This window comes from Haloterrigena salifodinae, assembly GCF_003977755.1.
Taxonomy (GTDB): domain Archaea; phylum Halobacteriota; class Halobacteria; order Halobacteriales; family Natrialbaceae; genus Haloterrigena; species Haloterrigena salifodinae.
The window spans coordinates 336834-448874 of record NZ_RQWN01000002.1; the positions used below are offsets into that span (position 1 = coordinate 336834).

111 protein-coding genes and 1 tRNA gene (2 of these 112 running past the window's edge) are annotated in these 112041 nt (G+C 65.6%); 43 read left to right on the forward strand and 69 right to left on the reverse strand.

Features of this window, described 5'->3' with window-relative positions; translation table 11 throughout:
• On the forward strand, nucleotides 1-680 hold the 3' portion of the coding sequence (locus EH209_RS10475; RefSeq protein ID WP_126662859.1) for an NADH dehydrogenase subunit. Its footprint begins 439 nt before the window's first position; only the last 680 of its 1119 coding nucleotides appear in the window; the start codon falls outside the window, past its left edge; its stop codon occupies nucleotides 678-680.
• Nucleotides 681-701: 21 nt separating this feature from the next.
• Here the strand turns inward: EH209_RS10475 and EH209_RS24015 are convergent, their stop codons facing one another.
• The 7 genes from EH209_RS24015 to rdfA form a co-directional block, all read right to left on the reverse strand.
• Nucleotides 702-860, reverse strand: a complete 159-nt coding sequence (locus tag EH209_RS24015; RefSeq protein WP_164722031.1) for a DUF7331 family protein — start codon at nucleotides 858-860, stop codon at nucleotides 702-704.
• Between the two features lie 146 nt (nucleotides 861-1006).
• A complete protein-coding gene (locus EH209_RS10480) occupies nucleotides 1007-1420 on the reverse strand; it encodes a zinc ribbon domain-containing protein (RefSeq protein WP_126662860.1) in 414 nt (137 codons plus the stop codon).
• A gap of 266 nt (nucleotides 1421-1686) precedes the next feature.
• On the reverse strand, nucleotides 1687-2388 hold the full coding sequence (locus EH209_RS10485) for a type I 3-dehydroquinate dehydratase (RefSeq protein WP_126662861.1): 702 nt from the start codon (nucleotides 2386-2388) through the stop codon (nucleotides 1687-1689).
• Between the two features lie 297 nt (nucleotides 2389-2685).
• Nucleotides 2686-3633, reverse strand: coding sequence for a homoserine dehydrogenase (locus EH209_RS10490; protein ID WP_126662862.1), 948 nt, complete (start codon nucleotides 3631-3633; stop codon nucleotides 2686-2688).
• Nucleotides 3633-4196, reverse strand: a complete 564-nt coding sequence (locus tag EH209_RS10495) for an amino acid-binding ACT protein (RefSeq protein ID WP_008896212.1) — start codon at nucleotides 4194-4196, stop codon at nucleotides 3633-3635. Before EH209_RS10495 ends, EH209_RS10490 begins: the two co-directional genes overlap by 1 nt.
• Nucleotides 4197-5032: 836 nt before the next feature.
• On the reverse strand, nucleotides 5033-6994 hold the full coding sequence (locus EH209_RS10500) for an archaea-specific SMC-related protein (RefSeq protein WP_126662863.1): 1962 nt from the start codon (nucleotides 6992-6994) through the stop codon (nucleotides 5033-5035).
• 90 nt (nucleotides 6995-7084) lie between these two features.
• Nucleotides 7085-7732: a rod-determining factor RdfA gene (rdfA, locus tag EH209_RS10505; protein WP_126662864.1), complete on the reverse strand. Its 648-nt coding sequence runs from the start codon at nucleotides 7730-7732 to the stop codon at nucleotides 7085-7087.
• 935 nt (nucleotides 7733-8667) lie between these two features.
• On the opposite strand from rdfA, the gene EH209_RS10510 reads away from it, so the two are divergent.
• Nucleotides 8668-9075 (forward strand): PPC domain-containing DNA-binding protein, encoded by a 408-nt coding sequence (locus EH209_RS10510; RefSeq protein WP_008896215.1) that lies wholly within the window; start codon nucleotides 8668-8670, stop codon nucleotides 9073-9075.
• Nucleotides 9076-9849: 774 nt separating this feature from the next.
• On the opposite strand, the gene EH209_RS10515 is transcribed toward EH209_RS10510, so the two are convergent.
• On the reverse strand, nucleotides 9850-10839 hold the full coding sequence (locus EH209_RS10515; protein WP_126662865.1) for a transcription initiation factor IIB: 990 nt from the start codon (nucleotides 10837-10839) through the stop codon (nucleotides 9850-9852).
• A gap of 218 nt (nucleotides 10840-11057) precedes the next feature.
• On the opposite strand from EH209_RS10515, the gene EH209_RS10520 reads away from it, so the two are divergent.
• From EH209_RS10520 to EH209_RS10530, 3 genes are all read left to right on the forward strand, one after another.
• Nucleotides 11058-11585, forward strand: coding sequence for a DUF84 family protein (locus EH209_RS10520; RefSeq protein ID WP_126662866.1), 528 nt, complete (start codon nucleotides 11058-11060; stop codon nucleotides 11583-11585).
• A 240-nt stretch (nucleotides 11586-11825) separates the two neighbouring features.
• Nucleotides 11826-12059, forward strand: a complete 234-nt coding sequence (locus tag EH209_RS10525; RefSeq protein ID WP_126662867.1) for a DUF7123 family protein — start codon at nucleotides 11826-11828, stop codon at nucleotides 12057-12059.
• Between the two features lie 118 nt (nucleotides 12060-12177).
• The gene (locus EH209_RS10530) at nucleotides 12178-12828 is read left to right on the forward strand and encodes an HAD family hydrolase (RefSeq protein ID WP_126662868.1); all 651 of its coding nucleotides are present in this window, start codon (nucleotides 12178-12180) and stop codon (nucleotides 12826-12828) included.
• A 57-nt stretch (nucleotides 12829-12885) separates the two neighbouring features.
• Here the strand turns inward: EH209_RS10530 and EH209_RS10535 are convergent, their stop codons facing one another.
• From EH209_RS10535 to pyk, 5 genes are all read right to left on the reverse strand, one after another.
• Complete coding sequence (locus tag EH209_RS10535) at nucleotides 12886-13503, reverse strand: winged helix-turn-helix transcriptional regulator (protein WP_126662869.1); 618 nt, start codon at nucleotides 13501-13503, stop codon at nucleotides 12886-12888.
• Between the two features lie 176 nt (nucleotides 13504-13679).
• On the reverse strand, nucleotides 13680-14858 hold the full coding sequence (locus EH209_RS10540) for an SPFH domain-containing protein (RefSeq protein ID WP_126662870.1): 1179 nt from the start codon (nucleotides 14856-14858) through the stop codon (nucleotides 13680-13682).
• Nucleotides 14859-14930: 72 nt separating this feature from the next.
• Nucleotides 14931-15530 (reverse strand): NfeD family protein, encoded by a 600-nt coding sequence (locus EH209_RS10545; protein WP_126662871.1) that lies wholly within the window; start codon nucleotides 15528-15530, stop codon nucleotides 14931-14933.
• Between the two features lie 157 nt (nucleotides 15531-15687).
• Nucleotides 15688-16104 carry a DUF7312 domain-containing protein gene (locus EH209_RS10550; protein ID WP_126662872.1) on the reverse strand — a complete coding sequence of 139 codons (417 nt, stop codon included), beginning with the start codon at nucleotides 16102-16104 and terminating at the stop codon, nucleotides 15688-15690.
• Nucleotides 16105-16170: 66 nt separating this feature from the next.
• Complete coding sequence (pyk, locus tag EH209_RS10555; RefSeq protein WP_126662873.1) at nucleotides 16171-17928, reverse strand: pyruvate kinase; 1758 nt, start codon at nucleotides 17926-17928, stop codon at nucleotides 16171-16173.
• A 120-nt stretch (nucleotides 17929-18048) separates the two neighbouring features.
• Here pyk and EH209_RS10560 point away from each other — a divergent pair, with 120 nt between their 5' ends.
• Nucleotides 18049-18336: a GYD domain-containing protein gene (locus tag EH209_RS10560; protein WP_126662874.1), complete on the forward strand. Its 288-nt coding sequence runs from the start codon at nucleotides 18049-18051 to the stop codon at nucleotides 18334-18336.
• 40 nt (nucleotides 18337-18376) lie between these two features.
• Here EH209_RS10560 and EH209_RS10565 read toward each other — a convergent pair whose 3' ends face one another.
• The 3 genes from EH209_RS10565 to EH209_RS10575 form a co-directional block, all read right to left on the reverse strand.
• Nucleotides 18377-18913, reverse strand: coding sequence for a hypothetical protein (locus EH209_RS10565; protein WP_126662875.1), 537 nt, complete (start codon nucleotides 18911-18913; stop codon nucleotides 18377-18379).
• A 104-nt stretch (nucleotides 18914-19017) separates the two neighbouring features.
• Nucleotides 19018-19596, reverse strand: a complete 579-nt coding sequence (locus tag EH209_RS10570; RefSeq protein ID WP_126662876.1) for a SprT family zinc-dependent metalloprotease — start codon at nucleotides 19594-19596, stop codon at nucleotides 19018-19020.
• A 268-nt stretch (nucleotides 19597-19864) separates the two neighbouring features.
• Entirely contained in the window at nucleotides 19865-21649 is a 1785-nt protein-coding gene (locus tag EH209_RS10575) for a hypothetical protein (protein ID WP_204748536.1), read from the reverse strand.
• Nucleotides 21650-21964: 315 nt separating this feature from the next.
• On the opposite strand from EH209_RS10575, the gene EH209_RS10580 reads away from it, so the two are divergent.
• Nucleotides 21965-22954, forward strand: coding sequence for a phosphorylase family protein (locus EH209_RS10580; RefSeq protein WP_126662878.1), 990 nt, complete (start codon nucleotides 21965-21967; stop codon nucleotides 22952-22954).
• A gap of 232 nt (nucleotides 22955-23186) precedes the next feature.
• Nucleotides 23187-23570 carry an ACT domain-containing protein gene (locus tag EH209_RS10585; protein WP_126662879.1) on the forward strand — a complete coding sequence of 128 codons (384 nt, stop codon included), beginning with the start codon at nucleotides 23187-23189 and terminating at the stop codon, nucleotides 23568-23570.
• Nucleotides 23571-23780: 210 nt separating this feature from the next.
• Here EH209_RS10585 and EH209_RS10590 read toward each other — a convergent pair whose 3' ends face one another.
• The 6 genes from EH209_RS10590 to trpC form a co-directional block, all read right to left on the reverse strand.
• Complete coding sequence (locus EH209_RS10590) at nucleotides 23781-24377, reverse strand: poly-gamma-glutamate hydrolase family protein (RefSeq protein ID WP_126662880.1); 597 nt, start codon at nucleotides 24375-24377, stop codon at nucleotides 23781-23783.
• Between the two features lie 41 nt (nucleotides 24378-24418).
• The gene (locus EH209_RS10595) at nucleotides 24419-25660 is read right to left on the reverse strand and encodes an NRAMP family divalent metal transporter (RefSeq protein WP_126662881.1); all 1242 of its coding nucleotides are present in this window, start codon (nucleotides 25658-25660) and stop codon (nucleotides 24419-24421) included.
• A gap of 360 nt (nucleotides 25661-26020) precedes the next feature.
• Nucleotides 26021-26818, reverse strand: coding sequence for a 2-amino-3,7-dideoxy-D-threo-hept-6-ulosonate synthase (locus EH209_RS10600; RefSeq protein WP_126662882.1), 798 nt, complete (start codon nucleotides 26816-26818; stop codon nucleotides 26021-26023).
• Nucleotides 26819-26842: 24 nt separating this feature from the next.
• The gene (trpA, locus tag EH209_RS10605; RefSeq protein ID WP_126662883.1) at nucleotides 26843-27706 is read right to left on the reverse strand and encodes a tryptophan synthase subunit alpha; all 864 of its coding nucleotides are present in this window, start codon (nucleotides 27704-27706) and stop codon (nucleotides 26843-26845) included.
• Nucleotides 27703-29019 (reverse strand): tryptophan synthase subunit beta, encoded by a 1317-nt coding sequence (gene trpB / locus EH209_RS10610; protein ID WP_126662884.1) that lies wholly within the window; start codon nucleotides 29017-29019, stop codon nucleotides 27703-27705. The genes trpA and trpB overlap by 4 nt, the downstream gene beginning before the upstream one ends.
• A gap of 31 nt (nucleotides 29020-29050) precedes the next feature.
• Nucleotides 29051-29890 carry an indole-3-glycerol phosphate synthase gene (trpC, locus tag EH209_RS10615; protein WP_126662885.1) on the reverse strand — a complete coding sequence of 280 codons (840 nt, stop codon included), beginning with the start codon at nucleotides 29888-29890 and terminating at the stop codon, nucleotides 29051-29053.
• Between the two features lie 316 nt (nucleotides 29891-30206).
• On the opposite strand from trpC, the gene EH209_RS10620 reads away from it, so the two are divergent.
• A complete protein-coding gene (locus tag EH209_RS10620) occupies nucleotides 30207-30677 on the forward strand; it encodes an MGMT family protein (RefSeq protein ID WP_126662886.1) in 471 nt (156 codons plus the stop codon).
• Nucleotides 30678-30796: 119 nt separating this feature from the next.
• Here EH209_RS10620 and EH209_RS10625 read toward each other — a convergent pair whose 3' ends face one another.
• Genes EH209_RS10625 through lonB form a run of 3 tightly spaced genes read right to left on the reverse strand, consistent with a single transcriptional unit; the run spans nucleotide 30797 to nucleotide 34469 of the window.
• Nucleotides 30797-31156 carry a hypothetical protein gene (locus EH209_RS10625; RefSeq protein ID WP_126662887.1) on the reverse strand — a complete coding sequence of 120 codons (360 nt, stop codon included), beginning with the start codon at nucleotides 31154-31156 and terminating at the stop codon, nucleotides 30797-30799.
• 25 nt (nucleotides 31157-31181) lie between these two features.
• Entirely contained in the window at nucleotides 31182-32270 is a 1089-nt protein-coding gene (locus EH209_RS10630) for a CPBP family intramembrane glutamic endopeptidase (protein WP_126662888.1), read from the reverse strand.
• 6 nt (nucleotides 32271-32276) lie between these two features.
• Nucleotides 32277-34469, reverse strand: coding sequence for an ATP-dependent protease LonB (gene lonB, locus EH209_RS10635; protein WP_126662889.1), 2193 nt, complete (start codon nucleotides 34467-34469; stop codon nucleotides 32277-32279).
• Nucleotides 34470-34721: 252 nt separating this feature from the next.
• On the opposite strand from lonB, the gene EH209_RS10640 reads away from it, so the two are divergent.
• Together EH209_RS10640 and EH209_RS10645 are read left to right on the forward strand one after the other, a co-directional pair.
• Nucleotides 34722-35240, forward strand: a complete 519-nt coding sequence (locus EH209_RS10640; RefSeq protein ID WP_008896242.1) for a nicotinamide-nucleotide adenylyltransferase — start codon at nucleotides 34722-34724, stop codon at nucleotides 35238-35240.
• Between the two features lie 118 nt (nucleotides 35241-35358).
• Nucleotides 35359-36243: an SAM hydrolase/SAM-dependent halogenase family protein gene (locus tag EH209_RS10645; protein WP_126662890.1), complete on the forward strand. Its 885-nt coding sequence runs from the start codon at nucleotides 35359-35361 to the stop codon at nucleotides 36241-36243.
• Between the two features lie 9 nt (nucleotides 36244-36252).
• Here the strand turns inward: EH209_RS10645 and EH209_RS10650 are convergent, their stop codons facing one another.
• Together EH209_RS10650 and EH209_RS25100 are read right to left on the reverse strand one after the other, a co-directional pair.
• Complete coding sequence (locus tag EH209_RS10650; protein ID WP_126662891.1) at nucleotides 36253-36621, reverse strand: HalOD1 output domain-containing protein; 369 nt, start codon at nucleotides 36619-36621, stop codon at nucleotides 36253-36255.
• Nucleotides 36622-36727: 106 nt separating this feature from the next.
• On the reverse strand, nucleotides 36728-36934 hold the full coding sequence (locus EH209_RS25100; protein WP_394343694.1) for a hypothetical protein: 207 nt from the start codon (nucleotides 36932-36934) through the stop codon (nucleotides 36728-36730).
• On the opposite strand from EH209_RS25100, the gene EH209_RS24610 reads away from it, so the two are divergent.
• Nucleotides 36890-37054 carry a hypothetical protein gene (locus EH209_RS24610; RefSeq protein WP_249038782.1) on the forward strand — a complete coding sequence of 55 codons (165 nt, stop codon included), beginning with the start codon at nucleotides 36890-36892 and terminating at the stop codon, nucleotides 37052-37054. The genes EH209_RS25100 and EH209_RS24610 overlap by 45 nt on opposite strands.
• A 116-nt stretch (nucleotides 37055-37170) precedes the next feature.
• Here the strand turns inward: EH209_RS24610 and thsA are convergent, their stop codons facing one another.
• Nucleotides 37171-38715, reverse strand: coding sequence for a thermosome subunit alpha (gene thsA / locus EH209_RS10660; protein WP_126663577.1), 1545 nt, complete (start codon nucleotides 38713-38715; stop codon nucleotides 37171-37173).
• Nucleotides 38716-39013: 298 nt separating this feature from the next.
• Here thsA and EH209_RS10665 point away from each other — a divergent pair, with 298 nt between their 5' ends.
• Nucleotides 39014-39841: an amidohydrolase family protein gene (locus EH209_RS10665; protein WP_126662892.1), complete on the forward strand. Its 828-nt coding sequence runs from the start codon at nucleotides 39014-39016 to the stop codon at nucleotides 39839-39841.
• Nucleotides 39842-40148: 307 nt separating this feature from the next.
• Here the strand turns inward: EH209_RS10665 and EH209_RS24615 are convergent, their stop codons facing one another.
• The 6 genes from EH209_RS24615 to EH209_RS10695 form a co-directional block, all read right to left on the reverse strand.
• Nucleotides 40149-40811 carry a hypothetical protein gene (locus EH209_RS24615; RefSeq protein WP_249038783.1) on the reverse strand — a complete coding sequence of 221 codons (663 nt, stop codon included), beginning with the start codon at nucleotides 40809-40811 and terminating at the stop codon, nucleotides 40149-40151.
• Nucleotides 40812-41267: 456 nt separating this feature from the next.
• Nucleotides 41268-42044, reverse strand: coding sequence for a proteasome assembly chaperone family protein (locus tag EH209_RS10675; protein WP_126662893.1), 777 nt, complete (start codon nucleotides 42042-42044; stop codon nucleotides 41268-41270).
• A gap of 6 nt (nucleotides 42045-42050) precedes the next feature.
• Nucleotides 42051-42230, reverse strand: a complete 180-nt coding sequence (locus EH209_RS10680; RefSeq protein WP_126662894.1) for an RNA-protein complex protein Nop10 — start codon at nucleotides 42228-42230, stop codon at nucleotides 42051-42053.
• Between the two features lie 3 nt (nucleotides 42231-42233).
• Nucleotides 42234-43034 carry a translation initiation factor IF-2 subunit alpha gene (locus EH209_RS10685; RefSeq protein ID WP_126662895.1) on the reverse strand — a complete coding sequence of 267 codons (801 nt, stop codon included), beginning with the start codon at nucleotides 43032-43034 and terminating at the stop codon, nucleotides 42234-42236.
• Nucleotides 43031-43204 (reverse strand): 30S ribosomal protein S27e, encoded by a 174-nt coding sequence (locus tag EH209_RS10690; protein ID WP_126662896.1) that lies wholly within the window; start codon nucleotides 43202-43204, stop codon nucleotides 43031-43033. The genes EH209_RS10685 and EH209_RS10690 overlap by 4 nt, the downstream gene beginning before the upstream one ends.
• 5 nt (nucleotides 43205-43209) lie before the next feature.
• Entirely contained in the window at nucleotides 43210-43491 is a 282-nt protein-coding gene (locus tag EH209_RS10695) for a 50S ribosomal protein L44e (protein WP_126662897.1), read from the reverse strand.
• 178 nt (nucleotides 43492-43669) lie between these two features.
• Between EH209_RS10695 and EH209_RS24620 the strand changes: the two genes are divergently transcribed.
• From EH209_RS24620 to EH209_RS10725, 8 genes are all read left to right on the forward strand, one after another.
• Nucleotides 43670-44104: a hypothetical protein gene (locus EH209_RS24620; protein WP_249038784.1), complete on the forward strand. Its 435-nt coding sequence runs from the start codon at nucleotides 43670-43672 to the stop codon at nucleotides 44102-44104.
• 202 nt (nucleotides 44105-44306) lie between these two features.
• Complete coding sequence (locus EH209_RS24625; protein ID WP_249038785.1) at nucleotides 44307-44939, forward strand: hypothetical protein; 633 nt, start codon at nucleotides 44307-44309, stop codon at nucleotides 44937-44939.
• Nucleotides 44940-45031: 92 nt separating this feature from the next.
• Entirely contained in the window at nucleotides 45032-45262 is a 231-nt protein-coding gene (locus tag EH209_RS24630) for a hypothetical protein (RefSeq protein ID WP_249038786.1), read from the forward strand.
• A 315-nt stretch (nucleotides 45263-45577) separates the two neighbouring features.
• The gene (locus EH209_RS10705; protein WP_126662898.1) at nucleotides 45578-45844 is read left to right on the forward strand and encodes an HAH_0734 family protein; all 267 of its coding nucleotides are present in this window, start codon (nucleotides 45578-45580) and stop codon (nucleotides 45842-45844) included.
• Between the two features lie 199 nt (nucleotides 45845-46043).
• Nucleotides 46044-46490, forward strand: coding sequence for a GtrA family protein (locus EH209_RS10710; protein ID WP_126662899.1), 447 nt, complete (start codon nucleotides 46044-46046; stop codon nucleotides 46488-46490).
• 66 nt (nucleotides 46491-46556) lie between these two features.
• A tRNA-Met gene (locus EH209_RS10715) sits at nucleotides 46557-46631 on the forward strand.
• 666 nt (nucleotides 46632-47297) lie between these two features.
• The gene (locus tag EH209_RS10720) at nucleotides 47298-48977 is read left to right on the forward strand and encodes an ABC transporter substrate-binding protein (RefSeq protein ID WP_126662900.1); all 1680 of its coding nucleotides are present in this window, start codon (nucleotides 47298-47300) and stop codon (nucleotides 48975-48977) included.
• Complete coding sequence (locus EH209_RS10725) at nucleotides 48977-49945, forward strand: phosphatase PAP2 family protein (protein ID WP_126662901.1); 969 nt, start codon at nucleotides 48977-48979, stop codon at nucleotides 49943-49945. The genes EH209_RS10720 and EH209_RS10725 overlap by 1 nt, the downstream gene beginning before the upstream one ends.
• Before the next feature lie 52 nt (nucleotides 49946-49997).
• Here EH209_RS10725 and EH209_RS10730 read toward each other — a convergent pair whose 3' ends face one another.
• The 15 genes from EH209_RS10730 to EH209_RS10800 form a co-directional block, all read right to left on the reverse strand.
• Nucleotides 49998-50528 (reverse strand): hypothetical protein, encoded by a 531-nt coding sequence (locus EH209_RS10730; RefSeq protein ID WP_126662902.1) that lies wholly within the window; start codon nucleotides 50526-50528, stop codon nucleotides 49998-50000.
• The gene (locus tag EH209_RS10735) at nucleotides 50525-51838 is read right to left on the reverse strand and encodes an ABC transporter ATP-binding protein (RefSeq protein ID WP_126662903.1); all 1314 of its coding nucleotides are present in this window, start codon (nucleotides 51836-51838) and stop codon (nucleotides 50525-50527) included. Before EH209_RS10735 ends, EH209_RS10730 begins: the two co-directional genes overlap by 4 nt.
• Entirely contained in the window at nucleotides 51835-52902 is a 1068-nt protein-coding gene (locus EH209_RS10740; RefSeq protein ID WP_126662904.1) for an ABC transporter ATP-binding protein, read from the reverse strand. Before EH209_RS10740 ends, EH209_RS10735 begins: the two co-directional genes overlap by 4 nt.
• Before the next feature lies 1 nt (nucleotide 52903).
• On the reverse strand, nucleotides 52904-53956 hold the full coding sequence (locus EH209_RS10745; RefSeq protein ID WP_126662905.1) for an ABC transporter permease: 1053 nt from the start codon (nucleotides 53954-53956) through the stop codon (nucleotides 52904-52906).
• A 10-nt stretch (nucleotides 53957-53966) separates the two neighbouring features.
• Nucleotides 53967-54920, reverse strand: coding sequence for an ABC transporter permease (locus EH209_RS10750; protein WP_126662906.1), 954 nt, complete (start codon nucleotides 54918-54920; stop codon nucleotides 53967-53969).
• Nucleotides 54921-54944: 24 nt separating this feature from the next.
• On the reverse strand, nucleotides 54945-56588 hold the full coding sequence (locus EH209_RS10755) for an ABC transporter substrate-binding protein (RefSeq protein WP_126662907.1): 1644 nt from the start codon (nucleotides 56586-56588) through the stop codon (nucleotides 54945-54947).
• Between the two features lie 120 nt (nucleotides 56589-56708).
• Nucleotides 56709-57278, reverse strand: a complete 570-nt coding sequence (hpt, locus tag EH209_RS10760) for a hypoxanthine/guanine phosphoribosyltransferase (RefSeq protein ID WP_126662908.1) — start codon at nucleotides 57276-57278, stop codon at nucleotides 56709-56711.
• Nucleotides 57279-57368: 90 nt separating this feature from the next.
• Nucleotides 57369-57998 carry a DUF7344 domain-containing protein gene (locus tag EH209_RS10765; RefSeq protein ID WP_211338346.1) on the reverse strand — a complete coding sequence of 210 codons (630 nt, stop codon included), beginning with the start codon at nucleotides 57996-57998 and terminating at the stop codon, nucleotides 57369-57371.
• A 181-nt stretch (nucleotides 57999-58179) separates the two neighbouring features.
• The gene (gene coaBC / locus EH209_RS10770; protein ID WP_126662909.1) at nucleotides 58180-59400 is read right to left on the reverse strand and encodes a bifunctional phosphopantothenoylcysteine decarboxylase/phosphopantothenate--cysteine ligase CoaBC; all 1221 of its coding nucleotides are present in this window, start codon (nucleotides 59398-59400) and stop codon (nucleotides 58180-58182) included.
• Nucleotides 59401-59453: 53 nt separating this feature from the next.
• Nucleotides 59454-60188, reverse strand: a complete 735-nt coding sequence (locus EH209_RS10775; protein ID WP_126662910.1) for a competence/damage-inducible protein A — start codon at nucleotides 60186-60188, stop codon at nucleotides 59454-59456.
• Nucleotides 60189-60239: 51 nt separating this feature from the next.
• Complete coding sequence (locus tag EH209_RS10780; RefSeq protein WP_126662911.1) at nucleotides 60240-62396, reverse strand: IucA/IucC family protein; 2157 nt, start codon at nucleotides 62394-62396, stop codon at nucleotides 60240-60242.
• Between the two features lie 96 nt (nucleotides 62397-62492).
• Entirely contained in the window at nucleotides 62493-63284 is a 792-nt protein-coding gene (locus EH209_RS10785) for an NAD(P)/FAD-dependent oxidoreductase (RefSeq protein WP_126662912.1), read from the reverse strand.
• Nucleotides 63285-63392: 108 nt separating this feature from the next.
• Entirely contained in the window at nucleotides 63393-66761 is a 3369-nt protein-coding gene (gene fdhF, locus EH209_RS10790; RefSeq protein WP_126662913.1) for a formate dehydrogenase subunit alpha, read from the reverse strand.
• Nucleotides 66758-68287, reverse strand: a complete 1530-nt coding sequence (locus EH209_RS10795; protein ID WP_126662914.1) for an NADH-ubiquinone oxidoreductase-F iron-sulfur binding region domain-containing protein — start codon at nucleotides 68285-68287, stop codon at nucleotides 66758-66760. Before EH209_RS10795 ends, fdhF begins: the two co-directional genes overlap by 4 nt.
• A gap of 178 nt (nucleotides 68288-68465) precedes the next feature.
• Entirely contained in the window at nucleotides 68466-69758 is a 1293-nt protein-coding gene (locus EH209_RS10800) for an L-lactate MFS transporter (protein ID WP_126662915.1), read from the reverse strand.
• Nucleotides 69759-70031: 273 nt separating this feature from the next.
• Here EH209_RS10800 and EH209_RS10805 point away from each other — a divergent pair, with 273 nt between their 5' ends.
• The 3 genes from EH209_RS10805 (at nucleotide 70032) to EH209_RS10815 (ending at nucleotide 72880) form a co-directional block, all read left to right on the forward strand.
• Nucleotides 70032-70310 carry a hypothetical protein gene (locus tag EH209_RS10805; protein WP_008896278.1) on the forward strand — a complete coding sequence of 93 codons (279 nt, stop codon included), beginning with the start codon at nucleotides 70032-70034 and terminating at the stop codon, nucleotides 70308-70310.
• 109 nt (nucleotides 70311-70419) lie between these two features.
• Nucleotides 70420-72222: an aldehyde ferredoxin oxidoreductase family protein gene (locus tag EH209_RS10810; protein WP_126662916.1), complete on the forward strand. Its 1803-nt coding sequence runs from the start codon at nucleotides 70420-70422 to the stop codon at nucleotides 72220-72222.
• A gap of 136 nt (nucleotides 72223-72358) precedes the next feature.
• A complete protein-coding gene (locus EH209_RS10815; protein ID WP_126662917.1) occupies nucleotides 72359-72880 on the forward strand; it encodes an SRPBCC family protein in 522 nt (173 codons plus the stop codon).
• 58 nt (nucleotides 72881-72938) lie between these two features.
• Here EH209_RS10815 and EH209_RS10820 read toward each other — a convergent pair whose 3' ends face one another.
• The 4 genes from EH209_RS10820 to EH209_RS10835 form a co-directional block, all read right to left on the reverse strand.
• The gene (locus tag EH209_RS10820) at nucleotides 72939-74168 is read right to left on the reverse strand and encodes an MFS transporter (protein WP_126662918.1); all 1230 of its coding nucleotides are present in this window, start codon (nucleotides 74166-74168) and stop codon (nucleotides 72939-72941) included.
• A gap of 291 nt (nucleotides 74169-74459) precedes the next feature.
• The gene (locus EH209_RS10825) at nucleotides 74460-76082 is read right to left on the reverse strand and encodes an SLC13 family permease (RefSeq protein ID WP_164722032.1); all 1623 of its coding nucleotides are present in this window, start codon (nucleotides 76080-76082) and stop codon (nucleotides 74460-74462) included.
• Nucleotides 76083-76161: 79 nt separating this feature from the next.
• Nucleotides 76162-76413, reverse strand: a complete 252-nt coding sequence (locus EH209_RS10830; protein ID WP_008896283.1) for a hypothetical protein — start codon at nucleotides 76411-76413, stop codon at nucleotides 76162-76164.
• A 153-nt stretch (nucleotides 76414-76566) separates the two neighbouring features.
• A complete protein-coding gene (locus EH209_RS10835) occupies nucleotides 76567-77634 on the reverse strand; it encodes a M42 family metallopeptidase (RefSeq protein WP_126662920.1) in 1068 nt (355 codons plus the stop codon).
• A 178-nt stretch (nucleotides 77635-77812) separates the two neighbouring features.
• Between EH209_RS10835 and EH209_RS10840 the strand changes: the two genes are divergently transcribed.
• Both EH209_RS10840 and EH209_RS10845 read left to right on the forward strand, forming a co-directional pair.
• The gene (locus tag EH209_RS10840; protein ID WP_126662921.1) at nucleotides 77813-78979 is read left to right on the forward strand and encodes a thiolase domain-containing protein; all 1167 of its coding nucleotides are present in this window, start codon (nucleotides 77813-77815) and stop codon (nucleotides 78977-78979) included.
• Nucleotides 78979-79368, forward strand: a complete 390-nt coding sequence (locus EH209_RS10845; RefSeq protein ID WP_126662922.1) for a Zn-ribbon domain-containing OB-fold protein — start codon at nucleotides 78979-78981, stop codon at nucleotides 79366-79368. Before EH209_RS10840 ends, EH209_RS10845 begins: the two co-directional genes overlap by 1 nt.
• Before the next feature lie 361 nt (nucleotides 79369-79729).
• Here the strand turns inward: EH209_RS10845 and EH209_RS10850 are convergent, their stop codons facing one another.
• The 3 genes from EH209_RS10850 to EH209_RS10860 form a co-directional block, all read right to left on the reverse strand.
• Nucleotides 79730-80692 (reverse strand): alpha/beta fold hydrolase, encoded by a 963-nt coding sequence (locus tag EH209_RS10850; protein WP_126662923.1) that lies wholly within the window; start codon nucleotides 80690-80692, stop codon nucleotides 79730-79732.
• Between the two features lie 90 nt (nucleotides 80693-80782).
• Entirely contained in the window at nucleotides 80783-81856 is a 1074-nt protein-coding gene (gene meaB / locus EH209_RS10855) for a methylmalonyl Co-A mutase-associated GTPase MeaB (protein ID WP_126662924.1), read from the reverse strand.
• Nucleotides 81853-82269: a cobalamin B12-binding domain-containing protein gene (locus EH209_RS10860; RefSeq protein ID WP_126662925.1), complete on the reverse strand. Its 417-nt coding sequence runs from the start codon at nucleotides 82267-82269 to the stop codon at nucleotides 81853-81855. The genes meaB and EH209_RS10860 overlap by 4 nt, the downstream gene beginning before the upstream one ends.
• A 220-nt stretch (nucleotides 82270-82489) precedes the next feature.
• On the opposite strand from EH209_RS10860, the gene EH209_RS10865 reads away from it, so the two are divergent.
• Together EH209_RS10865 and EH209_RS10870 are read left to right on the forward strand one after the other, a co-directional pair.
• Complete coding sequence (locus EH209_RS10865) at nucleotides 82490-83164, forward strand: HD domain-containing protein (RefSeq protein ID WP_008896291.1); 675 nt, start codon at nucleotides 82490-82492, stop codon at nucleotides 83162-83164.
• Between the two features lie 273 nt (nucleotides 83165-83437).
• On the forward strand, nucleotides 83438-84010 hold the full coding sequence (locus tag EH209_RS10870; RefSeq protein ID WP_126662926.1) for a DUF7332 family protein: 573 nt from the start codon (nucleotides 83438-83440) through the stop codon (nucleotides 84008-84010).
• A gap of 4 nt (nucleotides 84011-84014) precedes the next feature.
• On the opposite strand, the gene EH209_RS10875 is transcribed toward EH209_RS10870, so the two are convergent.
• Nucleotides 84015-84692 (reverse strand): LysE family translocator, encoded by a 678-nt coding sequence (locus tag EH209_RS10875; protein WP_126663580.1) that lies wholly within the window; start codon nucleotides 84690-84692, stop codon nucleotides 84015-84017.
• 130 nt (nucleotides 84693-84822) lie between these two features.
• On the opposite strand from EH209_RS10875, the gene EH209_RS10880 reads away from it, so the two are divergent.
• Nucleotides 84823-85491, forward strand: a complete 669-nt coding sequence (locus EH209_RS10880; RefSeq protein WP_126662927.1) for an O-methyltransferase — start codon at nucleotides 84823-84825, stop codon at nucleotides 85489-85491.
• A 136-nt stretch (nucleotides 85492-85627) separates the two neighbouring features.
• Here the strand turns inward: EH209_RS10880 and EH209_RS10885 are convergent, their stop codons facing one another.
• Entirely contained in the window at nucleotides 85628-86083 is a 456-nt protein-coding gene (locus EH209_RS10885) for a hypothetical protein (RefSeq protein ID WP_126662928.1), read from the reverse strand.
• Nucleotides 86084-86377: 294 nt separating this feature from the next.
• On the reverse strand, nucleotides 86378-86830 hold the full coding sequence (locus EH209_RS10890; RefSeq protein WP_126662929.1) for a DUF1467 domain-containing protein: 453 nt from the start codon (nucleotides 86828-86830) through the stop codon (nucleotides 86378-86380).
• A gap of 273 nt (nucleotides 86831-87103) precedes the next feature.
• Between EH209_RS10890 and EH209_RS10895 the strand changes: the two genes are divergently transcribed.
• Nucleotides 87104-87514 (forward strand): hypothetical protein, encoded by a 411-nt coding sequence (locus tag EH209_RS10895; RefSeq protein WP_126662930.1) that lies wholly within the window; start codon nucleotides 87104-87106, stop codon nucleotides 87512-87514.
• Nucleotides 87515-87553: 39 nt separating this feature from the next.
• On the opposite strand, the gene EH209_RS10900 is transcribed toward EH209_RS10895, so the two are convergent.
• Complete coding sequence (locus EH209_RS10900) at nucleotides 87554-88372, reverse strand: mechanosensitive ion channel family protein (RefSeq protein WP_126662931.1); 819 nt, start codon at nucleotides 88370-88372, stop codon at nucleotides 87554-87556.
• A 579-nt stretch (nucleotides 88373-88951) separates the two neighbouring features.
• Entirely contained in the window at nucleotides 88952-89743 is a 792-nt protein-coding gene (locus EH209_RS10905; RefSeq protein ID WP_126662932.1) for a creatininase family protein, read from the reverse strand.
• A gap of 184 nt (nucleotides 89744-89927) precedes the next feature.
• Here EH209_RS10905 and nikR point away from each other — a divergent pair, with 184 nt between their 5' ends.
• The 3 genes from nikR to EH209_RS10920 all read left to right on the forward strand — a co-directional run bounded on the left by nikR (nucleotide 89928) and on the right by EH209_RS10920 (nucleotide 91381).
• Nucleotides 89928-90356: a nickel-responsive transcriptional regulator NikR gene (gene nikR, locus EH209_RS10910; protein ID WP_126662933.1), complete on the forward strand. Its 429-nt coding sequence runs from the start codon at nucleotides 89928-89930 to the stop codon at nucleotides 90354-90356.
• A 59-nt stretch (nucleotides 90357-90415) separates the two neighbouring features.
• Complete coding sequence (locus EH209_RS10915) at nucleotides 90416-90793, forward strand: cupin domain-containing protein (RefSeq protein ID WP_126662934.1); 378 nt, start codon at nucleotides 90416-90418, stop codon at nucleotides 90791-90793.
• 192 nt (nucleotides 90794-90985) lie between these two features.
• Nucleotides 90986-91381, forward strand: a complete 396-nt coding sequence (locus EH209_RS10920; protein ID WP_211338347.1) for a hypothetical protein — start codon at nucleotides 90986-90988, stop codon at nucleotides 91379-91381.
• A 131-nt stretch (nucleotides 91382-91512) separates the two neighbouring features.
• On the opposite strand, the gene EH209_RS10925 is transcribed toward EH209_RS10920, so the two are convergent.
• Nucleotides 91513-92562: a DUF4382 domain-containing protein gene (locus EH209_RS10925; protein ID WP_126662935.1), complete on the reverse strand. Its 1050-nt coding sequence runs from the start codon at nucleotides 92560-92562 to the stop codon at nucleotides 91513-91515.
• Between the two features lie 278 nt (nucleotides 92563-92840).
• Here EH209_RS10925 and EH209_RS10930 point away from each other — a divergent pair, with 278 nt between their 5' ends.
• Together EH209_RS10930 and EH209_RS10935 are read left to right on the forward strand one after the other, a co-directional pair.
• A complete protein-coding gene (locus EH209_RS10930; protein WP_126662936.1) occupies nucleotides 92841-93992 on the forward strand; it encodes an acyl-CoA dehydrogenase family protein in 1152 nt (383 codons plus the stop codon).
• 175 nt (nucleotides 93993-94167) lie between these two features.
• On the forward strand, nucleotides 94168-96129 hold the full coding sequence (locus EH209_RS10935; RefSeq protein WP_126662937.1) for a PAS domain S-box protein: 1962 nt from the start codon (nucleotides 94168-94170) through the stop codon (nucleotides 96127-96129).
• Here EH209_RS10935 and EH209_RS10940 read toward each other — a convergent pair.
• Nucleotides 96126-96698 carry a HalX domain-containing protein gene (locus EH209_RS10940; protein WP_126662938.1) on the reverse strand — a complete coding sequence of 191 codons (573 nt, stop codon included), beginning with the start codon at nucleotides 96696-96698 and terminating at the stop codon, nucleotides 96126-96128. The genes EH209_RS10935 and EH209_RS10940 overlap by 4 nt on opposite strands.
• 302 nt (nucleotides 96699-97000) lie before the next feature.
• The gene (locus EH209_RS10945) at nucleotides 97001-98974 is read right to left on the reverse strand and encodes a 3-hydroxyacyl-CoA dehydrogenase/enoyl-CoA hydratase family protein (RefSeq protein WP_126662939.1); all 1974 of its coding nucleotides are present in this window, start codon (nucleotides 98972-98974) and stop codon (nucleotides 97001-97003) included.
• A gap of 115 nt (nucleotides 98975-99089) precedes the next feature.
• Between EH209_RS10945 and EH209_RS10950 the strand changes: the two genes are divergently transcribed.
• The 3 genes from EH209_RS10950 to EH209_RS10960 all read left to right on the forward strand — a co-directional run bounded on the left by EH209_RS10950 (nucleotide 99090) and on the right by EH209_RS10960 (nucleotide 101220).
• Nucleotides 99090-100241: an acyl-CoA dehydrogenase family protein gene (locus EH209_RS10950; RefSeq protein WP_126662940.1), complete on the forward strand. Its 1152-nt coding sequence runs from the start codon at nucleotides 99090-99092 to the stop codon at nucleotides 100239-100241.
• A gap of 392 nt (nucleotides 100242-100633) precedes the next feature.
• Nucleotides 100634-101014, forward strand: coding sequence for a hypothetical protein (locus tag EH209_RS10955; RefSeq protein ID WP_126662941.1), 381 nt, complete (start codon nucleotides 100634-100636; stop codon nucleotides 101012-101014).
• A gap of 2 nt (nucleotides 101015-101016) precedes the next feature.
• Nucleotides 101017-101220, forward strand: coding sequence for a helix-turn-helix transcriptional regulator (locus tag EH209_RS10960; RefSeq protein WP_126662942.1), 204 nt, complete (start codon nucleotides 101017-101019; stop codon nucleotides 101218-101220).
• A 164-nt stretch (nucleotides 101221-101384) separates the two neighbouring features.
• Here the strand turns inward: EH209_RS10960 and EH209_RS10965 are convergent, their stop codons facing one another.
• The gene (locus tag EH209_RS10965) at nucleotides 101385-101858 is read right to left on the reverse strand and encodes a hypothetical protein (protein ID WP_126662943.1); all 474 of its coding nucleotides are present in this window, start codon (nucleotides 101856-101858) and stop codon (nucleotides 101385-101387) included.
• A gap of 62 nt (nucleotides 101859-101920) precedes the next feature.
• Here EH209_RS10965 and EH209_RS10970 point away from each other — a divergent pair, with 62 nt between their 5' ends.
• Complete coding sequence (locus tag EH209_RS10970) at nucleotides 101921-102667, forward strand: helix-turn-helix domain-containing protein (protein ID WP_126662944.1); 747 nt, start codon at nucleotides 101921-101923, stop codon at nucleotides 102665-102667.
• A 51-nt stretch (nucleotides 102668-102718) separates the two neighbouring features.
• On the opposite strand, the gene EH209_RS10975 is transcribed toward EH209_RS10970, so the two are convergent.
• Entirely contained in the window at nucleotides 102719-103366 is a 648-nt protein-coding gene (locus tag EH209_RS10975; RefSeq protein ID WP_211338348.1) for a DUF1097 domain-containing protein, read from the reverse strand.
• Between the two features lie 190 nt (nucleotides 103367-103556).
• On the opposite strand from EH209_RS10975, the gene EH209_RS10980 reads away from it, so the two are divergent.
• Complete coding sequence (locus tag EH209_RS10980) at nucleotides 103557-106163, forward strand: heavy metal translocating P-type ATPase (RefSeq protein ID WP_126662945.1); 2607 nt, start codon at nucleotides 103557-103559, stop codon at nucleotides 106161-106163.
• 15 nt (nucleotides 106164-106178) lie between these two features.
• On the opposite strand, the gene EH209_RS24020 is transcribed toward EH209_RS10980, so the two are convergent.
• Both EH209_RS24020 and EH209_RS10985 read right to left on the reverse strand, forming a co-directional pair.
• Nucleotides 106179-106337: a hypothetical protein gene (locus EH209_RS24020; RefSeq protein WP_164722033.1), complete on the reverse strand. Its 159-nt coding sequence runs from the start codon at nucleotides 106335-106337 to the stop codon at nucleotides 106179-106181.
• A gap of 85 nt (nucleotides 106338-106422) precedes the next feature.
• Nucleotides 106423-106947, reverse strand: a complete 525-nt coding sequence (locus tag EH209_RS10985; RefSeq protein WP_126662946.1) for a metal-dependent hydrolase — start codon at nucleotides 106945-106947, stop codon at nucleotides 106423-106425.
• Between the two features lie 142 nt (nucleotides 106948-107089).
• Between EH209_RS10985 and EH209_RS10990 the strand changes: the two genes are divergently transcribed.
• From EH209_RS10990 to EH209_RS11000, 3 genes are all read left to right on the forward strand, one after another.
• Nucleotides 107090-108970: an L-aspartate oxidase gene (locus EH209_RS10990; protein ID WP_126662947.1), complete on the forward strand. Its 1881-nt coding sequence runs from the start codon at nucleotides 107090-107092 to the stop codon at nucleotides 108968-108970.
• 75 nt (nucleotides 108971-109045) lie between these two features.
• Entirely contained in the window at nucleotides 109046-109636 is a 591-nt protein-coding gene (locus tag EH209_RS10995) for a DNA-3-methyladenine glycosylase family protein (protein WP_126662948.1), read from the forward strand.
• A 244-nt stretch (nucleotides 109637-109880) separates the two neighbouring features.
• Entirely contained in the window at nucleotides 109881-111245 is a 1365-nt protein-coding gene (locus tag EH209_RS11000; RefSeq protein ID WP_126662949.1) for a hypothetical protein, read from the forward strand.
• Between the two features lie 91 nt (nucleotides 111246-111336).
• Here the strand turns inward: EH209_RS11000 and katG are convergent, their stop codons facing one another.
• Nucleotides 111337-112041: the end of a catalase/peroxidase HPI gene (gene katG / locus EH209_RS11005; protein WP_126662950.1), read on the reverse strand. 1437 nt of this gene lie beyond the right edge of the window; the window shows 705 of its 2142 coding nt (coding positions 1438-2142); the start codon falls outside the window, past its right edge — the gene reads right to left on this strand; its stop codon occupies nucleotides 111337-111339.

Here is a 112041-nt window from a genome sequence, read left to right on the forward strand (position 1 = left end):
TCGTCGCGGGCGTGGTCATGGGAGGGAACGAACTCCCGATGGACAACGGCTGGATCGTTCAGAACACCGAGACGCTCTCGAACGTCTATCGCGCCCTCGTCGACGGGGAGCCGACGACCCGCAAGTTCGTCCACGTCGACGGGCGGGTGCCGACCCACCGGTTCCTTGAGGTACCGATCGGCACGCCGGCGACGGACCTGCTCGAGGCAGCGGGTCGCACGGACGACCTCGCCGACAACGAGGTCATTCTTGACGGTGGTCCGGGGTGGTGTTTCGAGATCGACGCGGCCCCGGATGCGTTCGGGGTCCGCAAGCGAACGAACTGCCTGCTCGTGATGGAGGAGTCGGTCGTCAAGGAGAACACCATCGGAAGCGGCGGCCGGGTCAACGTCCTCGCACCAGCGGCGTGGAAGGAGTCGGTCCACGAGACGGCCCCGACAGAAGCGCTCCGTCCGGACCGCGTCGAAGTGCCCCTGATCACGAACCCCGATTTCGAGGGGGTCGTCACGCCGAGCGAGCCGATCGTCAAAGTCGGCGACGAACTCGAGACCGGCGAGATGATCGCCCGGCCGGCCGACGGGATCAGCATCGCCCAGCACGCTCCGATCGACGGCACGGTTACCGGTGTCGGCGATCGATCGATTACGATCGAGCGCGATGACCGGTCGACGTCGGGCTGATGCCGCCGGCGCGGCTACGGCTCACCGTCGGCACGACCACACGGTCGTCGATCGGATCCACGCGGACGGGGTCCGCCGATCGCAGATGACGGTGCCATCGCCGTCCTCGTAGCTGACGTAGTGGTCGAACGCTCGATCCGCCGTCGCCTCTCGCTCATCGTAGTCGCCCTTTGCGTGCATTCGAAATCACGTCCGTCGGTCGCCGAGACCGACCTGATAGCCGCCGTACCAAGCGATTGGTGAAAAGGGCTCCGTCGATGTACTACTAGTGTGATTATATCACGGGTGCGTAGTGGTAACGCCGGTCACTCGAGCGGGGCTGGAGATTACGTCTGGGCCGGTTCCTCGTCGGGGCTCGGCTCGAGGCGGGCCGTACACCAGTGACAGAACTCGAGGTCCTCGTCGAGTTCCTTTCCGCATTCGGGGCAGGTAGCCCCGCCGTCGTCTCCGCCGCTGCTCGGCGAGAACTCGAGCGCTCGAACGATCGCGTCGAACGCCGCGATGAGGTTGACGAACAGGACCGTTAGCTGAGACAGCATGTCGACCTCGCTGGTGATCGTCATCGCCTCGGCGAACGATTCGGCCGCTGCGATCTGATCGACCGGGAAGAAGAGCCAGAACGTGACGAAGTAGAGTCCGGCAAAGAGCAGCGCTCGAAGCCAGTCCCGGATCACGACGTGTCCGGCACCGGGAAAGACCATCGAGAGGCCAGCGGCGACGACCGCGCGAAGCCATGTCATCGTACGTGGTGGTAGGGGACCCTCGTCCTTAACATTCCGATTTCTTTCGACGACGGTGTACGTTCGGATCGATAACCGTTCTGGGCGGGAACGGACCGGCAACCCGTTCCCGAGCAGTCGATTCGTTTCGAAAATCGAGAGCTCGAGACGCGATCTCGTCTCCCGTCACCAAGACTCGTTGTGAGCCGAACATGAACCGTTCCATATCGCGAGTCGCTTCGCTCTCACTCGGTCTGCGTAACTTCTCGCCGGCTTGGATACGCTCTCTACAGTCCCTCGAGAACACCATCATCCACCGCGCCCGTCTCGAGCGTCTCTACTAGCGAACGGAGTTCGCGCAGCGGCAACTGTCCAGGCGCGTACTCGCTCGAGTCCGAGGCCAGCGGCGCGTAGCCGAGCGCCGAACCGTACAGCGGGGCGACGACGCGCGTGTGACTGCCGAGTTTTCCCATTCCCATCCCGGCGGTCCGAATTCCGTCGCGAGTGGCGCTTTCGATCGCCGACAGAATCCGCAGACAGTCCCGGCGGTCTTCGACCTGGGTGGCGAACTTGGCGATGTCGCCGTACTCGGCGCACTCCTCGATGATCGCGTCGAGGGTCTCCCGATCCGGCGTTGCGTCGAAATCGTGGAAGGAGATCACCAGTTCTACGTCCTGGTCGCGGAACTCGTCGACAACCCACTCCGTCCCACGGGCCGTCTCGAGTTCAACGTCGACCAGTTCGACGGCGCCGAATTCCGCGGCGGTCATCAACGCGTCCAAGCGACCCTGATCCTCCGCGTGGCCGCCGGCCCACTGCGACCGGTTCGTGGCGAGAATTGGCAGTTCGCCGTCGTAGTCGGCGAGTTGCTCGATCGGGTCGTTCGCGCTGTCCATCCGAAACTCGAGCAGATCGGCGGCCTCGCGCGCGTCCGGTTCCCGTCCGAGATCGTTCGTCGTCGCAGCGAGGGAGAACCCGTCGACGGTCATGATACCGGCTACCAATCCCCCAGATAAAAGGATTTCGAGAGGCCGGATAGCGCCGTCTGCCAAACGCCCGCCGGCGACTGGATTTGATCACCACGGAGAGGCGGAAAATCACGAGATACAACGGTCATTCGCCGGAGTTAATCGAAGTGAAGCGTCCGATCGACGTCGGAGTCGTCGTTCGAACCACGCGACAGTTCAAGGCTCGAGATGGCCATTTATATATCTATCATCGAGAATCCTCGAGAGTGTTCGTCCGGAACGGATTCGAGCGGCGAGTCAGCGGACGAGGAGGAGGCGTCAGCGATCGGCCAGTCGACTGACGTCGGAGAGAACGGCGGTGGCGGTCTCCGGGCCGCCGGCGCCGCGGCCGCTCGAGTGGAGCGAGCCGGCGTGGCGCGTTTCGATCTGGACGATATTGCGGGTACCGGTGACCGCGAGCGGGCCGTTTTGCGGGACGAGTCGCGGGGCGACGCGGACGCCTTCGCGGGTGGCCTCGCCGATCAGCCGAATCGTTCGGCCGTCTTCGGCGGCCAGATTCAACGCGCTACCCGGAATGTTCTGGATTCCCTCGACATCCGCGTCCTCGAGAGCGAAGCCGCCGTCGGAAAGGACGTTCGCCAGGATGACGAACTTGAGCGCGGCGTCGGTGCCGTCGACGTCGAAGGTGGGGTCGGCCTCGGCGACGCCCAGGTCCTGGGCCTCCGCGAGGACGTGATCGTAGTCCAGTCCCTCGGCGGCCATCCGGGTCAGGATGAAGTTCGCCGTGCCGTTGAGGACTCCGCGAACCGCTGTGACGGCCTGCGGCGTTTCGTCTTCGATCGTCGAGAGGACCGGGATGGCACCGCCGACCGTCGCTTCGAACCGGATCGAACCCGCGCTCTCGTCCTCGAGCGCGCGGAGTTCGTCGTACCGTTCGGCGACGGGGCCCTTGTTGGCCAACACGACGTGGCGGTCGGCCTCGAGGGCGCGTTCGACGTGGGTGAATCCGGGTTCGGCGTCGCCGAGCGTTGTCGGCGTCGCCTCCACGAGGACGTCGTACTCGCCCTCGAAGACGTCGTCGGGGTCGTCGACGCCGACGGGTTCGCCGCTGCGTTTGCGCTGGAGTGCGCCTTCGACGTCGATGCCGTCGTCGTCGATGACGGCGTTCGTCGAATCGGCGAGGGCGACGACCTCGTGACCGTACTCGCCGGCGAGGTCGGCGACCGATCGTCCGACGTCGCCTGCACCGAGAATCGCGAGTCGCATCAGGCGTCACCTCCGAGCAGCGGTTCGACGACGGTGAGATCCTTCTCCTCGCTGACCGATCGGATGGTCTCGAAGACCGCTTCGGACCGCCCGGAGTCGATCGCGAGTCGCACTCGGGCGCTCGAGGTGTCGCCGGTTCCCTGTGGCGCGGACAGCGACAGATCGAGAACCGCGGCGCTCGTCTCGTTCTCGATCGCCAGCAGGGTATCGGAGAGATCCGTCTCGATGAGGTGACCAACCAGCACGACGCTGATCTCTTCGCCGTAGCGTTCGGCGCCGGCCTGAATGACGTTGATGCCGTTTTCCCGGAGTGCGGCGACGATATCGTCGAACCGATCCGGCGGACAGCCGAGGTCGACCTCGACGGGAATGTGTCCTCGCGGCGTGATATTGCCGCGTTCGTGGTGGATACTCATGAGATTGCCGCCGTTTTCGGCGATCGGTTCCAGCGCGGCGAGTAACTCGCCGGGTTCGTCGACCAGTTCGAGGCGGACGGTGTAGGTACGAACGCCGCCGTCGGTCTCGGTGCCGAGGTCACCCGGTGGCGTCGGTTCGTCACCCATCGGTGTCACCGCCTCTCGGCACGTGATCGTCCGTCATCGTGGGCATGCTATCGTCTCCGTAACGGGAACGTAAAAGCGTATAGATATCCTCATCGCTCGAGACCGACTCGAGCGGGCCGCTGTGGCGGTTTCGGCGGCGACTGTTGTAGCGACGCTCGACATCAGTTCGCTCGAAACGACGCTCTCCCGGATAGAGAGCGACACTCGTTCTTCATTGCAGCCGCCGAACGTGCTCTTTCTTCTCCTGCTCGAGGTGTCGCTCCCGGGTATATCTATCTAACTACAGTTCTTTCGAATACTATATTATCGTGCATGTATCTGTTGATCAGGTCGGTCGAGTAATCGAATTGAGATACACCCGAAAAGCGGCTCCTTCGCCTGTTGTCCGGTGTATTGGTCACTCCTAATTAGATTCGATACTATTTTGATTATCTGGATTTCTTGCGCTTAGAAACAAATATTGTAGCCGAATCCGCCTGATTTAGGCCGATATTCGCCATCTCTGTGTGTGATCCAGGACTATTTTCCCTACTCCGATTATTCGGTGGCGATCGAAGATATCGAATTGAAAAGTAGTATAGAAATATGGCAATTAATCCCCCTCCCCCTGTTCGAGGCGACGAGAGCAAACTGCTTCGTCTGCGTCCGAGCGAACAACCCACGAGACCCATCGTAGGCCACCCGGCAATCCAGGGCCACTGTTCACCGTCAACCGCGCTATCAACGCCGACTATTCCATTCTATATCGCAATATGAGATTTATGATTGTCGTAAACGGACTGCTATCGGCTGTGTGGATTACGACTGAAAGAAATTCGACGACTTCGTCGCCGCGATTAGATGTCCGAGACGACCTCGTGCTCGACGTCGACGGCCTGCGCGTCCTCGTCCAGCAGCGCCACGACGAGATACGGCACGTAGGACTCGAAGTACTCGACGACTTTGGCGATCCGTTCGGAGTCGATTGCCTCGAGGGAGTCGAGCAGCATGAACGGGACCGTCTCGTAGACATCGTGGACGAGATAGCCCGCGAGCGCGAACACGAGACCGGTTACCTCTCGCTCGCTCTCGCTCAGGTGCCCGATCGTGTCCTCGTAGGCCGCGCCGTCGTCGGTACTGCGGACGATTTTGAGGTCGAACGACGATCGCTCGACCTTCCGGCGGCCCTCGCGGACCTCGCGGCGCGTCCGGTCGATCCAGATGCGGTCGAGGTTATCGTAACCCAGTGCCTCGAGGAGGTTCTCCATGTGTTCGTTGAACCCCTCGACGGCGTCGGCCTCGATCTGATCGATGCGCGTTCGGAGATCCGTCAGTTCGTCGGTGATGTCTTCGCGACGCTCCTGGAGATTGCTGCGGTCGTCGAGTCGCTGTTCGATCTCGTCGATCTCGTCGTCGATCTCCTCGCGCTCGCGCTCCTTGCGTTCGAGTTCGAACTCGAGTTGGTTGACCTCCTTGTGCTGGTCGAGGACCCCGCTGTAGTCGTCGGTCTCGAGGTCGTCGATCGTCGTCTCGAGGTCGTCGATCTCCTCGGTGAGGGCCTCGCGGTCGTCAACCAGGTCGTCGAGCCGGCCCTGTCGCCGGTCGAGTTCGTCGTCGATCGAATCGAGGCGACGCTGAGTCTGCCGGTACTCGGTCTTGTTCTCGTTGATCTCCGAGAGCGTCTCCCGACGCTCGTCGAGGTCGGAGCTGATCTCGGAGCGCTCTTCGATGCGCTCCTGTCGGACGGACCGGAGCTGTTCGATCGTCGTCTCGATCTGGTCGCGGGGAACCGACGAGCCGCAGGTCCAGCAGGTGACTGACTCCGAGTCCGCGAGCAACTGGTCCGTAACCGGGCCGTCATCGTCCTCAGTGGCGGCATCCGGAAGGACCGATTCCTGTTCGTCGAGCAGTTGCTCGTTGAACTGAATCGTACTCTGTAGCTGCGAGATCTCGTCGGAGAGTTCCGCCTTTTCCGTCTGGAGGGTGTCGATTTCGGCTTCGAGGCGGCTGACCTCCGTCTCGTCGCCCGACGAGAGCGACTCGAGACGCTCCTCGACCTCGTCGCGTTCGTCCTCGAGAGCCTCGATACTCTCGCGTTCGGTCTCGATGCGGTCGCGGACGGTTTCGAGCTCCGAGCGGGTGTCGCGAAGCTCCGCGAGTTTCTCCTCGAGTTCGGACTCCTCCTCGCGTCGCTGTTCGACGTCGACGTTCGTCTCCTCGAGTTCTTCGCGGGCCTCTTCGAGGTCCGCCTGAAGCGACTCGATCTCGTCGGTGAGACGGGTCCGTTTTGCCTCGAGGTCGGGCAGCCGGTTCTCGAGATCGTCGAGTTCGGACAGCCGCTCGTCGAGTTCCCGTTTCTGCTGTTCGTACTGCTCGATTTCGGCCTTGATCGCGTCGGTGTCGACCGGCCGCATGATCAGTTCGCGGAGGTCGTCGCCGCGGGCGACGGCCTGTCGCGCTTCGTTAGTTTCGAGCAGGAACGCGAACAGATCGGCGAGTTCCGGATCGTCGAGATACGGATCGCCGTCGGTAACAATCGTTCCGCCTCGGCGTTCGAGCGTCCGCCGGTATGTCTCGTCGCCGAACTCGAGGACCGCGTGGCCCTCGTCGGCGTCGGCTTTGAGACTCGCTTGCTCGCTTCCGAGCGCTGCCATGATCGCCTGCAGCAGCGATGTTCGGTTGGTCGCGTTGCGCCCGGAGAGCACCGTCACCCCGCGGTGAAACGTAACCTCCGTTTCGTCGATACCCCCGATGTTATCGACCGAAAGGGTGGCTGCCCCCGGAATGTCTCGTTGTTTCGTATCCAGTCCAGGTTCCATGCACCGGTGTACTGTCCCCACACATATAGATATTCCCACTTCAGCCACTCGTGAGAATTTGCCGGTTCCAGGTTTCGACGACAGAGCGGATTATGCGCCGTCCGCGTCCGCCGCGTGACAATCACACGCCCGGTTCTCGAGGAGTTCCCTGATGGTGTACTCCTGGAGGCAGTCCTCACAGGTTACCGTAACCGAGACGGTGACGTCGAAGTCGCCGATGGCGACGACCTCGTTGCGCTCGAGTTGGGCGACGGTGTCCGCCGTAACGGCCGCAGTCCGATTCTGTAACGCACCGAGCTTTTCGCTGCTGCTCTCCAGCCGTTCTTCATCGCTCGGCGTCTCGAGTTTCGCGCCGAGACAGTCGGTAAGGTGTTTGTAGACCGTCTGGTGAGAGACGAAATCCGACTCGACTCGGTCGATCGGAACGCCGTCCCGTTGGAGTTCGTTTCGAGTCTGAACCCGGGTCCCGCTGCTGACGTCGTCGTCGGTCAACAGTCGGTAGGTGTTCTCGACCTCTCCCTCTTTGGGCGGGATGTCCGCCTCCTCGAGCGCCGCCTCGAGCACGCGGTGATTGACGTAGGTCGCGAGTTCGCGCGTGCTGCGCTGGTCGTCTCCGTCCCCAGTCCAGTAGGCGACCAGGTCGTCGTTGAGACCCGCGAGCTCGTACTGCGTCGCGACCCGCCCGAGCTTGCACGTACACACCGCCTCCGAATCAGTCGAACTGGAACGATCGGTCACTATGTTTGTCTACTCGTCAGGAGACGAAAAACGTTCGGATCCACGTCGTCTTCGGAACGTGCAGGTGTGATCCGTAACGGTGGAGAACTGCGTTCCGGGCCAGTATCGTCTTACCGTCACGCTGACAAACCATTCTACATAGACATGTATGAGTTCATATCGCTATCGAGCCGCTCGTCTGTCATCATCTGAGTTATGTATGCAATCGATACTCCCGATTACAGAGGTACTTTTGTAATTTGTGGTTCACACAGATATAAAAGCAATGTGCGTTACTTGCGGCAGCCGCGTATATAATATTTGGCTTGCATTTGATTGGTGTCCGAAACTGACTATCGATTCCACCCAGAATTCAGGCTTCTGTCGACTATTTTTCGGACTTGGCGTGTTCCAGGCGAACTCTTGAGCCCTGTTTTACGACTGTCGTCCTTGACAAGAGCAGCGGACAAACCCGTAAATAAATCAAATAATGCGATATCTTTTCCTGGCATGGGTGTCGTTTCTGTTCTGGCCCGGTACCGAGTTCGTCTTGCGTTGCCCTCGAAACCCTCACCGACGGATGGATGCTAGTTGCCGGTTGCATCACCGAATTCGCTATCGGCATCGGAGACAGCCGACGAGTCGTCGCCCGATTGTCGAACGAATGTTTCCATAATTCAACGATAGCGTAATAGTGATGCCAACCGGCGCCGTAAATTACGAAAGTACCTCTGTAAATAGCGTTCTGGTCTCGCGTCGAGATTGAGTAGCTGTCTACTCCGGTCGAAACGGGAGCGGGTGCTCGCGTCTAACTGTTTGAAGATGAGATTGCTAAGGGGTTCGGTTCTTGTTCCCTCCGATCGCGATATCGCCACGCATTCTGGACGCAACGCTTCGAACACCAGAAGCGAGTGAGGGAACTATTATTTATTCGGCACCCGTCAGTAGGGCATACAATGGACTACACTGAAGAATCCGACCGAATCGTCGTTCGACTCGATCCCGGCGACGAAGTATTGGCCTCCCTCGAGACGCTCCGCGACGACGCGGGACTCGAGCAAGGCTTCTTGATGGGGATCGGCGCCGTCGACGAGGTCGTGCTCGGCCACTACGACGTATCCGAACAGGAGTACAACGAGGAGCGGTTCACCGGGCAGTATGAGGTGACGAGCTTCCTCGGAAACATCGGTCCCGACAAGATCCACACGCACATCCAACTCGGAGACGAGAACTTCGAGTCCCTCGGGGGCCACTGCTCGGAGGCAGTCGTCTCCGGGACGTTCGAGATCGTCGTCTTCCCGGGCGAGACCTCGCTCACCCACCAGCTGGACGAACGGACCGGACTCGACGTCTTCGACCTCTGAGCCCGGGACCAATCCGGCCGGCCCGATACGGGGCCCTGATTGGGCTCGCGGTCGATCCGCTCGGGTCTCGAGGCGGCGTTTGGCGTTTCCGGAGCTATGCTCGAGCCGGTCGCGCCCCTCGCGACGCCGTGGCACCGACCCGGAACGTCGGATGTCCCGCCGACCGAACCGGCGGTCGACTGATCGGCGCTGTAGCCAGCATTTCGTCGCTCGATTCCCATACCTCGGTTGGAAAATGGCACTAGTATCAGAACAGAATGATAGTATGGAGATAGATAATCGCGTTCTCTCGAGATGCAGATCAACTCTAAAGATCATCGATACGCGGCACAGTATCGCTTCTAAAACGGCTTCTATGGAACCACTCTCCGGCCGTCTAGTACCGAAAGACAATAGTTAGTGTCTTCGAAAATAGGAAGGGGAGTGCGGTGGACACATCGATAAAAACTCCATAAATTGGACAATATGGTGGTGTTAAGTCGGAAATATGTGCTAATATGGGTCCCCCAATACGGTGTTACTCATTTTAGACACTTCTCAAATAACATATGGAGGTTGGTACTATATCTGACCGGGTTAGATTCCGGTTGTGTGGCAGAGAAACACGTCGACTATCTACCAGTTAGCCGACGCCCGAGGCAGTCGGTCCGCGACGGTGATACCACTGACAGCGAACGGAACGTATCGAGAACGGAGTGCAATACCGCAGGAAAGTATCGAGCAACTGCAGTCGAGAGATCGATCGAAACGACGGTGAAAAGCCGAGCGGACCGCTTACGCGAGACCGAGGGTCTCCTCGGCCTCGAGGAGTTCGTGGTACCGGTTCCGAATCGTCACTTCGGAGATGTCGGCGACGTCGCTGACGGCGGCCTGCGTGGTCTTCTCGTTGGTCAGCAGGGCGGCGGCGTAGACCGCGGCGGCCGCGAGGCCGACCGGCGACTTGCCGCTGTGGACGCCCTTCTCCTTGGCGTTCTGCAGGAGGGCACGAGCGCGGTGTTCGGCCTCGTCCGAGAGTTCGAGTCCCGAGGCAAAGCGGGGGACATAGCTCTCGGGGTCGGCGGGCTGGACCTCGAGGCCCAGTTCCCGGACCACGTAGCGGTAGGTGCGGGCGATCTCGTTTTTCTCGACGCGGGAGACGTCGGCGATCTCATCTAAGCTACGGGGCACGCCGGCCTGGCGGGCAGCGGCGTAGACGCAGGCCGTCGAGACGCCCTCGATCGAACGGCCGGGGAGCAGATCCTCGTCGAGCGCGCGGCGGTAGATGACGGAGGCAGTCTCGCGGACGTTCGTCGGGAGTCCCAGCGCGGAGGCCATACGGTCGATCTCGCCGAGTGCCTGTTTCAGGTTGCGCTCCTTGGAGTCGCGAGTGCGGAAGCGCTCGTTCCACTTGCGGAGGCGCTGCATCTTCTCGCGCTGGCGCGAGCCCAGGGAGTTCCCGTAGGCGTCCTTGTTGCGCCAGTCGATGTTCGTCGAGAGCCCCTTGTCGTGCATCGTGTTCGTCGTGGGCGCGCCCACGCGGGACTTCTCGTTTTTCTCGGTAGCGTCGAAGGCCCGCCACTCGGGGCCGCGGTCGACTGAGTCCTCCTCGACGACCAGTCCGCAGTCCTCGCAGACGGTCTCGCCGTGTTCGTCGTCGACGACGAGGTTGCCCGCACACTCGGGGCAATCGAGGTTGCTCTGCTCGCTTTCGTCCGTCGTTTCGGTTGTGTCGTCTGTTTCGTGCTCGGTACGCCGTACTCTTGTGTTCGATGGTGTGTTGCTCATACGATGGCGAATGCTGACCGGCCGAACTAGCTGCAAAAGCCCGGACGGATTCGTTACCTTCCACGTTCAGACACTCGATGGTTAAGGGTTTCGAAATCGCGAGCCGACAGCTCTCGAGAGCGGGTAATTCGCCGGAACTAGTATGAATGATCGGGACAATCATGAGGGGCGTCTCGCCGAACCGGAGCCCCCAACTGCCGCCCCTTCGAACCGCCGCTATGGACCTCGCAGTCGGAAGCACGAACCCGACCAAGATCGACGCCGTCGAACGGACCCTCGAGCGATTCGATCCGACCGTCGTCGACGCGGCGGTCGACTCCGGCGTCCCCGAGCAGCCGTGGTCGATCGAGGAGACCGTTACCGGCGCCGAGAACCGCGCCCAGCGCGCGCTCGCGGCGACCGACGCCGACTACGGGATCGGCCTCGAGGGCGGCGTCGCGCGTATCGACGGCGTCCCGGGGCTCTCGCTGATCATGTGGGCCGCGGCTACGGACGGCGACCGGCTGGAACGCGGCGGCGGGCCGACGCTTCACCTCCCGGACGACGTGGCGCATCGCCTCGAGGACGGGGCGGAGCTGGGGCCGGTGATGGACGACCGCCTCGGCACGGACGGGATCGCCGAGGCCGAGGGCGCCGCCGGCGTTCTGACGGCCGGCCTGACGAGCCGAACGCGAGCGCTCGGCGAGGCGGTCGCGTGTGCGTTCGGTCCGTTCGTCGCGGACGAGTCGAGCCCCGACCGCGCCTAGCGCCGTCGTACCGTAACACAACCCATCACCAGAGATGACAGACTGACCGGGATCATCATCAGAGACACGTGATGGTCTATCGCACCTGACGCTCACCAAAAGACATATATTAACCGCACGTACCAACGGGAGCTTTCTACTCGATTATGATCCCATTAACTCCCGGCAAAACCGCAAGCAGGCGTCGGGTTAACCGCGCGTACCAAACCCCCTAAGGGCGTTCCTGCCATCGAACGAAGTATGAGCACTGCAATGGCGGCCGACCTCACGAGCAAGCAACACCGTATCCTCCAGTACCTTCGCGATAACGCCGGCACGAAGACCTACTTCAAGTCGCGACTCATCGGCCAGGAACTCGGAATGACCGCGAAGGAAGTCGGATCGAACATTACGGCGCTGCAGGACGGCAACTTCGACGTCGAGATCGAAAAATGGGGTTACTCCTCGAGTACGACGTGGAAAGTTAACGTTTAACGCTCGCGACGCAGGCGACGGGAGTCATCCGCCGCCCTCCCCGTATTTTCTCTTTGTAATCCGTCCGGTAGTGTAGCAGCCGTTTTTTCACGGTTCGCGGCATAGGACCGGGCGAGAAATGCCACAGCCGATTCTGTTCGATATGGACGGCGTCCTTCTCGAGGGTCCGGGAACTCACCCGCAGGTGTACGCGGACGCCGCCGACGCCGCCCTCGACGAACTTGAAGCCGATCCGACGCCGACCCAGCGGGCCGATCTCCGCCGAAATGACCTCGAGAACGTCGCCGACCACTGCGAGGCGCTGGGGATCGATCCAGCGCGGTTCTGGCAACTGAAGGAACGCTACGCCTCGCAGGGAACCCACGATCGACTCCGGGCCGGCGAGCGCGGACTGTACGACGACATCGACGCAATCGAGGCCCTAGCCGAACGAACCACAGTCGGGCTCGTGACCAATAACCGCCACGAGACCGCGGAGTTCGTCGCCGACTACGTCGGCATCGACTTCGAGGTCGTTCGCGGTCGCGATCCGACGCTCGAGGGCTACCGGCGCCGCAAACCCGAACCCGATTACATCGAGGACGCGCTCGACGAACTCGGGAGCAGCGAGGGACTCTACGTCGGCGATTCGATCAAAGACGTCACGGCCGGTCGAGCCGCCGGCCTCGAGACGGCGTTCCTCCGACGCTCGCACAATCGCGGCCTCGACCGCCCCGCCGAGGCGACGCTCGAACTCGAGTCGCTGGCGGCGCTGACCGATATCGTCTGAAGAATATCAACCACAAAATCGACGCGTAACGCGCTATTACCAAGGAGTAGTCCACTCTTAGCCGTCGTACGTGAGGTACTGGTCCGCGTTTCGCGCGAGTTGACGGGCCGCGTCGCCGAAGGAGTCGGCGTGGCGGACGACCAGAACGAGGACCGTCTCGGGCCGTTCGACGGCGTAGCCGTCCTCCCGGGAGAGCAGGCCCTCGTCCTCGAGTTCGCCGGCGTACTTGCTGACGGTCGGCGGCGAGACGTCGAGTACCGCCGCGAGGTCGCCGCCGGTCGCCGCCGGGTTCCGGAGGAGTTCGATCAGCATTCCGCGGGGCGTCTCCCGGCGGAGGTAGCCAAGCACCTGCTTTTCGAACTCGTCGAACCGGCCGGCCGGCACGAACCGTTTGTAGTCCCCGTCCCGGTAACGCTCGATTACCTCGAGTTCCTCGAGACGTCGCAGGTGGTGTTGGGTTTCGCCGGTCCCTAACTGGAGATCGTCCCGGATCTTCGAAAAGTGGGCGCCGGGCGTCGTCGAGAGATAGCCGGCAATCGCGTCGCGAGCGTCGCTTTCGCCCGTGTCGGCCGCGGCTGACTCGGAGAGTCCGGCAAGCGGCGACGCCGCTCCGAGCGCGGCGAAGCGACGAAGGGTCGCTCGTTTCTCGTCGTCGACCCCGTTTGATGTCGTCATGCTGTGCTTACTACGAGGAATGGGACGGGACCTAAAACAGGTTTCGCTCCAATTCGTTTCGTGAAGCGTGATAGTCTCTGCGCGATGTTTATGGCGGAATTCAGTTTTTGAACGGGGTCAGATCTGGGACCAGAAGGCTGGCGGGCAGTTGGTGAACTGTCGCCGGCGCGTGGCAGTTAGTTCGTCGAGTCGTCGGCGTCGTCGGCCGACGGTTCGGCGCCGCCGTCGGTTCGTTCCTGGAAGTCCTGATCCATCTCCTCGATGACCGCGTCGGGGTCGGAGATGGTGCCGGCGTCCTTGCCTTCTTTGATCGCCTGGGCTTCCTGTTCCATCGCCTCAAGGTCCATCTCGGCTTCCTCGTCAATCTCGCCGATGATCTCGGCGATGTCGTCGAGGCCGATCAGTTCGCGGGTCTCCTCGTCGAACTCGCGACTCTCAAGTTCGGCGCCGTTCTCCTCCACGTCGCTTCCCGAGAGGTGCTTCCCGTAGCGGCCGACCAGCGAGGTGAGCTCCTGTGGCATGACGAAGGTCGTCGATTCGCCCTGACCGATGTCGGCCAACGTCTCCATCCCCTTATCGATGACCGCACGTTCGCCCATCGACTCGGCGGACTTCGCGCGTAGGACCGTCGAAATCGCGTCACCCTGGGCCTCGAGGATCTGGCTCTGCTTTTCACCCTGGGCGCGGATGATCTCGCTCTGTTTGTCACCTTCGGCCTTCTCGACGGCGCTGCGGCGTTCACCCTGTGCCTCGAGGATCATCGCGCGGCGCTTACGCTCCGCGGAGGTCTGTTGTTCCATCGCGCGCTGGACGTCCTTCGAGGGGTTGACCTCGCGGACCTCGACGGACTCGACGCGGATCCCCCACTCGTCGGTGGGTTCGTCGAGTTCCTGGCGGATGCGCGCATTGATCTCCTGGCGCTTGTTGAGCGTGTCGTCGAGTTCCATGTCGCCCAGCACGGCTCGGAGGGTGGTCTGGGCGAGGTTGGAGACGGCCTTTTTGTAGTTATCGACCTGCAGGAACGCCTTCTTGGCGTCCATGACCTTGATGTAGACGACGGCGTCGGCAGTCACGGGCGAGTTGTCCCGCGTGATCGCTTCCTGACGGGGAACGTCCAGCGTCTGCGTTCGCATGTCGAACCGATAGGTGTTCGAGACGAACGGCGGGACGAAGTTGATCCCTGGCTCGAGCAGTTTGCGGTACTCGCCGAAGACGGTCAGAGCGCGCTTCTCGTAGGCGTCGACGATTTCGATCGCACTGAGCAGTGCGGCGATGACGACCAGGAGGACGAGCGCGCCGACGAGCAGCAGCGCACCCCCGGCGGCGGATTGTATTGGAAGTGTTTCTACGACCATATTTCGCTCTTGCGGCGGTGGAGGGAAAAACGTTCCCTTGTTTAGACTACATGTTTGGCCGACCCGATCGGGTCAGCTCGATTTCTCGGTCTCGGTCTCCGCTTCGGGTTCGGACGGCGAATTCTCGTCGACAGCGTCGGTATCATCGGTGTCGTCGGTGTCGTCCGCCCCTTCCGCGAGCGCGCGGTCGATCTCGTCTTCGGCGATCGAGCCGAGTGCCTCGACGGTCAACACGTTGCCGCCGCCGGGATCGAGGACGATGACCTCTTCGCCCTCCTCGATCGTTCCGCCCGTCGACCGGGCGCTGTAATACGGCGAGAACCCGCCTTCCTCGAGTTTGACCTGTCCTTCGCGGGCCGTGACGGTCTCGGTCACGTAGCCCGTCGCGCCTGCCAGCGAACTCGAGTCGGAGGTCTGGGCGGTGCCCTTGCCGCCGTAGAAGTCGAACTCGCGGTAAACGTAGGCCGCTCCGACGCCGATGGCGAGGGTTAGCGCCGCGAGAATAAACGGGTTCACCACTGCGGGAACGAGCACGCCGATCAGTCCCGCGCCGACCAGTGCGACACCGATCACGATGAGGTGTGCGCCCGGCGAAATCGCCTCGAGACCCATGAGTACGAGCCCCGCGATCAGGAGCGCGAGCGGCATGTTCCCGACGAGGAGTTCCAGCATACTGTCAGCTAAGTTCTCACCCGGATTAAAGGTTGCCGAGCGACGTCACCACGGGATCCGGGGCTACAGGTCGAGAAGCACCGACGAACGCAGCTGTGGGTGTCGACGGCCGCCCTCGCGGCGAGTCGTCGACGCGATCGCGCGGTCGCGATCACGATCACAGCGGGAGGGTCATAACTCGGAGGAGGACGAGCGTCATCGCGACCGCGCCGAGGACGACGAAGATCGCGCTCTCGAGGTCGGGATCACCGGGTTTGATCGGCGTCGAATTCGGTTCGGGCGCGTACGAATCGTCCTCGTCCGCGTCGGCGTCGGCTTCGGCCGCCGCGTCGGCGTCCCCGGAGAGATCCAGTGGCACGCGGTACTCGTCGTCCCGCGAGGGGCCGTCGAACCCGTCGTCGCGACGGTCGACAGCGCTATCGTCGGCACGCTCTCGCCGGTCGTCTCGATCCCACGGGTCGCGGTCGTCCGCGGTCTGCCGATCGTCGATCGAGTTCGTCGCGTCCGGATCGGGCGCCGACGAGCCGCGTCGCTCGCCGTCGTCGCCGCCGGCTCCGGCCGCATCGTCTGCCATAGGTGACCGTAACAGCCCCGTCGTCAAAAACCCGCGGGCCCGCGGATCGGTTTTCCCGGAGCGCGATCAGGGTCGGTCGGCCCGCGCGCCGAGATCCCCGCCGTAGACGACGCCGCGCTCGGCGTCGAGCGTCACGACGTCTCCGTCGGCGGTTTCCTCGAGATCGGCGCCGCTGATCATCGGGATGTCCATCTCGCGGGCGATCAGCGCCGGGTAGCCCGTCAGCCCCCGCTGGGCGTCGATGATCCCGCCGATCTTCGTCGGGTCGCCCGTGAACTCCTCGTCGAAGTCGGTCGGCAGCGAGAGGATCGCCCCCTCGGGGACGTCCGTGAGGTCGCCGTCGGTAAGCTTGACGACGGGGCCAGTCACCCGTCCGTCGACGACGACCCGACCGGTCGTCAACGCCTCGGCGGCGACGTGGACCTTCAACATGTTGGTCGTGTTCGCGCCCTCGAGTTCGGTCATCATGCCACAGAGGACGACGACGGTGTCGCCGCTCTCGGCGACGCCGGCGTCTAAGGCCGCCTGGACGGCTCGCTCGACGACCGCGTCGGCCCCCTGATCGGAGACGCGGGCATACAGCGGCGTCACGCCCCACGTAAGCGACAGCTGCCGGCGGACGCGGTGACTCGGCGTCGAGGCGACGACCGGCACGCCCGGCCGGTACTTGGACGTCTTCAGCGCCGTGTAGCCGGATTCGGTCGCGGCGACGACGGCGTCTGCGTCGATATCCCGCGCGAGGAAGCGCGCCGAGCGCGCCAGCGCGTCCGTCCGCGCCTCGCCGGCGGCGGGGACGCGCTGCTCGAGCAACTCGTCGTACTCGTTCGACTCCTCCACCTCGCGAATGATACTGTCCATCGCGTCGACGACCTCGGTGGGGTGGTCGCCGATGGCGGTTTCGGCTGATAGCATCACCGCGTCGGTGCCGTCGAGGACGGCGTTTGCCACGTCGGAGGCCTCGGCGCGGGTCGGCCGCCGGGCGTGCACCATCGAGTCGAGCATCTCCGTGGCGGTGATCACGGGCGACCCCGCCTCGCGGCAGTTCCGGATGATCCGCTTCTGGATCATCGGGACGTCCTCCATCGGACACTCCACGCCCAGGTCGCCGCGGGCGACCATGATCCCGTAGGACGCTTCGATGATCTCCTCGAGGTTCGCCACCGCACCGGCTCGCTCGATCTTCGCGATCAGCGGAATCTCGACGCCCAACTCCTCGAGCACTTCGCTGACCTCGTAGACGTCCTCGGCGTCGCGGACGAAACTCGCCGCGACGAAGTCGACCTCCTTCTCGGCGGCCAGTTCGAGGTCCTTCCGGTCTTTCTCGGTGACGATGTCCAGATCGAGGTCGACGCCGGGGACGTTGACGCCCTTGCGGCCGGCCAGTTCGCCGCCGGCGTCGACGCGGGCGCGGACCGAGTCGCCGTCGTGCTCGAGGACGGTCGTCTCGATCAGGCCGTCGTCGAGCAGGATCCGGTCGCCCTCCTCGACGGCGCCGATGGGGAGGGAGAGGCCGACGGTTTCCGAGCTCGCCTCGTCGCCCTCGACGAACCGGATCTCGGAGCCGGTCTCGAGGGAGACCGTCTCGCCGTCGGGAAGCGGTGCGGTCCGGATCTCCGGTCCCTGCATGTCCAGCATTACGGCGACGGGCTCCGGACGGGCCTCATCGACGGTTCGAACGCGATCGATCAACTCGGCGCGATCCTCCCGGCTGCCGTGGCTGGCGTTCAGTCTCGCGACCGACATCCCTGCCTCGGCGAGCTCCTGAATCGTGCCTCGATCGCTCGAGGCGGGCCCCAGCGTACAGACGATTTTCGCGTTTCGCATAGGTCGACGTTGCGCGAGTACGGCCAAAAATGGTGGGGTCGGTAACTCGCACTCGAGTTCTCGTTCGTGTCGTCCCGTGCCACGCGAATCGTTTTCCGCTCGTTTGCCGGACGCCGACGTATGGTAACTGACGCATCGCTCGTCGACGTTGACGACCGGTCCGTCCAAAACGCGCAGGAACTATCGTCGATCTGGGGCGCGATCAGAACCGAGTTCGAGGATCACGAGGCAGAGATGCTCGACTCGGACGCGATTCTGGGACGGCACGACTTTCTCGTCCTCTTCGACGCGGCCGACCGCGAGTTGGCGTTTAAGTCGGCGTTAACTCTCCGTCGGCACGGACTGTCGGCGCAGACGATGGAAATCGTCGATACCGACGACTTCGCGAATCTAGTCGACGAAATCTGACGGCGTCGAGCGCCGTCGTTCCGCAGTGGTGTCGATACCGCTACGCGTCCGACGGCAACAAATCCGTGTGGACGACGGCCCGGTACTGTTCGTTCGTCGCGGCCTCGAGTCGGGCGAGGAGGGCGGTGGCGTCGGCAAAGCTCTCGGGGAGTTCGAAGGAGTCATCGGCGTCCTCGTCGCGCCGTTTACAGCGCTTGACGAACGAGAGCAGCGTCGGGTACGTACCGCCCCGGGCGTAGACGACGCCGATTCCCTCGCTTACCTGCTCGGCCCAGTGGTCGACGATCGGCTTCGTCTCGACCCGCGGTTGCTGCTGTTGCTCGGCCAACTCCGCCGCGTCGATATCGGTCTCGCCGAGAACCTGATCGAAGGCCGCCTCGAGTTCCTCGGCGTCGTCGGCGGGCGACGGCGCGTCGGCGTCGGCCGCGATCAACCCGCGAAATGCCTCGATCTCCGACCGTCGGACGGCAACGGGGTAGACGAAGTCGTGGGTCTCCTTCGGCAGTTTGTACGACCGCCCCTCGACGCCGCTCTCGCCGGGATCCGATTCGCCCAGCATCAACTCGAGTATGCCCATACCTGAAAGAGACACCGGAAGTCGAATAAGTGTTCCGCGGCCGTCTCGCGGTTCGCAATCGAGGTCCGCTTCTGAGCGGGTGGACCTTCGCCTGCATCGTCGTCTTACCACTCGGCACCGAGCGCCGACTTCACGCCGCCGAACTCGCTCGCGGTCGTCCACGTCCGGCCGCTCGCCGCGTGCTCGACCTCGTAGGCGCCGCCGCAGGCGCCACAGCGGTACCGATCGGGCGCCTTCACGGGCTTCGAGGCGCGGTGGCGCCGCGCCTCCCAGTCGCAGCCGTCGTCGCGACAGCGGAGGACGTACCGAGGGTCCGAAAACGACTCGCAGTGACGCGGCGCCTCGAGTTCGGCCGCCCGTTCGCGAAAGCGCGATCCGTGCCCCGACTCGCCGAACCGCTGGAACTCCCAGGCGTGGACGAGTTCGTGTCGAACGACGCCGGCGAACGTCTCCCAGTCGTACCGCCGGTAGGCCGCCCGCGTGAGCACGATCGTCGCGACCTCACGGTCGGCGTCCCAGCGACACGCCCCGGCGCGACGGCGAGCGCGCGTCGAAACGTCCCACTCGAGGGCGTCGCGGTCGACCTCGAGGTCGTGGGCCTCGAGGATCTCGCGGGCGTGGATCCGTGCCCGAGCGACGATTTCGTCGTCGATCGTGAGGGCGTCCTCATTGTCGTCGGTCACGGACCGACGAACGAAGGCAGATTTCGAGAGCGTTTCGATCGAACTCGAGCGCGACGAGGGTGGGAACTTCGCGATTCCTCGCTCGAATCGAGATGGTGCATAACGCGTTCCCTCGAACGGAATCGACGCGAATTGACGTTCAGGTACCGCTTCTGGAATAGTCGGTTTTCAGATACGAATCGATGAACGCGCTTCTCAAATCATGCGAAGCGGTTTGGCCGAAGCGCGATCGGGAAGACCCGATCGTGATTGATCCGGAGTGTTCCAGTCAATATCCTCTGAGCGTGAACTCGCCGAGCCTCGTGTACGTGGTTATCCCCGACGGATGGGGCACCTCGTCCGGTCGGCCTTCCATCAGCAGCCAGGCGAAGACCGCCTCGCCCTGGATGGGTTCGTCGTCGACGTACTGGGCGGGATGATAGAACTCGAACTCGGCTTCCGGATCGAGGGCACGGATGGCTTCGCCGATTTCGCCTTCCTTGGGGCGGACGACGACAACTTCCTTGAGATCGTCGAGCGCGAGGGTGATGCTCTCGGGGCCGTCGGGGTTCCGGAACCGGACCAGCGTCTCCTCGTCGCCCGTGATGTAGAATTCCGTCTCCGGCGTGGTCCACTCGCTCCCGTCGAAGATCTGTGTCTCGACGCCGTCCGTCGTTCCGGGAGTCGGCCGGGTTACCCACTTCGAGACGTAGAAGATCGTCGGCCCGCCGTACTCCACGTCGCGGTAGGTCTGGAACTCCGTTACATAGCCGGGGCCCTGACGCTGCCAGACCGGCATGAAGACGCCGTCCTCGTAGAAGTCGTAGTTGATGTAGTAGTTGTACGGGGCGAACCGATGCCCGGAGTGGAAGTCACGGGCGTTCGGGACCGCACCCGTGTGGAAGTGCGTCCGAAGTCGGAACCCGCGCGGGTGCTCGGGGGTCTCCGGGTACTCGGTCGTCCCGAGCACACCGGGGCCACCGAAGTCGTTGCTGTGAATGTCCCAGTAGAGCAGTTCCCCGCTGAAGACGGGCTCGTCGTCGGGAAACATGAACTCGCGCGTGTTGCGGCCGTTCCGCTCCGGAAGGGCGTAGCCGGTCGACGTGCTCACCGGTGCGATGTACTCGAACGCCGGTTTGCCGTTGTAGGTCGCGCTGACCTCCGCACCGACGGTTCGCGGACCCGACCACTCGACAGACCAGCCCGCGTCCTCGATGACTTCGTCGACGTTTTCGGTGCGGTGGTATCCTTCCGGTGCGGTGATCTGCGGCCGTTGCATCGTTGGCGGTTCCGGGACGCTGCCGAGAACCGTCTCTCCGTCCGGATTCATCTCTCTCGCAAGTTGCTGCGGTGGATGTTCGGCGAAATCCTCGACGAGGACCACGTCCAGGAGTTCGATATCGTTGCCCGCGATGTTGATGAACGTGCTTACGACGTTGAGTTCGCCGTCCTGCATCACGTAGTATATCGAGGGAGAGACCTCCCCGTGGGCGTAGTCGCCGTAGGCGGTGATAATCTCTGCCGCCTTCTCCATGGGATACCAGTCGTTCCCCTCGAGGTGTTGCCAGACCTCGTCGTGGTCGAGGACGTACTCGTGGCGTCGACGTCCCTCTTCGTCCGGATAGTCGCGGTTCCACGTTACATCGATCGGGTCGGTGATGTGGAGTGCCTGTAGCTCCTCCGTGTGCCGATCGACGAGACCGTACGCGACCTGCCGTTGCTCCGCCGTGACCTCGAACTCCCCGGATTCGCGGCCGCCATCGACACTCATTCCGGTCGTTCCCTGGACGCTGATGGCATCGAGATCGTTGGTTAGCGGATCGTAGGCTTCGAACGACGCGATCCACTCGCTCGCCACGTCATTCACCGCTGGGTCCGCGAGTAGCGTTTCGACTGCCTGTCGCTTTCGGTATCCCCACAGTTCCTTGTATCCGAAGTCGCTGACATCGCGCGGACCGATGCGACGCGTCTCTGTGATCCGATCGCCCGGTTCGGGCGGGTCGTCCGGTTCCGACTGCCCTTCGACGCTCCCGTCCGAACAGCCCGCAAGGACACTTCCCGTCGCGACGCTCAACGTCGCTACGAATCGACGTCTACTGACGGTTCGAAGCGTATCTTGTATGCCTTGCTTTCCCATACCATGAACAGTACCTCTTGGAAGTCTTCTAATTACCCAATAGTATCCTGAATATTCTATCGGTAATGTTCCGAGTATCAGTCGGTAAAAATCAGTGATTCACTTACAGCACGTTATCTACCTGTAAGAGGCGATCGTACTGCTCATAGCATCGCGAACGAAATAGAGCCGTAATGAGTTATCGTCTCGCAGAGACGCGTTATTCGGTAATCGTGCAACCGAACGAACCGTTTGCTTCGGCGGGGACTATCCATGACCGCCAGTGATGACACGCTCCCGATCGCTCGCAGTCCGGACCCGGACGACCCCGTCGTCCCCGCCGCTCTCGTCCTCACCGCGGCGTTCGAGGACCCGCTGGACGAACGCCAACCGTGGCTCGAGCGCTACGAGATCACCGACACTCTCGCGGTTCCGGGCGCCGAGACGCCGGTCTACCTGACCGACTCGGGGATCGCCGTCACGACCACCGGCATCGGCAAGAGCGACGCGGCGACGACCGTCACTGCCCTGCTCGCGACCCCGGGGATCGACCTCGAATCGGCCTACGTCGTCTCCTGTGGCATCGCGGGATCGTCGCCCGAGACCGCCGCGCTGGGATCGGTCGCGATCGCGGACGCGGTGGTCGACTGGGATCGGAAACACCGGTGGGATCGCGGGTCGGTGGACGACGCCGGCGAACTCGGCGAATCGACCGCCATCGGCGATTCCACAGATGAGCGCCCGATCGACCTGCTGGCTTACCGCCCGCGAGACTATGTCCACCGGCTCGAGGACGGCCTCGTCGAACGCGCGCTCGCGGCCGCCGGCGACGTCGACCTGCTCGAGGACGACGACGCTCGAGCCTACCAGCGGACGTATCCCGAAGCGCCCGATTCGGGACCGACCATCGAGCGCGGCACGACCGTCTGCGGCGACGAGTTCTGGCACGGCCCCCGCTACGCGCGGGAGGTCGGGTGGCTCTGCGAGGCCTACGGCGTCGGTCCCTACGTGACGACCCAGATGGAAGACGCCGCGACCGCGCGGGCGCTCGAGCGGTTCGACCTGCGCGATCGCTACCTAAGCGTGCGGGCCGTCTCGAACTACGACCGACCGGCGCCCGGCGAGTCGGTTACCGAGAGTTTCGACGGCGATCCGGCGACCCTCGCGCTGGCGATCGACAATGCCGCCCGCGTCGGGGGGAGGGTCGTCGAGGAACTGGTCGAGACGGACCCCCTCGATATCGGCACGGAGCGCGCTGTGTAACAGTAGATAGTAGCGCGATTTTTCATTCAGATATACAGAGAGGATATAGCCGAGATTTCGATAACTATGTGTGCGGATGCAACACTTGACCGCCATCGGTATCACGCTTTCATTCGTGGACCGACTGCTCAGTCGAGATGTGAACTGGGGAGCCAAGAAAGATGCCCAGGTACTGCCGAAAGTTGCGTTACTCATGACACACTTTTTATGCCATTGTATAGTCCTCGTTCGTATGGATCCGACCGATTATCTCCAGAACGGGACAGTCAGCGTATCGGACGACACATATGCAGTTTGCCGGACCGATCACAATCATCCCGATGCATTTGCGACCGTCCAAGACGAGACAGAGACCACGGTGGTCGTCGAGCAGGATGCTGTCGATACGGTCGATGCCAGTGAGATTGAGTCCGATTGGAAGCGACTGACATTCGAGATGGACCTCCCGTTTGAACTCGTTGGCTTTCTAGCGGCGGTTGCGTCAGCACTTGCCGAAGTAGATGTTTCGGTGTTCGTCATCTCTACGTACTCAACCGATCACGTGTTTGTCAAGGAAGACGAGCTTGATACTGCTGTTCTGCGGCTCGAAGATTTGGGATGTAATGTCTCCGACTGATGGCGATCGACAGTGAGATCCACGATACCGGTAGACCGAACTCGTTCTCCGTCTTGTACGTCGATTATGGTACTGTTCAGAAATACGGGTAGCAGCTCCGATCAGTGCTTTCCCTGTACTGAGCGCGATTTTCACGCCGAACTCTGAATGAGAATCCGTGTTACCAACTACTGATACCGTTTCCGATCCGGTAACTCGTCCCTGCAAAAGTTAGATCACGCCGTCGCTCCGGAGCGCCTCGAGGGCGGCGACGACGGCCCCGCGCTCGTCGTCGCGGACGGCCCGACTCTGCTCGAGTTGCAGGCCGCCGGCGCCGTCCCGCGAGAGCCAGTTGACGAAGTTGTTCGGACTGACGCCGGCGTAGGGGCCCGAAGAGACCGACTCGACGGGATCCGAAACCGCCGTCTCGAGGCGGTCGCTGACGCGTCGTTTCGTCTCGGCGTCGGTGGCGCCGCCGACGAGCACGCGATCGTCGCCGAGGCCGTGGAAGCTGACGACCGTCTCGAAGCCTCGGTCGGCGATCTCGCCGAGCAGCGGGTACAAATCGGGGGAGAAGGAACTGGACGGCGGGTGCCACAGCTCGAACGGCTTCCGCTGATCGTCGTAGCCGAGGCAGGCCCAGCAGCTGGCGGACGGGAGACGCGCCGTCAATTCGACCGCCTGCTCGGCGGTCCAGGGTTCGACCTGCCCGCCGTGGGCGGCACAGACCAGCACCTCGTCGTTTTCCCCGTCGTCGTACAGTAACTCGGTGTAGTGGCCGGTGTCAGTCTCCTCGAGTTGGTGGGTCCGAACCGTCGCTCGAGTCACGACGCCGGCTACGCGATCGATCGAAAAAATTCCCGGCCCGTCTAGAGCCAGCCGGCGAGGGTCGTCGCGAGCGATTCGGCCGTCAGGGCGCTGCCGACCAGCAGAACGAGCGCGACGAGCGCGAAGGCGACGTTCTCCTTCTTCGAGACGTCACCGTATCGGTTGACGGCGCCGATGAGTCCGAGGACGGTGACCGGCAGGGCGATCAGCCCGTTGATCGCGGGCATGATGATCGCCATCCGGACGGGCGTGAGGCCGGTGTTGATCAGCAGCCAGAACGCGGCCAGCGCCGAGAGGACGATGAGGCCGACGACGGTCGCGCGAAAGCGCGCGTCGCCGAAGACGGTGTGATGGCCCAGCGCCTGCGGGACCATGTAGCCGGCGCCGAACAGCGTCCCAGTCGCCGAGCTAAAGCTGGCTAGCAGTGCCGCGATCAGGAAGACGTAGAGCGCGCCCTGACCGAGGGTCGCCGCCAGCGGTTCGCCGGGGCCGGTGAGCGTCATCGTCCCTTCGGTCAGCGTGATCGCCGAGACGATCATCACGAACGCGCCGATCGTGAGCGTCGTCATGATCCCGGCGGCGTTGTCCCGTCGGTAGGCGTTGACGTCGGTCCACTCCTTGGTCGGGCCCATGCTCGACTGGATGAAGAAGTTCGGCCAGTAGACGGTCGTTCCGAGCAGCGCGATGACGGCCGTGAGATAGCCGATATCGCTGACCAGCGTCGGAACGAGTCCGGCAGCGACGTCGCCGATGGGAATCTCTAGCCCGACGAGCAGGAGGCCATAGGAGGCGAAGACGGTGATCACCATCGCGGCGATCGCACCCTCGATGCGCTCGTAGACCCGCAGTTGCACCAGCGCGACGCCGACGCCGGCCGCCACCAGGATCCCGATGAGGACGTTGTCCAGACCCGGGACAAGCCACGCCAGCGCAGCACCGGCGATCGCGTAGTTCGAGATCGACCAGAGGGCGCTCATCGCGGCCATCGCGACGATGAGGGCGCGACCGCTGACACCGGGCAGGTAGTCGACGATGTAGTCGGTCAGCGGTTCTCGGGAGACCGCAAGCCGGGCCGACATGTCGTGGAGGGCGATGTCGATGAGGAAGGCCAGCGGGAGGACCCACAGCAGCGCGAACGCGAAGTTCGCGCCGGTGTCGGCCAGGATGTAGACCGATCCCGCGCCGAAGACGTTCGCCGCGAACAGCACGCCGAGCCCGTACGTTTCCAGTAGGTCGGCGACCGTCGCCTGCACGCCGCCGACCTCGTACGTTTCACTCGCCATCGGCGACCACCTCCGGACGTGGGTCGGCGCGCGTGATGTAACGGGTGACCGCAGCGAATCGTGATTCCATACCCACCAAACAGGCAAGATGGGGGAGTGGGTTCGGCTTGCACCGTCCACCGACGCATAAGTACCCGGCAACTGCAACCGCTCGGCCATCAAAGCGAGCCGGGCAGTTAATCCTCGAGACGAGTTACACGGAACCGGCTACTCGGGAGTCACCGATGGAACGAAGCGACGGATATCCCCTCACAGTACTCGACGTGGTCGACTAGATGCCGGTACTCGCCGCGGTAGAAAACGGAGCGCCCCTCGAGTCGATGTAAAGTCGATGTGAGAGCGATCGCAGACGGGTACGGTTCAGGCCTGAAGCGCCAGTCCGGCCGCTTCCAGCGCTTCGTCGGTCGACAGATCGTCGTGGACGACGCCGGAGACGGCGGTCGCGATGGCCTCGGGGTCCTCGTGCTGGAAGACCGAGCGGCCCATCGAGATGCCGGCGCCGCCGGCGTCCATGACGCCCCGGACCATCTCGATCGTTTCGCGGTCGGTGCCCTTCGAGCCGCCGGCGATGACGACCGGGAGTCGGGTCGACTCGGCGACGTGTTCGAAGCTCTCAGCGTCGCCGCTGTAGCCCGTCTTGACGATGTCGGCGCCGAGTTCCTCGGCGAGGCGGACGGCGTGGCCGAGCGCCTCGGGATCCTCGGAGTCGACGCCCGGACCGCGGGCGTATGCCATCGCGAGGACCGGCATGCCGAGGCGCTGGGCGTCTTCGGTGACCTCCGCGAGCTGGGCGATCTGGTCGGGTTCGTGATCGGAGCCGACGTTGATGTGGAAGGAGACGGCGTCGGCGCCGACGCGGACGGCCTCTTCGACGGTGCCGGTCATCCGTTTGTCTTGCTCGTCGGGACCGATCGTCGTCGAGCCGTTGAGGTGGACGATGTACCCTTTGTCGTTTTTGTGCTCGTGGACGCGGGAGGCGATCCCCTTCTGGGTGAGGACGGCGTCCGCGCCGCCCCGGGTCACGCCGTTGATGGTTGCTTCGATGTCTTTCAGTCCCTGAACGGCTCCCATCGTGATCCCGTGGTCCATCGGGATGATCACGTAGGAGTCGTCTGTGCCAATTCTGTCGAGTCGCGCGTCAATACCTGTGGTAGTCATTGCGAGTGTGTAGCAATCTTGCGGTTATGGCTGTTCTGGTTCCGGTGTATCTTCCGCATCGACCGTGAGAGACTCCGCGCCCCGAACTGCGCCGCGTTTGAGTTCCTCGGCTTTGGCCTCGAGATCGGCCGCCGGATCGTCGCTGCCGGCGACGATGTCTATCAGCGCGCTGCCGACGATGACGCCGTCGGCGCCGGCCTCGACGATCTCGGCCGCGTGGTCGCCCTCGCTGACGCCGAAGCCGACCGCCTTGGGGACGTCGTACTCCGAGAGGCGCTCTAAGCTCTCGTGGGTCGCCGTCGAAACGTCCGCGCGGGCGCCTGTCGTCCCGAGGCGGGCCTGAACGTAGGCGAAGCCCGAGACCTGCGACATGATCGTCTCGAGGCGCTCGCCTTCGGTCGTCGGCGCGACGATGAAGACCAGATCGAGGCCGTGGTCGTCGCAAGCCTCGCGCAGCGGGTCGGCCTCCTCGGCAGGGAGGTCGGGGACGATGATCCCCGAGAGGCCGGCCTCGGCCGCGCGCTCGACGAAGGGGCGGACATCCGGCTCCGAACCGTATTGGAGGATCATGTTGTAGTAGGTCATCACCAGCAGCGGCGCCTCGGTCTCGAGGTCGTCGACCAGCTCGAAGAAGCCTTCGGGGGTCGTTCCCGCGTCGAGCGCCCGGTTGATCGCGGCCTGGATCGTCGCGCCCTCGGCGACCGGTTCCGAGAACGGCAAGCCGAGTTCGATCAGGTCCGAGCCGCCTCGATCGAGGGCCTCGACGTACCGCTTGGTGTCCTCGAGCGAGGGATCGCCCGCGGTGATGTAGGTGATGAGCGCGGGGTCGTTCTCGCGGATGGCGGTCTCGATGTCGCTTTCTGGGGCGGCGTTCGAATCGTCAGTCATCCGTCGAACACCTCCACGTCCGGTGCCGCCTCGAGATCGCGTTTCTCGGTCTCCTCGAGGACCGTCTCTAAGTCCTTGTCGCCGCGGCCCGAGACGTTGACAACGACGAGGTCGCCCAGCTCGTCGTGCGATTCCTCGAGGTAGCCGAGCGCGTGACTCGACTCCAGCGCCGGGATGATCCCCTCGAGTCGCGAGAGCCGGTGGAAGCCGTTGAGCGCGGCCTCATCGTCGACGCTGACTGGCGTGACTCGCCCCGTCTCGGCGAGATACGAGAGTTCGGGACCGACGCCGGCGTAGTCCAGTCCTGCGCTGACGCTGTGGGACTCCATGATCTGGCCTTCCTCGCTCTGGAGGAGCTTTGTCATCGCGCCGTGGAGGACGCCGTCGGTCCCCGTCGAGAGCGTCGCGGAGTTGGGCGCGAGCCCCTCCTCGGCGTCGATCTCGAGGCTCGAGCCGCCGGCCTCGACGGCGTAGAGGTCGACGTCCTCGTCTCGCGGGCTTCGCCCGCTCGATTCGTTCGCGAACCGTGGGTCCGCGCAGTCCGGCACGAACTCGTGGAAGGTCCCCATCGTGTTCGAGCCGCCGCCGGCGCAGGCGACGACGCTGTCGGGCAGGCGGCCGGCCTTTTCTCGGATCTGCTCGCGGGCCTCGCGGCCGATGACGGCCTGGAAGTCCCGGACCAGTTTCGGGAACGGGTGCGGGCCGACCACGCTACCGATCACGTAGTGGGTCGTCTCGACGGTGGTTGCCCAGTCGCGGAACGTCTCGTTGATCGCTTCCTTCAACGTCCCGCTGCCGGCCTCGACGGGGTTGACCTCGGCCCCGTTCATTCGCATCCGGTAGACGTTCGGGCGCTGGCGGTTGACGTCGGTCCGGCCCATGTAGATCTCGCAGGGCATGTCGAGGTGGGCCGCGGCCATCGCGGTCGCGGTCCCGTGTTGGCCCGCGCCGGTCTCGGCGATGATCCGCTCTTTGCCCATGTACTTCGCGAGCAGGACCTGTCCAAGCGCGTTGTTCAGTTTGTGCGCCCCGCCGTGGACGAGATCCTCGCGCTTGAGGTAGATCTCGCGGTCGTATCGCTCGCTGAGTCGGTCTGCGCGCTGGAGCGGCGTCGGTCGCCCGCCGAAATCGTGCATCCGCTCGCGGAACTCGTCCATGAAGCCGTCCTCGTTTTCGAGGACGTAGCGCTCGTAGGCGTCCTCGAGTTCCTGTAACGCCGGCATCAGGGCCTCGGGGACGTACTGGCCGCCGTAGTCGCCGAACGTGGACTCGCTGTCGCGCTCGCGGTTGTGTTCGGGATCGCTCGTGCTCATTGCTCGTCTCCGTCGGTGAGTGTGTATTCGCTCATGTCTCGTCGTCCTCCGCCTCGACCAATCGCCGGGTGTTCTCGGTCACGTCGCTGTCGCCCGCGCCGTGGTCCATGATGGCGCTGCCAACCAACAGGGCGTCGGCGCCAGCCGCGCGCATCCGGCGGACATCCGCGGGCGAGGACACGCCGCTCTCGGCGATCAGCGTTACGTCGTCCGGAACCCGTCTCGCGGCTTCGCCGCTCGACTCGTCGAGGCGCGTCATACGCCTCGCATAGGGCGCCACCGACTCGAAGGTTTCGAGGTCGACCTCGAGTCGCGCCAGATCCCGGTTGTTGACGCCGATAATCTCGGCGCCCGCCTCGAGGGCGGTCTCGAGTTCCGCCCGGTCGTGGACCTCCACGAGCGGCTGGAAGCCGCGTTCGCGGGATGCGGCTACGAGTTCCCCGAGCGTCTCGGGCTCGAGGAAGCGGACGATTAGTAACAGGAGATCGGCCGCGACGGCATCCAACTGCGCCTCGCGGAGGAGGAAGTCCTTCCGGAGGACGGGGACGTCGACGGCCTCACGGATCCGGGTCAGCGACTCGGTGGACCCGCCGAAGTGGCTCGGCTCGGTGAGCACCGAGATGGCCGTCGCGCCGCCATCGACCATCGCCTCCGCCAGTTCGACGGGATCGTCGTCGCGAGTCCCGTCGGCGGTGGGGCTCGTCGGCTTTACCTCGGCGATCACCGGAACGCGGCCGTCGGCCTCGGCCCGCGCGACGGCGTCAGGCAGCGACCGCGCGTCGACGTCGACCACCTCGTCGCCTCCGGGGCGCTCCCGGGCGGCCTCGAGGATCGACTCGACCGCCGGTGCGAGATCCGTATCAGTCTCCATTGTTGTACATCGACGTACTCATATGTACAAAAGGCTTGCGCCATCGGGGCGCGATTCTCGAGTTACAGGTGTTTGCGGTGGCGCGCGCTGTGGCGCGGTGAACCGCGGCTCGACACTGCGCGAGGGATGAGGACCGCAGTGACGGAGGAGCGAGGACCGTAATCGGCTGGGGAGGGTGTGGCGCTCATCGTTGCCAGGAATTGCAGACCGCTCGTATCTTCGTCGAAAACGGAGTTATTACGGAACGGTGTCCTACCGATTCCGTTCAAATGCGTCGACCGGCGATTATTCAAGTCCCTACCGCTTACGATGACGTATGGAGGACGTCACGGATGCCGGAATCTACGCGCGGGAATCGTCGTACCTCGATCGACACGTCCAGCTCGGGGCCGCCAGCGGACGCGTGCTGAGCGTCACGTTTCCCGAGCGACCCGACGACGACGCCGAGACGGACCACCCCGTGCTCGACCGCATCTTCGAGTACCTCGACGGACTCGAGGAGATCACCTTCGACGACGTGCAGGTTGCCCTGACGGTGCCGACCGACCAGCGGGCCGTCCTCGAGTCAGTCCGGGAGATCCCCTACGGCGATCAGGTCACCGTCGACACGCTCGCGAGGATGACCTCCGGGCTCGACCACGAAGACGAGGACGACGTCATTCTCGTCCGAACCGCCTTGGACCAGAATCCGGCGCCGATCCTTATTCCGGACCACCGCGTGCGCGACGGCCCCAGCGCCGCGCCCCCGGCTGTCGAACAGAAGTTGCGCTCGCTCGAGGAACTGTAGCCGCTCTCGAGTTCGGTGCGGCACTCGAGACACTGAACCGGTTTCTCGCCGTGCCGTCGGTTCGACCCGATCTCCGTCGCGTCAGTCGACACGATACCCAGTAGTCACCGCTCTCTTCGTTAGTCGACGATCCAGACGGCGTAGATGTAGAGCCCGATGCCGGCGAAGACGGCGAAGGAGGACGCCTGATCGAGCGATGGCACCCGGGTGAACAGGAACGTCAACTGGAGGACGCCGCCGACGACGAGACAGGCGGCTGCACCGAGGATCGCCCGCGGGGCGACTCGCACCTCGCGTTGCAGGAAGAGGATCGTGCCGACGCCGATCGCGATCACGGCGAAGACGAACTCGGCGGCGTAGGTCGCCAGCGGTTCGGCGGCGACTTGTCCGTAGATCAGGAGGACGAAGTAGAAGACGACGGCGAAGAAGATTCCGCGGTAGATCGCCGCCGGAACTTCGTCGGGCCCGTTCGTAGCCATACCAATACCGACCGAACCCACCCCCTTAGCTTTCGAGGGTCTCGGCCCACTCGAACTCGAGGCCCTCGTGAACGACGAACTCGAGGGCGTTGATCAGGTAGTGGGCGACGACGACGACCACGAAGCTCCCGGTGACGACGAAGACCGTCGCGAGGACGAATCCGAGCAGCCCGGTAACGAGGATGCCGACCGACCCCTGCATCCCGTGGCCGAGGGCGAACGCGATCGAGGAGACGACCGCCAACAGCCACGGATCGACGCCGAAGCCGGTCGAGAGGGCGCCGATCATCGCCGCCCGGAACAGCAACTCCTCGAAGCCGGCGATCAGCGGGAGGACGAACGCCAGCAGCACCACCCACTCCCACGTCGTGTCTGGCGCCAGCAGCGTCCGCAACTGTTCGTCGTGGTCGAACCCGATATGCGTCGCCGCCGCGGCGCCGATCTCGTTGGCCGCGTAGAGGACGAGTCCGGCCGCCGTTCCAACCACGAGCCCCTCCCGGAGGAACGCCGTCGAGAACTCGATCCCTAGCGCGCCGACGGGGATCCCGGTGTAGAGGACCGCCCCGAGGAGGACGCTCGCGAACAGCCCCTGCGAGAGCGCGACGTTCGCCAGGAGTTCCCCCGCGGACAGCGACTGCGGATCGAGTTCCTGTTGTGGCTGTCCGTCGGAGCGCGCGCCGGTTCCGGATACCTTTGCGGGGTCGGACGGCGACTGTGTCCGCTGCGTCTCGACCCCACGTTCGGCAGCCGTCGGATCGTTTGCGGTAGTCGGACGGTTAGCGGCCCCAGAACGGCCGTCGCGATCGGCCGTCGCATCGGACTCCGATTCGGCCGCCGTCTCCGCGTCCGCACCGACACTCGAGTCGGCGCCCCCCGCCTCGTCGTTGGCGGGCGCGGCCGTGTCGTGTGAATCGCGGCGATGGCTTCCCGAGTCGAGTTCAGATGTGTCGCCTCGAGCGCTCGAGACGGACGCGGACTGTGGGGACGCAGTATCGGTGCCGTCGCTGGCGGTCGAATCGTTGTCGGAGAACGCGCTCTGTGTCAGGTGTGAGAGAACGAGCAGCAAAACGAGGACGACGCCCGTAACGCCCGCGAACGTCGCCCACTGAGCCATTGGTCGTTACTGCGGGCTCGGGTTGGAGCCGCTGCCGACGGAGCCCTGGCTCCCCTCGAATGCGTTGCTGGTGATCGACTTGAGGCGATCGACCAGGGAGTCCTTCTTGGGTTCGCCCATCAGCGCGACGTCGAGCACTTCGCTGATGTTCGAACACGGGATGATCTCGATCATCTCCTCGTACTCGTCTTCGATCATCACGTCCTGTTCGTTAGCCTTCGGGATGATGACCTTCGTACAGCCGGCCTTCGCGGCGGCTTCGATCTTGTGGGTGACCCCGCCGACCGGGAGCACGTCGCCGCGGACCGACAGCGAGCCGGTCATCGCGACCGTCTGGTCGACCGGGATGTCCTCCAAGGCGCTGATGACGGCGGTCGCCACCGTGATGGAGGCGGAGTCGCCGTCGACGCCCTGTTGGCCGGCCTGGACGAACTGGATGTGGATGTCCTTCTCCGAGAGATCGACGTCGGAGAACTTCTTGATGATCGCGGAGACGTTCTGGACCGACTCCTCGGCCATCTCCTTGAGCTTCCCGGTGGCGATCACCTGACCGCCGCCTTGTGCGGGCGCGATCTCGGCCATGACCGGAAGCATGATCCCCGAGTCCTCGCCCATGACGGCGAGGCCGTTGACCCGTCCCTCAACGCCGCCCTCGGCGACCTCGAGTTCGTAGTCCTTGCGGCGCTCGATGTAGTCGTCGGCGAGCTGTTGCTCGATCGAGCGCGAGCGGCCCTTGGCCTGCAGGACGTCATCGCGGGTGGTGAACTCCCGATCCTCCGAGCGGGCGATGTCGCCCGCGACGCGGACGAGTCCGCCCAGCGTCCGGAAGTGCAGCGTGAGGTGGTTCTTCCGCCCCGAGCGACGCTTGGCCTCGAGGAGGACCTCCTCGACGGCGTCGTCGGTGAAGTGTGGCAGACGGCCGTCGCGTTCGACCTCCTGGGCGATGAAGCGCGCGTACTTGCGCCGCATCTCGGGGGTGTCCTCGATGGTGTCCTCCATGTACACCTCGTACCCGTACCCTTTGATACGGTTCCGGAGCGCGGGGTGCATGTTCTCCATCGCGTCCAGGTTGCCGGCCGCGATCATGATGAAGTCACAGGGGACGGGCTCGGTCTGGACCATCGCGCCCGAGGAGCGCTCGGACTGGCCCGTGATGGCGAACTCGCCCTCCTGAATCGCGGTCATCAGCTTCTGCTGGGTGCGGATGTCGAGCGTGTTGATCTCGTCGACGAACAGCACGCCCTTGTTGGCCTGGTGGATCGAGCCAGGTTCGACGCGGTCGTGGCTCGGCGTCTCCATGCCGCCGGACTGGAACGGGTCGTGGCGGACGTCGCCCAGCAGCGCGCCGGCGTGGGCGCCGGTCGCGTCCTCGAACGGCGCGGTGCGCTTGTCGCCGTTGTTGACGATCATGTTGGGCACCATCGCGTCCGATCCGCGGTTCGTGTAGCGGAAGATCAGCCAGACGATCCCGGCCGCGAGGATGCCGAGCAGGATGTTTCCGACGGCGAGGATCGCGTACGCGAGGATGATCGCGACGATGATCCACATCAGGATCGAGCGCATCTGGTTGCGCTTGCGAGCTTCCTCCTTGTGGGCGTCGATGATCTGTTCGCCTTTCCCCGCCGGGACGGTTCGGACCTTCGGCTCGTTGCCGTCGTCCGGGTTGTGGTAGACTAAGACGTCCTGGAGATCCTCCTGGGGGAGCAGCTGACTCATCGCCTTCGCCAGCATCGACTTGCCGGTCCCCGGCGAGCCGATCATCATGACGTGGCGACGCTGCTTGGCTGCCTTGATGATGATATCGCGTGCTTCGTCCTGGCCGATGACCTGGTCGACGAGTCGGTCGGGAACCTCGATTTCCTCCGTCGAATCGATCTTGAGACCGCCGAGCAGATCGTCCTCGGCGATATCCTCGTCGATTTCGACGCCCGGATCGACCTCGACTTCGCTGCCGAGATCTTCGACGGTTTCGATGTCGTCCTCGCTCGAGTCCGGCTCGAACTCGTCGACCGGATCGTCGAACTCGTCCCCGTCGTCGACGTCGTCGCGCTGGTCACCGTCCTTCTCGAGCGGCGACCGTTCTCCCTGACGCTCCGACTCCGGCTCCGTGTCCTGGGGCCGTGGCTGGCCCTGCTCCTCGTCAGGTCCAGCGTCGGTGGCGTCTTCGGGAGGGTCGTCAACGTTCGTATCGTTACTCATAGAACTCTGTTCAGTACCTGATTCGAAGGGATTGGGACTGATATACTTTCTCCATGCGGAGGATGGTGACAGTGGCTGAATATCGGCCCCACAGCGGCCGACGGGGTGGTTCAGCGATTCGACGCGTCGTCCTCGTCGAACGCTATTTCGGCGGAGATTGTATGGTAGCATAGCTCATAATACTCCCGCCGATCGCGACGACCCGTCGGCGAACTCGCCACGCTTATGCATGCCGCCCGAGCAGGTTCCGGTATGACCCGGGGGTTCTACATCGGCCGGTTTCAGCCCTTCCACAACGGCCACCTCAGCATGGTCGAACAGATCGCCGAGGACGTCGACGAGCTCGTGCTCGGGATCGGAAGCGCCGACGACTCACACACCGTGCACAACCCGTTCACGGCGGGCGAACGCATCATGATGATCACGAAGTCGCTCGTCGACTACGACCTCGTCACCTACGCCGTTCCGATCGAGGACTTAGAACGGAACTCGGTGTGGGTGAGCCACGTCCAGAGCATGAGCCCGGACTTCGACGTCGCCTACTCGAACAATCCGCTGGTCATCCAGCTGTTCCGCGAGGCCGACATCGACATCCGCCAGTCACCGATGTTCAACCGGGAGGTCCTGGAGGGCAGCGAGGTCCGCGAGCGGATGATCACTGGCGGTGACTGGGAGTCGCTGGTCCCCGAACCCGTCGTCGATACCGTCGACGAGATCGGCGGCATCGAACGGATCCAGATGATCAGCGACTCGGATTCGAACGGCGACTGACCGCCTTCGAGTCCCGTCCCCGGCGGAACGGGCTGTGACCGAGGCTGCCGGAGCCCTCGAGACGGCTGGCCGGCGCCGAGACGTATCGATTTTCACCGTCCGCCTCCTACCGCCGTCCATGATCACGCTCGCGTCGGATTTCGGGACGCCGTACCCCGCGGCGATGAAGGGAGTGCTCTGTCGGCGAACGGACGCCAGACTGGTCGACGTCGCCCACGATTTCCCCCGGCAGGACGTCCGCGCCGCCGCATTCTGGCTCCGCGAGGTGCTACCGTACTTCCCGCCGGCCGTACACCTCGTCGTGATCGACCCGGGCGTCGGCACCGACCGCAATGCGATCGTCGTTCGCGCGGGCGAGCACGCGCTCGTCGGGCCCGACAACGGCGTCTTGCTCCCCGCCGCCCGCCGGCTCGTCGGCGGTCGGGACGCCTCCCTCGAGACGTACGTCGTCGACGAGAGGAGGCTCGAACCAACCGAACCCGCTGGCGGTCCGGTCAGTCCGAGCGCGACGGCGCTCTCGGCGGACTCCGACGCCGGTGGGAACGAAGGCGGCCGAGAGGGACCGGCCAGCGCCACCTTCCACGGCCGGGACGTCTTCGCGCCCGCCGCCGCCGATGTCCACGAGGCCGGCGTCGACGCGCCGGCCGACCTCGAGTGGCTCGATCCGCTCGACGGCGATCCCGTCAACTGTTCGCTTCCGGAGCCGACGCTCGAGGACGACCGCGTCGTCGGTGAGGTACTGGTCGCTGACGACTTCGGGAACGTCATTACGAACGTTCCCGGTGACGTCCTCGCCGGCTGCGATCGGATCGTCGCTAACGGCGAGACGGTTCCCGTCGGGGAGACCTTCGCCGCTGTACCGGTCGGGGAGCGACTCGCGACGGTTGGGAGCCACGGCTACGTCGAATTGGACGTCAATCGGGGGCGTGGCGACGAGGCGTTCGACCTCACGGTCGGCGACGGAGTCGTCCTCGAGTCGGCCGGGACGGACCGCGCGAACTGAGCCGCAGTTTCAGCGGCCGACCGACGGGACATGTTGCTCGGGATCGACGACGATCTCGCCGGTCGAGTGGACCGTGACGACACACGTCGCGAACGGAAAGGTGATCCTCCCGTCGACATCTGCCACGTCGGCCCGTCGCCAATGGCCGAGCAGCGAGTTCAGTGCGTCCGGCTCGACGGCCGCCGAGAGCCGCTCGAGATCGTCCGTATCGACCTCGAGCACCGACGCGACGGTGATCACTACGGCCGTGCTCGCCAGCTCGTAGGTGCCGTCGTTGCACCAGGTGTGGTAGGTCCCGCGGTCCTCGTCGTAGTAGATCGTCTGCCCCCCGTCGTCGTCGACCGGCGTCAGGTTCCTCCTCCAAGCGGGTCGGGACATAACGTCTCTAGATACCGTGTGTTAACATTTATCATTACTGGCCAGACTGTCATCCGAACCGATAATCACGCAGTCAATCGAGGCGTCCGTTCGTTCTCGCTATACGTCACTTACCTGATGACAAGGTGTGCGTCATTCTCTTCGCGCGGGTCCTCGTTCGGCGAGACCGCCATCGACTGTCCGTCGTCTGCGAGTGCCCGACCGAGGGAGACGAGTCATCCGAACTGCGGTCGACGAGTTCCCACCGCTGATTCGCGCCGCTCGTCCAGTGCCACTGAACGACGTTCTCGCCGGAGCTCTCGGCGTCGAGGATGCGACCGCTGTTCGCGTTGACGAAGCCGTAGCGGTCGTTCGCACCGGTCCACGACTGCTGGACGACGTCGGCGCCGCCGTCGGTTCCGGCCGCTTCGACGCGAGGACCTTCCCGCTGTGAACGGCCTCGAGGCTAGGCCGTCTCGTCGTCGCGAACGGGTGGCTACCGCTCGCGGTGAGACGGCGTCCGTACGCGGTCGCGAAAAGAAAGAGGGGTTCAGCGACGGCTCGGCGGCGTTACTCGGCGGCGATGACGTCGTCGATGCGGGCGATCATCGTCGCGGCCTCAGTGGCGCTCTCGATGGCCTCGCGCTTGACGTCGGCCGGATCGATGACGCCGTAGTCGAACGGATCGTCGATCGTGACTTCCTCGCCGCTGGTGATCAGGCCGGCTCGCCCCGTCGAGTCGTGGGCGGCGCGGAGATCGACGAGCGCGTCGATGGGATCTCGGCCGGTGTTGGCTGCCAGCGTGCGCGGGACGATGTCCAGCGCGTCGGCGAAGGCGTTGACGGCGAGTTGCTTGCGGCCCTCGATGCCGGCGGCCTCCTCGCGGATCTTGTCCGCGATGGCGATCTCGGTTGCGCCGGCGCCGGGAACGACCTCCCCGGAGGCCAGCGCGGTCGCGACGACGTCGAGCGCGTCGCCGATGGCGCGCTCGAGTTCGTCGACGACGTGTTCGGTGCCGCCGCGGACGAAGACGGTGACCGTCTCGGCCGCTGCGCCGCCCTCGACGAACGCGAGGTCGTCGTCGCCGTAGTTCTCGGCGCTGATGCGGTCGGCCTGACCGAAGTCGGCTTCCTCGAGGTCGTCGAGGGCGCCGACGCGGGTGGCACCGGTCGCGGAGACGATGTCCTTGGCGTCGCTGTCGCCGATGCCCTCGAAGACGAGCACGCCCTCGCTGGCGAGATAGGAGGCGACACGGTCGTCGACGTCCTCGGTCGTGAAGACGACGTTGGCGCCGCTCTCGGCGACGGTCTCGGCGTAGCCGCGGACCTCGCTCTCCTCGGCGTCGATGGCGGTGTTGAGCTGGTCGATCGAGTCGATCGAGTACTCCGCGTCGATCTCGCCGGTGCGGACGCCGAGCTCGACGTCGAGGACGGCGAGCGACGCGTCCTCAACCTCGCTGGGCATGCCGTCGTGGGCGGGCTCCTCGTCGATGACGATACCCGGGACGAGCTCCGTCGCGTTCGAGGAGGCGCCGATCTGGGTATGGACGGTGACGTTGTCGCGGGCGACGCCGTCCTCGAGTTCGACGTGACGGATCGCTTCGACGACCGTCTCGGCCAGCGACTCGGCGGTGAGACCGCCGGTTCCTTTGCCGGTCATGCTCGATTCGGCGACCTGCTTGAGCACTTCGTCGTCGACGACCTCTTCGCTGACCTGTTCCGAGATCGCCTCGAGGGCGATCTCGCTGGCCTCGTGGTAGCCCTCGACGATCGTCGTCGCATGGACGTCCTGTTCGATGAGGTCCTCGGCCTCACCGAGCAGGTTGCCAGCGATCACGGCCGCGGTCGTCGTCCCGTCGCCGACCTCCTCCTCCTGGGAGTCGGCGACCTCGACGATCATCTGTGCCGCGGGGTGCTCGATGTCCATCTCGTTGAGAATCGTCGCACCGTCGTTGGTGATGACGACCTCGCCGCCGGAGTCGACGAGCATCTTGTCCATCCCGCGGGGACCCAGTGTCGTTCGTACCGACTCGGCGACGGCCTTGCCGGCCATAATATTGGACGACTGGGCGTCGCGGCCCTGCGTTCGCTGACTATCCTCGCTCATAATGAACATAGGCTGTCCGCCCATGCGTCGCTGTTGTGCCATAGTTGAATCCTCACTACCTATGTCGTCAGCACTTCTATATAAAAGTTTCCCACTCGCCACCGCTCCCTCTGGCGATTGCGCGAATGAGAACGTCACCCACTGTCCCCGAGGCTCCCCGTTTTCGTCCCGCGAATCGTGGATTCCGGTGTCGGTTTCGGCGCGCCAGTCGCGGTCGCCCGTCCCGAGACGCGACTCCCCACCGCCGACGCCGACGGCTCCGCGGGCCGGTAGGGAAATATAGCTCCGGTGGAAAGAGCCGCCACGAATGCTCGAGCTGGAACACGGGTTTCGCATCGTAGACGTCTACGCGCGGCTCTCCACCGGCGATACCGGCCCCCGCGTCGACGGTCGCTCAGTCACGCCCGACCAGCTCGAGCGGGAGATGCACCAGGCGGGAATCACCAAATCGATCGTTTTTCCGCCCGCGCGCCCGAACCGGCGCTACCTCGCGCCGAACAACGGCGTCGCCCGCCGCAGCGTCGATCGTCCGTTCGTCGCCTTCGCGCGGATCAACGGCACGCGGCGGCCGACGGCGTTAGCGACCGATCGCCTGCGAAACGCGGTCCGGAGCCGCGACGACCACCACACGTCGCCGGCGGATATCGAACGCTACGCCTACGACGACCGATTCCACGGCTTCGTCCTCGATCCAAGCGCCGACGACTACCCCGACGCGGACGTCCTCGCGACCCTCGAGGCCGTCGACCTCCCTGTCATCGTTCGCGGTGGCGCCGACGCCACCCCCGAAACCCTCGCGTCCACCCTGCTCGAGCGCTCGTTTCCCGTCGTCGTCGCCCACTTCGGCGGCCACCCCCTCGACCGGTCGCTCATGCACGACCTGATCGACCTGCTCGAGGAGTACGACGGCTGTTACCTCGAGACGAGTTTCGTCCGCTACCGCGATCCCCTCGAGCGCGCGCTGCTCGAGCACCCCGATCGAGTCCTGTTCGGCAGCGGCGCGCCCGCCTGCCACCCCGACGTCGCCGTCATGGAAATCCTCACGCTCGACGTCTCCGAGGACAAGTTGTGGCGCATCTTCTCGAAGAACGCCGCTCGCGTTATCGATGCGCTCGCGCCGGCCGGCGGCGCCTGATCGCGTCCGCCAATTGTCAACTATTTTTCTCTTGGTCGAAAGGCTCATGTCTCAACGGACGAAGATATCTTCGATCTCGCATGGCGGAGTACGCGGCCGAGCGGTGTGCCGACTGCAACGGGAAGCAAAAACGACGCGCCGACGGCTCGATCTGGTGTCCGAACTGCGCGCTGTTCCGACCGACGACTCCGAAACCGTGAACCGAAACCCGTCCGCTCGACGGTGACCGCTCGATCGAAGTCGCCACCGACGCCGCGGGTCGGCTACGGGTTCGTCTCCGCGGTCCGTCCCGTTCCGAACCCCGTCGCTAGGCCGTCTCAAGCCGAACGTCGTCAAAGCGACGGGTGATCTCGGTCTCCCAGACGACGTTCATCCCGACTGCGACCGTGACGTCGCCCTCAAGTTCGCCGACCGAGTATGAGTAGGGTTTCCACCCGCTGTGGTCCTCGATATCCTTCTCACGGTTGAAGTCCTCCTCCGAGAGCCCGTCGTCAGGTTTCTCGCCGGCGAAAAACGCTACCTGAGACATCCGGTTGGCCGAGTTCGCTCGGCTGTAGACGTCGACCGTCACGGTCTCAACGTCGGTGACGTCGACGGATTGCTCGACCCAGATCGTCCCGTCGTCGGCGACGCCTTCGATGTACAACTCCAGCGACCGGTCGCCGTCCGACGCGTCGTCGGCGGTGGTCGAGGCGGAGTGGTCGACCGGTTCGTCCTCCTCTCCGGGGGTCGCTGGAAGGTCTTTTCCGACCGTCCACCCGGACAGTTCCTCCTCGAACGAGGGATTGTGAAGGGTGGCTTGAGCCGGTTTCTCAGGGGAGTTGTTCGGATCGTCCGTCTCGTTCTCGGGATCTGTGGTCTCGTCCGGATCCGCCCCCTCGTCGGGACCGTCGTCGCTGAGTTGCGAACAGCCGGCGATTCCAGTGGCGAGTGCGCTTCCGAGACCGATCGCGTACGTTCGTCGGTGCATCCGTCTGCCCGTGCTCGCCCGGACACAACGAAGCTATCCCAAGCTGAAATAACCCTTTGAGCGACGTTCTGACACCTCCCGCTGCGGTACCCGTCTCCGAGACAGGACGATCCGCGAGCACAAGGTACCGAGCACCGGCGGATACAGCCCACGAATCGAACGCTGAGTCGATGCGGACGTTCTTGCCGCGGGAGGACTCGAGATACTAGTACTGAAGAGATGGCCTCGAGATCTGCGGCGCGCGGTTCGGAACGCCCTATTTCACCGGTTATCGGCGTCGGTCTCGCCGTCGCGATCACGCTGGCGGCGGCGATCGCCGTCGGCTTCCTCGCTGTGGTCGTGGTCGGATAGGACGGCAGTCGCTGTGTGCTGCGTACTGTTCTGTCACCACAGCGGCGCGTGTTCGGCCGGCCCGTCCGGAAAACTCGTCGAAGAGAACTCGAGTCGGCGACGCACTCAGCCGATGTACCGCAGGTCGTCGTCCGTCGGCACGTCCATCTGCTGTTGTTGCTGTTGTTGTTCCATCTCCTGGATCTTGCCGATGACTTCCTCCATCTCGTCGGCCCGCTCGTCCAGGGATTCGTACTCGAGGTCGAAGCCGAGGGTTTCCTCGAGGACCTCGAGGACCGCGCGGGCGCTTTTGGGGTCGACCAGATAGCCGCTGGTCTCGCCCATCAGACACGCCCCGTCGAACCCGCGGCGGCCGCCGAGGCCGAGCAGGAGTCCGGAGACGCCGACGATCCCGCCGGCGGGTTCGTCCTCGCGGAACTCGACGCCAACGTCCTCTAACTCCTCGAGCAGCGACTCGTTGCTGACAGCACCGACGACGGCGTACTCCTCGATGAGTTCACCGGTCGGGACGCCGCCCAGCGCGTAGAGTTTGCTCGCGCCGAACTCCTCGGCGATGTCGAGGAAGGCGTCGGTCAGAATGTAGTGACCGTCGTTAGTCTGGGCCTGATGATCCCCGGTCAGCAGTAACAGATCGCGGCCGTCTGGAACAGTGACGGCGTGAATTTCAGCGCACGTGAGGTCCGTGACGCCGTCTTCGACGCTCACCTGCGGCGGAAATTCCTGGGAGTAGACTCGGCGCACGAGCGTGCTGTCGGCCTCGAGTTCCTCGAGCAGGTGCTCGACGGCGAGGCTTCCGACGTGTCCCACACCCGGCAGCCCCTCGACGAGGACGGGGTCGTCTAGTTCGACCTCGGCGACTGCGTCGATCTCGAGTTCGTCCATACCGTATCAGCGACGGCGACGTTTAAGAGCGCGTCGGTACTCGCCGTACGGATCGTTCGGATCGAACGGGGCCGGCGCGCTGTTTTCCGCGTCGGCGCCGCAGTTGGGACAGGAGTCAGAGAGGGTATACACCGGGCGGTCGTGTGCGTCGCGCCACGCCGAACACACCCGGATATCCGACTTCATGCGTTACTCGTCGTCGGTGCGACGCTCACGGTGGTACTCGCCCGAACCGCCTTCGGACTCGATCTCCCGGACCGCGCGCTGTGCGCTCTCCTCGAGTTGGCTCTCGGCGGTCTTGTAGTTGGGCGCCTGCACCTCGATGCGGTACTCGGGCGCGCCGACGTAGCTGACCTCGAGGTCGACTTCTTCTGGCACTTCGCCGTTTCCTTCGGCGGCCTCAAGTGCGGTGCGGATGCCGTCGACGCCGCTCGGCGACGGGTTCTCGAGGTCAACGTAGCCGGTGACGTTAACGTACGGCACCGAGACGTTCTCGCGAGCCGTGTCGACGATCGACTCGATCTCATCGTCGGAGAGATCGGTGTCCTCGAGGGCTTCCTCGCCGTGGATCGCGGCCTGCTTGAAGCCGTCGTAGAGGCTGCCGTGGGCGCCGATCAGCTCGTTGGCGATCGCGGTGTAGCTCTCGTCGTCGACGTCCTCGCCCAGCGCGATATCCATCCAGTTGTCGGCTTTCTGCTCGTTTTTCCACTCCTGGATCTTGTCGGAGCGCTGGTGGTCGTTGACGTCTTTCAGCGAGAGATCGATCTGCTGGGATTCCTCGTCGATCTCGAGGACCTTGCAGACGACGATCTGGCCCTCGCGGACGTGATCGCGGACGTTCTTGATCCATCCCGAGGCGACCTCGGAGATATGGATCAGGCCGCGCTTGTCCCGGTACTCTTCGAGATCGACGAAGACGCCGAAGTCCTCGATTTCGTCGATCTTCCCGACGACGAGTTCGCCGGGGTCGGGCCAGCCGCTGTACTTCATCGTGACTCGACTGTTTCTACGATCTCGTGTTCGATCTCGGCTTTGCCGCCGGTCGGTCGCACGAGCGTCGTGCCGCAGACGGCACAGGCGACCTCCGAGGAGGCTTTGCCGAAGACGGTCTGTTCGTTCTCGCAGTCACTGCATCGAACGCTGTAGAAATTTCCTGCCATTTGAATCACTCCTGGAACTCGAGTCGGCCGGTGCGCCATCCCTCGCGGAGGTGGGCCTTGCCGCACTCGCTGCAGCGGTATTTGAGGTCGGTCTTCTTGGTAGGCTTTTCGCCGACCGGCACCTTCGAGAAGCGACCGGAGTTACCGATGCTCGAGGTGGTTCGCCGGGTGCGGCGAGCGTCCCACTTGAGACCACTCGAACGGCCCGTTCGGGACTTTTCGACTTCGTGTTCGTGGTGTTCGTTGCAGTGCGGACAGTACGTATTGAATCGGCGTGGCATCTGCATGGTTATCTCACTTGGCGTGGGCTAAGGCAGCGCTGTTTAAAACCCGTTTGGTTCGTCGCCGTCAGTCGATCGGGCGCGGAAACTGTCACCCGGGAATAAGTGACCGGCGACTGACGTCTGTACGCTTACCTCGGCATTTGGGAACCGATAGCATGGCAATGGGGTGTGACAGCACGCGATGGATTTCAGCAACCTCCTCCCGGATTCTGGCCGTCTTCGGACGGACAGCCGCCGGGAAGCGACCGACTTCGTGACGGATCGACTCGAGTCGAGCGCCGAAGCGGTCGGCGAACTGTCGACGCAGGTTCGCGACGCGGCGAGTCGACGGGCGACCGACGTCGCCGAGCGCGCCGTCGACGACCTCCTCGAGCGCGCGCTCGATCGAAGCGCCGACGACCTGCTCGAGGAAGTCCTGTGCGAGCGATCGGCCGCGTCGGACGAGACCGCGAGCGCTGCGGGTACCGCGGATCGGGACTCGAGTGCGGTCGCGGGCGACATCGCCCGCTCGGACGGCGAGACTGACCGTCCGATCGACGATCCGCTCGCCGAGGCGTGCTCCCGGCTCTGTGCGCGACTGGACGACGCGACGGACCGTCCCGTCGATCGCTGCTAACAGATCTGCTCGAGCGCGACGCCGTAGTTGTCGGCCACGAACTCGAGCGCGCGCTCGCCGAGGAACTGCCCGCGCTCGTGGCGGATCTGGAGACGGAACTGGCACAGATGGAGTCGAGCGGTTCCGCGGCCTCGACGCGCTCCGCTCGAACTCGACCGGGTCGCTGGCGCTCGTTGGGCTGTTCGTCGCCAACCTCGCCGCGATGACGCTCGGGACCTACGTCTCTCGAGAGCGGGCGCCGCCGATCCCTGATGAGATCCGCGGCCCGAACGGAGAGACCGTCGTGACCGCCAAGCAAGTCCGGACGGGGAAGAAGGCGTTCCAGGCCAACAGGCTCATGAATCAGGGGTCGGTCCTGGGCAACGGCTCGTACTTCAGGGTCGATCTGACGGCTGACGCGCTCGAGTTGGAAGCCGAGTACATGCGAGAGTACTACGCGCGCCAGCGCGAGAGCGACTCGTTCGACTCCCTTCCGGAAGGCGACCGGGCGGCTGTCGAACGGCGCGTGGAGCGGGAACTCGACGCAGACGCGCCCGAGGGCGAGATCGCCCGGTACTCGGCGGCGGAGGTTTACGCCCACCGACGGCTCCGCGAGGCGTACGTCGACCGCTACTACGGGGGCGCTCCCGAGGGGGGATTCCGCAGGGTTATGTCGACTCGCCCGAGGAGGCCGCCCGAATCGCCGACTTCGCCTGCTGGACGGCCTGGATGGCCCACACCAACCGTCCCGGTTCCGACCACTCCTACACGAACGACTGGCCGTACGTGCCCGCGACCGGGAACTGACCAACCGGCCAGATCGTCGTCTGGAGCACGATCAGCGTCGTCCTGCTGATCGGCGGCGGCGGGTTCGGCGTCTGGGCCTACCATTCCTTCGACGTCGCCGAGCCGACGACCGAACTTGTCGACGTTCCCTCGCCCGACTCGGTGTCGGTTACGCCGGCCCAGTACGCCGCCGCGCGGTACGTCCCCGTGGCGGGCGCGCTGTTCGTCGTTCAGGCCCACGTCGGGGCCTTCCTGGCCCACCACTACGTCGAGCGGACCGGTTTCTACGGTATCGGAGAGGCGTTAGGGGTCGACCTCGTCTCGCTGCTGCCGTTCTCGGTGGGTCGGACCTGGCACGTCAACCTCGGCATCCTCTGGATCACGATGCTGTGACTCGCAGGTGGGCTCTTCCTGCCGGGGCTGTTCACCCAGCGCGACCCGCTGTGGCAGGCCGAGAGCGCGACCGCGCTGCTAGGCGTGCTCGTGACCGCCACCGTCGGCGCGTTTGCGGGCGTCTGGCTCGGGACGCGGGGCTACTTCGGCTCGCCCGGAACGAGCGGCGACGACGGCGACCTCTAGTGGTGGCTCGGTAGCGAATCGAAGCGGTTCGACGGTTCGGCTTTCCCACTCTCGCCATCGAGTGACGCGAGAACGCGACTAACGCCGAAAGACAGAAGGCTTAATCTACTCTCGCGAGAAGTCGCCGACATGAAGCGGCTCATCATCCACGGCGATCCCGGGATCCGGAAGGGGGCCATCGTCGACTACAACGGGACGGAACTGGTCTGCTTCGGGATCAACCGCAACGGCGAGTGGCACGGTCCCGAGGAGGTCCAGCTGTGGTGTACCGTCGGCACCGAAGACGAGTACGAGGACTACGAGAAGCGCAACTACACGCCCCACTTCCTCGACGTCGACCGCGTCGACGCCGAAGACGTCGACGTCATCCGAGCAAAGGCCGACCTCGCGGTCTGAACCGCCCGCCGGTTCGGCACGGGCACCGAGTCCCTCCGAAATCTTTTGTGTGCGCGGTCGATACTGTCGCGACCACGGATAGATGCGTCTCTGCTGGACCTCCAGGGATCGAAAATCCGAAACCGATGCTCCGGTCAATGATCGATAGAGCCGTGTTCATCGACCGAGACCACCGGCCGAGCCACCGACGGAGTCCACGATGAGCGATTCGCTCGGGGAGGCCGTTCGGACCCGGCTTCGCGCGTTGCTCTCGACGGCGCGGTTTAGCCAGTTCGCCGGCGTCGGGATCGTCGGTGCGACGGTCGATATCATCGGCCTCGCCCTGCTGGTCGACGTGTTCGAACTCTGGTATCTAGGGGCGAAAACGATCTCGTGGGAGCTGTCGATCGTCGTCATCTTTGCGATCAACGAACACTGGACGTTCGCCACCTACGGGGACATGACGCCTCGAGCGCTGGTCCGGCGGTTCCTGCGCTCGAACGCGGTACGGTTCGCCGGTTTCCTGGTCACGTTGACGGTCTACGGCGTGCTGGTCGATCGGTTCGGCGTCTGGTATCTGGCGGCGAACGTCGTCGGAATCGTGGTCGGCTTCTTCGTCAACTACACCTGCGAAAGCCTCTACACGTGGAAAGTACATCACGACTGACGGTAGAAATCCCCATACGGCGCCCGAATCATAACCCTTAACTAGTGCCCTCGGGTATGATGTAGTAGCGGGATGGGATAGCCAGGAGATTCCGGCGGGCTCATAACCCGCAGACCGGTAGTTCAAATCTACCTCCCGCTATTTTTCGAGACGAACACTAACGCCGAGCACAGCAAGGCGTTTCGTAAGTCTCGAAAATAGCCACGTAGATTTAAAGCAGGGAGCAGCTTCGCTGCGACCGTGGTTCAAATCTACCTCCCGCTATGTTTTGGCGCAAACAAACTTGTGAGCGCCATCCATAGCACGATGGTCGTTTGAACCAGACGGCGCCCGAACGGAGTGAGGGTGACGGCGTGGTTCATATCTCCCTTCCGTTACTTTTCGAGACGAACACTAACGCCAAGCACAGCGAGGAGTGGCGCGAGTCTCGAACGTAGCCGAGTAGATTTGAAGGAGATAACGAGGGAGCGACGCGACCGGCGTCGGCGCGGTTCAAATCCCTTCCGAGCCATCGATAGCATGGCGGTCGTTTAACTGGCGGGCGCCCGAACGAAGAAGGATAAGAACGCGGTCGGCATTCCGCACCGATCAGTGCTCACGACGGCGTCTCGTACCGCTCGATCCGGTGTGCGTCTCAGACGAAAGTAAATATCACAGCACCGGTTCGCAAAATTGTTATATTTGAAACGCAGACTCAACTAGTAGCCCTGGATGACCCTCCCGTCGGATCGGTCTGACGACCGAGTAAGTAGACGTGCCGTGCTCGCCGCTGGAAGTACTGGAATCGCCGGTTCCGTAGCCGGCTGTATGGACCGCATTCAGCGACTCATCACCGGCGCCGCCAGCGATCAACTCTCGATAACCATCTTAACGCTACCCACGGACAACGATCGACAGGCGATCAAGATCGCCCGCCAACTCGAGGAAAACCTCAAGGCGGTCGGTATCAACGTCCGGATCGAGCCCCGCGCCGACGCCGAGTTGCTGCAGACGGTCTTGCTCGAGCACGACTTCGATTGTTACATCAGTCGCCACCCGGGCGGATACGACCCCGACTTTCTGTACGAGACGTTTCACTCGAAGTTCGCCCCCGAAGCCGGTTGGCAAAACCCCTACGGGTTCGTGGACACCAAGCTCGACGAGTTACTCGAGCGACAGCGCTCGACGACGGGGTCGGAACGGAAGGAAGCGATCGGTGAAGCGCTCGACCGATTGGCGCAAACGCATCCGATCGTGCCGATCTGCGTTCCCGACGAGCGGCGACTCGTCAGAACGGATCGGTTCGACGGCTGGGATGATCACCACCTCGGGACCCGACTCGGCTATCTCGGTCTCGAACCCGACGAGAACGACTTCGAGGACGAGGTCGTCCTGAACGCGGTGATCACCGACTCGAGCCCCTCGAGAAACATCAATCCCCTCGCCGCGGCGTACCGCTATCGGGGTCCGTTCATCGATCTGCTCTACGACTCGGTAGCGACCCGGGACGACGACGAACTCCGGCCGTGGCTCGCCGAGTCCTGGGAGTGGGACGAGTCGGTCGCGACGATCACGCTCCGATCGAACTGCCTGTTCCACGACGGCGAGCCGGTGACCGCCGACGACGTCAAGTTTACGTACGATCTTCTGGACGACACCTCGCTCGGCGACCGCGACGGGCAGTCGCCGGCGCCGAGATACCGCGGGGTGGGTGATGCCGTCGAATCGGTGACGGCCGTCGACGACCGAACCGTTCGGATGCGATTCGGGACGAGCGACGAGGTCGGCGAACTGGCCTTTACCGTCCCGATTCTCCCGAAACACATCTGGAAGACGGCGGTCAAAGACCGCCTCGAGAACGGCGCAGAGCCCATCCAGGGGACGTGGGATCTCGTGACCACCGAAGAGATTCCGCCGATCGGCAGCGGTCCGTTCGCGCTCACCGAGCAGGAGCCGCGCTCGCACCTTCGTTTCGAGCGCTTCGACGACCACTTCACCCGCCGCGGCTACGTCGACCTGCCGGAGCCCCGCGTCGACGAGATCGCCTTTCACGTCGAACCGAACAGTAGCGCGGCCGTCGACCAGCTCGAGGCGGGGAACGCCGACGTGACGGGCTCTATCCTCGGATCGGAGACGGTCGGAGACGTGCCGGACGGCCTCGAACTCGTCGAGTCCGAATCGTGGACGTTCTACCACATCGGGTTCAACGTCAGGAACTCGCCGTTCAGCAACCTCCACTTCCGACGAAACGTCGCGCGATTGATCGACAGGGAGTCGCTCGTGGCGGACGTCTTCAACGAGCAGGCGAGCCCGACCGTCACGCCAGTTACGGGGGAGTGGATTCCGGACGACCTCGAGTGGGACGGTTCGGCACCATACGCGCCCTTTTTCCGTGACGAAACGAACAGTGGGGATACGGGAGAACTGGACATAGAACAAGCGAAGCGCGAATTCGAACGACACGGCTTCCAGTACGACGAAGACGGAGAATACATCGTGAGGTCCTAATGCTCGCCGAGCTGTTGACGCAGGTAACGGTCATCATTGTCGTCCTGCTCGTCGGGTTCGTCCCCGTCTGTATCGGCCGACGCCGGTTGCGGGCGACCCGCCACGAGTGGCGGGACCGAATGCGAGAGGCCGCGCCCGTCGCGGGCATGGTGCTCGTCGTGTTACTCGCGAACCGGTTCACTCGACAGCGCTTGCCCGATATCTCCTGGGCGATCGACTGGAACCTGACGCCGACGTTTTACGCCATCGAGGGGGAGGCGATCATCTGGTTTCAGCAGTTCGCCAGCCCGCCGGTGACCCAGTACTTTTCGTTCGTCTACATCTACGGCTACGTCTTCATTCTGGTCTTCCCCGTGATCGCGTACTTCGCGCTGTCGGATACGCGCCCGCTCCGGGAGCTGCTGTCCGCGTACGCGCTGAACTACCTGATCGGACTGTTCCTCTACCTCCTGGTGATCGCCTACGGGCCGCGAAACATCATGCCCACCGCGATCGAGACCGTGCTGTACGATTTCCGCCCGCAGTATCAGTACCTGACGCAGGAGGTAAACCACAACACCAACGTTTTCCCGTCGTTGCACACCTCGCTGTCGGCGACGATCGCGATCTTCGCCTACCGAACCAGAGACGAGTACCCGATCTGGTTCGCCGTCGCGGCGCCGCTGGCGGCGAGTATCGCGGTGTCGACGATGTACCTGGGGATCCACTGGGCGATCGACGTCGTCGCGGGCATCACGCTCGCGGTCGGGACGGTGTACGCCGCCGACCGTCTCGTCGGCCGCTGGTCGCTCGCGGAGGACTTCGGCATCGAAGTCGACGAGTACGCGGCCCGGATTCGGCGGATCGCCGGAACGAGCGCGCCGACCGATCCCCCCTCGCCTGCCGAAGACGACGAGTACGGTGAGGCTGACGGGGCCGACGTCGAGGGTCCCTCGAGCGACGAGCCGTCGACGGGTCGTCGGTCGTAACGGGACGCGATCGGCGCCCGCGCACATTCGAGCGGTCGTTCGCGCTCGAGGCTCACTCCCGGATTTCGATCTCGGTCGCGGCGACGAGGCCGCGGTCGGCTGCGTCTTCTCGATTGACCCGCGCTGTGAGCGCGTAGCGTCCGGGATCGACGGGTTTCCACTCGTCCTCGGCGATCCGGATGCGCTGGGACCACTCGCGACGGAACCGCTTGCGCTCGCCGCGGGCGAAGGAAAACGCGTCGGGACGGTCGGGAACCGGGCGCTCGAGCCGCGAGGCGGCCGTCGCTCCGTTGACGGCCCAGACCCACCGCTCCGGGGAGTCGGTCCGCAGCCGGATCGGAAACGGGAGCCGGTTGCGGAACTCGACGCGGACGGCGACGGGGTCGCCGCGCTCGTAGACGTCGCGGTCGGTCGCGATCGAGACTTCGACGGCCCGCGTGCGGAGCGCGACGGGCACGAACGCGTGGCTGAACGCGTCCCAGTTGATCGTCCGACCGGTTCCGTCCGCGGTCGCCGCGGGCGCGAACGGATCGTCCGCGTCCCGCTCGAGCGCGTTCGAGTCGTCGACTCGTTTTCGCGTCATCGGTGTGGTGTCTCCGTCTCGGGGTCGTTCGGCAGGTGGTCCGCGTACGCGTCGTCGAACCGATGACAGGCGATTGAACGGTCGTCACCGTCGTCGCCGACCGGCTCGAGTCGCGGTCGATCGGTCTCGCACGGCGTCGCGAAGGCCGACGCGAGTCGCGTCCGCCCGTCGTCGATCTCGCCGGTCGCGACGGACTCGAGGGCGTCCGCGAGGACGCGTTCAGCGTCGTCGTCCTCGAGTTCGGCCGGGATATTGAATTCGTCGCGGATCGCCGCGGAAACGTTTTCGTCGGTCGTCGGAGCGGCGAGTACCGACTCGAGGCCGTTCTCGGCGTCGGCGAGCCGTTTCCGTAGACGACGGATCGCCCGGACCGTGTCGGACGCGAGGTCGTATTCGGCGGGCGAGAGCACTCTCGGACAGCGCGTGTGGAACCGACAACCCGACGGGCAGTCGCTGGGAGCGGGGACGGTGCCCTCGAGTACGATCCGGTCGCCCTCCCAGCGCGGATCGGGTTCGGGGATCGCCGAGCGGAGGGCCGCCGTGTAGGGGTGTGACGGACCGTCGAAAACCGCCTCGGTCGGGCCGACGTCGACTATCTTCCCGAGGTACATCACGGCGACTCGGTCCGCGACGTGGGCGACGACCGAGAGGTCGTGGGCGATGAAGAGGTAGGAGAGCCCGAACTCGTCCTGCAGATCGGCCAGCAGGTTGAGTATCTGGGCCTGGACCGAGACGTCCAGCGACGACACCGGTTCGTCCCAGACGACGAACTCGGGCTCGACGGCCAGCGCGCGGGCGATGGCGAGGCGCTGTTGCTGGCCGCCGGAGAACTCGTGGGGGTACCGCTCGGCGTGGCCCGGCGCGAGCCCGACGGTCTCGAGTAAGTCCCGGACGCGGGCGTCGCGCTCCGACGGCGGGACGACGTCGTGCACCCCGAGGGGTTCGCCGACGATGTCGCGGACGGTCAGCCGCGGGTTCAGGCTCGCGCCGGAATTCTGCGGGACGTACTGGACGTCCGTCCGGACCGCTCGGAGTTCGGATCGCGAGAGGGCAGTCAGGTCGGTGCCGCGGTAGGACACCGTGCCGGCGGTCGGCTCGGTGAGCCGGAGCAGCGAGCGGGCCAGCGAGCTCTTGCCGCAGCCGCTCTCGCCGACCAGTCCGAGTGTCTCCCCCTCGCGGAGTTCGAGGTCGACGCCGTCGACGGCCGTAACCGTGCGCCCGGAGCCGAACAGGCGATCGAGGAGGCCGTCGGCCGTCGCGTACTCCTTCTCGAGGCCCTCGACGCGGAGCAGCGGTTCGTCGTCGCTCACTCGGACTCACCCCGACCTTCGTCCTCGCCCCTGACGACGACGTCGTAGTCCAGCCCGTCCTCGAGGGCGCCGGTGTACTCGTGGCAGGCAGCGAGGTGGTCGTCGGGCGACGACTCGAGCGGCGTCGCGGTCGTCCCGGTCTCCGCGTCGACGAGCGACGGCTCGCGGGTCGCACAGCAGGACTCGGCGTACGGACAGCGCGGGTGGAACCGACAGCCCGTGGGGGGATCGATCAGGTCGGGCGCGGCGCCGGGAATCGTCGGCAGCCGATCGCGGTCGTCGCCGAGGCGGGGGATCGACGCCATCAGCCCGACCGTGTAGGGGTGTTTGGGATCGTAGTACAGGTCGTCGACGGATGCACGCTCGACGATCTGCCCGGCATAGACGACGAGCACGCGATCGCAGCGTTCGGCGACGACCCCGAGGTCGTGGGAGACGAACTGGATCGCCGTCTCGAACTCCTCGGCGAGTTCCTCGAGTAACTCGAGAATCTGGGCTTCGACCGTGACGTCGAGCGCCGTGGTGGGCTCGTCGCAGACCAGCAGGTCGGGCTCGCAGGACAGCGCCATCGCGATGACGATCCGCTGTTGCTGGCCGCCGGAGAATTCGTGGGGGTAGTCCGCGTAGCGGCGCTCGGCATCGGGAACGCCGACGCGCTCCAGGAGCTCGACCGTCCGTCGGCGGGCCTGCTCGTCGGTGACGTCCCTGTGGGCGCGGATCGCCTCGGCGATCTGTTCGCCGACGGAGTAGACGGGGTTGAGCGCCGTCTCGGGGTCCTGGAACACCATCGCGATCTCGTTGCCGCGGAGCGATCGCAGCTCCGAATCGGAGCACGCCAAGATGTTCCGCCCCCGAAAGCGGATCTCGCCGCCGACGATCTCGCCGGGGTCCTCGATCAACCCCAGCAGGGCGAGGCTGGTGACGGTCTTGCCGGCGCCGCTCTCGCCGACGAGCGCGAGGTGCTCGCCGCGTTCGATCTCGTAACTGATCCCGTCGACCGCGCGGACGACGCCGTCCTCGGTGTAGAACTGGACGACGAGGTCCTCGACTTCGAGCAGTGCCACGCTACCGGTGCCTCCGTTCGGCGGTCTCGCCCTGCGGATCGAGCGCGTCGTTGATCCCGTCGCCGACGAGGTTGATCGCCATCACGAACAGGAAGATCGCCAGCCCGGGGAAGACGGTGCGGTGCCAGTAGCCGGCGGCGATCGAATCGCGGCCGTTCGCGAGCATCGATCCCCACTCGGCGGTGCTCGGCTCGAGGCCGAGGCCCAGAAAGCCCAGCGCCGCGGCCGTCAGGACGACCGTCCCGACGTTCAGCGTCGCCTGGACGACGACGGGGGCGACGGCGTTCGGAACGACGTGTCTGGCGATGATGGTCCGGTCCGGCGTCCCGAGGGCCCTCGCGGCGGTGACGTACTCGCGTTCTTTCACCGAGAGGATCTCTCCCCGCAGCAGGCGGGCGTAGCCGATCCAGCCGGTCAGCGCGAGCGCGGCGACGATGTTCCAGTAGCCGCGACCGACGACCGCCACGATGGCGATCGCGAGCACCAGAAACGGGAACGCATAGAGGGTGTCGACGACCCGCATGACGAGTTCGTCGACCCAGCCGCCGAAGTAGCCGGCGATCGCGCCCAGCGGAATCCCGACGACCAGCGCGAGCGCGACGGCGACGACCCCGATGCTGAGGCTGAACCGCCCGCCGACGAGGACCCGGGAGAATAGGTCCCGGCCCGCCCAGTCGGTTCCGAAGGGGTGGGCCGCCGACGGTCCGGCGTTGGGCGGCCCGACGTACATCTCGGCGGGATCGTACGGCGCCAGCGAGAACGGCTGGATCGTGATCGTGTACTCGGCCGTCGAGAACGCGATCGGCCGGGCGAAGACCGCGACGACCGAGAGCGCCGCGATGATCGCGAGGCCGAGCACGGCCGTTCGGTTCGATCGAAAGCGGCGCCAGGCGCCCTCGAAACGGCCTCGAGACGTGGTCTCAGCGTCGTTCGATCGTTCGTCGGCCCAGGGATCGACGGCGGCGGCGCGGTCGGCCGCGACCGCCTCGTCGAACCCCTCGATGCGAATCCGGCCGCGGTCGGTCGTTGATCGATCCCGTGGTTCTCGTGTCATGGGTCGTGTATCACCGTTCGTATCTGATCCGCGGGTCAAGGACGGCGTAGACGATATCGACGAGCAGGTTCGCGAGGACGACCGAGACGGCGACGACCAGCACCGTCGCCTGGACGGTCGGGAGGTCGCGCTGTCCGATCGCGCCGACCAGGAGCCGCCCCACGCCGGGCCAGGAGAACACCTGCTCGACGACGACCGCGCCGTCGACGAGGAGGGTCAACTGGAGGCCGGCGACGGTGACGACGGCGATCAGGGAGTTGCGCAGGACGTGTTTGCAGATCACCGTCCGCTCGCGCAACCCCTTCGCGCGGGCGGTCCGGACGTACGACGCGTTCAGTTCCCGGAGCATCGACGAGCGCAGCAGGCGCGCGACGAGCGCGGCCGAGGCCGTCCCGAGCGTGATCGTCGGCAGGATCAGAAACCGCAGCGTCGCGGGGCTCAAAAGCGGCGCGTCAGGCGGAATGACTCGAAACCAGCCGAGGCGGACGCTGAAGACGAACAGAAGGACCAGCCCCAGCCAGAAGTTCGGCGTCGCGATACCGGCGAGGGCCGCAATGCGGCTGACCTCGTCGGCGGGTTCGCCCCGCTTGACGGCCGCGACGACCCCCGCCGGAATCCCGATCAGGAGCGAACAGAGCCACGCCGCGCCCCCGAGCACGAGCGTGTAGGGCAGTCGATCGGCGATCGTCGCCCCGACGTCGCGACCCGTGATCGGCGACCGGCCGAACTCGAGGACGAGCGCGTCGCGCAGCCAGAGCAGATACTGCTCCCAGACCGGGCGGTCGAGGTTGTACTCGGCTTTCAGCGACTCCCGGACGGCCGGGTCGACCTCTTGAAAGCCGAGCATGGCGTCGACCGGATCCCCTGGCGTCAGGTGGAGCAGCGAAAACGTCAGGGCCGTCACACCCAGCAGTACCGGGATCGAAACCAGCACCCGCTTTCGGACGTAGGTGGCCAGCGTCATTTGGAGCCGAGTTTCGAGCGGCGGTTAGCTGAAGTACTCGTCGACGATGCGCGCTTCGAACTCCGGATCGACGAAGGTCTCGTGGGTCGGGGAGATCGGCGTGTAGGCTACGGTGCCGGCGCCGTTGAACACGTCTTCGATGATTCGCTGGCGCGGGATGAGCCGCCCGATCCCGCGCCGGACCTTCGGATTGGAGAAGGGCTCGCGGTAGCTCGGATAGCCCAGGAAGTCGACGGCCGCGCCGGTCGTCCGGTCGACAACGAACCCGTCGTCGTCCTCGAACGCGTCGAGGCTCTCGTTCGGGAGGCCCGTGGTCAGGTGGATATCGCCCGTCTCGAGGGCGCCGCGGCGGGCCGACGATTCGGTGATGATCCGCATCGTCACGGTCTCGATCGGCGGCGTCTCGGGGACGCCGTTGCTCCCGTCGTGCCAGTGGTCTTCGTTGGCGACCAGCCGCCAGAGCCGGGCGGGCTCGTGCTCCTCGAACGCGTACGGGCCGGTTCCGACCGGTCGCTCGGAGATGTCGTGCGTGCCGTCCGCGACGGCTTTCGGGACGATCGGCACCTGCGCGATCGCTGTTTCCAGCGGCCCGTACGGCCGCCGGAGCGTGATCTCGATCTCGTGGTCGCCGAGGACGTCCGCGCTCTCGTACCAGGTGTACACGTCCCGTTCGCTGGGCGACCCCTCGTAGCGCTCGAGGGTCGCTTTGACGTCCGCGGCGGTAAACGGTTCGCCGGTGTGGAATTGGACGCCCTCTCGCAACTCGAATCGCCAGGTCAGTTTGTCGATCCGGTGCCAGTCGGTCGCGAGCAGCGGTTGCACGCTCCCGTCGAAGTCGATCTCGAGGAGCTGTTCGTAGAGCAGGCCGGTGGCCATGTACGAGACGTCGTCGGCCGCCCGGACCGGATCGTAGCTGTCGATCTTCGTCCCCGCGTCGCCGACGAGCTCGGTCCCGTCGGTGGCGAGTTCCGTGTAGACGCCGAGCGTCGGCGCGTAGATCGACTTGTACTCGTCGCCGGGGACCGGATACGTCCGGAACCCGTCGACCGCGTCGGCGCGGTAGGTGACGATCTCTTCGGGCGCGCGAACGAACGACAGCGGCGATTCCTCGACGAGGAGTCCCTGCAACTCCTCGTAGATCGTGACGCGCTCGTCCTCGTCGACGGTCGTGACGCCCTCGTCGATGAGTTCGTCGACCCGCTCGTTCTCGTAGTGGTTGATGTTGAGGCTGGTCGGAGTGAAACTGTCGGAGTGAAAGCCCGGATAGACGTACTGGTGTGGGTCCCAGCCGCCGATAAATCCCAGACAGACGAGCGCGTCCTCCTCGTTGGCGGCCATGTTGTTGACCAGATCGATGTAGGAGGTCCACTCGAGGGTCTCGAACGAGACGTCGAACAGATCGGTGTCGTCCAGTTCGTGTTGGACCAACTGCGCCCACCGCTTTCGTCCCTCGTTCTCGGCGTTCGAGTAAATCGTCGTCTCGACGGGCGGTTCGACGCTCGCCTCCTGAAAGCCCTCGAAGATGAGTTTCTCCGCGTCGCTCTCGAGTTCGACCCCAGGGTTGGTGCTGATACAGCCGGCCGCGCCGGCGATGCCGAACCCCCCCAGTCCGGCGAGCACCGATCGACGAGGGAATCGATCGGAATCTCCCTCACCAGTGTGTGCCATTGGTGACGGATACCCAGTCCGCTACTATATTCCTTGTTACCGAGCGCTCAGCTGCCCATTCAGTAACTATTAGTGATATCTAATCGATTCGAAACGACGGACTCGCCGGATGCGCGACGCCTACGAGTCGCCGTCCTCGTCGACGATGACGACCTCGCCGTCGACGACGTCGACGTTGATCAGCGTCTTGACGTCGTGGCCGGCGTCCGCGGCCTTGTTCTCGCCGCCGACCTTCTTGATGACCGCGACCGTGTCGATGACCTCGGCGCCGATCTCATCGAGGGCGTCGAGGACGGCCGCGAGCGTGCCACCCGTCGAGAGGACGTCGTCGAGGACGAGCACCTTCTCGCCCTCGCGGACGTCGTTGATGTACATCTCGTTCTCCGAGTAGCCGGTCTTCTGGGAGATGGCGACCTCGTCGTCGAGGCCGTACTGGCGCTTCCGGATGACGGTCAACGGGATGTCGGTCATCAGCGAGACCGCGGTCGAAATGTGGATCCCCATCGCCGCCGGCGTGACGATCCGATCGACGTCCTCGAGCTCCGCCTTCCGAATGATTCGGATGACGATTTCCCGGAGCAGGCCGGGGTCGAGTTTCGGCACGCCGTCGCTGATCGGGTGGACGAAGTAGTGGTAACCGTTTTTCTCGATGATTGGCGCCTCGAGAAGCGACCGCTTCAACTGATCCATGTCGTGGGTCGGACGGTAGCGGAGTAAAAGTTGACGATCCGCTCGAGCCGTGTGTCGGACCCCCACCGCGGGTCGGCGCGCCGGCGAGCGCTACTTATCGCTCGTGTAACTGAGTTCGGGCGGCTGATCGCCGTGGCCGAGCCGCATGTTCCGCTCGTGGTAGATGTGAGCGACCGCCGCCAGCGTGACCGTTACGGCGATGATCCCGGCCCACGTCAGATTGGACAGGAGCGTCAGCGGATAGATCTCGAGCCACAGCGCGGCCACCAGCGCGGAACTGATCGCCCCCAGCGAGAGGTACAGTTCCCGCCAGGCGAACTCGCGGCCGGGGACGATCTCCAGGTAGACGCTGATGTCCCGCGTTCGGTCAGTCGCCTCGATGACGCCCGTCTCGGAGTCAAAGACGAGGATCCCGGACTTGTCCATCTTCGGGAGGTGGGTCTGCTGGAGAGTCGTGTAGACGCGCTTTCGTTGTTCGGGCGTCACCTTCTCGGGGATCGTGTCGTACTCCCAGGCGGCGACCTGCTGGGCGAGGTCGCCGAGCGCGACGGGTCGTCCGTCCTGTTTCAGGTACTGCAACACGTAGCGTCGCCGCTGGTTGCGCAGCACTTCGAAGATTTCGCCCTTCGAAAGCGGATCGCTCTCCTCGGCGTCCGCCGGTTCGTCAGTCACGTCTGTACCGTCGGTTTCGTCGGGCCGCCGGTGCTGTTGTTGGGGCACGTCGAATCACCTCGTGGTGCCAATCGGGTACCGCTCGGCGCCGTCGGGGGCGATGACGGCGTCCCATCCCGCACTCGAACCACTAATTGAGACTGTTCGCATAGCTGTTACGTCGTCGCACGAACGCCTCGTATATAATTCTCTTGCCCCGCTTTTCCCGGTTTCGTAAACGTCAATTCGGTTATAACGAGTTGTTTCCGACGACCGCCGCGATCGAGTCGGCGATTTCGCCGCCCAGTTCCGCCTTCGTTCCCTCGTAGCGAGCGGCGTCGGCGTCGTGGACCAGCAGCGCCGCGGTCCGATCCGACCCCATCACGCTCGCGTCGTTGGCGACGACGAAAGCCAGCCCCGCGCGATCGAGCGTCTCGCGGGCCTTTTCGATCATCGCCGCCTCGTCGCCCGAGGTCTCGGTCTTGAAGCCGACGATCGGCAGGTCGGGTCGCGCCTCGCGGACCTCGTCGATGAGTTTCGGCGTCGGCTCGAGGTCGAGCGAGCGCTCCTGACCCGAGCGGATCTTCTCGTCGCTGCCATCGACGGTGTAGTCGCCGATCGCGGCCGCCGAAACCAGCGCGTCGGCGTCCGCACAGACCTCGCGGGTCGCCGCGAGCATCTCGCTCGCGCTCTCGACGTGCCGGACGGTGGCGTAGGAGAGGTTCCCGTCGCCGTCGGTCTCGGGCGGTCCGTCGCCGTTCCCGATCGGCCGCGGGCCGACGACGCCGTGGACCAGTGTCACCTCGGCGCCGCGAGCGTAGCAGGCCCTCGCGACCGCGCGTCCCATCTTCCCCGACGAGCGGTTCGTGATCACGCGCACGGGATCGATCGACTCGGCGGTCGCGCCGCTGGTGACGACGACATGCTCGCCCTCGAGCGATCGCTCGCCGGCCGCGCGGGCCACGTCGCAGACGATCGCCTCCTCGCTGGCGATCTTGGCCTTCCCCTCCTCTATGCGCGGGTCGACGAAGTCGACGCCCCACTCGGCGACGGTGTCGATGGCCTCGAGGACGCCGGGGTGGTCGTACATCGGTTCGTGCATCGCGGGGGCGATGACGACCGGCGTGTCGGCGCCGAGCGCGGTCGTCGCGCAGGTCGTCACGGGCGTATCGTCGACCGCGCCGGCGATCTTGCCGACCGTGTTCGCCGTCGCCGGCGCGATCAGGAACACGTCGGCCCAGCCGTCGTTGCCACAGAGGTCGACGTGCTCGACGCTGCCGGTGATCTCGGTGACGACCTCGTTGTCGGTGGCGAACTCCACGGCCCAGGGGTGAATGATCCCCTGCGCACTGTCGGTCATGACGCCGCGCACCTCGGCCCCCTGTCGTCGCAACTCGTGGGCCAGTTCGACCGTCTTGACGGCCGCAATCGACCCCGTCACTCCGAGCGCGACGTTGACTCCCTCGAGCATTTGTCTGCTATTCTCTCTCGATGTGTGTTAAGCGTAGCGAGGCGGTTCCGGAGCTACGCTTCCGGGACGAGGTCGACCCGGTCGGCGAGCCACTCGAGGGCCCGATCGACGGTCTCGGGATCGGTACCGGTCACCTTCAAGCGGTTTCGCCGCTCCGTGTCCGGATAGCTGCCGATCGTCACGTCGAAGCGCTCGCGAGCGTCAGCGATCGCGTCGACGACCGACGCCTCCGGCTGCGGCGTGTATACGGTCCTCGAGACGGCGTCGCCGCTAAATTCCCCGGCGACCCGCTCGAACAGCGCTTTCAGCTCCGCGGGCACGCCCGGGAAGGCATACACGTTCCCGAGGACGCAGCCGGGACAGAGCCCCTCCGGATTGAGCAGCGGTCGGCTCCCGGCGGGCAGCGCCGCCCAGGCGTCGACGTCGAAGTCGAGCTCCTCGGGCGCGACCGACTCGGGATCGAGATCGCGGTACTCCGCGACGGTCTCGTGGACGTCTCGGCGGACGGACTGGTCGACGACGAGTTCGCGATCGAACGCATTCGCGAGGGAATCGGCGGTGACGTCGTCGTGAGTACCGCCGAGCCCGCCGGTCACGATCACGGCGTCGAGGGCGTCCGTCCACTCTCGGATCGTCGCCGCGATGCGGTCGCGGTCGTCGGGGAGGGTGAGAATCCGATCGACGGTCGCGCCGCGATCGGTCAACCGGCTCGCGAGCCACTTCGCGTTCGTATTCGCGATATCGCCGGCGAGCACTTCGTCGCCGACGGTGAGAATGGCGACATCCATCGAGCGAATCGACGCGGAGAACGGCAAAAAGAGTGGCGTCGAGTCGGTTCGCTACCGGCCGGATGGAGACAGCGGATTCGACACCTCGCTCGTGACGTACTCGTGGCGTTTGCCCCGTAGTCGCATCGCCGTCAGCGCCTTGTGCGTCGCCGGCCCGTCGAACAGCGCGCGTTCGTCGCGCTGAATCCGCTCGTCGGGGATGTCCCCGTCGGCGCGAAGTTCCGCGAACGCTCGCTCGCACTGCTTGCGGACCCGTGTCCAGCACGCTCGCTCGTCGACCGCGAGTTCGTGACAGACCGTCGCGACGAGTTCGGCGAGGTGGTTCTGGAAGAGCGCGTAGTACAGCTTCCGGTGGAGATCGGCCTCGTCGTCGGCCTCGAGGTCCGAATCCGGATACGGCTCGAGCGAGAGTCCGCGGGTCTCGAGCCGTCGGCCGTGAACCCGAATGCCGCCGAGGTCCCGGACCAGCGTCGCCGTCGGGGTCGCGTCCGTGGCGTCGAAGACGACCAAGCTGTTCTGGAGGTGGCTCTCGAGGGCGATGCCGTACGCCGAGCACAGCCACAACTGGTCGGGAACGACGACCGCGGTGTAGCGCTCGAGGAACGCGAGCGCGGCGTCCGCCCCGTCCGAGTGCCCGGTCGCCGCGCCGTACTGCTCGATAAGGTCACAGACGAGCGGGCGGCCGGAGATCGGGGAGTCGGCGACGAGGCTCGAGGCGACGACGGGGGACGCGTCGTCCGGGCCGTTCCGGACGAGCGGGTGCGCTGTGGGATTCGTCCGCAGCAGTCCCGACAAGTGCCGAGCGTCGTCGTACGCCTCGCCGCACGGATGGGGGCCGCCGGGCGCGTGGTAGCAGGTCGCCGCGGGTTCGGCCAACAGCCCCAGCGACTCGAAGGACTCCCGCTCCGCGATCGTCGTCACGATGTCGGTAACTCGCGGCCCGTTGGCCACGGCCTGGGGCGACAGCGTCCGCACGACGTTGGTCGTCTGGACGGGGATCGCCAGTTTGAGGTGGGGCAGCGGGCCATCGAAATGATCCGTTCGGTTGGAGTCGTACGGAACCACCGTGCGGAGATTCAGCTGCGGCGTCGCCGGGTGTGCGTAGTCGGGAAACGGAACGACGCGACCGTCGTCGATTCGGTCGGCGTAGCGGTCCGGAACCGTCCGGTGATACTGGAGAGGATGGACGGGAACGACGGCGTACGCGTCGGGGTCGCGGTCCGTCGGCAGCGCTCGCTCGAGGGCGCCCTCGAGGCCGTCGAACGTCGCGAACAGCCGATCGGTCAGACGGTCTCCCGCCTCGGCGACGTTTCGCTCGCCCCCGTCCGACCGGTCGCCGACGCTCGTCTCGAGGACGTGCTCGCGGTCGATCGCGACGAACCGGAGATCGATCCGGTCGGTGAACTCGGGCGCGTAGGCCAGCCCCTCCGCCGGGGTCATTCCGCGTCGGATCTTGCCGCTCGGATGGAACGGGTGGCCGTCGGTGACGATCCGCTCGAACGCGGCGGCGTAGTCGGCCGCCGGAATGCCGTCCGCGACGGCCTCGAGCGGTGATCGGTCCGCGCCGCCGTCGCGAGCGACGGTCCGCGCGTGAACGTCGCCGGCCAGTCGTGCGAGCGCGAGATTGGCGACGCTCTCGGCCACCTCCCCGCGGATCCGCTCGGCCTGTTCGGCGTCGCTGAACGCCCCCTCGCACTCGAGGAGCGGAACGAGATCCGCGGGGTGGGTCAGTTCCGTGAGGGTCCCTTCGGTCCATCGATAGAGGGCGCCGACCGGCCGGAACCGGTCGTAGCCGTGTCGACGTGCGATCGGGACGAACAGAACGGACCCGGAGTCGGAACACGGGACGACGGCGAGTCGACAACAGGATTCGGGAACCGCCGCGACGAGGTCGTCGACGACCGATTCGAGAGGGTCGCCTTCGAGTATCGAATCCGCCGCCGAAATTCGGTCCGTGTCCGCCGAGACCGACTCGAGGTCGACGAATCGAGCCGCGGGAAACCCGGCCGGATCGCCGCGGAGTATCCCGCGGGCGAATCGGTGGCAGATTTCGCGTCGGGCGCCCTCGAGGGCCTCGAGATAGGCGTCCCCGCCCGGTCGCGAGAGGTCGTGCGTCCGAGCGTATCTGGCGGCGGCGCCGACGGTCGCCCGTTCGGCCGCCGTGCGGAGGGTGGGGCGGTCGCGGTCTCCGCGCTTCGCCCCGGTCATAGTAGAGCCACGACGAACCGGTCCTTCCACGCGGCACGCTGTTAACTCACCGGGTGGCGATACACTGGTCGCGACCGCGTGGCCGTCCGACCGCCGTCAGTCCTCGTCGTCGACGTCGACGCTCGGGTGCATCGTCGGCCGTTCGTCCAACGGCTCCGCGAACGCCTCGAGCATCGTCTCTCGAGCCTGCTCGTCGCGTTCCCGGCGTTCCGACTCGTCGATCTCCTCACAGCCCGGCGGCACGTCGCGGTCGCGGCCGGTGAAGTAGCCCTCCGGGACGACCCAGTCGTGGTAGAGGTTCGCGTCCGAGTCGTGGATGACCGCGAGGCCAACCTTCGCCCCGTGGCCGGCCGCGACGATCGTCTGGTGGGGTTCGTCGGCGATCCGGCCCGCGGCGTAGACGCCGTCGACGGCCGTCCGGCCACCTCGGTCGACGTCGACGAAGTGTTTGCTCCCGCGCTGCATGCGCCCGACGTCCAGCGGGACGAGGTACTCGCTGTCCGACCACGAGGCGGCGATAATGCGGCGCGTTTCGACGGGGTCGCCGCCCTCGGTCTCGAGGACGAATCCCTGCTCCAAGTCCGTTTCGTCGCCGGTTTCACCGGCTTCTCGCGATTCCGACGGAATCGCGCCGTCGACCGGTACGGCGCGAGTCACGCGCCCGAGTTCGAACTCGGCGCCCGCGTTCCTCGCCTGGTCGCGGCTCAGTTGCAGGTACCGGCGGGCGTCGACGCCGTCGGGGTACCCGGGGTAGTTCTCGAGGCTGGCGTTTCGCGCGAGGATGGATTCGCCCCCGTCGATGACGAGGGTGTCCAGACCCGCTCGAGCGGTGAAGATCGATGCGGCGAGGCCGGCGACGCCGCCGCCGACGATACAGACGTCTCGCATGGGGGTCCGTTACCTGGCGGCGGTATAGAAGGTTGCCGTCTCGGGTTCGGCGCGGGACGAAGACGGAGCGAAAACGAGTTCCGGAACCGCAGGACCGTCGGGCGACCGTCAGTCGTCGGCCACGCCGGGTCCGCTGCTGGCGCCGACGTCCGGCGTCTGCAGCACCGTCACGTCGGTGTCTCGGCCGAGCGGCTCGAGACGGACGCTCGAGATCTTGTACTCGGGGATGCCGGCCTGCGGGTCGAACGTCTCCTGGGTGAGTTTGTTGACCGCGCCGGCCGCGAAGTGCATCGGGATGAACAGCGTCCCGTCACCGACGCGGTCGGTGACCTGTGCCTTCACGGCGATCTCGCCGCGCCGGGACTCGACGCGGACGTACTCGCCGTCGCTGACGCCGAGTTCGTCGGCCGTCGACGGGTTGATCTCGACGAAGCTCTCGCCGACGTGGCTCATCAGCCCCTCGACGCGGCGGGTGATCTGGCCGGTGTGCCAGTGGTAGAGCACCCGGCCGGAGGTGAGCGTGAGCGGGTAGTCCTCGTCGGGGAGTTCCCCGGGGTGGCCCCCGTCGGCGGGCACGAACCGCGCCTTGCCGTCGTCGAAGTTGAACTCGCCCTCCTCGTAGTCGTAGAGGTACGGCGTGCCGGGGTGGTCCTCGTCGGGGACCGGCCACTGGAGCCCGTGCTCGTCGCCCTCCTCGAGTCGCTCGTAGCTGACCCCGCCGTAGATGGGAGTGAGGTCGCTGATCTCATCCATGATCTCGCGCGGGTGGTCGTAGTTCCACTCGTAGCCGAGACGGCGCGCCAGCGCCTGCGTGATCTGCCAGTCCTGTCGCGCGTCGCCCGGCGGCTCCGCGGTCGGCCGGACCCGCTGGATCCGGCGCTCGGTGTTGGTGAACGTGCCGTGTTTCTCCGGCGAGGTCGCTGCCGGCAGGATCACGTCGGCGTGCTCGGCGGTCTCGGTCATGAAGATGTCCTGGACGACCAGGAACCCGAGGTCCGCGAGCGCCTCGCCGGCGTGTTCGACGTCGGGTTCGGAGAGCGCCGGGTTCTCGCCGACGACGTACAGCCCCTCGAGGTTGCCTTCGTGGGCCTCCGCGAGCATTTCGGGCACCGTGAGGCCGGGCTCCTCGGGCGGTCGATCGCCCCACTCCGCTTCGAACTTCTCGGCGACGTCCTCGTCGGACGGGTCCTGGTAGCCGGGCAGGCTGCCGGGGAGTGTCCCCATGTCGCCGCCGCCGCCCTGAACGTTGTTCTGGCCGCGGAACGGCGAGAGGCCGGCGCCGGGCTTCCCTAACTGACCGAGCACCAGCGCGAGGTCGGCCATCGCGAGCAGGTTCTCGGTGCCGGTGCTCTGCTGGGTCATCCCCATCGCCCAGCCGAAGACGACCGACTCGGCCTCGGCGAGGGTCTCGGCGGCCTCGGCGAGGTCGTCCGGCGAGACACCGGCCAGTTCCTCGACCTTCTCGGGGGTGAAGGCCTGGACCTTTTCCTTCAGTTCCTCGAAGTTCTTCGTGTTGCGTTCGATGAACGCCTCGTCGTGGTGATCGTGTTCGATAATGTAGCGGATGAGCCCGTTGAGCCACGTCACGTCGTAGCCGGGGTTGGTCCGCACGTAGTGGTCGGCGTGCTCGGCGATGTCGACCTTCCGCGGGTCGAAGACGACGAGGTCGGAGCCCTCGCGGACGTTCTGCTTGATACGCGTCGCGAGGACGGGGTGTGACTCCGTGGTGTTCGAGCCGCTGATGAGGTAGGCGTCGGCCTCGCCGACGTCCTCGTTGATGCGGTTGGTCATCGCGCCGAAGCCGACCGTCTGCTGGAGCGCCGCAACCGTCGAGGAGTGACAGAGCCGCGCGCAGTTGTCGATGTTCTTCGTCCCCAGGACCTGTCTGGCGAACTTCTGGACGAGGTAGGCCTCCTCGTTGCTGCCCTTCGAGGAGGCGAGACAGCCGACTGCGTCGATACCGCGCTCGTCCTGGATGGCGGTCAGCCGCTCGGCGACCAGATCGAGGGCCTCGTCCCAGGAGGCCTCCTCGAGTTCGCCGTCGTCGTTACGGATCAGCGGGCTGGTCAGCCGGTTCTCGCTGTTGGCGAACTCGTGACCGAACTTGCCCTTCACGCAGGTCGAGAAGTCGTTGGCGGGCGCGTCCGCGGGGTCGTCGACCGGTTCGACACCGAGCGTGTCGCCGTCCTCGCCCCACATCTCGAAGCGACAGCCGACGGCGCAGAAGCCGCAGGTCGTCTCTTCCGTGTCGATCTTGTCGAGCTGGTGGTTGCCGACCGCCTCGGCGATATCGAACATGTACCGTTCGGGGAGCACGTTCGCGGCGATCCCTTCGGCGGTGTGTTCGGCCGCGAGGAACGCCTGCTTCCCGTACTCGCTGGCGGCGTCGGCGGCCTTCTCCTTGGCCCGTTCCATGAACCCGGCGATACCGCGCTTCTGGGCGTTCATGGTCGCGCTGGCGCCGACCGAGACGTCGCCGCCGGGATTCGGCGACCGGTTCGGCGCGGTCGTGTCGTCGAGCGTTTCCGCGTCCTCGCCGTCGAGGACCGTCCCGATCGAATTGCGCTGGGTGAATCCGGGCAGCGGAAGCGTCGCAGCGCCGCCGATGCCCTTCTCAGTCAGCGCGCCAGTCGGACAGACCGTCGCGCAGTGGCCACAGGAGACGCAGTCGGAGTCGGCCATCGTCTCGGCGTCGGACTGGAAGCCGATGCGCGTGTCCTCGCCGTGGCCCTCGATGCGGAGGACGCCCTCTACCTGCACGTCGTTACAGCCCTCGACGCAGCGGTTACAGAGGATACACTTGTTGCGGTCGATCTGGATGAACGACGAGGTGTCGTCGAGGGGTTCGTACTGATCGCGGTCGTCGAAGACGCCGTACCGCGGGTGATCGACGCCCTCGCTGATCGCCGTCGCCTGCAGTTCGCAGCGGCCGTTGCCGTTGCAGGTCGTACAGCGGAGGTTGTGGTTCGAGAGCAGCAGGTCGAGGTTAACGCTGCGGCTCTCCTCGGCGTCGGGGGTGTCCGTCTCCACGGTGAGCCCCTCCTCGGCCGGGAACGAGCAGGACGGGACGAGCCCGTGCTCGTCGGTCTCGACCATGCAGGTCCGACACTCGCTGCGCGGCCCGATCTCGTCGCCACAGTCGCTATCTCGGTCGTAGTGACAGAGCGCGGGGACATCGGTGTCGTCTTCGTCGTCGATGCCGTCGACGCCGGAGCCGACGCTGACGACGTCGTCGTCGACGGCCTCCATCGCCTCGATGACCGTCGAGCCCGGCGGGACGGTCACCCGCTCGCCGCCGACCGTCAGGGTCGTCAGCTCGTCGCCGCGGGTGCCGGCCTCGGGATCGTTCGCGGTCCCGGTCTCGAACTCGGCCGTAACCGGCGTCTCCGCTCGCGGGTCGCTGAGATCCGGAACGCCCGGAAGCGCCTCGTTCGCGTTCGTGTCTGTCTTCGCGTCGGTGTTCAGGTTCGTACTCATAGGTTCTCGGTACAGGTGCCGCTGGGACAGCGGCCGTCGGTGTGCGCGCGGAACTCCGGTTCGAACGCGTCCATCGCCGTGAGCACCGGCCGCGGCGCGCGGGCGCCGATCCGGCAGTTGCTCGTACGCGACATGACGCGTCCGAGCTCGCGGATCGCGTCGCTCTCGAGCGAGCCGTCGTAGACGGCCCGCAGGAGTTCCGTCAGCTGTTTCGTTCCCTCGCGGCCGGGGACGCACCGGCCGCTGTTCTCGGTGGCGGCGAACCGCGCCCGCTCGCCGGCGGTCGCGACCGCACACCGCTGGTCGTTCAGCAGTTCGATCGCGCCCTCCGTCCCGAGGTCGGCCGCGGTCAGCGCGTCGGCCGTCGCGGGCACGTCCAGCGACTCGGTGAGTCCACCGAGGACGCCGCCGACGCAGGCCATCTTGAACGAGCCCTCGAGGTCGACGACCTCGCGGGCCACCTTGAGGGCGTCCTCGGGCCCGAGTTCGACGGTCGCCGGCGACGCCACGTCGCCGGTGACGGTGAACAGGCGGGTCCCGGGGTCGCGGCCGGTCTCGTCGGCGGTGGACGCGCCGTCCGTCTCGTCCGTCAGCAGTCGCCGCACCTGCAGCACCGTCCGGACGGAGTGGATCGCCGTCGGGCGGCCGTATAACCCGTGGACCGCCGGCGACGGCGGCTGTCGCCGCGGTTCGATTCGGTCGTTGCCCTCGAGGGCCTCGAGCGCCGCGGTCGGCGCGCCGGCGCGGTACTCGTCGGGTCCGGCGACCAGTTGCGGGACGACGGGAAGCACGTCGTCAGCAGCGTCGATGGCGGCCGTCAGGTGGCGGTGGAGGGCGGCGTCGGTCTCGTCGACGAACAGCACCGCGTCCTCGGCGCCGACGTGTTCGGCGATCGACGCGAGTCCGTCGAGGACGGCGATCGGCGCGGCCGCGAGCAGCGTCCGGTCGACGTGCTGGCGGTCGTCGGCGTCGTTGGCGTTGACGACGACGATCGGATCGCCGTCGGTTTCGCGGACCGTCGCCCACGTCTCGCCGACGTTCTCGTTCGCGGTCGCGTCTCCGCGACCGCGGCCGAGCAGTCCGGCGTCGCCGACGTCCCCCGCGTCCCGGTCGGTCGAGACGAGGTCGTAGTCCTCGGGGACCAGCGGATTCACCCACCCGCACGGGCCGAGGACGTCGCGGCGGCCGACGGACAGCGGGCCGCGCTCGGGGGCGGGAAGCGACCCCGTTTCCGGGTCGTGTTCGACGACCGCGGTGGCCTCGTCTGGCAGGAGATCGCCGTCCTCGAGGGCGGCGACGACGTCTGCGACCGTCGATCGGTCCGGATCGGGGTGGAACGCCGTCCGGCCGTCGACAGTGGCGAGCACCAGCGGCTCGACCGCATCGATTCCGGTCGGTCCGGTCCGGACGACCGGAACGGCGTCGGCTGTACTACGGGCCGTCTCGTACGCGGTCTCGCGGTCGCCGGTCGGGTCGGTCGCGACCCGGAGGACCGTCGATCGCTCGACCGCGCGCGTATCAGTCATCGGTACCATTTCTCGTTCGAGTCATTTCAGTTTCCGTATTCACGAAGGCCACAACGCGGCCGTCGCAGCCGCGTCTGCGGTGGTATCGCAGCGATCGTATCGGGGTAGCTCGCGATTCCGTTCGTCGCCGCTCGACGGACGAGGTCGTCTCCGCTTGGACCCCGCGTCGCTCGCGGCGTCAGTCCATCGACGGCTGTGCGGCGCTCCCCTCCTTTCGTTCCGCTTTGATGCTCTCGATGTCGAAGCGCAGGAGCGCCATGCAGCCGAGGCCGACGAGGAGCGTGGCGGCGACGATATAGAACGACAGCGAGTAGCTCCCGGTCTGCTCGACGATCTTGGAGACGAGCGTCGGTCCGGCGACGCCGGCGAGCGCCCACGCGGTGAGCGAGTAGCCGTGAATCGCGCCGAGTTCCTTCGTTCCGAACAGGTCGCCTAGATACGCGGGGAGGCAGGCGAAGCCGCCGCCGTAGCAGGTGACGATGGCGAACATGAACGCGGCAAAGACCCAGACGTTGGAGATGTTCGGCATCAGCGCGAACGCCACGATCTGAACGGCGAAGAACGTCGCGTAGGTCGTCGTCCGCCCGAGGTAGTCCGAGACGCTCGCCCAGCCGATGCGGCCGGCACCGTTGAACACGCCGATGACGCCGACGATGGAGGCGGCCAGCGCGGCCGACGCGCCGGTGATCTCCTGGGTCATGTTCGAGGCGACCGACAGGAGCATGATCCCGGCGGAGATATTGATGAACAGCGCCGTCCAGACGAGCCAGAAACGCTTGGTCTTGATCGCTTCGTTGGCCGTGAGCTGTGCCAGGTCGCTCGAGACGGTGACGCCCTTGCTGTTGGTGTCCTCGAGTTCGTCGGGATCCATCCCCTCGGGAACCCAGTTAGCGGGAGGTTTAGCGAGGTAGTTCGCACCGAGGGCCATCGCGAGGAAGTAGCCCGTCCCGAGGACGTAGAAGTTCATCGGGATGGAAAGGGACGTCATCAGCTCCTGTGCGACCGGGCCGGTGATGAGCGCACCGGCACCGAAGCCCATGACCGCCATCCCGGTGGCCATGCCGCGGCGATCCGGGAACCACTCGACGAGCGTCGAGACGGGGGAAATGTAGCCGAGACCGAGTCCGGCACCGCCGAGGACGCCGTAGGTCGCGAGGAAGCCGACGTAACTCCCGGCCTGAATCGCGACGCCGGCGAGGATCGTCCCCCCGCCGAACAACACCGCCGCGGTGAGTCCGGATAGCCGCGGACCGTACTTCTCGACGTATTTGCCGAGGAACGCCGCCGAGATACCGAGGACGAAGATGGCGACGGTAAAGGCGAAGGTAACGTCGGAGATGCTCCACCCGTGGAGTTCCTGGAGTGGATTCTGATAGACACTGTACGCGTATATCGAACCGATCGACAGGTGGATCGCGACGGCGGAGAGCGCGATCACCCATCGATTCTTCTCTGTGTCTGCCCCTGACATACACTACCGTAATACGACGGGTCATTTTTAATAGTTTATAAACGATTAGCCTAAAGGATTAGATTATCACAGATATACGCACCAATTAAACTATCTAGCATTCATCGTCGGAGAATTCTGTCTCTCGGTTTTCAATTACGGCCGGGTATCGGCCGTACCGAGCGACCGCGCGGAGCGGCCCGCGATACTCGCGTTCGCCGATCGGGCTGACGCCGCTCGAGTCGCGGGCCGCGGACCGTTCCGATTTAGTCCCTCGAGAACGGCGTTCGTGATATGACGAACCCCCAGTTCGAGGAAGTCAAGACGGAAGCGGCCGCAGCGATCACGGGCGACGAGGCGGAGCTCCGTTCGGTGTACGCCGGGCTCGTCCACGAGGACGGGCGCCACGAGTACTACTTCGGCAACGACACCGAGGAGGCGTCCGAACTCCGCGAGGCCGCGGCGATCCAGCTGGGGATGCTGACCCGCGTCCTCGCCGACCGCTCCGACAGCTCCGTCGACGAGATCGCGGAACTCGCCGCCGAGCGCGCCGAGGAAATGGAACTGCGGTGAGCCGACGCGGACAGCGTCGCGACGCCTCGACGTAACGATCGTGACACGGAGTAGACACCGACGAAGGCGGTGATAACGCTTTTTCCGATCCGCGACGTTCCGTGTCGTAGTGACTCCCGATACGCCGGACCGTCTCCTCCGCGTCGATCTCTCGACGAGAACGGTCGAGAGCGTTCCCGTCCCGGAGGCGTGGCTCCGCCGGTACGTCGGCGGGAAGGGGCTGGGCGCCCGGTACCTCTACGAGGAACTCGAGGCCGGCGTCGATCCGCTCGGTCCGTCGAACGCCCTGCTCTTCATGCTCGGACCGCTCTCGGGACGCCTGCCCGGCGAGTCGCGGTACGCCGCCGTCACGAAGTCGCCGCTGACCGGCGGGTTCCTCGACTCCTACGCGGGCGGCTCGTTCCCGGACGCGCTCGTCGGCGCGCTCGGGCCCAACGCGGGGCTGCTCGTCACCGGCCAAGCGGACGAACCCGTCCGCGTCGTCATCGAGGACGGTGCGGCGACCGTCGAACCGACGGACGCGTGGGGTGAGGACACCGTCGAAACAGCGGCGGCTCATCCCGACGCGTCGGTGGCCTGCATCGGCCCGGCGGGCGAACGGGAGGTCGCCTACGCGACGATCGCCTCCGACGAGGGCGACCATCACGCGGGCCGGGGCGGCGCCGGTGCCGTGATGGGATCGAAGCGCCTGAAGGCCGTCGTCGCAAGGGGCGAACCGCCCGACCTCGAGGACGAGCGACTGACGGCCCTGCGCGAGGCCGCCGCCGAGCGGTACCGCGACGACGAGACCGGCCGCTGGCTGCGAGCGAGTGAGACGGTCGAGAGCGTCGACTTCGCCAACGAGGTCGGCGCGCTCTCGACCCGCGGCTGGGCGGACGGCCGGTTCGAGGACGCCGACTCGATCGGCGTCGGCGCGGTCAGGGAGCGGGCGACCGGGCGGGAGAACGAGAGCGCAGACGCCGACACCGACGACCCGGGCGGCTTCCGCGTCGAGACCGATGAGGGCGACTACGTCCCGCGCGGAGCCGCGTCGATGTCGCTGGGGGCCGGCCTCGGCATCGACGAGTTCGACGCCGTCGCACAACTGGGCCAGACCTGCGACCGGCTCGGCGTGGACCTCATCAGCGCCGGCAGCGCCATCGCGTGGGCGGTCAAGGCCGCCGACGCGGCCCTGCTCGAGCGCTCGTTCGACTTCGGCGACCCCGACGGCGCCCGGCGGCTGCTCGAGGAGATCGCCACGCGGGAGACGCCGCTGGGCGACGCGCTCGCCGACGGGGTCGACGCGGCCGCCGAGCGGTTCGGCGGGGACGACCTCGTCCCGACCATCAAGGCGATGGAGCTGCCGGCGTACGATCCCCGCGGCGCACAGAGCATGGCGCTGGCATATGCGACCAGCGACCGGGGGGCCTGTCACCGACGAGCCCGGCCGATCGAGCGCGAGGTGTTCGACGGGGAGTGGAGCCCCGAACACACGGCCGAGACCGTCGTCGCCGAGCAGGACCGGCGGTCGATCCTGTGGTGTCTCATCGTCGACGACTTCGTCGGCGAAGCGTTCGACGACCTCGGGGCGGCGTGGCTCGACGTCGTCGGGCTGGAGCCGCTGGGCGACCTCGCGACCGTCGGCGAGCGGGTCTGGAACCTGACGCGGCTGTTCAACGTCCGAGAGGGCGTGACTCGGTCCGACGACGCGCTGCCGTCGCCGCTTCGAGAGCCCCTCGAGTCCGGACCCAACGCCGGGGAGGCCGTCGACCGCGAGCGGTTCGAGGCGACCCTCGACCGGTACTACCGGAAGCGCGGCTGGGGCCCCGACGGGCGACCGACTCGAGCGACCGTCGAGCGACTGGACCTCGCCGAAGCGGTCAACGACGACTCGCTGCTCGCGTCCTCAACGTCGTCCGTTCCCGAAGAGTGACGCGGACGGAGACGTCCGATCCCGAGCGACCGCGAACGGATGACCCCGTTCGTCGTCACCGACGTCGACCGCGACCCGCGATCGCCGACTCGACGCCAAGGGTAATCCTTACTTTCGGACCCGTCGTAGCGCCGCCGTGGACAGAATTCTCCTCAGTACGCTCGCCTATCGCCCGCCCGAGGCGGTCTTTCCGTACGTGCGGTCGTTCACCGACTACCCGCGGTACACGGAACACCTCAAGGAGGTTCGCGTTCACGGCGACGGCGACGTCGGTTCGATCTACGACCTGAAACTGGCGTGGTGGAAGCTCAGCTACACCGCCAGCTCGGAGGTCGTCGCCATCGACGCGCCGTCGTCGCTCGAGTGGCGGCTGGTCAACGACCTCGACGCCCGCGGGGAGTGGCGCGTCGAACCGGAGCCCGAATCGGCTCCCGACGGCGAGGAGACTGCGAGTCGGATCTACTTCGAAGCGGTCTACGACCCGCACTCGGCCGACGAGAACACGCTCTCGCTCCCCCGGTTCGTCTCGCTGGACTGGGTCGTCAAGAAGGTCGAGCCGAAACTCCTCGGCGAGGCGCGAGAGGTCGTCAAACGGCTCGTCGCGGACATCGAGGGCCGACCCCGGGATGTCGAACTGATGGTTCACGAGATGCCCTGATCGGCGAGGCAGCCGGGAGACGGTTTTCGGCCCGATAATTCGGTTTCGGCCCGGATTCTCACCGACGTCGGCCGACGTTCCGACGACCGATGAGCACCAGGAACAGGACGAACGCGACGACCGTCGTGCACGCGAGCAGCGTCCACGCGTCGTCGTAGCCGCGAGCGTCGACGAGGTAGCCGAACGCCGGCGGCGCGACGAGCGCGCCCGAATTGAGCGCGAGTTGTCCGCCCGCCGTAGCGCTTCCGATCCCGTCGTTCGGCACGATCGAGCCGATACACGAGTAGTAGACGCCGGTGAAACCGAGGATGAACGCGCCGAGCAACGCGAACAGTCCCAGGACGACGAGCGGCGGTTCGACGAACGGGATCGCCGCGAAGAGGATCGCCGAGACGCCAGCCTGAATCGCCAGGAGCACCAGCGTCGAGCGCGTCAGCGATCCGAACCAGTTGTCGGCGATCCAGCCGAACCCGATGCGGCCGACGCTCCCGCTGGCCTGGGCGGCAGCGAGGGTCGCCCCGGCGAAGACCGAACTCGCGCCGACGACGTCGGTCACGTAGAGGAGCGTGTAGCCGACCGTGGTGAACAGCCCGGCGCCGAGGAAGAACCCCGCGGCGACGAGCAGTACGTATTCGGGGTCCTCCACGTGCGTTCGGAGGGACGTCCCGGACTCGTCGGCGTCGTCGGTTCCGGCGTCGTAGCAGACGCGGAAGGCAACGGTAACGACGGCCGCGACCGCGCCGGCCCCGAGAAACGCGACTTCCCAGCCGACGCGACTGGCGCTGAGCGGCACCAGTAGCGAGCTGAGGCCGCTCCCGGCGGTCACGCCCATCTGTTTGATCCCCATCGAGACGTTGAGCCGCTCGGCGGGGATCGCGTTGAAGACGGCCTTGTTCGTTCCGGGGATCGCCGTCGCGTAGAAGGCTCCGAGGACGGCGACGGCGCCCAGCAGAAGGGGGTACGTCGAAGCGGCGGTTACGAGGACGGTCGTCGCGCCGAGGCCGGTCAGGCCGACGACCAGCACTCGAGCCTCGCCGTACCGATCGATGAGGCGGCCGACGGGCGCGACGCAGACCGTGTACCCGAGCATCAGCGCGGTCAACAGGAATCCGATCCGGGTCGTCGAAACGCCGAACTGCGCTCGAACGAACGGCGTGACCGCGTAGACGGCGTAGAAACAGCCGCTCGCGGCGATTTGCCAGACGAGGATGAGGGCGGTGTACCCCTTCCAGCTCCGCGGCTGCAGATCGAGGGCGGTGCCCGGCACGGACTCGGTCGGTCCGTTCATCGTCGCGTCTCGGCCTCCGTCCGTTCGGCGTCGTCATTTCGGGCGGGGCGGATACGCGGCGCTCTTCGCTCGAGCGCCGCGTTCGATCCGCGGTCGTTGCTCCTGCAGTGTCGTCGCGCCGACTCGACGGACGTCGATTGCTTCGTGTCGGTCATCGATCGTGACGGGGAGTTCGCGTAGCTCGTCGGTCTCGAGGCTCGGTCGGCTGCGTAAGCGATTCGCACCCGGTTCCACCGAATCCGGTCGCAAGAGCGTCCAACGACGGACGCCTCTCTCGCGGCGCGGTCGGACTCACCACAGCGTGTGTGGCCAGACGAAGGTAAACAGGAACCAGATGAGGCCGGTCAGAACCGCTGTCATGATGGCGTTCAGGATGAGTCCCGTTCGCAGCATGTGGCGCTGCTCGACGTAGCCGCTCCCGAACACGATGGCGTTCGGCGGCGTCGCGACCGGAAGCGCGAACGCGAAGCTCGCGGCGATCGTGCCGGCCACGGCGAGGAACAGCGACGTCGAGAAGTCGGTGAGGCCGAGAGTCGCCGAGAAGACGCTCCCGAGGCTGATTAGGATGGGAACGATGATGCTCGTCGTCGCGGCGTTCGACGTCATTTCGGTCAGGAAGATGACCAGCAGGACGACCACGCCGATGATGAGGACGATGGGCGATCCGACGAGTCCGCCGAAGACCGTCTCGGCGATCCACTTCGTCGCGCCGGTGTCTGCAAGGGCGTTGGCCAGCGAGATGCCGCCGCCGAACAGCAGCAGCGTCCCCCAGTCGATATCGACCAGTTCGTCCCACTCCATCGTGTCGGCCAGCACGAGCGCGGGCACCGCGGCGACGCCGACCACCACGTAGTACAGCAGCCCCTGGTGGCCGTCGACGCCGAAGACCGTCGCTCCCTCGCCGCCGAACAGCGACGTCATCCAAACGCTCGAGAGGTGTGGCTCGAAGAACTCACCGAGACCGCCGATCATCCAGAGGCCGGCCGTCGCGGCGAAGATCGCGGCGACTCGCTTGCCGCGCGTACTGAGTTTACCCTCCGCAGCGAGTTGTTCCCTGGCGTTCGCTCGGGCCTCGGTGACATCCGGAACCTCCGGCGGGTAGAGGATGTAGGTGAGGAGGAACCAGACCAGCGGCAGCGTCACGACGACGATCGGGAACCCGACGAGGAACCAGTCGGCGAAGCCGACTTCGTAGTCCAGGACGGCGTTCAGTTGGCCGACGAGGATCGCGTTCGGTGGCGTGCCGATGATAGTGCCGACGCCGCCGACGCTCGCCGCGTAGGCGGTCCCCAGTAACATCGAAATCTGGATATTCGTGAACTCGACCGGCGTCGATTCGACGGCCCCGCCGTCGGCGGCCGTTTCGGTCGGCTGGTCGTCGGGGACCGGATCGTCGACCGAGGCGAGATCGTCGCGATCGAGCACCTGCGTGAGGACGCCGACCGCGATCGGCGTCATCATCGCCGTCGTCGCGGTGTTCGAGACCCACATCGACAACGTGGCGGTCACGACCATGATCGCGAGGATCAACCGCCGCGGCGAACTCCCCATCTTGGCGATGGTGTACAGCGCGATCCGCCGGTCGATGTTGTACTTCTGGATCGCGTTCGCGAGCATGAAGCCCGCCAGAAACAGAAAGATGATGTGATCGGCGAACCCCGATAGCGCGACGTCCATGTCGTCGTAGACGCCGGTGCCGGTCAGCAACAGCGGGATCGTCAACGCGGTAACCGCCAGCGGGAAGGTGCCCGTCACCCAGAGGAAGCCCGCGAAGAACATCGTCGCGAGCGCATACTGGCCCGCCATCGAGAGGCCGGTCGGAGATGGTGCGGCCGCGATGGCGATCGTTCCGACAACTGCGATGAGGAATTTGACGATCCGCTTGTTAGACTGGCTCATTCGACCGTGTATCATTGATACAGTCGATCATTATCATTATCGTCCTTAAATCTTGTCATGGGCTCACATCCTGCGAAGCGCCGCTGAACGGCCGCTAAAAGTGACGAACGATCGCGCGGATCTGGTCTTCGGTGAGCTCCTCGCTGTAGAGTTCGAGGAGCGTTTGCCGGCGGGATCGGGAGAGTGACCGATTTCCGTTCTCGAGCATCGAGATGTGGGCCTGCATGAGCTCGGGAACCTCCCGCTCGACCGCCCGCTGCTCGTAGCCGGCCGCCACTCGAAGCAACCGCCAGCCGAGGGGCGAGATCCGGTCCAGATCCAGATCCGGAACGTCAGAAGATGTCATACGTAGTCGGTGCGGTGAATGTCAAAAGGCTTTGTTGAAATCGTTCGGCCGACGGCACTGTCTTTTCGCCCGATACGGTCGGGCCGAAACAGGACGATCGGCAGCGATCGACGATGGTCGACGACGATCGCTCGAAACCTCCCCGGGTCGGTCTCAGAGGGTGTAGTCCTCCTCGCCGTCCTCGCTCGAGAGGAACGCCTCGAGGAGATCGATCGTCGCCGCGACATCGTCGACGTGGGCAGCCTCGGTCGGCGTGTGGAGGTATCGCGTCGGAATCGAGATCGCACCGACGGGTTTGGCGCCGTTGGAAAGCTGGAAGCCGGCCGTGTCGGTGCCGCCGGCGGGGAGGATCTCGCGCTGGTAGTCGATTTCCGCCTCGTCGGCGACCGACTGGAGCCGCTTGTGGACCTTCGGGTTCGTGATGACGCTCCCGTCCTTGAGCTTGATCGCCGCGCCGTCGCCGAGTTCGGTGACGCGATCGCCGGCGTCGAAGCCGGGGATGTCGTTGGCGACGGTGACGTCGAGTGCGAGCGCCAGATCGGGGTCGACGTCGACGCCCAGCGCGCGGGCGCCCCGCAGGCCGACCTCCTCCTGGACGGTCGCACAGAAGTGGATCGTCACGTCGGGATCCTCGAGCCGGCTGGCCGCCTCGAGCATCGCGAACAGGCAGATCCGGTCGTCGAGCGCCTTGCCGGTGACCGTCTCGCCGACGCGCTCGGTCGTCTGGTCCATCGTCACGAGGTCGCCGGGCGAGACCCGCTCCTCGAGGTCCTCGTAGGGGAGGCCGACGTCCACGACGACGTCCTCGACCTCGGGAGTCTTCTCGCGGTCCTCGTCGCTCAAGGTGTGTGGCGGCGGCGAGCCGATGACCCCCGGCAGATCGCCGTCGTCGGTATGGATCGTCACGCGCTGGGCCTTGAGGATGCGCGCGTCCCAGCCGCCCAGCGCGTCGAGTTCGACGAAGCCGAAGCCGTCCTCGCTGCCCTTCAGATGGCGGACCATGAAGCCGATTTCGTCCATGTGCGCGGCGACTGCGACGGAGTAGTCGGAGTCGCCCTCGAGCGTCCCCACGACGTTCCCCATCGCGTCGGTTCGGATCCGGTCGACGTTCTCCTCGAACGCGTCGACGACGAGATCACGAACGCGGTCCTCGTAGCCGGGGACGCCACTCGTCTCGGTCAGTTCCGTGAGAAACTCGAAATCGAACGGGGCGGATGCCATGACCGATCTTGTGATGGGTTCGACTATAAACCCGCGGATGGCGAGCCCTCGGCGAGTTCGGCGGGCGAATCCGTCGGACGGCTCGCTCGCGGGCCACGCGCGTGAATCGCTCGCGGCGGCTGGGGGTTTCCATATTAACCGCGGGGTATTAACGCGGTGGTCCGCTAGACGTGTGTATATGAGTGACGTACGTGTCGCAGGTGTCGGCCTGACCCCGTTCGGAAACGCGCCCAAGCGGACCAGCCGGGACCTCTTCGCGGAAGCGAGTATCACGGCGTTCGAGGACAGCGGCGTCTCTCGAGACGACGTGGACGCCCTCCTCTACGGCAACTTCATGGGCGAACTGTCCGAACACCAGGGCCACCACGGCCCCCTCATGGCCGAGGCCGCGGGCGTACGGGCGCCGGCGACCCGCTACGAGTCCGCCTGCGCCTCGAGCGGCACGGCCGTCCGGGACGCGGTCATGCGAATCCGCAACGGCGAGGACGACGTGATCCTCGTCGGCGGCGCCGAGCGGATGACCAACCTCGGCACCGCGGGCGCGACCGAGGCGCTCGCGATCGCCGCCGACGACCTCTGGGAGGTTCGCGCGGGGATGACCTTCCCCGGTGCCTACGCGCTGATGGCCCAGGCCTACTTCGACGAGTACGGCGGCGAGCACGAGGACCTCGCCCACATTGCCGTCAAGAACCACGAGAACGCCCTGAACAACGAGAAGGCCCAGTACCAGAGCGCGATCGAGGTCAGCGACGTCCTCGAAGCCCCGCAGGTCTCCAGCCCGCTGGGACTGTACGACTCCTGTCCGATCTCCGACGGCGCGGCCGCCGTGGTCCTCACGAGCGAGGAGTACGCCGAAGAACACGGCCTCGAGGCGCCGGTTTCGATCAGCGGCACCGGGCAGGGCGGCGACCGGATGGCCCTCCACGACCGCGAGTACCTCGCACGCTCGCCCGCGGCCCGCGAGGCGGGCGAGGAGGCCTACGCCGACGCCGGCGTTGACCCCGCGGACGTCGACTTCGCGGAGGTCCACGACTGCTTCACGATCGCCGAAGTGCTCGCGATCGAGTCGCTCGATCTGTTCCCGATCGGCGAGGGCATCTCGGCGGCCCGCGACGGCCGGACGACCGCCGACGGCGAGACGCCGATCAACCTCTCGGGAGGCCTGAAGGCCAAGGGCCACCCGGTCGGCGCGACCGGCGCCTCCCAGATCGCCGAGGTCACGAAACTGCTCTCCGGGAAACACCCCAACAGCGAGTTCGTCGAGGGCGCGACGACCGGCGTCGCCCACAACGCGGGCGGCACCGTCGCGAGTGCGACTGTCCACGTTCTGGAGGTGAGCGAGTAATGAACGACTCCGAAACCCGAGACGCCGGCTTCGACGAGTGGCTCGACGCCGCCGAGGAGGACCGAGCGTACTACCTCGCGTGTCCGAACGACCACGGCTCCCTGCCGCCCCGTCGGGTCTGCCCCGACTGCGGCGCGACCGAACTCGAGGACCTCGAGTTACCCGACAGCGGCGAGATCAAGACGTTCACCGTCACGCACGTCCCGACGCCGGCCTTCGAGGAGGACGCCCCCTACGCGACGGCCGTCGCGCGCTTCGGTCCCGTGCGGATCACGGGCCAGGTCGTCGGCATCGATCCCGAGGACGTCGAGACCGGACTCGAGGTCGAGATCGAGGTCACGGTGTCGGAGACGACGGGCGAGCGCGTGCTCGGGTTCAGCCCGGTATAGCGGACCGAATCGCGGTTTAGGGCGCCGTTCGCTCCGCCTTCGCAGACGCGGTTCGCAGACGATTTTCTCGGACGCGTTTCTCAGTCCGGAACACTCTCTCGTCCAGCTGTGCGACGCACTCGGATCGATCGTCGCGTCGCTCCTGACGGACGGAGTCTCCTCCGCCACGACGTGAGATAAATCGGTGGACAGAAACTGCGAGTACCCCTACCCGCTGTCCACCGTCCTACTCGGCGAATCACACTTCCACGGAATATGCTTTGTGGCTCAGTTCGCAACTCGAACGGTGAGTCGTCCCACCGAACGATGACAGATTGGACGAGTCTCCCGTTGCGGATCTCGGTCGATCCCCGACGTGACGTTAATCCCCGATATCGACGTCGACGTGTGGCAATTCAGCGGTCAGGTACTCGACGAACTTGTCGGGGTGCTCGGCGTGGGGCAGTTGCGTCGCGTAGTCGATAACGACGAGGTCAGTGTCGGCGGCCTCGGCGAGGTCCCGCCCCTCGCGCAGCGGCACGAGATCGGCGTCGCGACCCCAGACGAGCGTGGTCGGGGTCTCGAGGCCGGCCAGTTCGGTTTGCAGGTCGAAGTCGGGAACGAGGGTGCCGCTGCTGAACGAGGCGGGCGCGTAGCGGGCGCCGGGCTGGTGGGCGCTCCGCCACGCGTAGTCGACCGTCTCGTCGTCGATCCGGTCGGAATCGTAGTAGCCGTCGCGGTCGTAGAAGTAGCGAATCGAAGGTTTGCTCGCCAGCAGGTTGTAGAGCGTCGTCCCGACGACGGGCGCTCGAACGAGGGTCCGAACCCACGGCCGTTCGTCGGCGGTCTCGTCGGTCGGGCAGATCAACACGAGCTGTTCGAAGTCGTCCCGGTCGGAGGATTCGGTCTCCGCGGCGGCCCTGACGGCGAAGGCGCCGGTCAGCGAGGAGGCGACGACGATCGGTTCGTCGGTCACCTCGTCGGCGAAGTCGCGGAGGAACTCGGCGTAGAGCGTCGCCGAGTAGACCAGCGGCGGTCGTTCGGAGCGGCCGAACCCGGGGAGGTCGACGGCGATCACGTGGTAATCATCCGCCAGTCGCTCGACGATCGGCCGGAACTCGTGGCTGCTCGCGCCCGCGTAGATTCCGTGACAGAGGAGCAGGTCGGGATCGTTCGGATCACCAGCGACGGTGTAGCGCGTCTCGATGCCGCGCCATCGATACGTCCGTTCGATCCCCACGAGCGGGTTCTCGAGGTCGCCCGCTCGCTTTTGCAGGAAGCGATTTCCGAGCACGGCTGCGCCGACGGTGCCGACCGCTGCGCCGAGGACTGTTCGGGCCTTCATAACCGGTCGGTATGACCGCGAGCGTCTTAGATTTGCGGTTGGAACGCAGTCGCCGACACCGGAATCGCCGCCGATATCGCGTCGATTCCGTCAGCCGTCGTCGATCTCGAGATCTTCGAGACAGGTCTCGACGGGGGCCAACACGTCGTCGGCGATGGAGTAGGGATCGGTCTCGCCCTGCCGGACCGCTTCGGCGAGGTCCTCGACGCCTCCGGCGGCCGCGAGTCGGTCCTCGAGCATGTCGTGGACGTCCTCGCGCAGCAGCGTGCGGATCTCCTCGGCGTAGCGACCGCGGACCTGTTCGGCGTGCTCGCCGGAGTCGACGAGGTACTGCCGGTGGTCGGCGAACGCCTCGAGGAGGTCGTCGACCCCCTCGCCGCGCGTGGCGACGGTCTCGACGATGGGGGTGGTCCACGTCTCGGCGTCAGCTTCGTCGACATCGTCCTCGGGATCCCAGTCGTCGTGGGCGTCGATGACCTCCTGGCTGTGGTGGCCGCCCCCGCCGGCCATGCCGCCGCCCTCGTCGAGTTGGATCATATCGCGCAGCTCCTGGACGGTCCGGTCGGCGCCGTCGCGGTCGGCCTTGTTGACCACGAAGACGTCCGCGATCTCGAGGATCCCCGCCTTCAGCGTCTGGATCTCGTCGCCCGAGCCGGGCGGGACGAGGACGGCGACGGTGTCGGCGGTGCGGACGATGTCGATCTCGTTCTGGCCGGCGCCGACGGTCTCGATGATGATCTTGTCCTTGCCGAAGGCGTCCATCGCCTTGACGGCGTCCGCGGTCGCTGTCGATAGTCCACCGAGGGTCCCGCGGGCGCTCATCGAGCGGACGAAGACGTCCATGTCGCCGACGGTCGAGGCCATCCGGATGCGATCGCCCAGCACCGCGCCGCCCGTGAACGGCGAGGAGGGGTCGATCGCGATGACGCCGACCGTTTCGCCGCGGTCGCGGTAGGTCTCCGCGAGTTTGTCGACCAGCGTCGACTTCCCCGCGCCGGGGCTGCCCGTGACGCCGATCACGTCGGCGTCGCCGGTGTGGGCGTACAGTTCGGAGACGAGGTCCCGGTACCCCGGCGACCGGTTTTCGATCTTCGAGATGACTCGAGCCAGCGCGCGGTGTTTGCCCGCGAGCAGGTCCTCGAGTAACTCCTCGTCCGCGCTCATCGCTCGGGGGCGTTCTCGCGGACGAACTCGATGGTCTCCTCGACCGACGTCCCGGGGCCGAAGATGGCCGCGACGCCCTCCGCCTTCAGTTCGGCACGGTCCTCCTCGGGGATGACGCCGCCGGCCAGCACGAGCGTGTCCTCCTTGGCGCCGTACTCCTCGAGTCCGTCCATGATCTTCGGGAGGAGTGTGTCGTGGGCCCCCGAGAGGATGGAGATTCCGAGCACGTCGACGTCCTCCTGGACGGCCGCCTGAACGATTTCCTCGGGCGCCTTGTGCAGCCCGGAGTAAATGACCTCGAAGCCGGCGTCGCGGAACGCCCGCGCGATGACGTGGGCCCCCCGATCGTGGCCGTCGAGACCGACTTTGGCGACGAGACACCGGATCGACTCCTGTTCCTGTTCGCTACTCATACCCACCCTTTCCCCGGCCGTCGCTTTGATTCTAACGGATATTCATGCTATTTGCGGCCAACGCCGGTAATGACCCTCTCGAGTCACAGGCGGGCGTCGGGGATACCGGCCGACGAACGTATCAAAAAACTGCACTGCGTAACTGAACCAAAGGCTAAAGAGCGAAACGACCTAACATTCCGGTAATGACTATCGTTCGTTTACTGCGGAGGGATCTCTCGTGGGCGTCGAAATAAAAGAGACCAGGGTGTCCGACGCCGAGTTCGAGGAGATGAAAGGGTTCGTCTTCGAGTATCTCGCGGCCAGCGTCGAGAAGGAAGAGGAGGGCGGTCGGATGCGCTGGTACCCGTGGCACTCGGCGGAGTACCGACATAACCACATTCTCAACGTGGTCGAACTCGCGACGGATATCGCACGCGAGGAGGGTGCCGACATCGACGTCACCCGCGTCGCCGCGCTCTTTCACGACGTCGCCAAACTCGAGACCGATCAGGAGCTCCACGCCGAGGCCGGCGCGCGCGTCGCCCGGGAGTACCTCGAGTCCCGCGCGGACTACCCCGAATCGTTCATCGAGCAGGTCTGTCGGGCCATCGAACACCACTCCTACCAGGGCGACCTGACCGATCTCACGCTCGAGGCCCAGTGTCTCATCGAGGCCGACCTGCTCGACAAGGTCGGGGCCAACGGCACCGCCCTGATGCTGTTGCGGATGGGCTACGAGGCGCGGACTCACATGGACTGCGACGAGATGGTCGACCGCGTCTTAGAGCGCGGCTACGACGCCGCCTCCCGCGTCCAGAGCGACACCGCCGAAGGGATCGCCCACCGCCGGCTGAAGCGTGTGAAGTGGTTCCGGGAGTGGCTCGAGGACGAAATCGCCGCGATGGGCGACTAGAGCGCCGGTCCCATCCCGCCGACCGGTCGATGAAATACCCTTCTCGAGCGCCCGGTTCTGCCGATCCCCGACGAGAGCCGTCGATCTCCGCGCGAGAATCGCCTCCACTCGAGAGCGACACTATCAGTCCCGTCCGTCGCGGAAGCTGAAACGCTTCGGCGGCCGATCAGTGTCGATTGGGTCTCGACGGACGAACGAGACGTTTCAGACTCCAACCATATCGATTCGAGACGGCCGTTGCGTTCATGACAGTGTAGTCTCGAATCGGTGGTAATGGGACGCGTTCGCCGAACCGGCCTCGTCGTGTGTTGTTGCCTAGCTATACTGACAGTCGGGCCGGTCGTCGGGGCCGCACAGCAGTCGGCGGCCGTCGTCGACGGATCGCCGGCTGCGAGTCAGACCGAGGTCGACGTCGACGGGCAGACATCGGCTTGTTTCGACGCCGGAGGCTCCGCGTTCGTCATCGGTTCGTCGGACGGGACAAACATCTGGGTTCGCCTCCACGCCGGGCCGCTCACCGATTCCGGCTGGGCGATCGGCGCCGAAATGATCGGCTCGACCGGGGGGACTTCGATCATCGAGGTCGTCGCCGGGATCCAGTTCGTCGGCGACGGCTTCCTCGATCTCCTCTCGAGTCCCGGTGAGTCGGTCGAACTGATCAGCGGGTTCGACTTCCAGTTGCCGATGCTCGAGATGGCCTCGAGCGGACTCGGGGCCGACGAGGTCGCCGGGAGCGACGGCGGCGCCGAAAACGAGAGCGGAGACAGTGCCGCGAGCGGAAGCGACGACGGGCAACGCGGCGACCGACGGGCCGCCGATAGCCCGTTCGAGATGATTCGGTGCTGAGTTCTCAGACGACCCGAAGCGTTCCGATCGCGAGGAAGACCAGCCCGAACCCGACGAGGACGACGGCGCTCAACGCCGCAACGACGGGCGCGAAGGCGTCGACGCGACGGCCGACCGCGTCCAGTGTTACCGGATAGACGACGATCCAGAGCGCGATCCCCGCGAAGAAACCGGTCAACAGCGCGGGAGAGCCGGTCTCGACGACCAGCACTCTCTCGAGAGCCGACCCGGCGGCGGGGACGTGCGAGAGGACGTCGAGCGTTCCGGGTTGGAGCAGGCCAACGCCGACGGTGAGCCAGAAGCCGATCTGGTAGGGGTTGGTCAGCGAGAGGACGAACGTCTTGCGAAAGCCCGACGACCCGTCCTCGCGGCCGTCGGTGAAGGTGGTGGCGCTTCTGGCCTCTTCTACCGCACCCACGGCGAAGTACAGCATCAGCAGTCCGCCGGCGAGGTAGAGCGCGGGCCGGGCGGCCGGATAGCGGTCGATCACCGCGACGGCGCCGGCCAGCGTCAGAACGAAGAACAGCGCGTCCGCGCTCATCGCGCCCAGTCCGGCCCTGAAGCCGGCGATCCGGCCGCGGATGACGCTCTCTTCGGCGATAATCGCGTTCATCGGTCCCGGTGGCGCGGCGAGCGCGAGTCCGAAGACCACGCCCGCGAGCGCCGTCGTGAGGACGGTCACGGTTCTCACACTCGAGTGGGCAACCAGCCGTGAAAAGTACGCTGACTTCGATTTCGTATGGGTTCCCGACCCGTGACAACGACCCTCTTGAGTCGACGGCTTTGATACCCGTGCCGATGAAGGGCGAGCCATGGTCGACGTGCTTTCGGACGACATCGGTCGCTTCGTTCGTGCGGTCGGGCCGAGCCCGGACGAAACGTTGCGCGAGATGGGCGACTACGCCCGCGAGGAGGGGTTCCCATACGTGGGCCCCGAGGTCGGCGCCACCCTCCGCTTGCTCGCCCGGCTGACCGACGCCGAGCGGATCTTCGAGTTCGGTTCTGGCTACGGCTACTCGGCCTACTGGATGGCCGAGGCCCTCCCCGACGACGGCGAGATCGTCCTCACCGAGGTCGACGAGGACGAACTCGAGATGGCCCGCGAGTACATGCGCGAGGGCGGCTACGACGACCGCGCGCGGTACGAACTAGGCGACGCGCTCGAGACGATCGACGACTACGACGGCCCGTTCGACGCGGTCCTGATCGACTGCCAGAAACACCGCTACCGCGACGCGTTCGAGGCCGTCCGCGAGAAGCTGTCGCCGGGCGGCGTCGTCGTTGCGGACAACGCGATCACCGCGGCCCCAATGGACTTCGAGCGACTGCTCGCCCTCGTCGAGGGCGAGGATCCCGGCGACGTCGACGAGCACACGCAGGGGATCGCCGACTACCTCGAGCGGGTAACTGACGACCCCGACTTCGAGACGATCGCGCTGCCGCTGGGCGAGGGGATCGCGATCAGCTACCGACTCGAGTGAGGCGCCTCGAGGGAGCCGACGTGCTGTCCTACTAGTACCGGTAGCAGTGCGACTTATCGTCCGCTTTCCGTTGAACATCCGACAGTTTCACCGAAAGTCGAGCAAAGAGACCGACCGACGGGACCGAAAACGAGCGTTACTGCGTCGAGTAGTCGGAGTCACCCTCGAGGACCTGTTCCTCGGGCGAATCGGCGCTGGTGGCGGCGCCGTACTCGCGGAAGCCGAGGAACGTCGTCGCGGCGACGGCGGTCAGCAGCGTCGCCCACGTGACCGCGGTCAGCGAGCCGGTGATCGTCGCGTCGTCGCCCGGGACGATCGCGCCGACGGTCTCGAGGCCGATGCCGTGGAGCGCGGCGGTCGCGAGAAAACCGAGCCAGAAGGCGGCCGAAAGCCCGGCCAGCGTCCGTCGGGAGACGCGGGTCGCGTACTGGGCCACGCAGTAGACGCCCGCGATGGCGACCGCGGTCGCTCCGACCGTCGGCACGAGCGCCTCGACGGTACCCGTTGCCATGCCGGCGACGGCGAAGCAGGCGAACGATACGGCTAGCAACAGCCGATCCGAACGGATGGAGGTCGGAATCACGTCGTGCACCGCTTTGCCGGGATGAATAGGCGGTCGGATATATAGCTGTTGGCTCGATTCGTCGACCGGCGCGAGCGGCGACGATCGGCCGGCTGCTGGCGAAATCGGCCGCGATCGGTCCGCTCTCGAGTCGCGAGCAGCGACGCGACTGATAGCTCAGTCGGCGGGACCGGAGGCGTCACCGAAAACGTCGATCCCTCGACGGGATTGGACGCTATGTGGATTCGCGGGGGTTCCGATACACGGCCCCGTTCCGTCGAGCGGCGCCGGTCTCCGTCACGACCGGTTCGACGTCGGTCCGCGTTAGTCGTCTCCGCCGTCCGCGAGAACGCGTTCCTCGGGCGAGGTTCGGCCGGGATGGACGCCGTAGCTGGCGAAGCCGTACAGCACCGTCACCGCCACCGCACAGCAGACGACCGCGCCCGAGATCGACTCGAGGACGAGTGGGATCGGCGGGGCGGCGAGTCCGTCGGCGACGGCCGCCGCCGAATCGCTTTCGGGGGCCGCGACCAGCGCGTAGGGGAGAAACGCGACGAACGCGACGACCCACCAGCGCTTCGCCGCCAGGCGGAGTTGAGCGACGCTGTAATCGCGGACCTGAGTCGCGACGCCGGCGACGCCGAGCGCCATCAGAAGCAGGGACGGGAACAACCGGTACGGCGAGTCCAACCCGATATTACTCGCGACGCCGACGGCGACGAGCGCGACGGCCCCGACGAGCACCGAACCGGAGCGTGACGCGAACGATCGTTTCATAGCTGCAAAGCGGTAGCGAGTCGTTGTACAAAACTCTCGCGAACCGGCCGCGCTCGACCACGCGGATCGTGACCACAGTTCGGTCGCGGTCGACAACAAAGAACGTATTACCGACGTCGATGAGACGAAGGTGAGAATGATGTGGCCCGAGACGCAACCGAGTGCGAGTCGGACGTCCATCGGTGCGGACCGACGGACGGCGATCCGCGCGGATCCGTTCCGTCGTTCGCCGAGACCGAACGTTCCCGTTCGGCCGACTCCGGAGGGTGATTCGTGCAGTTCGTAACCCGACTCTGGAAACGACACGTCCGGAAGCGGCCGGACAAGTATCAGGCGTACGTCTCCCTCCCGACGAGCGACGACGACCCGTCGTTCGGTGAGGTGCACGACTGTATCGAACGCCTGGAACACGTCTTCGAAGGACGCCTCGACGTGTACGCGCGGACGCGCCGACTCGCGGTCGTTTCCGACCCCGTCTCGGCCGACCGGTTCGACGCCGACGCGTTCGAGGACGCCCTCGAGTCGCTCGAGGACTGTTACGAGGCGCGCTCGCTCGCGCGAGTCGAGAAGTGGCGGCCGTCCGACGACCGGCTCGTCAAGTCCCACGTCGTCGTCCCGGTCAAGCCGTTGTTTCCACCCGATCGAACGGCCGACGAGCCGCGGATCGAGTCGGTCGTCGAGTGACGGTGTCCGGCGCGGCGGACGGTGATCGTCGCGCGGCGATCAGTCGTCGTCGTCGGTCGGTCCGGGCTCGGAGCCGGGGTCCCGATCGGAGCGGCGAGACTGACTACCGGCGGACCGATCGCTTCCGGCCGAGCGGCCCCCGCTCGAGCCTTCTTCGTCGGGCGTGACGGTGGCGGTGCGTCCCATCCAGCGACCGATGTTCTCGGCGACGTAGTCCTTGCCGCCCCAGCCGAAGGCGACGCCGGCGCCGATGGCGACCGCCGCGGCGAGGCCCCACGCGAGCGCTCGCGCGAAGACGTAGAGGATGCTGACGTCGATCCCCATCGTGTCGAGTCCGATGACGATCGCGGTGAAGTAGAGGAACATGCGGGCGCCGTTGGCGAACCAGTTTCCGTAGACCGTCTCGGCCGCCGCTCGCGTCCGCTCGATGATGTCACCGACGAAGTCGGCAACGACGAAGCCGATGACGATGACGAGCAGTCCGGCGATGAAAGCCGGCAGGTACGAGACGGCCGTCGCGATCCACTCCGACAGCAACTGGATCGCGAGGGCGTTGGCGGCCGCGAGGATGGCCAGGGCGTAGACGAACCACTTCGCGAGCGAGCCGAAGGCGCTGGAGACGGCCCGTTCCGTCCCGCCGAGGATGCGCCCCAGCGGCGTCTCGAGGACCATCCTGTCGAGTTCGATCCCGTCGGCGAGGCTTCGAACGGCACGCGCGGCGACGCGGCCGATAATCCAGCCGATGAAGAGGATCACCAGCGCGCCGATCAGCCGCGGAAGGAACGTGACGAGTTCCGCGATCGGATCCTGTAACCAGTCGGGAACCGGTCCTTGCTGGGCGAGTTGGGGTTGAACCATACACCGACGCGTCGTCCCCGCGGGGTTTCGTAATTGAGTCCCTATCGAAATATAGTGAAACCAACCCTTTCGGCCCGGCGATGGCACCTCAATTGAAGTGTCCGTTGTCCCGAATTCCGCGTCGAACGGACGGTAACGGTGCGGTATCGGTTTCGAGCCACGACGACGCGTAGCTCGCCGCTGCTGTCGGAGTTGTCGTCCCGCCGGCGTGCGATAATGAGGGTTTGGCGATCCTGTCGCCGACCCGCCGACAGATCGAGCGACGGTACCGTCGAATTCGGAGACGAACCTCGGACGGTAACTACCGCGTTTCGTGCATGACGAGACCCGGTACTATCCGCGATTCGAGACGGGGCTCGAGGTCGTTTCGATCCACGACTCGGTCCGATTCGCCCGCCGATTCAGAGCGGTCGTTCGCGGTCGCTCAGCAAGCGGCCGTTTCGGTGTCTAGCCAACCCGACGGCCGTAATAGCGGATTAGCGACGACGGCGAATCGGTCCGGCTGCCGAGGGCCGATCGCGGCCGGGAATCGGCCCTCCATCGGCAGAACGGAGCCGTCAGCGGGGCGTTCACGCCGCTCTATCGACGGCGATCCGAACGGGGTTCCAGCTGCGGTTCCGGCATGAGATCCTCAATCGGCTGCTCGTCGAGCCACTCGAGCAGCGCCACCAGTTGGTCCGTCGCGGCTTCGAACAGCTCTTCGCCGATCTCGGGGGTCGCGTCGGTCTGGTCGCCGAAGACGCCGTTGGGGCTGTTCTCGATGCAGTCGTAGAACGTGGTCGCGCCGTGTACTCGCTCGGCGTCGTAGTCGAAGACGGCGCCGCCGTCGCGGGCGTCCTCGAGGTGGTCCTCGCGGACGAGTTCGTTCGCGATGTGCATGATCATCGCCGTCTCCTTGGGGCCGCCGTGGGGGCCGGGGGTCTCGAAGACCTCTTCGATCAGTTCGGGGATGGACTCGTCCCACATCCACTCGATAGCGTAGGCGGTGCCGTCGTCGTGGAGCCGCCGGCCGACTTCCCGGAGGTGAGCGACGTTGCCGCCGTGGGCGTTGACGTAGACGATGCGGTCGATGCCGTGGTAGGTGAGGTTTCGCGAGAGGCTCTCGACGTAGTCCCGAAAGATCGGCGCCTCGACCCACATCGTCCCGTGGAACTGCCGGTGGTGGGAGCTGACGCCGATCGGGATCGGCGGCGTACAGAGGTACCCGGTACGATCGGTCGCTTCGCGGGCCAGCGCCTCGGCGATCATGTGGTCCGTTCCTTCGGGGAGGTGCGGGCCGTGCTGCTCGGTCGAGCCCAGCGGGACGACCGCGAGCGACTCGTCCGCGACGTAGTCGCCGAGTTCCGGCCAACTCCGGTTGGCGAGATACATAGTCGACGCTCTCGGCGAAGCCGGAAAACAGTGGGTGCTGCGGAACCCGTCCCGCCTCGGTCCGACTCGAGGGCTGCCTCGACGCGATCCGCCGGGTTGATCGACCAGTTCAATTGCTATTCGAGCCGGTTCCAGACGGACGGTTATGATAACCCTTAATAGATCATGTCCCGGAAGTTATTATATGGCAGTCGTCAGCGTCTCGATGCCGGACGAACTCCTCGAGCGACTCGATCAGTTCGCGGACGAACACGGCTACACTGGCCGGAGCGAGGTCGTCCGGGAGGCCTCGCGGAACCTCCTCGGCGAGTTCGAGGACACCCGTCTCGAGGACCGTGATCTGATGGGGATCGTCACCGTTCTCTTCGACTACGAAACGACCAGCGTCGAGGAACAGATGATGCACCTGCGTCACGAACACGAGGACCTCGTCGCCTCGAACTTCCATAGCCACGTCGGCGACCACTTCTGTATGGAACTGTTCGTCCTCGAGGGCGAACTCGAGGATATCTCGACGTTTGTCGGAAAGATCCGCGCGACCAAGGACGCGCTGACGGTCGACTACTCGGTAATTCCCGTCGACGATTTCGATCCGTTCGCACAGGGTAACTGATCCCGTCTCGAGTTCGATCGAACGACTAGTTTTACTGTACGGCAGCCTAACACACGGACATGACCTACCGGAAGGTAAACTACGAGGACGTCGAACAGGTCTCGAGCGCGATGCACTTCTTATCGGATCCGCTCGAGACCGAGCAGGTTGGGGTGACGGTCGCTCGCTGTGATCCCGGCTGGAACAGCAAACCCCACGATCACACGGAGAACGGCCACGAAGAGGTCTACGTGCTGATCGAGGGGAAGGCGACGGTCATCATCGACGACGAACCGGTCGCGATGGAGACCGGCGACGCGCTGTGGATCCCCCCGTCGTCGACCCGCCAGATCCGCAACGGCGACGCGGAGAGCGCGTTCGTGCTCGTCAGCGCCCCGAGTATCGCCGAGGAAGACGGCGACAACGGAGAGTGGTCGCTTTCGGGCTTCGCCGGCTGAGATCGCAGCGCCGCTTCGGTCGAACCGCGCCGCGGGGTGTCGCGGTCGGCCGACGAATCGAGAGACAGCGGGACGGTTTTGTGCCTCGGCGTGGTTTCGACTCCCAGGTGACCGCCGATCTACTCGAAACACCACGCCGCCATCTCGCTCGTCGTCGCCGGCGTTCTCGCCGCCGTACTGTCGCCGATCAGCGTGCTGGGCGTCGAACTCCCCGCCGTCGCGGTCGTCGTCTACGGCACCGCCGCCGGCGTGCTCATCGACGCCGACCACTTGCTCATCGCGCGGATCAAGACCGGGAGCTGGGACGCTGTCAGGTTCTGCCTCGCGAATCCGATGGCGGCCGTCGCCGACCAGGGGCAGATCTTCGAGCACGGCGACGTCGGCGTTCTCTCGCGGCTGTTGAGCCACCTCCTCATCATCGGGACCGTCGTCCCGCTGTTGGCGCTTGCGAGCCGCTCGCTCGCGATCGTGACCGGCGTCGTCCTCTACATTCACGTCGTCTGCGACGTGGTGTGGGACCGCTGGCGACTCGAGGACCACGCGGCAAAATCGGCCTCGGTCAACGACCTCGTTCGGGAGCTTCGATAGCAGCGACGGCACTCGACTACCGGCCGTACGGTCTGAGCGACGCTACCGGCGGTGACGGTACCGTCTCGCAGCGGAAGCGGTGAACAGCGACCCGACTCCGCCGCTGGCGCGATTCAACTGCGCCGTCGGAACTACGAGTTCGTCCCGCTCTCGTTGCCGTCGTCTGCACTGCCGTCGTCGTTCGTTTCGTTCCCGCCGGAGCCGCCAGTCTCGCCGTCGTTCTCCTCGGCGTCGCCACGGTCGTCGGCGTCCTCGTCGCTATCGTCGGATTCGTCGTCGACCTCTTCGACGTCGACGTCCTCGCCCGCGACGCCGCTCTCCGAGATAACGGGCGTCAGGTTGTAGCCGCCGTTTCCTTTCTTGACCACGTTGATGTCGAACACGAACTCGAGCGGTTCGTCCTTCCGAACCTCGAAGGCGTGGGTGATCTGGAGTTTCTCGCTCGGCACCTTCACGGGCACCGTCTCGCCGTCGACGACGCCTTCGACGTCCGCGACGTGAAGTTCGATTTTCTCGTAGCTCCCTGCCGAGAGGCCGCCCTCGAAGACCGAGACGGCCTTCTCGCCGACGACCTGCGTCAGGTCAACCGTCGCGCCCTCGAGGTCGAGCCAGTAGAATCCGCGGTGTCGCTCGACGGCGTCGTCGCTCGAGTCGGATCCGTCACCGTCTGCGTCCGATTCGCCGTCGTTCGCGTTCGATTCGCCGTTGTTCGCGTCCGATTCGTCGCCGGATTCGTCACCCGTTGATGTATCGTCGTCGCCGTCCTCGGACGATTCCTCCTCGTCCCCGTCGTCGGCCGCTTCCTCGTCGTCGGTTTCGGCGTCTTCGCCGTCGGTCTCGGACTCGCCACCCTCGCCGTCGTCCGACTCCTCGCCCCCGCCGTCGAAGATGCGGGCGTTATCGAAGGACACGTCGAGTCGATCGAAGTCGCCGATGTCGGCGGGTCTGTCGCTGACGAGCAGCCGAAAGTTCGCCGCGCCGGCGGTCGCCGGCCCGTCGGTCTCCTCGCTGTCTGTCTCGTCGTCCGGCGCGTCACTCGAGTCGTCGGGCGTCGCATCGCCGGCGCAGCCGGCCAGCATCGTCGCGCCGACGGTGCCGCCCGCGGCGATGAACGCCCGGCGGTCGATATCGTGATCGTACGGCTCGTCGTCTCGATCGTCGTTCGTCGGATCGGTCGTCATATGGCGTCCGTCGAATGCGGGTTGCTAAAAGGGTGACAGTCGTTCTGAACGGACAGAACGGTTCACGAACGTTTCCGACGGCGACTTTCTGCAGGAAGGAACCCGACGGAACCGTCGAGCGCTCCGCGGGACGCCGTTTCGGCGAATAGCGATTCGTCGCCGCCCCCGAACGGTACCGATCGGCGACGCCGACCGGTCGGATCGTCCCGCCGGCGGCCGGTCCGTGGCTTGCAACGGATCACCGCACCTATATTTATCGTGCTGTCCTCTGACACCATATGGACCTACTCGACGACAGCATCGTCCCGGAGCACGCCCGCGATGTCAAGGCCGCAGCCCGGGAGTTCGCGCGCGAACACATCGAACCGAACGCCCAGGAGTACTACCAGGCCGGCGAGTATCCGGAGGAGATCCTCGAGGCGGGTCAGGAGGCGAACCTCGTCGCGCAGGACATTCCCGAGGAGTGGGGCGGTCGGGGGCTCGATCTCCCGCAACTGCTGGCGCTGACCGAAGAATTCTACCGCGCGGACGCGGGGATCGCGCTGACGCTCCAGTTGGCGAGTTTCGGCTGTGAACTTACCTACGAGTACGGCACCGACGAGCAGTGCGAGGAGTACATCCGACCGGTCGCCGAGGGCGAGCAGCGCTCGGGGCTGGGCGTCTCCGAACCCGAAACCGGCAGCGACCTCGCGGGGATGGAGACCACGGCGGAGAAGGACGGCGACGAATACGTGATCAACGGCGAGAAGTACTGGATCGGCAACGGCGTCGAGGCCGACTGGATCACCCTCTACGCGCGCACCGGCGACGACGAGTCGAACCCCTACGCCAACTACTCGCTCTTTATCGTCCCGACCGACACCGACGGCTACGAGGCCGAACACATCCCCGAGAAGATGGCGATGCGCGCCTCGAAACAGGCCCACATCGAACTCGAGAACTGCCGGATCCCCGAGGAAAACCTGATCGGCGAGGAGGGCGAGGGGTTCTGGATGCTCGCGGACTTCTTCAACCACGGCCGGATCGCCGTCTCCGGCCACGGGATCGGCCTCGCGGCGGCGGCCATCGAGTCCACCTGGGAGTTCGTCCACGACCGCGAGCAGTTCGGCCGGACGATCAGCGACTTTCAGGCGGTCCAGCACGGCCTCTCGGACATGCTGATCGAGTTCGAGAGCGCCCGTTCGCTCACCTGGCGAGCCTGCGAGAAAGTTCAAAACGGGGAGAAGGAGGGCTACTGGGCGGCGCTGTCGAAGACCAACGCGACCGAGACCGCGACCTCGGTGGCCGAACAGGGGATGCAGTTCCACGGCGGTCGGTCGATCCTGGACGAGCGGCGGATCGCCCGCGTCTACCGCGACGTCCGCATTCCGGTCATCTATGAGGGAGCGAACGAGATTCAGCGCAACCTGATCTACGGGCAGGCGCCGTAACGTCGGGCCGGCGGCAACTCCCGCGTTCGTCGACCGTCGACCACCGGCCAGTCGATGCGTCCGCGACCGATCGATGATCAATTGGCGTGACTGACACGCCGAAAGAACAATCCGTTTCGCCCCGGTAGGCAGCGGTATCGACGATCGATACCGAATCCGAGAGTGACTGAGTGATATGAGTCGGCCACGCGTCCTCTGTGTCAGCAACGATCGATCCACGCGTGCGTCCGTCACGCTCGCGTTGACCGACGCGCCGGTCAACGTCGTCATCGCCCAGCGCGGGGCCGAAGCCGTCGACCGACTCGAGCGGGGAGCGATCGACGCCGTCGTCATCGACGCGAGTTCGATCCCGAACGTGCCACAGCTCGTCGACACCGTCGAAGCGGAGGTGCCGTCGACGCCGGCGTTCGTCCACTGGGGCGACGACGAGAGCGACGCGTCCGTCGCCGTCCTCAGCGAGGTGGTCGCTCGAACCGACGAGTCCGACCGGCCCGATCGCCTCGCCGAGACGATCACCGAACGCGTCGGAGCCGACTCGCGAACCGCGCCCGACGATCTCGAGGCGGCCGATACCGACTCCGAAACGGACGATGGCCTCGCGTCGTTGCCCGACGACATCGCGGCGCTTGTCTCCGCGGTCAGGCGGCGGCTGGTCGACGTCACCTCTCCCGTCGACGTCGAGCGAATTCTCCGCGAGGAGTTTACCGCGACCGACCGCTACGCGTTCGCCTGGGTCGGCGAGTACGATCAGGGCGAGGGGGAGATCGTCCCCTGGCTGACCGACCCCGACAGCATGGAGTGGCCGATGCAACGGACCTTCGGGATCGGCGACGGCGACCAGCCGCTCCTCGAGCGGGCGATCCGAACAGACGAGTTTCAGAGCCACCAGCACGTCGCCGACCGGTGCGGTTCGGTTCCGTTCGGCGAGCACGCCGTCGACCGGGGCGTTCGCGCCGCCGCCGTCGCGCCGCTCGCGTCGGGCGACGAGCGGTACGGGGTGTTCGTCGTCTACGCGCTCGAGACGCTCTCGGAGGCCGAACGGACGGGGATCGAGATGGTCGCCGGGACGGCCTCTCACGTCCTCGAGACGATCGCGATTCGCGGCCAACTCGAACAACAGGAGCGGGCGCTCCAGCGGTACGAACGGCTCGTCGAGACGGCCGGCGACGGGATGTACGTCCTCGACGAACAGGGCCACTTCATGACCGTCAACGACGCGCTGACGGCGATGACCGGCTACAGCCGCGAGGGGTTGCTCGGCGAGCACGCCTCGATCGTCTTCGACGAGGCCGACGTCGACGCCGGCAGGGAGATGATCCGCTCGCTGCTCTCCAGCGGCGACAGTACGGACACGGTCGAACTCTCCCTCGAGACGAAAGCCGGCGAGCGAATCCCCTGCGAGGCCCAGATCGCCGTCCTCGTCCGCGACGAGGCGTTCGTGGGCTCGGTCGGCGTCGTCCGCGATATCACCGAACGAAAGCGCAGCGAGCGAAAGCTCCGCGAACAGAACGAGCGGCTGGACGCCTTCGCGCGGATCGTCAGCCACGACCTGCGCAATCCGCTCGGCGTCGCGCAGGGGTATCTCGAGTTGCTCGAGGAGACCGAATCGCTCGAGTACGTCGACAGCGTTCGCGACGGACTCGATCGGATGGAGGCGATCATCGAGGACGTCCTGGCGATCGCGCGCGACGGGGAGTGGGCGACCGACTCCGAACCCGTCGACCTCGAATCGGTCGCCGACGACGCCTGGGAGTACGTTTCGACGGCCGACGCGACGCTTTCAGTCGCGGAGACGATGGCTATCGAGGCCGACCGATCGCGACTGCTGCGCTTACTCGAGAACCTCTTCCGGAACTCGATCGAGCACGGCGGCAAAGACGTCGCCGTTTGCGTCGGCGCCCTCGAGTCCGAGGGCGGTTCCGGTCGCGGCTTTTTCGTCGCGGACGACGGGACGGGGTTACCCGACGAGATCAACGACGACCTGTTCGATCCGTCGGTTTCGACCGCCGCCGGGGGGCTCGGGATCGGACTCTGGGTCGTAAGAGAAGTCGCTACCGGACACGGCTGGTCGGTTACCGCAACTGAAAGCATCGACGGGGGGGCTCGGTTCGAATTCGCGTTCGACGAAGGCGATTAGTGTTCTGACTGCAGGTCCTGAAACGCGCCGACGAAGTCGTCGTGGGACGACATTCCGGAGACGGTCTCGTCGACGCGGGCCTCGAGTTCCTCGACGCGGTCACAGAGGTCCTGGTACTCCTCGTTGTTCGCGAGTTCTCGATCGGCCTTCTCGGATTCCAGCAGCGCCTTCTTCGAGACGAGCGCGTAGTACTCCTGAATATCCGATTCGTACTCCGTTCGGTCGGCGACGTCGTCGACGATCTCGATCAGTTCGTCCTTCGAGACCGGTTTGACGAGGTAATCGTCGAACCCCATCTCGATGATCTCGAAGTCGGGATCGACCGCCGTCACCATCACCACCCGGGACTCATAACCGGCGTCCCTGATTCGCTCGAGCACCTCGTCGCCCGAAAGACCCGGCATTCGACGGTCCAGCAGGACGACTTCGACGGAGTCGGACATCTTCTCGAGGGCCTGTTCGCCGTCGTAGGCCGTGTCGACGGTCCACTCGCTCTGGAGCCACGCGGCGAACAGATCCGCGAGCCGTGCCTCGTCGTCGACGACGAGAATCTCGAGGTCGTCACTCATTGGGAGCCCCCTCCGTTCTCTGCATCGTTACAGCCACGGGTCACCAATGGTACCTCTTCGTGATAAATCTCGCGACCAGATATCAGTGTTCGAACCACTAACCGGATGAATCACAGACGACAGCGGCCGGATATATCGTGTTCGAAGCTAGAACCCGGCCTCTCCGAACGTGTAAATATACAGAAAATTACGGTTCATCGAACCGACATATTGTCAATATAGTCTCACTATATCCCTCGCGACTCGATACCAGCGACAGGCTCGCGATCGCAGCGAGCCGATGGCGCTCGGCCGCGTTCGTCTTACTTCCCTTCGAACTCCGGCTCTTCGTCTTCCATGAAGGCCGTGATCCCCTCCATGAGGTCGTCGGTTGACATCAGCTGCCCGAACGCAGAGGCCTCGTACTCGAGGCCGGCGTCGGTGTCGTCGCGACCGGCGAGCATCGCCCGCTTGGCGAATTTCTGGGCGATCGGCGGGCCGCCCGCGAGGTCGGTCGCCAGTTCGAGTGCGCGCTCCTCGAGCGCATCGTTGTCGACGACCTCGTTGACGAAGCCGTAGTCGGCCATCGTCTCGGCGTCGAACCGCTCGGCAGTGAGGATTATCTCCTTCGCACGGCCTTCGCCGACGATGTGTTTGAGCCGCTGCGTGCCGCCCCAGCCGGGGATGAGACCGAGGTTCAGCTCGGGCTGGCCGAACTCGGAGCGCTCGCTGGCGACACGGAGGTCTGCGCAGGTGGCCAGCTCCATCCCGCCGCCGAGACAGAAGCCGTCGATTCCGGCCACGACGGGCATCTCACAGGACTCGAGTTTTCCGAATGCTTCCTGCCCGGCCTTCGAGAGCTCGGTGATCTCGAGCGGGTCGGCGCCGCTGCCGGCCATGCTCTGGACGTCCGCGCCCGCGGAGAAGGCCTGCTCACCCTCGCCGGTGAGCAGGATCGAGCGCACCTCGTCGTCGTCCTCGAGGAGGTCGACGGCCTCGGAGAGTTCCTCGAGCAGGTCGTCGCTGATCGTGTTCATCCGGTGGGGTCGGTCGAGGACGACGTGGCCGACCATGTCGCCGGGGTACTCGATTCGGATCGTCTCGAACTCGGTCGCTTCGGCGTCGCCGCCCTGTTCGTAGAACCCGCCCGCTTCGGCGCGTTCCTCGAGGTAGTCGGCCGGCTCGTAGCGCGGATGGCCAGTCTCCTCGTAGGCCTCTTCGAGGGCCTCGAGGACGTTCTCGATCCCGAACTCGTCGACCATCTTGACGGGGCCGTCCGGGAAGCCGGCGCCGAGCTTGGTCGCCTCGTCGATCGATTCGGGCGGCGCGACGTCGTTGCCGATCAGCTTGGCGGACTCGTTGGCCAGCGTCGCGATCAGTCGCTTCTCGACGAGGTCGGACTGTTCGTCAGTCGGGATCTGGGCGCCTTCGCCGTCTTCGTAGTCGTAGAATCCCTTGCCCGTCTTCTTGCCGAGTTCCTCGTCCTCGACCTTCTGCTCGAACAGCGGACTCGGCTCGTAGGCCTCGCCGAGCACCTCGTTCATGTAGTCGAGCACGTGATAGCCGACGTCGATACCGGTGAGGTCGGCGAGTTCGAAGCTCCCCATCGGCAGCCCCATCCCGTACTTGGTCGTCGAGTCGACCTCGGCGATGGTTGCCTCGTCGTTGTGAACGAGCCAGCAGGCCTCGTTCATCAGGGGAACAAGCACGCGGTTCACGATGAAGCCGGGCGAGTCCTTGTGGACGCGCACGGGCGTCTTGCCGATATCCTCGGCCAGCGCCTCGATCGTCTCGAGGGTCTCCTCGGCGGAGTCGGCGCCCGAGATAACCTCGACGAGGTCCATGCGGACCGGCGGGTTGAAGAAGTGCATCCCACAGAACCGCTCGGGGCGCTCGGTAACCTCCGCGAGGTCCGTAATCGAGAGGCTCGAGGTGTTCGTCGCGAAGATGGCGTCGTCGTTGGCGGCCTCCTCGAGTTCGGTATAGACGTCCTTCTTAATCTCCATCTGTTCGGGGACGGCTTCGATGACGACGTCGGCGTCGCCGCAGGCCTCCGCCATGTCGACCAGCGGCGTCACTCGTTCGAGGGCCGCTTCGGCCTCGTCCTCGGTGAGCTGGTCGTTCTCGGCGAGCTTGTTCAGCGACCACTCGATCTGCTCGTAGCCGTTCTGGACGAACTCGTCTTTGATATCCCGCATGTTCACGTCGTAGCCCGCCATCGCGAGTACCTCCGCGATGCCGTGGCCCATATTCCCTGCGCCGAGAACTGCGACGGTGTTGATGTCTTCCAGCTCCATGGTCACAGTTGCAATGTGCACGTGTTTGAACGTTTCCCTCATTCGCACATGAAACTATAGTTCGGTTTATTTCCGGTTACAAACCTCTTTATCGATGGGGTAGGAATACCGTCACATGGAATTCGGGCTCTCAGAAGAACAGGAACAGATTCGCGACGAAGTCGCGCGGTTCGCGGAGAACGAAATCGTTCCCCACGCCGAGGAGTATGACACCGAGGAGAAGTTCCCCCACGACATCGTCGACGAGGCCGCCGAGATGGGACTGGTCGGCGCCTCGATCCCGATCGAGTACGGCGGCGCCGGCTACTCGACGCTCGAGTCGGCGATCATCGCCGAGGAACTGTTCTCCTACGACCCCGGCATCGCGCTCTCGATCCTCGCCTGTTCGTTCGGGACCGAGGCCATCCGGGAGTTCGGCAACGAAGACCAGAAGGAGCGCTTCTTAGAGCCCGTCGCGCGGGGCGAGAAGATCTCCGGGGCCGCCATCTCGGAACCGGACACCGGGTCGGACGTCTCCTCGGTCTCGACGCGCGCCGAGAAGGACGGCGACGAGTGGGTGATCAACGGCAACAAGATGTGGATCACCAACGGCACCGTCGGCGACTTCTTCGTCATGCTCTGTAAGACCGATCCGGACGCTGAGGGCCGCTACGACGGCTTCAGCCAGATCGTCGTCGAGGCCGACCGCGACGGCTTCACGTCCGAGAAGATCACCGGCAAACTCGGGATCCGCGCCTCCGACACCGCCGAACTCATCCTCGACGACGTCCGCGTCCCCGAGGAGAACCTCATCGGCGATCAGGGCGCCGCCTTCCTCCAACAGATGCAGTTCTTCGACGCCACCCGAACCGGCGTCGCCGCACAGGGGGTCGGCATCGCGAAGGGCGCGCTTCGAGCGGCCCTCGACTACGCCGAGGATCGCGAGCAGTTCGGCCAGCCGATCAGCGAGTTCCAGGCCATCCAGCACAAACTCGCCGACATGGCGACCAAGACCGAAGCCGCGCGCAACCTGACCTACAAGGCTGCCTGGAACGTCGATCAGGAGAACGACATCACCATGGGCGCCTCGATGGCCAAGGAGTACGCCTCCCGCATCGCCGTCGACGTCGCCAACGAGGCCGTCCAGATCCACGGTGGTTCGGGCTACGTCAACGACTTCCCCGTCGAGCGCTTCTACCGCGACTCGAAGATCACCCAGATCTACGAGGGAACCACGGAGATCCAGAAGAACGTTATTGCACGCGAATTGCTCGGTAAAGGGTTCTAGGAACGAACTTTTACTCTGCGTGCGGTCGCTGCGCGACCGCACTCGGTAAAACTTCGATGAAAAGCACTCCTCCTTCACCTCCAGCCGCGTGAACGCGGCTTCCGGGTCAGTCGTCGGCCCGCTCGCTCACCCTTCGGGTTCGCTCGCGGTGACTATCGGGTGACTGCCTGCCCTCCCCCGAGTCGCGGACGCGGCGAGGTTCGCCACGTCCGATCCCGGCCATTAGTTCCCGTCTTCGGCGTTGGGCGAGTAGCTGTGCCACCGCTCGAGTCCCCGCGAGAGCTACCTCCGGCGCTATCGCTCGAGTGCGACCGGGTCGAGCCGCGGGTGACAAACACAGTCGACAGATCAGAAGGCTATTTATACACTTTGGAAAGTACACTTTACACACGATGTCAGAACGTCGATCAGTTGCCAGCGTCGTCTTGATGGCCGTCGGAGCCCTCAGTATGGGACCGGTCTCGGATATCGTCGACTCGGAGACGCTCGGACTCGGTCTGGCCATCGGCGGCGGGGCGGTGTTTCTCGTCGCCGGCCTGTGGTGGTTGCAGCTCCTCGACGACCGGGACACGACCGACGAGCGATTCCTCCAGATCGGATTCCGCGCCTCGACGCTCTCGTTCTGGACGCTCCTCGTGGGTCTGATGACGGTCGGTAGCGTCGAGAGCGGCGCCGACGTCACCTATCCCGTGTTCAGCCACTACACGTGGCTGTTGCTGGCCGGGCTGGCCGTTTTCGTAACTGCTTGGTCGTGGTACAGCCGACGAATGTAACGATGGAGAACGACCTGAAGGTCTGGCGGGCGAAGCGAGATGTGACGCAGGGGGAACTGGCCGCGGAGGTCGACGTCTCGAGACAGACCATCAACGCGATCGAGCGCGGCCGGTACGACCCGAGTCTCGAGCTCGCGTTCGAGCTGGCGGCGTACTTCGACTGTCGTATCGAGGACCTCTTCGACTACCAGGCCGAGAACGAGTGAACCGGCGGGAGGCTCCGAATCACCGGTTCGGCCTACCGTTGTTCCCGAAACGGGTCTCGCTAGCGAGAGCGCGACGAAGACGACGTGCGCGAAGACGTGGGCCGACACGGTCGCCTTGAGTCGCCCCGTCGTCGCCGTTTCCGATCCGGCCTTCGCCTCGTCCGTCAGCTATCGCTATCTGAGTCGGTATCGCCGTCGTCGCTGTCCGAATCCGTGTCGGTACCGTCGCTGTCCGAATCCGTGTCACCGTCGTCTGAATCGCTGTCAGTATCGCCGTTTCCGAATCGGGGACTCGAGTTCGTCCTCGAGTCGTCGCTACTCGAGCGATCCGCGATCGACCGCCGTTTCGTCGTGTCGACGGTTCGCGCGGTGTGCTCCGCGGGACGATCCTGCCGCGGATCGCCGCCGTCGGAACCGGGCACTCGTTCGTCGGCGAGGGCGTACAGCACCACGGGCGGCCCGACGTACGAGCCGATGGCCAGCACCGCGAACCACGGATCGAGGAAGATCAGCAAGCCGAAGATCGTCAGCGCCGCGGTCGCGGCCGTGTGGATCGTCGTGTCCGTGTAGCGCCGATAAAACGCCCAGAACTCGCTTATCTGTCCGCTGACGGTCGAGAACACTACCGGCGGTACCATCATCGGATCGTATGGGCTCCAGCGAGAAACCCCTTTGTCGTGTGGCGCCCTACGACTGGGTAATGAGAGAGTTCGTCTTCGCCCTCGAGTACGAACCGGGCACGAATCCCGTCGCCGACGTTCTGGCGGCGTACCCCGACGCCTCGATCCGCTCGCTGTCGTGTCACGTCACGGCCGACAGCCTCTGGCGGGTCGACCACGCAGAGGGCTCGGCTGAGGCGCTCGAGGCCCTCGAAGACGCCTACAAGAACGCGGACTTCTTCGCCGATTGTCTGGTGAAAGACGACTGCGGGGCCGACTGCGAGGTGCAGGTGCTGGATCGATCGAACGACACGCTCGTGGTCTACACCTACTGGGATCGCACGGATGTCTGTACCTCGGTTCCCCACGTCGCCCTCGAGTACTTAGGCGAGGGGCTGCTGTTCGAGACCTACCGCGAGGGCCGGCGCTACCGCTGGCGGATCGTGCTGGGCAGCGACGCGCCGATCCACGAGTTTTTCGACGCGCTGGGCGACGAGGTCGGCGAGTGTACCGGTATCGAGATGCTGCGATTGACGGAACTCGACCCCGATCGCGCGCCGCTCGAGCCCGAACAGGACCTCCCAGTCGAGCAGCGCGAGGCGCTGCGGACGGCCGTCGAGCACGGCTACTACGAGACGCCCCGACGGATCGAACTCGGGGAATTGGCGGAACAGTTGGAGATTCCGCGCTCGACCCTCTCGTATCGGCTGCGGCGGGCCGAATCGAGTCTCGCGACGAACTTCGTGGAAGCGGACGACTCGCTCGAGACGCTGGCTGCCGGGCTGTGAATCGCTGAACCAGAAGCCGGTATTTCCCAGTGCGAACTGCATGCCGGAATTTCAGTTGACGCCCATCGAGCCGTGCTGGATACGCAGCACAGATCTCTCACTCCCAACGATTGAACTCACTTCATCAGTGACGAGTCCGATAACGGCCCCGATGAACATCGAGACGATGGCTGCGAGTGTCTCTCCGGGAAGCCCCGCGATGCCGAAGGCGGCCGCGTCGGCTGCAGACACACTAAACATGGTCGCATATCCGAAGAACCCGCCCGGAGTGAACGACAGTACCGGAACGAACTCGTGGAGGCTGGCGAGGAACATGAAGACACCGACGACGAGGCTGAGTGCAACGACCCCGCCACCGAGATAGGTATTCACGACGGCGAGCGTCGCTGCGGCGTAGATGATACCGACGAGATTACTCGCGTATCCCCGAACGAGCCCGTTCAGTCCGGTCCCCGCCGCATAGAACGTCCCGGAGGCGATAAATGACGGCCACAGCGGAACGTGTAAGCCAGCTACGAACCCGTACGTCCACGGAATCGAGGCGAGTCCGAACACAACTGCGAGCGCCCACGTGTCGTTCCAGTTGGCGATGCGCGCCTCGAGCCGCGGGCTTTGTCGACGGCTCATGACTGTCCTCTCCTCCGAGCGTAGAGATACAACCAGCCAGTCGCTGATAGATATATCCTCCGTATCCGACACGTAGCCTCGAGAGGCCGGACCGATCACGGTTTGTCGTGTTTCTCCGCCCGTACCGAGTGATCCGATACGGTGCGTCGAGCTTTCAGTGGGCGACTACGGCTGTCCGAAGCCGGATTATTAGCTCGAACCGCCACTCCATTTGGCGCACGCCAAATAACCCGTATGGTAGCGGGGCGACTACTGTCCAGTAATGAGCGACACCTCTCCATCCTCTCCCGACGCGCCGCCGGACGCGAGCACGAGTCGGACCCTCGAGCTCCGCGTCCCCGACATGGACTGTCCCTCCTGTGCCGGGAAGGTGACGAACAGCGTCGAGCGGCTCGAGGGGATCGACGCGATCGACGCGCGGGTGACCAGCGGTCGCCTCGTCGTCGAGTTCGACCCGACGCGGACCGACGAGGACGCGATCCGCGAGCGGGTCCGCGCGGCCGGCTACGAGATCGTCGGCGCGGCGTCGGAGCTGACGTTCTCGGTCCCCGATATGGACTGTGCCTCCTGTGCGTCGAAGGTCGAGAACGCGCTCGAGGGGACCGCGGGCGTCGGCGAGATCGAGACCCGGCCTGCCTCGGGTCGCGTGACCGTCTCGGTCGCGGACGGAACCGGCTCGGAGACGGTCGTCGACGCCATCGGGTCGGCCGGCTACGACGCGACGCCGATGGGTGACGACACCGACGGCGAACCCGTCGGCGACGACGAGCCGATCTGGAAGAGCCGCCGGGCCGTCACTACGGGCGTCGGTGCCGCCCTCCTGAGTCTGGGGATGCTCCTCGAGTTCGTCCTCCCGAGCGCGAACCCGGCGCTGTTCTCGATCGCCGCCGGCGACCTCGTCGATCGGACCTACCACCTCTCGACGGGGCTCTTCCTCGTCACCGCGGCGATCGCCGGCGCGCCGATCCTCCGGAACGGCTACTACTCCGCGCGCAACCGGAGTCTGGACATCGACTTCCTGATGGGGGTCGGGATCCTCGCCAGCGTCGCGGCCCACCACCCCTTCGAGGGGGCGATGCTCGCCGTCCTCTTCAGCGTCGCCGAGCTGCTCGAGCGGTTCTCGATGGACCGCGCCCGCGACTCGCTGCGGGAGCTGATGGATCTCTCGCCTGACACGGCGACGGTCAAGCGCGAGGACGGCAGCGAGGAGACGGTGCCAGCGGATGAGGTCGGGGTCGGCGACACGGTCGTCGTCCGCCCGGGCGAGAAGATCCCGGCCGACGGCGTGGTGCTCGAGGGCGAAAGTGCGGTCGACCAGTCGCCGATCACCGGCGAGAGCGTGCCCGCCGACAAGACGGCGGGTGACGAGGTGTACGCCGGGACCATCCCCGAGTCGGGCTATCTCGAAGTCGAAGTGACCAGCGAGGCCGACGACTCGACGATCGCTCGGATCGTCCGCATGGTCGAGGACGCCGAGCGAGAGAAGACCCAGCGCGAGCGGTTCGTCGACCGCTTCGCGAGCGTCTACACCCCGATCGTCGTGATCCTCGCGGTCGCGATCGCCGTCGCGCCGCCGCTGCTCGCCGGCGCCTCGTGGAACACGTGGTTCCTCCGCGGGCTGACGCTGCTGGTGATCGCCTGCCCCTGTGCGTTCGTCATCTCGACGCCGGTCAGCGTGGTCTCGGGGATCACGAGCGCCGCCCGCAACGGCGTGCTCATCAAGGGCGGGCGCTACCTCGAGGCCGTCGGCGAGAGCGACGTGCTCGCGGTCGACAAGACCGGCACCCTGACGGAGGGCGACCTCTCGGTGACCGACGTGATCCCCCTCGAAGGGGCCGACGAGGACGACGTCCTCCGACGGGCCAGCGCCCTCGAGCGCCGCAGCGAACACCCGATCGGACAGGCGATCGTCGCCCGTGCCGAGGAGCGGGGCGTCGTAACAGACGACGACGGGCCCGACGTCTCCGCGTTCGAGGCGCTGACTGGAAAGGGCGTCCGCGCCGAGATCGACGGCGCGACCCACTACGTCGGCAAGCCGGACCTGTTCGACGGCCTCGCGGACTTGGGACACACGCATGCGACGACTGACGGCGGAATCGCGCTCGCCGAGATGAGGGACGACTCGAGCCCGCAGTGCGAGCGCGAGGGCTGTCTGGACGTCCTCGCGGACGTCGTCCCCGACCTCGAGGCCGAGGGGAAGACCGTCGTGATCGTCGGCACCGAGGACCGGCCACTGGGCGTGATCGCCGTGGCGGATCGCGTTCGGCCGGAGGCGAAGTGGGCCGTCTCGCGACTCCAAGAGCAGGGCGTCCGCGTCGTGATGCTCACCGGCGACAACGAGGGGACCGCCCGCGCCATTGCCGAGGAAGTCGGCATCGACGAGTACCACGCCGAACTGCTGCCCGACGAGAAACTCGAGTGGATTCGTCGGTTAGAGGGTGAGACGGGGGGTGACGACGAAGAAAGCGACGATGACGCCGAGGCCACCGTCGCCATGGTCGGCGACGGCATCAACGACGCGCCCGCGCTCGCGACCGCCGGCGTCGGCATCGCGATGGGCGCCGCGGGGACCGACACCGCCCTCGAGACGGCCGACGTGGCGCTGATGAGCGACGACCTCACCCGGCTGCCGTACCTCTACGAACTCTCTCACACCGCCACCGGCGTCATCCGCCAGAACATCTGGGCGAGCCTCGCGGTGAAGGCCGCGCTCGCCGCCGGGACGCCGTTCGGGTTCGTCACGGTGATCCATGCGGTCGTCATCGGTGACATGGGAATGAGTCTCGGCGTGACCGGCAACGCGATGCGGCTGGCGAACGTCGAACCCGAGACGCCCGAGGTACTCGAGCGCCGACGCGGCGATCAGTGAGGCGAGCGAGCCGACTCAGACGGCTTCACCGAGTTCGTCCGCTTGCCACTCGGCGACGAGTTGCTTGGCCAACTCCCGCGGTTTGTGTTGGTACACGAGGTGGTGTTCGAGGTCCTCGTCGAGGACCATCTCTTCGTTGCACACGTAACAGAAGACAGAGGACGTCGTCGACATACGCATAGTAGACGGTCCGAAACGAAAACTGGCTCGCCGAATCACGTCGGTATTCGGAGCGGGAGAACGCGCCACTTCACCGCTGCTATCCGTCGGAGCGCTGCCTGCTCGGCTCGAGTCCCGGTCGTCCGTCGACCCACCACAGCGCGGCGCCGGCGACCAGAATTACGGCCTCGAGCCAGAGCGTCGTCACCTCGACTCCGCCGACGGTCGCCAGCGGCTTCGTTCCGCTGTACGGCGGCATAGGCGTGATCGGCCACAGGAGAAACCCGAGTTCGTCGTAGTCACCGGCGATTACGTGCCACGGGACGTCGGTCGCCAGATGGGAGGCGACGCCGATCGCGAAGGCGATCCCGAGCGACGGTCGACCGCTCGAGCGCGCCAACAACCAGCCTGCGAGAACCAGCGGGACGGCGAACAGCAGCGAGTGGCCGATCGTTCGGCCGACCGTGAGCCCGAGCAGCCACGGCGGTTTGTCGAGCAGATCCGGCAGGGCCGTGCCGACGGCTGCGACGACCGTCGCTCGCTCTCCCGGGGGCGTCCCCTCGCTCCAGCGGACATAGCCGGCGTAGCAGAGGTAGCCGACGGCGAGATGGACAATCGGTTGCATCCTCTTCGATCGTTCCGACGGCCTCGAGCCGGGTAACGGATAGGCCGCCGACTAACGCCGAACGTACACTACAGCCGTCATCTCTGCCGAATTGTATCGTTTGGGACGACCCCTAAGTACGCGCAGCCCATACATTAGTTGTATGACAGAATCACCCGCTGACGATCGTCGGCCGGCGGAGAACGCGCGTCGGGAATCGGCCGCAGCAGCCGACCTCGGCGGCGTAGCGAACCGAATCGGTCGAACGAACCGATCGGCATCATCGGACGGCCTCGAGTACGACGTCGTCAGGACGCCGGTACTCGTCGTCGGCGCGGGGGCGGCGGGCGCCCGCGTCGCGATCAGCCTCGCCGAATCAGGCCTCGAGCCGCTGGTGATCGGGAAGCGAGACCACGGCGACGCGCACACGACCTGGGCGGCCGGCGGGATCAACGCCGCGCTCGGCTCGCTGGACGACGAAGACGACTGGACGATCCACGCCGCGGACACGCTGAACGAGGGGCACCACCTGAACGATTCCGAGGCGGTCGAACTGACCGCGCGCGAGATGCCGGATCGAATTCGCGAACTCGAGGAGTGGGGGATGCCGTTCGACCGGACCGACGACGGGGCGATCAACCAGCGGTACTTCGGCGCCCAGTCGTATCGCCGGACCTGCTTCGTCGGTGACCGGACCGGCGAGGCGATGCTCGAAACGCTGATCGGACGAGCTCGCGACCTCGAGATCCCCTACCGCGAGAACGTGATGGTCACGCGGCTGCTCTCGGACGGGCGGCGCGTCTTCGGCGCCGCCGGTTTCGACATGGAGACCGGCCGCGGGCTGTTGTTCCGGTCGAACCACGTCGTCCTCGCCGCGGGCGGCTTCTCCGCGCTCTACGACCGCCACTCCTCGCGGGACGACGAGAATAACGGGGATGCTCAGGCGCTGGCCCTCGAAGCGGGCGCTCGACTGATGGACCTCGAGTTCGTTCAGTTCCACCCGACGGGGATGGTCGGCGAACGCTACGGGGAGGAGTGGGACGGCCGACTCGTCACGGAAGCCGTACGCGGCGAGGGCGGACGGCTCTACAACAGTGAGAGCGAACGGTTCATGGAACGGTACTCGCCGGATCAGATGGAACTCGACGCGCGTGACGTCGTCGCGCGGGCGATCGGGAAGGAGATCGACGCGGGCCGAGGAACCGAGAACGGCGGCGTCTATCTCGACATCTCGCATCGAGACGCCGACTACGTCCGGGAACGGCTGCCGCGGATGGTCGAGCGCTTCGCGTCGCTCGGCGTCGACATCACCGCGGAACCGATCGAGGTCGCGCCGACCGCCCACTACACGATGGGCGGCGTCGATATCGACTTCCGCACCGGCGAAACCAACGTCGACGGCTTGTATGCCGTCGGCGAGGCCGTTGCCGGCGTCCACGGTGCGAACCGTCTCGGCGGCAACTCGCTCGCCGAGACCGTCGCGATCGGCAAGCTCGTCGGCGAGCACGTCGCAACCGCGGTCGACGGATCGGACGCCGAGCCAGCGGTGACCGACGAACAGCGAGCCCTCGCCGAACGGGAGTTTCGGTCGCTCGCATCGCTCGCGGACGCCGACGGGGAGGTCACGCCGACGACCTTGCTGGAAGAACTCCGCGAGTTGCTGTGGGATCGCGCGGGCATTCTCCGCGACGAGGCCGGGCTTCGAGCCGGACTCGAGGAACTCGAGGCGCTCCGCGATCGAACGGGGGACTTGCGCGTCGAGGGCGGACTCACCTCGCGATCGTTCGAGTTCGCCGTCGACCTCTCGGTTAGCCTCACCGTCGCCGAAGCGATGCTCCGAACGGCCCTGGCTCGAACCGAATCCAGGGGCGCACACCACAGGACGGACTATCCGGAGACTGACCCGGACTGGCGCGTCAACCTGCTCGTCTCGGCCGACGAGGGCGGCCTCGAGATCGACCGTCGCGGCGTCGCCGAGCCGAGCGACCCGGTCCGAGAGGCGCTCGCGGAAGGGTACGAACTCGACTACCACCACCTCGAGTAACGGACCGCGACCGAACCGCGAACTCGACGACCGAGAGGCCTTTCATCCTTCGAGCCCTCCCTTTCCTCTACGTAGATGTTAGACGAGGCCGAACCCGTTATCCGGACCGACCCCGTGATGGCGGAACTCATCGAGCGACACGACCCCTACGTCGAACCCGACTGGAACGAGTTCGAACGGCTCTGTATCTCCATCATCAACCAGCAGCTATCGACCGCGAGCGCGACCGCCGTCCGCGAACGGGTCTTCGAACTGCTCCGCGACGAGGTGACCCCCGAGACTGTCCTCGAGGCGGAGGACGAGGCCCTGCGAGCGGCCGGGCTCTCCGAGAGCAAGGTCGAGTACATACGCAACGCCGCGCAGGCCTTCCGGGAGAACGACTACACTCGAGCGGGCCTCGACGACTACTCGAATGACGAGGTTATGGATTTGCTGACCGAGATCAAAGGCGTCGGCGAGTGGACCGCCCGCATGTACCTCCTGTTCGTGCTGCAACGCGAGGACGTGCTGCCACTGGGCGACCTCGCGATCCGCCGCGCGATCGAGGACCTCTACGGCGACGGCGATGACATGTCCCGCGCCGAGATGCGCGAGATCGCCGAGCGGTGGCGCCCCTACCGAAGCGCCGCGACGCGGTATCTGTGGGCCGAGTACGAGTCGGACTGACGGCTCGAGCGCAAACGCTTGTTTCGCGGGGAGAAACGGTTGTTGATCTGACCTTCTTGAAGCGACCGAACGCGGTAATACGCTCCTATCCGCGCCCCCGAACGGTGGGGATCGACCCGACACGGCGACTAACCGGCGATTACGAGCCCGATAATTCATGCCCGTGCAGGGGTCTCGAGAAACGAGATACTGACCGATGAGAAGGCCCCGCTGACTCAAGTGTGACTCGAACGGGAACGAACGTATGGCAAACGATATGCCCGCGGACGAACCGTCGACAGGCGACTCATCACAGCGGCGAATGACCACCGATCCCGAGCGCATCAGGGAGTGGGCGGAGGCGCGCAACGCGGTCCCCGTAACGATCCGCGACAGCGAGGGACACGGCCACTCCTTCGCCCGTCGGGACGACCTCGGAACGGACCACGAGGAGTATACGTGGGACGAGTTCATCGAGACGTTCCGAGACGAGGATCTGGTGTTCGTCTACCACGAGGACGAGCCCACGGAGGAGGGGCTGGGCCACTTCGAAATCGTCGAACGCGAACGGGCGTTCGAACGCGCCGACCTCGGCCGCGAGGAACTCGAGGACCAGCTTCGCGAGGGCGAGACGGTCACGACCGAAATCGTCGAAACGCAGGTCGTCGAGACGGAGGTCGTCGAACGGGACACGATCGAGAGCGAGGTCGTCGATACCGAGATCGCCGAGCGCCACGTCGTCGACTCGGAGCTGCTGAAACGGGAGATCGTCGACACCGAGTTTGTCACCGCCGACGAGATCGAGGTCATCACCGAGGAGAGCCGCCTCGATACGGTCGAGGAAGTCGAACGCTACACGATCGAGAGCCGGGTCGTCGACGTCGACGTCGATCAGCACGACGAACTCGAGAGCGACAAGATCGAGACCGATATCGAACTCGAAAGTGTCCAGCGGTCGATCCTCGATAGCGACGTCGTCCGCACGGACGTAACCGCCGATGACGTCATCGATCAGGAGGTCATCCAGAGCAAGCGCGCCGAAGGTGACGTCGTCCGGAGCGAACTGCTCGAGCGGCGCACGGTCGAAGAGCAGATCGACGAGCGAACGCGCATGATCTTCACCCTAGAAGAGACCGACCTACTCGAGTCGGAAGTCATCGGCAGCGACGTCATCGAGGGCGAGATTATCGACGTCGAAGAGTACGGCGCGATCGAGACGTCAGCCGAAACCGATGAGGCCGGTACGGGCACCGGAGCCGGTGGCGGCGCCGGGACCGGCGGGGAAGGGGCCGGCGATCCCACTCCGGACGTCGAGGTCGAGTCCGGAACCGGCGGATCGACTGCCGACGCGGGCGACATGGGCCGGGTCGAACTCACCGAGGACGATCAAGGAAAAGACGTCGTCGACGAGACGGGCGAACAGATCGGTATCGTCGCGGAAGTCGAGGGCCAGACCGCCTACATCGATCCCGAGCCGGGACTGACGGATCGGCTCAAGGCGCGGATGAACTGGGGCAGCGGCCATGACGACGAGGACTACCCCATCGATGCGTCGGAGATCAACGAGATCACCAACCGCGAAGTGATCGTCCAGCACCGGGACGATGAGGACACCACCGGCATCGAGTAGGGACGACTGATCGCGGACCGATCACAATGCGAACGGCGCGTCGAACGAGAAAGCGAGAGTGAGACGAAGTCGGTGGTGACGGCTCGAGTCCCTACTCGAGGTCGAAACGGTCGTTGGTCATGACCTTGCGCCACGCGTCGACGAAGTCCTCGACGAACTTCTCTTCCTCGGCCGCGTAGACGTCCGAGATGGCGCGAAGTCGGGAGTTCGAGCCGAAGAGGAGGTCGACGCGGGACCCCTTCCACTCGACCTCGCCGGTCTCGCGGTCGATCAGTTCGTAGACGTCCTCGCCCTCCGAGACCTGCTCCCACTCGTAGTCCATCGAGAGCAGGTTCACGAAGAAGTCGTTTGTCAGGGTCTCCGGCTCGTCGGTGAAGACGCCGAGGTCGGAGTCCTGGTAATTCGCGTCCAGCGCGCGCATGCCGCCGACTAGAACGGTCATCTCCGAGGCCGTCAGGTCGAGCAGGTCGGCGTGGTCGACCAGCAGGTCCTCCGGCGGCTCATTGTAGTCGCCGCCGAAGTAGTTGCGGAACCCGTCGATCTTCGGCTTGAGCGCCTCGAACGACTCCTCGTCGGTCATCTCCTGCGAGGCGTCGGTTCGGCCGGGCTCGAACGGAATCTCGACGTCGTAGCCGGCGTCCGCCGCGGCCTGCTCGACGGCCGCGTAGCCGCCCAGCACGATGAGGTCGGCCAGCGAGACGCGCACGTCGTCGGAGCGCGAGCCGTTGAAGTCCTCCTGGACTTCCTCGAGGGTCTCGAGGACCGTCTCGAGTTCGGCCGGCTCGTTGACCTCCCA

Excerpts from the sequence above, each read along its gene's own strand:
- EH209_RS10915 (WP_126662934.1), top strand. The coding sequence starts at position 90,416 with ATGACCTACCGGAAGGTAAACTACGAGGACGTCGAACAGGTCTCGAGC.
- EH209_RS10925 (WP_126662935.1), bottom strand. The coding sequence starts at position 92,562 with ATGACGACCGATCCGACGAACGACGATCGAGACGACGAGCCGTACGAT.
- EH209_RS10490 (WP_126662862.1), bottom strand. The coding sequence starts at position 3,633 with ATGCGACTCGCGATTCTCGGTGCAGGCGACGTCGGACGATCGGTCGCC.
- EH209_RS10880 (WP_126662927.1), top strand. The coding sequence starts at position 84,823 with ATGGTCGACGTGCTTTCGGACGACATCGGTCGCTTCGTTCGTGCGGTC.
- EH209_RS10585 (WP_126662879.1), top strand. The coding sequence starts at position 23,187 with ATGGATCCGACCGATTATCTCCAGAACGGGACAGTCAGCGTATCGGAC.
- trpC (WP_126662885.1), bottom strand. The coding sequence starts at position 29,890 with ATGGAGACTGATACGGATCTCGCACCGGCGGTCGAGTCGATCCTCGAG.
- EH209_RS10930 (WP_126662936.1), top strand. The coding sequence starts at position 92,841 with ATGGACCTACTCGACGACAGCATCGTCCCGGAGCACGCCCGCGATGTC.
- EH209_RS10780 (WP_126662911.1), bottom strand. The coding sequence starts at position 62,396 with ATGACCGGGGCGAAGCGCGGAGACCGCGACCGCCCCACCCTCCGCACG.
- EH209_RS10775 (WP_126662910.1), bottom strand. The coding sequence starts at position 60,188 with ATGGATGTCGCCATTCTCACCGTCGGCGACGAAGTGCTCGCCGGCGAT.
- EH209_RS10835 (WP_126662920.1), bottom strand. The coding sequence starts at position 77,634 with ATGGCATCCGCCCCGTTCGATTTCGAGTTTCTCACGGAACTGACCGAG.
- EH209_RS10665 (WP_126662892.1), top strand. The coding sequence starts at position 39,014 with ATGCTCGAGCTGGAACACGGGTTTCGCATCGTAGACGTCTACGCGCGG.
- EH209_RS10820 (WP_126662918.1), bottom strand. The coding sequence starts at position 74,168 with ATGAACGGACCGACCGAGTCCGTGCCGGGCACCGCCCTCGATCTGCAG.
- EH209_RS10720 (WP_126662900.1), top strand. The coding sequence starts at position 47,298 with ATGGACCGCATTCAGCGACTCATCACCGGCGCCGCCAGCGATCAACTC.
- EH209_RS10495 (WP_008896212.1), bottom strand. The coding sequence starts at position 4,196 with ATGGGTGACGAACCGACGCCACCGGGTGACCTCGGCACCGAGACCGAC.
- EH209_RS10565 (WP_126662875.1), bottom strand. The coding sequence starts at position 18,913 with ATGGGCATACTCGAGTTGATGCTGGGCGAATCGGATCCCGGCGAGAGC.
- EH209_RS10970 (WP_126662944.1), top strand. The coding sequence starts at position 101,921 with ATGAGAGAGTTCGTCTTCGCCCTCGAGTACGAACCGGGCACGAATCCC.
- EH209_RS10645 (WP_126662890.1), top strand. The coding sequence starts at position 35,359 with ATGATCACGCTCGCGTCGGATTTCGGGACGCCGTACCCCGCGGCGATG.
- trpA (WP_126662883.1), bottom strand. The coding sequence starts at position 27,706 with ATGACTGACGATTCGAACGCCGCCCCAGAAAGCGACATCGAGACCGCC.
- EH209_RS10750 (WP_126662906.1), bottom strand. The coding sequence starts at position 54,920 with ATGACGCTGGCCACCTACGTCCGAAAGCGGGTGCTGGTTTCGATCCCG.
- EH209_RS10860 (WP_126662925.1), bottom strand. The coding sequence starts at position 82,269 with ATGAGTAGCGAACAGGAACAGGAGTCGATCCGGTGTCTCGTCGCCAAA.
- EH209_RS10950 (WP_126662940.1), top strand. The coding sequence starts at position 99,090 with ATGGAATTCGGGCTCTCAGAAGAACAGGAACAGATTCGCGACGAAGTC.
- EH209_RS10805 (WP_008896278.1), top strand. The coding sequence starts at position 70,032 with ATGACGAACCCCCAGTTCGAGGAAGTCAAGACGGAAGCGGCCGCAGCG.
- EH209_RS10845 (WP_126662922.1), top strand. The coding sequence starts at position 78,979 with ATGAACGACTCCGAAACCCGAGACGCCGGCTTCGACGAGTGGCTCGAC.
- hpt (WP_126662908.1), bottom strand. The coding sequence starts at position 57,278 with ATGGATCAGTTGAAGCGGTCGCTTCTCGAGGCGCCAATCATCGAGAAA.
- EH209_RS10525 (WP_126662867.1), top strand. The coding sequence starts at position 11,826 with ATGAGCACTGCAATGGCGGCCGACCTCACGAGCAAGCAACACCGTATC.
- EH209_RS10830 (WP_008896283.1), bottom strand. The coding sequence starts at position 76,413 with ATGACATCTTCTGACGTTCCGGATCTGGATCTGGACCGGATCTCGCCC.
- EH209_RS10485 (WP_126662861.1), bottom strand. The coding sequence starts at position 2,388 with ATGACCGTCGACGGGTTCTCCCTCGCTGCGACGACGAACGATCTCGGA.
- EH209_RS10640 (WP_008896242.1), top strand. The coding sequence starts at position 34,722 with ATGACCCGGGGGTTCTACATCGGCCGGTTTCAGCCCTTCCACAACGGC.
- EH209_RS10580 (WP_126662878.1), top strand. The coding sequence starts at position 21,965 with ATGACCGCCAGTGATGACACGCTCCCGATCGCTCGCAGTCCGGACCCG.
- EH209_RS24620 (WP_249038784.1), top strand. The coding sequence starts at position 43,670 with ATGGATTTCAGCAACCTCCTCCCGGATTCTGGCCGTCTTCGGACGGAC.
- EH209_RS11000 (WP_126662949.1), top strand. The coding sequence starts at position 109,881 with ATGGCAAACGATATGCCCGCGGACGAACCGTCGACAGGCGACTCATCA.
- EH209_RS10840 (WP_126662921.1), top strand. The coding sequence starts at position 77,813 with ATGAGTGACGTACGTGTCGCAGGTGTCGGCCTGACCCCGTTCGGAAAC.
- EH209_RS10990 (WP_126662947.1), top strand. The coding sequence starts at position 107,090 with ATGACAGAATCACCCGCTGACGATCGTCGGCCGGCGGAGAACGCGCGT.
- EH209_RS24625 (WP_249038785.1), top strand. The coding sequence starts at position 44,307 with ATGACGCTCGGGACCTACGTCTCTCGAGAGCGGGCGCCGCCGATCCCT.
- EH209_RS10905 (WP_126662932.1), bottom strand. The coding sequence starts at position 89,743 with ATGTATCTCGCCAACCGGAGTTGGCCGGAACTCGGCGACTACGTCGCG.
- EH209_RS10755 (WP_126662907.1), bottom strand. The coding sequence starts at position 56,588 with ATGGCACACACTGGTGAGGGAGATTCCGATCGATTCCCTCGTCGATCG.
- pyk (WP_126662873.1), bottom strand. The coding sequence starts at position 17,928 with ATGCGAAACGCGAAAATCGTCTGTACGCTGGGGCCCGCCTCGAGCGAT.
- EH209_RS10825 (WP_164722032.1), bottom strand. The coding sequence starts at position 76,082 with ATGATACACGGTCGAATGAGCCAGTCTAACAAGCGGATCGTCAAATTC.
- lonB (WP_126662889.1), bottom strand. The coding sequence starts at position 34,469 with ATGAGTAACGATACGAACGTTGACGACCCTCCCGAAGACGCCACCGAC.
- EH209_RS10795 (WP_126662914.1), bottom strand. The coding sequence starts at position 68,287 with ATGACTGATACGCGCGCGGTCGAGCGATCGACGGTCCTCCGGGTCGCG.
- EH209_RS10520 (WP_126662866.1), top strand. The coding sequence starts at position 11,058 with ATGGACCTCGCAGTCGGAAGCACGAACCCGACCAAGATCGACGCCGTC.
- EH209_RS10890 (WP_126662929.1), bottom strand. The coding sequence starts at position 86,830 with ATGAAACGATCGTTCGCGTCACGCTCCGGTTCGGTGCTCGTCGGGGCC.
- EH209_RS10600 (WP_126662882.1), bottom strand. The coding sequence starts at position 26,818 with ATGACTACCACAGGTATTGACGCGCGACTCGACAGAATTGGCACAGAC.
- EH209_RS10650 (WP_126662891.1), bottom strand. The coding sequence starts at position 36,621 with ATGTCCCGACCCGCTTGGAGGAGGAACCTGACGCCGGTCGACGACGAC.
- EH209_RS10965 (WP_126662943.1), bottom strand. The coding sequence starts at position 101,858 with ATGGTACCGCCGGTAGTGTTCTCGACCGTCAGCGGACAGATAAGCGAG.
- EH209_RS10785 (WP_126662912.1), bottom strand. The coding sequence starts at position 63,284 with ATGCGAGACGTCTGTATCGTCGGCGGCGGCGTCGCCGGCCTCGCCGCA.
- EH209_RS10560 (WP_126662874.1), top strand. The coding sequence starts at position 18,049 with ATGGTAACTGACGCATCGCTCGTCGACGTTGACGACCGGTCCGTCCAA.
- EH209_RS10510 (WP_008896215.1), top strand. The coding sequence starts at position 8,668 with ATGGACTACACTGAAGAATCCGACCGAATCGTCGTTCGACTCGATCCC.
- EH209_RS10745 (WP_126662905.1), bottom strand. The coding sequence starts at position 53,956 with ATGACACGAGAACCACGGGATCGATCAACGACCGACCGCGGCCGGATT.
- meaB (WP_126662924.1), bottom strand. The coding sequence starts at position 81,856 with ATGAGCGCGGACGAGGAGTTACTCGAGGACCTGCTCGCGGGCAAACAC.
- EH209_RS10540 (WP_126662870.1), bottom strand. The coding sequence starts at position 14,858 with ATGGTCGTAGAAACACTTCCAATACAATCCGCCGCCGGGGGTGCGCTG.
- EH209_RS10850 (WP_126662923.1), bottom strand. The coding sequence starts at position 80,692 with ATGAAGGCCCGAACAGTCCTCGGCGCAGCGGTCGGCACCGTCGGCGCA.
- EH209_RS10985 (WP_126662946.1), bottom strand. The coding sequence starts at position 106,947 with ATGCAACCGATTGTCCATCTCGCCGTCGGCTACCTCTGCTACGCCGGC.
- EH209_RS10960 (WP_126662942.1), top strand. The coding sequence starts at position 101,017 with ATGGAGAACGACCTGAAGGTCTGGCGGGCGAAGCGAGATGTGACGCAG.
- EH209_RS10730 (WP_126662902.1), bottom strand. The coding sequence starts at position 50,528 with ATGACGCGAAAACGAGTCGACGACTCGAACGCGCTCGAGCGGGACGCG.
- EH209_RS10935 (WP_126662937.1), top strand. The coding sequence starts at position 94,168 with ATGAGTCGGCCACGCGTCCTCTGTGTCAGCAACGATCGATCCACGCGT.
- EH209_RS10690 (WP_126662896.1), bottom strand. The coding sequence starts at position 43,204 with ATGGCAGGAAATTTCTACAGCGTTCGATGCAGTGACTGCGAGAACGAA.
- EH209_RS10545 (WP_126662871.1), bottom strand. The coding sequence starts at position 15,530 with ATGCTGGAACTCCTCGTCGGGAACATGCCGCTCGCGCTCCTGATCGCG.
- EH209_RS10595 (WP_126662881.1), bottom strand. The coding sequence starts at position 25,660 with ATGGCGAGTGAAACGTACGAGGTCGGCGGCGTGCAGGCGACGGTCGCC.
- EH209_RS24615 (WP_249038783.1), bottom strand. The coding sequence starts at position 40,811 with ATGCACCGACGAACGTACGCGATCGGTCTCGGAAGCGCACTCGCCACT.
- EH209_RS10685 (WP_126662895.1), bottom strand. The coding sequence starts at position 43,034 with ATGAAGTACAGCGGCTGGCCCGACCCCGGCGAACTCGTCGTCGGGAAG.
- EH209_RS24020 (WP_164722033.1), bottom strand. The coding sequence starts at position 106,337 with ATGTCGACGACGTCCTCTGTCTTCTGTTACGTGTGCAACGAAGAGATG.
- EH209_RS10710 (WP_126662899.1), top strand. The coding sequence starts at position 46,044 with ATGAGCGATTCGCTCGGGGAGGCCGTTCGGACCCGGCTTCGCGCGTTG.
- EH209_RS10955 (WP_126662941.1), top strand. The coding sequence starts at position 100,634 with ATGTCAGAACGTCGATCAGTTGCCAGCGTCGTCTTGATGGCCGTCGGA.
- EH209_RS10870 (WP_126662926.1), top strand. The coding sequence starts at position 83,438 with ATGGGACGCGTTCGCCGAACCGGCCTCGTCGTGTGTTGTTGCCTAGCT.
- fdhF (WP_126662913.1), bottom strand. The coding sequence starts at position 66,761 with ATGAGTACGAACCTGAACACCGACGCGAAGACAGACACGAACGCGAAC.
- EH209_RS10480 (WP_126662860.1), bottom strand. The coding sequence starts at position 1,420 with ATGACATGGCTTCGCGCGGTCGTCGCCGCTGGCCTCTCGATGGTCTTT.
- EH209_RS10800 (WP_126662915.1), bottom strand. The coding sequence starts at position 69,758 with ATGTCAGGGGCAGACACAGAGAAGAATCGATGGGTGATCGCGCTCTCC.
- EH209_RS10980 (WP_126662945.1), top strand. The coding sequence starts at position 103,557 with ATGAGCGACACCTCTCCATCCTCTCCCGACGCGCCGCCGGACGCGAGC.
- trpB (WP_126662884.1), bottom strand. The coding sequence starts at position 29,019 with ATGAGCACGAGCGATCCCGAACACAACCGCGAGCGCGACAGCGAGTCC.
- EH209_RS24015 (WP_164722031.1), bottom strand. The coding sequence starts at position 860 with ATGCACGCAAAGGGCGACTACGATGAGCGAGAGGCGACGGCGGATCGA.
- EH209_RS10625 (WP_126662887.1), bottom strand. The coding sequence starts at position 31,156 with ATGGCTACGAACGGGCCCGACGAAGTTCCGGCGGCGATCTACCGCGGA.
- EH209_RS10620 (WP_126662886.1), top strand. The coding sequence starts at position 30,207 with ATGGAGGACGTCACGGATGCCGGAATCTACGCGCGGGAATCGTCGTAC.
- EH209_RS10945 (WP_126662939.1), bottom strand. The coding sequence starts at position 98,974 with ATGGAGCTGGAAGACATCAACACCGTCGCAGTTCTCGGCGCAGGGAAT.
- EH209_RS10695 (WP_126662897.1), bottom strand. The coding sequence starts at position 43,491 with ATGCAGATGCCACGCCGATTCAATACGTACTGTCCGCACTGCAACGAA.
- EH209_RS10675 (WP_126662893.1), bottom strand. The coding sequence starts at position 42,044 with ATGGACGAACTCGAGATCGACGCAGTCGCCGAGGTCGAACTAGACGAC.
- EH209_RS10900 (WP_126662931.1), bottom strand. The coding sequence starts at position 88,372 with ATGGTTCAACCCCAACTCGCCCAGCAAGGACCGGTTCCCGACTGGTTA.
- EH209_RS10550 (WP_126662872.1), bottom strand. The coding sequence starts at position 16,104 with ATGGCAGACGATGCGGCCGGAGCCGGCGGCGACGACGGCGAGCGACGC.
- nikR (WP_126662933.1), top strand. The coding sequence starts at position 89,928 with ATGGCAGTCGTCAGCGTCTCGATGCCGGACGAACTCCTCGAGCGACTC.
- EH209_RS10680 (WP_126662894.1), bottom strand. The coding sequence starts at position 42,230 with ATGAAGTCGGATATCCGGGTGTGTTCGGCGTGGCGCGACGCACACGAC.
- EH209_RS10725 (WP_126662901.1), top strand. The coding sequence starts at position 48,977 with ATGCTCGCCGAGCTGTTGACGCAGGTAACGGTCATCATTGTCGTCCTG.
- EH209_RS10630 (WP_126662888.1), bottom strand. The coding sequence starts at position 32,270 with ATGGCTCAGTGGGCGACGTTCGCGGGCGTTACGGGCGTCGTCCTCGTT.
- EH209_RS10500 (WP_126662863.1), bottom strand. The coding sequence starts at position 6,994 with ATGGAACCTGGACTGGATACGAAACAACGAGACATTCCGGGGGCAGCC.
- EH209_RS10530 (WP_126662868.1), top strand. The coding sequence starts at position 12,178 with ATGCCACAGCCGATTCTGTTCGATATGGACGGCGTCCTTCTCGAGGGT.
- EH209_RS10515 (WP_126662865.1), bottom strand. The coding sequence starts at position 10,839 with ATGAGCAACACACCATCGAACACAAGAGTACGGCGTACCGAGCACGAA.
- thsA (WP_126663577.1), bottom strand. The coding sequence starts at position 38,715 with ATGTTCATTATGAGCGAGGATAGTCAGCGAACGCAGGGCCGCGACGCC.
- coaBC (WP_126662909.1), bottom strand. The coding sequence starts at position 59,400 with ATGCTCGAGGGAGTCAACGTCGCGCTCGGAGTGACGGGGTCGATTGCG.
- EH209_RS10995 (WP_126662948.1), top strand. The coding sequence starts at position 109,046 with ATGTTAGACGAGGCCGAACCCGTTATCCGGACCGACCCCGTGATGGCG.
- EH209_RS10705 (WP_126662898.1), top strand. The coding sequence starts at position 45,578 with ATGAAGCGGCTCATCATCCACGGCGATCCCGGGATCCGGAAGGGGGCC.
- EH209_RS10940 (WP_126662938.1), bottom strand. The coding sequence starts at position 96,698 with ATGAGTGACGACCTCGAGATTCTCGTCGTCGACGACGAGGCACGGCTC.
- EH209_RS10535 (WP_126662869.1), bottom strand. The coding sequence starts at position 13,503 with ATGACGACATCAAACGGGGTCGACGACGAGAAACGAGCGACCCTTCGT.